Source organism: Streptomyces sp. NPDC086023, assembly GCF_044540325.1.
In the GTDB taxonomy this organism is placed as follows: domain Bacteria; phylum Actinomycetota; class Actinomycetes; order Streptomycetales; family Streptomycetaceae; genus Streptomyces.
On sequence record NZ_JBITRX010000009.1, the window covers coordinates 1 to 114,666 of the forward strand.

Annotated in this window: 98 protein-coding genes and 1 pseudogene; 43 read left to right on the forward strand and 56 right to left on the reverse strand. The window is 74.1% G+C overall.

All coding sequences use genetic code 11. From position 1 onward, the window contains the following. Window positions 1-91: 91 nt before the first annotated feature. From ACIF6F_RS18800 to ACIF6F_RS18815, 4 genes are all read right to left on the reverse strand, one after another. Window positions 92-1,147, reverse strand: a complete 1,056-nt coding sequence (locus ACIF6F_RS18800; RefSeq protein WP_399947868.1) for an aldo/keto reductase — start codon at window positions 1,145-1,147, stop codon at window positions 92-94. Window positions 1,148-1,451: 304 nt separating this feature from the next. Further along, window positions 1,452-2,606, reverse strand: coding sequence for an ROK family transcriptional regulator (locus ACIF6F_RS18805; protein ID WP_399947870.1), 1,155 nt, complete (start codon window positions 2,604-2,606; stop codon window positions 1,452-1,454). Window positions 2,607-2,704: 98 nt separating this feature from the next. Next, the gene (locus ACIF6F_RS18810; protein ID WP_399947872.1) at window positions 2,705-3,355 is read right to left on the reverse strand and encodes a response regulator; all 651 of its coding nucleotides are present in this window, start codon (window positions 3,353-3,355) and stop codon (window positions 2,705-2,707) included. A gap of 4 nt (window positions 3,356-3,359) precedes the next feature. After that, window positions 3,360-4,538, reverse strand: a complete 1,179-nt coding sequence (locus ACIF6F_RS18815) for a sensor histidine kinase (RefSeq protein WP_399947873.1) — start codon at window positions 4,536-4,538, stop codon at window positions 3,360-3,362. Window positions 4,539-4,646: 108 nt separating this feature from the next. On the opposite strand from ACIF6F_RS18815, the gene ACIF6F_RS18820 reads away from it, so the two are divergent. The 3 genes from ACIF6F_RS18820 to ACIF6F_RS18830 are packed head-to-tail and all read left to right on the forward strand — an operon-like array spanning window position 4,647 to window position 6,816. Next, the gene (locus ACIF6F_RS18820) at window positions 4,647-5,582 is read left to right on the forward strand and encodes an ABC transporter ATP-binding protein (RefSeq protein WP_399947875.1); all 936 of its coding nucleotides are present in this window, start codon (window positions 4,647-4,649) and stop codon (window positions 5,580-5,582) included. A 3-nt stretch (window positions 5,583-5,585) separates the two neighbouring features. Continuing rightward, on the forward strand, window positions 5,586-6,338 hold the full coding sequence (locus ACIF6F_RS18825) for an ABC transporter permease subunit (RefSeq protein WP_399947877.1): 753 nt from the start codon (window positions 5,586-5,588) through the stop codon (window positions 6,336-6,338). A gap of 40 nt (window positions 6,339-6,378) precedes the next feature. Next, window positions 6,379-6,816: a hypothetical protein gene (locus ACIF6F_RS18830; RefSeq protein ID WP_399947879.1), complete on the forward strand. Its 438-nt coding sequence runs from the start codon at window positions 6,379-6,381 to the stop codon at window positions 6,814-6,816. A gap of 34 nt (window positions 6,817-6,850) precedes the next feature. On the opposite strand, the gene mug is transcribed toward ACIF6F_RS18830, so the two are convergent. From mug to bioB, 12 genes are all read right to left on the reverse strand, one after another. Continuing rightward, entirely contained in the window at window positions 6,851-7,399 is a 549-nt protein-coding gene (gene mug, locus ACIF6F_RS18835; RefSeq protein WP_399948351.1) for a G/U mismatch-specific DNA glycosylase, read from the reverse strand. After that, entirely contained in the window at window positions 7,396-8,829 is a 1,434-nt protein-coding gene (gene purB, locus ACIF6F_RS18840; protein ID WP_399947881.1) for an adenylosuccinate lyase, read from the reverse strand. Before purB ends, mug begins: the two co-directional genes overlap by 4 nt. A gap of 136 nt (window positions 8,830-8,965) precedes the next feature. Continuing rightward, the gene (locus tag ACIF6F_RS18845; protein ID WP_399947883.1) at window positions 8,966-9,745 is read right to left on the reverse strand and encodes an SGNH/GDSL hydrolase family protein; all 780 of its coding nucleotides are present in this window, start codon (window positions 9,743-9,745) and stop codon (window positions 8,966-8,968) included. 85 nt (window positions 9,746-9,830) lie between these two features. Continuing rightward, a complete protein-coding gene (locus tag ACIF6F_RS18850) occupies window positions 9,831-10,850 on the reverse strand; it encodes a hemolysin family protein (protein WP_399947884.1) in 1,020 nt (339 codons plus the stop codon). After that, on the reverse strand, window positions 10,847-12,196 hold the full coding sequence (locus ACIF6F_RS18855; protein ID WP_399947886.1) for a hemolysin family protein: 1,350 nt from the start codon (window positions 12,194-12,196) through the stop codon (window positions 10,847-10,849). Before ACIF6F_RS18855 ends, ACIF6F_RS18850 begins: the two co-directional genes overlap by 4 nt. Window positions 12,197-12,348: 152 nt before the next feature. After that, window positions 12,349-12,774 (reverse strand): GNAT family N-acetyltransferase, encoded by a 426-nt coding sequence (locus ACIF6F_RS18860; protein WP_399947888.1) that lies wholly within the window; start codon window positions 12,772-12,774, stop codon window positions 12,349-12,351. A 76-nt stretch (window positions 12,775-12,850) separates the two neighbouring features. Next, window positions 12,851-15,415, reverse strand: a complete 2,565-nt coding sequence (locus tag ACIF6F_RS18865; RefSeq protein WP_399947889.1) for an ABC transporter permease — start codon at window positions 15,413-15,415, stop codon at window positions 12,851-12,853. Window positions 15,416-15,418: 3 nt separating this feature from the next. Beyond that, window positions 15,419-16,243 (reverse strand): ABC transporter ATP-binding protein, encoded by an 825-nt coding sequence (locus ACIF6F_RS18870; RefSeq protein WP_399947891.1) that lies wholly within the window; start codon window positions 16,241-16,243, stop codon window positions 15,419-15,421. A 4-nt stretch (window positions 16,244-16,247) separates the two neighbouring features. After that, entirely contained in the window at window positions 16,248-16,919 is a 672-nt protein-coding gene (locus ACIF6F_RS18875) for a class I SAM-dependent methyltransferase (protein WP_399947893.1), read from the reverse strand. A 293-nt stretch (window positions 16,920-17,212) separates the two neighbouring features. Continuing rightward, window positions 17,213-17,929 (reverse strand): dethiobiotin synthase, encoded by a 717-nt coding sequence (gene bioD, locus ACIF6F_RS18880; RefSeq protein WP_399947895.1) that lies wholly within the window; start codon window positions 17,927-17,929, stop codon window positions 17,213-17,215. Window position 17,930: 1 nt separating this feature from the next. Further along, entirely contained in the window at window positions 17,931-19,235 is a 1,305-nt protein-coding gene (locus ACIF6F_RS18885; protein WP_399947897.1) for an adenosylmethionine--8-amino-7-oxononanoate transaminase, read from the reverse strand. Further along, the gene (gene bioB, locus ACIF6F_RS18890) at window positions 19,228-20,481 is read right to left on the reverse strand and encodes a biotin synthase BioB (protein ID WP_399947899.1); all 1,254 of its coding nucleotides are present in this window, start codon (window positions 20,479-20,481) and stop codon (window positions 19,228-19,230) included. The genes ACIF6F_RS18885 and bioB overlap by 8 nt, the downstream gene beginning before the upstream one ends. Before the next feature lie 148 nt (window positions 20,482-20,629). On the opposite strand from bioB, the gene ACIF6F_RS18895 reads away from it, so the two are divergent. Next, window positions 20,630-21,820, forward strand: a complete 1,191-nt coding sequence (locus tag ACIF6F_RS18895; protein ID WP_399947901.1) for an 8-amino-7-oxononanoate synthase — start codon at window positions 20,630-20,632, stop codon at window positions 21,818-21,820. Between the two features lie 27 nt (window positions 21,821-21,847). Here the strand turns inward: ACIF6F_RS18895 and ACIF6F_RS18900 are convergent, their stop codons facing one another. Both ACIF6F_RS18900 and ACIF6F_RS18905 read right to left on the reverse strand, forming a co-directional pair. Then, window positions 21,848-22,078 carry a DUF397 domain-containing protein gene (locus tag ACIF6F_RS18900; RefSeq protein WP_399947902.1) on the reverse strand — a complete coding sequence of 77 codons (231 nt, stop codon included), beginning with the start codon at window positions 22,076-22,078 and terminating at the stop codon, window positions 21,848-21,850. A 14-nt stretch (window positions 22,079-22,092) separates the two neighbouring features. Next, the gene (locus tag ACIF6F_RS18905) at window positions 22,093-22,956 is read right to left on the reverse strand and encodes a helix-turn-helix domain-containing protein (RefSeq protein WP_399947904.1); all 864 of its coding nucleotides are present in this window, start codon (window positions 22,954-22,956) and stop codon (window positions 22,093-22,095) included. Between the two features lie 226 nt (window positions 22,957-23,182). On the opposite strand from ACIF6F_RS18905, the gene ACIF6F_RS18910 reads away from it, so the two are divergent. Then, the gene (locus ACIF6F_RS18910) at window positions 23,183-23,635 is read left to right on the forward strand and encodes an ATP-binding protein (RefSeq protein WP_399947906.1); all 453 of its coding nucleotides are present in this window, start codon (window positions 23,183-23,185) and stop codon (window positions 23,633-23,635) included. Window positions 23,636-23,726: 91 nt separating this feature from the next. Here ACIF6F_RS18910 and ACIF6F_RS18915 read toward each other — a convergent pair whose 3' ends face one another. Then, on the reverse strand, window positions 23,727-24,119 hold the full coding sequence (locus ACIF6F_RS18915; RefSeq protein ID WP_399947908.1) for a VOC family protein: 393 nt from the start codon (window positions 24,117-24,119) through the stop codon (window positions 23,727-23,729). Between the two features lie 91 nt (window positions 24,120-24,210). Further along, window positions 24,211-24,720 carry a C40 family peptidase gene (locus tag ACIF6F_RS18920; RefSeq protein WP_399947910.1) on the reverse strand — a complete coding sequence of 170 codons (510 nt, stop codon included), beginning with the start codon at window positions 24,718-24,720 and terminating at the stop codon, window positions 24,211-24,213. Window positions 24,721-25,407: 687 nt separating this feature from the next. On the opposite strand from ACIF6F_RS18920, the gene ACIF6F_RS18925 reads away from it, so the two are divergent. From ACIF6F_RS18925 to ACIF6F_RS18955, 7 genes are all read left to right on the forward strand, one after another. Further along, entirely contained in the window at window positions 25,408-25,710 is a 303-nt protein-coding gene (locus ACIF6F_RS18925) for an urease subunit gamma (RefSeq protein WP_399947912.1), read from the forward strand. 8 nt (window positions 25,711-25,718) lie between these two features. Further along, window positions 25,719-26,030, forward strand: coding sequence for an urease subunit beta (locus ACIF6F_RS18930; RefSeq protein ID WP_399947914.1), 312 nt, complete (start codon window positions 25,719-25,721; stop codon window positions 26,028-26,030). Beyond that, window positions 26,023-27,744: an urease subunit alpha gene (locus ACIF6F_RS18935; RefSeq protein ID WP_399947916.1), complete on the forward strand. Its 1,722-nt coding sequence runs from the start codon at window positions 26,023-26,025 to the stop codon at window positions 27,742-27,744. The genes ACIF6F_RS18930 and ACIF6F_RS18935 overlap by 8 nt, the downstream gene beginning before the upstream one ends. A 20-nt stretch (window positions 27,745-27,764) precedes the next feature. Further along, window positions 27,765-28,532 carry an urease accessory protein UreF gene (locus tag ACIF6F_RS18940; protein ID WP_399947918.1) on the forward strand — a complete coding sequence of 256 codons (768 nt, stop codon included), beginning with the start codon at window positions 27,765-27,767 and terminating at the stop codon, window positions 28,530-28,532. A gap of 58 nt (window positions 28,533-28,590) precedes the next feature. Next, window positions 28,591-29,283: an urease accessory protein UreG gene (gene ureG, locus ACIF6F_RS18945; protein ID WP_399947919.1), complete on the forward strand. Its 693-nt coding sequence runs from the start codon at window positions 28,591-28,593 to the stop codon at window positions 29,281-29,283. Then, window positions 29,280-30,053: an urease accessory protein UreD gene (locus ACIF6F_RS18950; RefSeq protein ID WP_399947921.1), complete on the forward strand. Its 774-nt coding sequence runs from the start codon at window positions 29,280-29,282 to the stop codon at window positions 30,051-30,053. The genes ureG and ACIF6F_RS18950 overlap by 4 nt, the downstream gene beginning before the upstream one ends. Before the next feature lie 196 nt (window positions 30,054-30,249). Then, window positions 30,250-31,902, forward strand: coding sequence for an alpha/beta hydrolase (locus ACIF6F_RS18955; protein WP_399947923.1), 1,653 nt, complete (start codon window positions 30,250-30,252; stop codon window positions 31,900-31,902). 65 nt (window positions 31,903-31,967) lie between these two features. Here the strand turns inward: ACIF6F_RS18955 and ACIF6F_RS18960 are convergent, their stop codons facing one another. The 6 genes from ACIF6F_RS18960 to ACIF6F_RS18985 form a co-directional block, all read right to left on the reverse strand. Then, complete coding sequence (locus ACIF6F_RS18960) at window positions 31,968-32,675, reverse strand: lysophospholipid acyltransferase family protein (protein ID WP_399947925.1); 708 nt, start codon at window positions 32,673-32,675, stop codon at window positions 31,968-31,970. 117 nt (window positions 32,676-32,792) lie between these two features. After that, complete coding sequence (locus ACIF6F_RS18965) at window positions 32,793-32,951, reverse strand: hypothetical protein (protein WP_399947927.1); 159 nt, start codon at window positions 32,949-32,951, stop codon at window positions 32,793-32,795. Window positions 32,952-33,030: 79 nt separating this feature from the next. Next, window positions 33,031-33,990 (reverse strand): cytochrome c oxidase assembly protein, encoded by a 960-nt coding sequence (locus ACIF6F_RS18970; protein ID WP_399947929.1) that lies wholly within the window; start codon window positions 33,988-33,990, stop codon window positions 33,031-33,033. A 124-nt stretch (window positions 33,991-34,114) separates the two neighbouring features. Then, complete coding sequence (locus tag ACIF6F_RS18975; protein WP_399947930.1) at window positions 34,115-35,140, reverse strand: 6-phosphofructokinase; 1,026 nt, start codon at window positions 35,138-35,140, stop codon at window positions 34,115-34,117. 259 nt (window positions 35,141-35,399) lie between these two features. Then, the gene (locus tag ACIF6F_RS18980; protein ID WP_399947932.1) at window positions 35,400-36,128 is read right to left on the reverse strand and encodes a type 1 glutamine amidotransferase; all 729 of its coding nucleotides are present in this window, start codon (window positions 36,126-36,128) and stop codon (window positions 35,400-35,402) included. 21 nt (window positions 36,129-36,149) lie between these two features. Further along, complete coding sequence (locus ACIF6F_RS18985) at window positions 36,150-37,388, reverse strand: MurT ligase domain-containing protein (RefSeq protein WP_399947934.1); 1,239 nt, start codon at window positions 37,386-37,388, stop codon at window positions 36,150-36,152. Between the two features lie 114 nt (window positions 37,389-37,502). Between ACIF6F_RS18985 and def the strand changes: the two genes are divergently transcribed. Then, on the forward strand, window positions 37,503-38,045 hold the full coding sequence (def, locus tag ACIF6F_RS18990) for a peptide deformylase (RefSeq protein ID WP_399947936.1): 543 nt from the start codon (window positions 37,503-37,505) through the stop codon (window positions 38,043-38,045). A 112-nt stretch (window positions 38,046-38,157) separates the two neighbouring features. On the opposite strand, the gene ACIF6F_RS18995 is transcribed toward def, so the two are convergent. Further along, the gene (locus tag ACIF6F_RS18995; protein WP_399947938.1) at window positions 38,158-38,811 is read right to left on the reverse strand and encodes a TetR family transcriptional regulator; all 654 of its coding nucleotides are present in this window, start codon (window positions 38,809-38,811) and stop codon (window positions 38,158-38,160) included. Between the two features lie 208 nt (window positions 38,812-39,019). Here ACIF6F_RS18995 and ACIF6F_RS19000 point away from each other — a divergent pair, with 208 nt between their 5' ends. Further along, on the forward strand, window positions 39,020-40,273 hold the full coding sequence (locus tag ACIF6F_RS19000; protein WP_399947939.1) for an acyl-CoA dehydrogenase family protein: 1,254 nt from the start codon (window positions 39,020-39,022) through the stop codon (window positions 40,271-40,273). Between the two features lie 148 nt (window positions 40,274-40,421). On the opposite strand, the gene ACIF6F_RS19005 is transcribed toward ACIF6F_RS19000, so the two are convergent. Continuing rightward, window positions 40,422-40,880, reverse strand: coding sequence for an SRPBCC family protein (locus ACIF6F_RS19005; protein WP_399947941.1), 459 nt, complete (start codon window positions 40,878-40,880; stop codon window positions 40,422-40,424). Window positions 40,881-41,037: 157 nt separating this feature from the next. Between ACIF6F_RS19005 and ACIF6F_RS19010 the strand changes: the two genes are divergently transcribed. Further along, a complete protein-coding gene (locus ACIF6F_RS19010; RefSeq protein ID WP_399947943.1) occupies window positions 41,038-41,223 on the forward strand; it encodes a DUF5999 family protein in 186 nt (61 codons plus the stop codon). A 235-nt stretch (window positions 41,224-41,458) separates the two neighbouring features. Here the strand turns inward: ACIF6F_RS19010 and ACIF6F_RS19015 are convergent, their stop codons facing one another. Further along, window positions 41,459-43,483 carry an ATP-binding protein gene (locus ACIF6F_RS19015; RefSeq protein ID WP_399947945.1) on the reverse strand — a complete coding sequence of 675 codons (2,025 nt, stop codon included), beginning with the start codon at window positions 43,481-43,483 and terminating at the stop codon, window positions 41,459-41,461. Between the two features lie 107 nt (window positions 43,484-43,590). Next, window positions 43,591-44,547: a fibronectin type III domain-containing protein gene (locus ACIF6F_RS19020; protein ID WP_399947947.1), complete on the reverse strand. Its 957-nt coding sequence runs from the start codon at window positions 44,545-44,547 to the stop codon at window positions 43,591-43,593. 158 nt (window positions 44,548-44,705) lie between these two features. On the opposite strand from ACIF6F_RS19020, the gene ACIF6F_RS19025 reads away from it, so the two are divergent. The 7 genes from ACIF6F_RS19025 to ACIF6F_RS19055 all read left to right on the forward strand — a co-directional run bounded on the left by ACIF6F_RS19025 (window position 44,706) and on the right by ACIF6F_RS19055 (window position 51,881). After that, window positions 44,706-46,307, forward strand: a complete 1,602-nt coding sequence (locus ACIF6F_RS19025) for an ABC transporter substrate-binding protein (RefSeq protein WP_399947949.1) — start codon at window positions 44,706-44,708, stop codon at window positions 46,305-46,307. A 23-nt stretch (window positions 46,308-46,330) separates the two neighbouring features. After that, on the forward strand, window positions 46,331-47,296 hold the full coding sequence (locus ACIF6F_RS19030) for an ABC transporter permease (protein WP_399947951.1): 966 nt from the start codon (window positions 46,331-46,333) through the stop codon (window positions 47,294-47,296). After that, the gene (locus ACIF6F_RS19035; RefSeq protein WP_399947953.1) at window positions 47,289-48,113 is read left to right on the forward strand and encodes an ABC transporter permease; all 825 of its coding nucleotides are present in this window, start codon (window positions 47,289-47,291) and stop codon (window positions 48,111-48,113) included. Before ACIF6F_RS19030 ends, ACIF6F_RS19035 begins: the two co-directional genes overlap by 8 nt. Next, the gene (locus ACIF6F_RS19040; RefSeq protein ID WP_399947954.1) at window positions 48,110-49,153 is read left to right on the forward strand and encodes an ABC transporter ATP-binding protein; all 1,044 of its coding nucleotides are present in this window, start codon (window positions 48,110-48,112) and stop codon (window positions 49,151-49,153) included. Before ACIF6F_RS19035 ends, ACIF6F_RS19040 begins: the two co-directional genes overlap by 4 nt. Beyond that, on the forward strand, window positions 49,146-49,820 hold the full coding sequence (locus tag ACIF6F_RS19045) for an ABC transporter ATP-binding protein (RefSeq protein WP_399947956.1): 675 nt from the start codon (window positions 49,146-49,148) through the stop codon (window positions 49,818-49,820). The genes ACIF6F_RS19040 and ACIF6F_RS19045 overlap by 8 nt, the downstream gene beginning before the upstream one ends. A 126-nt stretch (window positions 49,821-49,946) precedes the next feature. Then, a complete protein-coding gene (locus ACIF6F_RS19050) occupies window positions 49,947-50,141 on the forward strand; it encodes a hypothetical protein (protein WP_399947958.1) in 195 nt (64 codons plus the stop codon). Between the two features lie 171 nt (window positions 50,142-50,312). Beyond that, window positions 50,313-51,881: a hypothetical protein gene (locus ACIF6F_RS19055; RefSeq protein ID WP_399947960.1), complete on the forward strand. Its 1,569-nt coding sequence runs from the start codon at window positions 50,313-50,315 to the stop codon at window positions 51,879-51,881. A gap of 54 nt (window positions 51,882-51,935) precedes the next feature. Here ACIF6F_RS19055 and ACIF6F_RS19060 read toward each other — a convergent pair whose 3' ends face one another. From ACIF6F_RS19060 to ACIF6F_RS19080, 5 genes are all read right to left on the reverse strand, one after another. Further along, the gene (locus tag ACIF6F_RS19060) at window positions 51,936-54,623 is read right to left on the reverse strand and encodes a SpoIIE family protein phosphatase (protein WP_399947962.1); all 2,688 of its coding nucleotides are present in this window, start codon (window positions 54,621-54,623) and stop codon (window positions 51,936-51,938) included. Next, window positions 54,620-56,632 (reverse strand): SpoIIE family protein phosphatase, encoded by a 2,013-nt coding sequence (locus ACIF6F_RS19065; protein ID WP_399948354.1) that lies wholly within the window; start codon window positions 56,630-56,632, stop codon window positions 54,620-54,622. Before ACIF6F_RS19065 ends, ACIF6F_RS19060 begins: the two co-directional genes overlap by 4 nt. A gap of 72 nt (window positions 56,633-56,704) precedes the next feature. After that, the gene (locus tag ACIF6F_RS19070) at window positions 56,705-56,905 is read right to left on the reverse strand and encodes a DUF5988 family protein (protein WP_399947964.1); all 201 of its coding nucleotides are present in this window, start codon (window positions 56,903-56,905) and stop codon (window positions 56,705-56,707) included. A gap of 106 nt (window positions 56,906-57,011) precedes the next feature. Further along, complete coding sequence (locus tag ACIF6F_RS19075) at window positions 57,012-57,605, reverse strand: TetR/AcrR family transcriptional regulator (RefSeq protein WP_399947966.1); 594 nt, start codon at window positions 57,603-57,605, stop codon at window positions 57,012-57,014. Between the two features lie 104 nt (window positions 57,606-57,709). After that, window positions 57,710-59,791: a discoidin domain-containing protein gene (locus ACIF6F_RS19080; protein WP_399947968.1), complete on the reverse strand. Its 2,082-nt coding sequence runs from the start codon at window positions 59,789-59,791 to the stop codon at window positions 57,710-57,712. 297 nt (window positions 59,792-60,088) lie between these two features. On the opposite strand from ACIF6F_RS19080, the gene ACIF6F_RS19085 reads away from it, so the two are divergent. Together ACIF6F_RS19085 and ACIF6F_RS19090 are read left to right on the forward strand one after the other, a co-directional pair. After that, window positions 60,089-61,021, forward strand: a complete 933-nt coding sequence (locus ACIF6F_RS19085; RefSeq protein WP_399947969.1) for a GNAT family N-acetyltransferase — start codon at window positions 60,089-60,091, stop codon at window positions 61,019-61,021. Between the two features lie 222 nt (window positions 61,022-61,243). Further along, entirely contained in the window at window positions 61,244-64,024 is a 2,781-nt protein-coding gene (locus ACIF6F_RS19090; RefSeq protein WP_399947971.1) for a hypothetical protein, read from the forward strand. Between the two features lie 109 nt (window positions 64,025-64,133). Here ACIF6F_RS19090 and ACIF6F_RS19095 read toward each other — a convergent pair whose 3' ends face one another. Together ACIF6F_RS19095 and ACIF6F_RS19100 are read right to left on the reverse strand one after the other, a co-directional pair. After that, window positions 64,134-65,102: a serine hydrolase gene (locus ACIF6F_RS19095; RefSeq protein WP_399947973.1), complete on the reverse strand. Its 969-nt coding sequence runs from the start codon at window positions 65,100-65,102 to the stop codon at window positions 64,134-64,136. A 104-nt stretch (window positions 65,103-65,206) separates the two neighbouring features. Then, window positions 65,207-66,853: a carbohydrate binding domain-containing protein gene (locus ACIF6F_RS19100; RefSeq protein ID WP_399948356.1), complete on the reverse strand. Its 1,647-nt coding sequence runs from the start codon at window positions 66,851-66,853 to the stop codon at window positions 65,207-65,209. Between the two features lie 389 nt (window positions 66,854-67,242). Between ACIF6F_RS19100 and ACIF6F_RS19105 the strand changes: the two genes are divergently transcribed. Continuing rightward, window positions 67,243-67,719 carry a hypothetical protein gene (locus ACIF6F_RS19105; RefSeq protein WP_399947975.1) on the forward strand — a complete coding sequence of 159 codons (477 nt, stop codon included), beginning with the start codon at window positions 67,243-67,245 and terminating at the stop codon, window positions 67,717-67,719. Between the two features lie 129 nt (window positions 67,720-67,848). On the opposite strand, the gene ACIF6F_RS19110 is transcribed toward ACIF6F_RS19105, so the two are convergent. Next, window positions 67,849-69,711: a glycoside hydrolase family 15 protein gene (locus ACIF6F_RS19110; protein ID WP_399947977.1), complete on the reverse strand. Its 1,863-nt coding sequence runs from the start codon at window positions 69,709-69,711 to the stop codon at window positions 67,849-67,851. Window positions 69,712-69,890: 179 nt separating this feature from the next. Between ACIF6F_RS19110 and ACIF6F_RS19115 the strand changes: the two genes are divergently transcribed. Continuing rightward, window positions 69,891-72,191 (forward strand): MMPL family transporter, encoded by a 2,301-nt coding sequence (locus ACIF6F_RS19115; protein ID WP_399947979.1) that lies wholly within the window; start codon window positions 69,891-69,893, stop codon window positions 72,189-72,191. Window positions 72,192-72,318: 127 nt separating this feature from the next. Further along, window positions 72,319-73,764, forward strand: a complete 1,446-nt coding sequence (locus ACIF6F_RS19120) for a glyceraldehyde-3-phosphate dehydrogenase (protein ID WP_399947981.1) — start codon at window positions 72,319-72,321, stop codon at window positions 73,762-73,764. A gap of 128 nt (window positions 73,765-73,892) precedes the next feature. Here ACIF6F_RS19120 and ACIF6F_RS19125 read toward each other — a convergent pair whose 3' ends face one another. Then, window positions 73,893-75,542: an FAD-dependent monooxygenase gene (locus tag ACIF6F_RS19125; RefSeq protein ID WP_399947983.1), complete on the reverse strand. Its 1,650-nt coding sequence runs from the start codon at window positions 75,540-75,542 to the stop codon at window positions 73,893-73,895. Between the two features lie 200 nt (window positions 75,543-75,742). Here ACIF6F_RS19125 and ACIF6F_RS19130 point away from each other — a divergent pair, with 200 nt between their 5' ends. Continuing rightward, on the forward strand, window positions 75,743-76,936 hold the full coding sequence (locus tag ACIF6F_RS19130; protein WP_399947985.1) for an MFS transporter: 1,194 nt from the start codon (window positions 75,743-75,745) through the stop codon (window positions 76,934-76,936). A gap of 58 nt (window positions 76,937-76,994) precedes the next feature. On the opposite strand, the gene ACIF6F_RS19135 is transcribed toward ACIF6F_RS19130, so the two are convergent. From ACIF6F_RS19135 to ACIF6F_RS19170, 8 genes are all read right to left on the reverse strand, one after another. Continuing rightward, window positions 76,995-77,393, reverse strand: coding sequence for a DUF4440 domain-containing protein (locus ACIF6F_RS19135; protein ID WP_399947987.1), 399 nt, complete (start codon window positions 77,391-77,393; stop codon window positions 76,995-76,997). Window positions 77,394-77,471: 78 nt separating this feature from the next. Then, a complete protein-coding gene (locus ACIF6F_RS19140; protein ID WP_399947988.1) occupies window positions 77,472-78,086 on the reverse strand; it encodes a TetR/AcrR family transcriptional regulator in 615 nt (204 codons plus the stop codon). 124 nt (window positions 78,087-78,210) lie between these two features. Beyond that, a complete protein-coding gene (locus tag ACIF6F_RS19145) occupies window positions 78,211-79,383 on the reverse strand; it encodes an acyl-CoA dehydrogenase family protein (protein WP_399947989.1) in 1,173 nt (390 codons plus the stop codon). 68 nt (window positions 79,384-79,451) lie between these two features. Next, window positions 79,452-80,645: an acyl-CoA dehydrogenase family protein gene (locus ACIF6F_RS19150; RefSeq protein ID WP_399947990.1), complete on the reverse strand. Its 1,194-nt coding sequence runs from the start codon at window positions 80,643-80,645 to the stop codon at window positions 79,452-79,454. 107 nt (window positions 80,646-80,752) lie between these two features. Then, complete coding sequence (locus tag ACIF6F_RS19155; RefSeq protein WP_399947991.1) at window positions 80,753-82,864, reverse strand: acetate--CoA ligase family protein; 2,112 nt, start codon at window positions 82,862-82,864, stop codon at window positions 80,753-80,755. A gap of 1 nt (window position 82,865) precedes the next feature. Further along, window positions 82,866-83,057, reverse strand: a complete 192-nt coding sequence (locus ACIF6F_RS19160; RefSeq protein WP_399947992.1) for a ferredoxin — start codon at window positions 83,055-83,057, stop codon at window positions 82,866-82,868. Window positions 83,058-84,402: 1,345 nt separating this feature from the next. Then, window positions 84,403-86,085: an NADH-ubiquinone oxidoreductase-F iron-sulfur binding region domain-containing protein gene (locus ACIF6F_RS19165; RefSeq protein ID WP_399947993.1), complete on the reverse strand. Its 1,683-nt coding sequence runs from the start codon at window positions 86,083-86,085 to the stop codon at window positions 84,403-84,405. Beyond that, window positions 86,082-86,939, reverse strand: a complete 858-nt coding sequence (locus ACIF6F_RS19170) for a hypothetical protein (RefSeq protein WP_399947994.1) — start codon at window positions 86,937-86,939, stop codon at window positions 86,082-86,084. The genes ACIF6F_RS19165 and ACIF6F_RS19170 overlap by 4 nt, the downstream gene beginning before the upstream one ends. A gap of 354 nt (window positions 86,940-87,293) precedes the next feature. Here ACIF6F_RS19170 and ACIF6F_RS19175 point away from each other — a divergent pair, with 354 nt between their 5' ends. From ACIF6F_RS19175 to ACIF6F_RS19220, 10 genes are all read left to right on the forward strand, one after another. Continuing rightward, window positions 87,294-88,628, forward strand: a complete 1,335-nt coding sequence (locus ACIF6F_RS19175) for an aromatic ring-hydroxylating dioxygenase subunit alpha (protein ID WP_399947995.1) — start codon at window positions 87,294-87,296, stop codon at window positions 88,626-88,628. A 127-nt stretch (window positions 88,629-88,755) separates the two neighbouring features. Next, the gene (locus tag ACIF6F_RS19180) at window positions 88,756-89,895 is read left to right on the forward strand and encodes a spermidine/putrescine ABC transporter substrate-binding protein (protein ID WP_399947996.1); all 1,140 of its coding nucleotides are present in this window, start codon (window positions 88,756-88,758) and stop codon (window positions 89,893-89,895) included. A 61-nt stretch (window positions 89,896-89,956) separates the two neighbouring features. Further along, a complete protein-coding gene (locus tag ACIF6F_RS19185) occupies window positions 89,957-90,778 on the forward strand; it encodes an ABC transporter permease (RefSeq protein WP_399947997.1) in 822 nt (273 codons plus the stop codon). Then, complete coding sequence (locus tag ACIF6F_RS19190; protein ID WP_399947998.1) at window positions 90,775-91,659, forward strand: ABC transporter permease; 885 nt, start codon at window positions 90,775-90,777, stop codon at window positions 91,657-91,659. The genes ACIF6F_RS19185 and ACIF6F_RS19190 overlap by 4 nt, the downstream gene beginning before the upstream one ends. Before the next feature lie 5 nt (window positions 91,660-91,664). Continuing rightward, window positions 91,665-92,765 (forward strand): ABC transporter ATP-binding protein, encoded by a 1,101-nt coding sequence (locus ACIF6F_RS19195; protein WP_399947999.1) that lies wholly within the window; start codon window positions 91,665-91,667, stop codon window positions 92,763-92,765. A 117-nt stretch (window positions 92,766-92,882) separates the two neighbouring features. Further along, the gene (locus tag ACIF6F_RS19200) at window positions 92,883-94,199 is read left to right on the forward strand and encodes a flavin monoamine oxidase family protein (protein ID WP_399948000.1); all 1,317 of its coding nucleotides are present in this window, start codon (window positions 92,883-92,885) and stop codon (window positions 94,197-94,199) included. Beyond that, window positions 94,192-95,595 carry an aldehyde dehydrogenase family protein gene (locus ACIF6F_RS19205; protein WP_399948001.1) on the forward strand — a complete coding sequence of 468 codons (1,404 nt, stop codon included), beginning with the start codon at window positions 94,192-94,194 and terminating at the stop codon, window positions 95,593-95,595. Before ACIF6F_RS19200 ends, ACIF6F_RS19205 begins: the two co-directional genes overlap by 8 nt. Before the next feature lie 91 nt (window positions 95,596-95,686). Next, window positions 95,687-97,753, forward strand: a complete 2,067-nt coding sequence (gene recQ / locus ACIF6F_RS19210; protein ID WP_399948002.1) for a DNA helicase RecQ — start codon at window positions 95,687-95,689, stop codon at window positions 97,751-97,753. 85 nt (window positions 97,754-97,838) lie between these two features. Then, the gene (locus ACIF6F_RS19215; RefSeq protein WP_399948003.1) at window positions 97,839-100,406 is read left to right on the forward strand and encodes a molybdopterin-dependent oxidoreductase; all 2,568 of its coding nucleotides are present in this window, start codon (window positions 97,839-97,841) and stop codon (window positions 100,404-100,406) included. Continuing rightward, a complete protein-coding gene (locus ACIF6F_RS19220; RefSeq protein ID WP_399948004.1) occupies window positions 100,403-101,446 on the forward strand; it encodes an FAD binding domain-containing protein in 1,044 nt (347 codons plus the stop codon). Before ACIF6F_RS19215 ends, ACIF6F_RS19220 begins: the two co-directional genes overlap by 4 nt. A gap of 98 nt (window positions 101,447-101,544) precedes the next feature. Here ACIF6F_RS19220 and argG read toward each other — a convergent pair whose 3' ends face one another. From argG to ACIF6F_RS19250, 6 genes are all read right to left on the reverse strand, one after another. Beyond that, window positions 101,545-102,999: an argininosuccinate synthase gene (gene argG, locus ACIF6F_RS19225; protein ID WP_399948005.1), complete on the reverse strand. Its 1,455-nt coding sequence runs from the start codon at window positions 102,997-102,999 to the stop codon at window positions 101,545-101,547. A 56-nt stretch (window positions 103,000-103,055) separates the two neighbouring features. Continuing rightward, window positions 103,056-104,831, reverse strand: a complete 1,776-nt coding sequence (locus ACIF6F_RS19230; protein WP_399948006.1) for a glycosyltransferase family 39 protein — start codon at window positions 104,829-104,831, stop codon at window positions 103,056-103,058. A 22-nt stretch (window positions 104,832-104,853) separates the two neighbouring features. Beyond that, entirely contained in the window at window positions 104,854-105,663 is an 810-nt protein-coding gene (locus ACIF6F_RS19235; RefSeq protein ID WP_399948007.1) for a class I SAM-dependent methyltransferase, read from the reverse strand. 87 nt (window positions 105,664-105,750) lie between these two features. Further along, complete coding sequence (locus ACIF6F_RS19240; protein WP_399948008.1) at window positions 105,751-106,704, reverse strand: ABC transporter permease; 954 nt, start codon at window positions 106,702-106,704, stop codon at window positions 105,751-105,753. After that, window positions 106,701-107,648 carry an ATP-binding cassette domain-containing protein gene (locus ACIF6F_RS19245; RefSeq protein ID WP_399948009.1) on the reverse strand — a complete coding sequence of 316 codons (948 nt, stop codon included), beginning with the start codon at window positions 107,646-107,648 and terminating at the stop codon, window positions 106,701-106,703. The genes ACIF6F_RS19240 and ACIF6F_RS19245 overlap by 4 nt, the downstream gene beginning before the upstream one ends. Further along, window positions 107,645-108,088: a GntR family transcriptional regulator gene (locus ACIF6F_RS19250; protein ID WP_399948010.1), complete on the reverse strand. Its 444-nt coding sequence runs from the start codon at window positions 108,086-108,088 to the stop codon at window positions 107,645-107,647. The genes ACIF6F_RS19245 and ACIF6F_RS19250 overlap by 4 nt, the downstream gene beginning before the upstream one ends. A gap of 273 nt (window positions 108,089-108,361) precedes the next feature. Between ACIF6F_RS19250 and ACIF6F_RS19255 the strand changes: the two are divergent. From ACIF6F_RS19255 to ACIF6F_RS19270, 4 genes and pseudogenes are all read left to right on the forward strand, one after another. Beyond that, window positions 108,362-108,565, forward strand: a pseudogene (locus ACIF6F_RS19255) (N-formylglutamate amidohydrolase); the annotation flags it as partial. 133 nt (window positions 108,566-108,698) lie between these two features. Continuing rightward, complete coding sequence (locus tag ACIF6F_RS19260; protein ID WP_399948011.1) at window positions 108,699-108,863, forward strand: hypothetical protein; 165 nt, start codon at window positions 108,699-108,701, stop codon at window positions 108,861-108,863. A 135-nt stretch (window positions 108,864-108,998) separates the two neighbouring features. Further along, on the forward strand, window positions 108,999-109,154 hold the full coding sequence (locus tag ACIF6F_RS19265; RefSeq protein ID WP_399948012.1) for a DUF6131 family protein: 156 nt from the start codon (window positions 108,999-109,001) through the stop codon (window positions 109,152-109,154). Window positions 109,155-109,175: 21 nt separating this feature from the next. Next, entirely contained in the window at window positions 109,176-110,606 is a 1,431-nt protein-coding gene (locus ACIF6F_RS19270) for an AI-2E family transporter (RefSeq protein WP_399948013.1), read from the forward strand. Window positions 110,607-110,666: 60 nt separating this feature from the next. Here ACIF6F_RS19270 and ACIF6F_RS19275 read toward each other — a convergent pair whose 3' ends face one another. Continuing rightward, window positions 110,667-111,881 carry an alpha/beta hydrolase family protein gene (locus ACIF6F_RS19275; protein ID WP_399948014.1) on the reverse strand — a complete coding sequence of 405 codons (1,215 nt, stop codon included), beginning with the start codon at window positions 111,879-111,881 and terminating at the stop codon, window positions 110,667-110,669. Window positions 111,882-111,939: 58 nt separating this feature from the next. Further along, window positions 111,940-112,677, reverse strand: a complete 738-nt coding sequence (locus ACIF6F_RS19280) for a MarR family transcriptional regulator (RefSeq protein ID WP_399948015.1) — start codon at window positions 112,675-112,677, stop codon at window positions 111,940-111,942. Between the two features lie 241 nt (window positions 112,678-112,918). On the opposite strand from ACIF6F_RS19280, the gene ACIF6F_RS19285 reads away from it, so the two are divergent. Next, a complete protein-coding gene (locus ACIF6F_RS19285) occupies window positions 112,919-113,923 on the forward strand; it encodes a hypothetical protein (RefSeq protein WP_399948016.1) in 1,005 nt (334 codons plus the stop codon). A gap of 9 nt (window positions 113,924-113,932) precedes the next feature. Here the strand turns inward: ACIF6F_RS19285 and ACIF6F_RS19290 are convergent, their stop codons facing one another. Further along, a complete protein-coding gene (locus ACIF6F_RS19290; RefSeq protein WP_399948017.1) occupies window positions 113,933-114,487 on the reverse strand; it encodes a GNAT family N-acetyltransferase in 555 nt (184 codons plus the stop codon). Between the last annotated feature and the right edge of the window lie 179 nt (window positions 114,488-114,666).

Below are 114,666 nucleotides of genomic sequence, written 5' to 3' on the forward strand. Positions count from 1 at the left end.
ACGACGACGCCCGGCCCTTCAAGTGGACCAAGACCGCCGACCAGATCCTCGACCGCATCTGCCGCTACTGCTCACGCATCTCCGAACCAGATCACGAGCGGATCTCGGTCGGCGTGCGGCGGTGGGTGGAGCGGCGGTCCTCGATCTGCTGCCAGCGGTCGCCGTAGACGGTGCGGACGACGGCCGGATCGGCCAGGAAGTCGTGGGGGAAGCCGAGCGGCACGGCGCTCGCCTCGTCGAGGAGGGCGACGGCGTCCGCGTCGAGACGTACCTCCAGGCTGCCGAGGTTGTCCGCGAGCTGGTGCTCCTTCGTGGCGGCGATGATGGGGACCACATTGCCCGGCCGTCCGCGCAGCCAGGCCAGCGCCACCTGCGCCGGCGTCCAGCCGCCCTGCTCGGCGACGTCGAGGACCGCCGTGACGACCGCCTCCTCCCTCGGTGTCGCCGTCACCTCCCAGGCGTCCAGCCGCCCTCCCTCGCCCCGACGGTACTTGCCGGTGAGCCGGCCGCCGGCCAGCGGGGCCCACGCCAGCACCGCAAGGTCGAACGCCCGCGCCTGGGGCAGGAGTTCACGCTCCGGCGTACGCTCCAGGAGGTTGTACCGCAGCTGCGAGCCGGCGAACGCCGTCCAGCCCCGCAGCTCCGCCAGGGTGTTCGCCTGGGCGATCTCCCAGGCCGGCCAGTCCGAGACCCCCACGTACAGCACCTTGCCCGACCTGACCAGGTCGTCCAGGGCCCGCATCACCTCCTCGACCGGGGTGAGGTTGTCGCGGGCGTGCACCCACAGCACGTCGAGGTGGTCGGTGCGCAGCCGGTCCAGGCTCGCCTCGACCGAACGCACCAGGTTCTTGCGGTGGTTGCCGGCCGCGTTGACGTCGCCCTCGCGGGTCGCGCACGTGTACTTGGTGGCCAGCACGAACGCGTCGCGCCGCCCCTGGAGCAGTTCGCCCAGCATCCGCTCCGAGCCGCCGCCCGCGTAGACGTCGGCCGTGTCCAGGAAGTTGCCGCCCGCGTCGGCGTAGGAGTCGAGGATCCGCGAGGTGGTCTCCCGGTCCACCCCCCAGCCCCCGTCGTCGCCGACGGTCATGGTGCCGAGGCACAGCTCGCTCACGCGCAGACCGGTCCTGCCGAACAGTGTGTACCGCACAAACGCTCCCCTCCAGCCGGGTCGTGTCCCCGACGGTACGGGCTGGAGCGCACTCCACGGCAAGCCGCACCCGCGCCGGTCCGTGCACCGGTCTTCCGGCGACGCAGCACCTCGGCCCGGCCCATCGCCGCGAAGCCGGTCCGGTCGCAGGGCCCGGTGCCAGGCCCGCATCTCCGGACCGGCCGCGGCCGACGCGCTGCCGAGCAGCCTGCGCAGGCGGTGTCCACCGGGTCGCGGGCACCTCTCCGCCTTGCGCTGCACTCACCGGACGACGCGGGCTTGACGGGCCGAGATCCGACAGGCCTTAGCGGCGGGACGTCACCGTCTTCTCGATGGCGAAGAGCTCCTCCTCGGCCTGGTCGAGGGCCAGGCGCAGGGCGCCGGTGGCCACCGCTGCCTCGCCGAGCATCGACAGGGCCACCCGCGGCGGGCGCAGGCAGTACCGGGCCAGTTCCGTGCGCAGCGGGTCCAGTACGCCGTCCAGACCGGCCGCCCAGCCGCCGACCACCACCAGCTCGGGGTCGATGGCCAGCACCAGCGCGGCCACGTCGTGCACCAGCCGCTGGATGAACCGGTCCACCGCCGCCACGGCCTGCTCGTCGCCCCGCCTGGCCTTGGCGAACACCTCGGCCACGGCCTGCTCGTCCAGGGGGTGCAGCGGCTCGCCGGTGGTCGACAGCAGCCGCTCCGGCGTCACGTCCCGGCCCAGCAGGTGGAGGGCGCCGATCTCGCCGGCCGCACCGCCGAAGCCCCGGTGCAGCCGCCCGCTGATCAGAGACCCCGCGCCGGGGCTCAGGCCGGCCATGACGAAGACGATGTCGTCCACGTCCTTGGCCGCGCCCTTCCAGTGCTCGGCGACCGCCGCCGCGTTCGCATCGTTCTCCACCTGGACCGGACAGCGGAAGGAACGCCGCAGCCGGTCGCCCAGCGGCAGCCCCGTCCAGCCGGGCAGCGCCGTGCCCAGGCGCACGGTGCCGTCCGCCTCCACGATGCCCGGGCTGCCCACGCCGACGGCGCGCAGCGAGTCCCGCGGCACACCGGCCCGGCGCAGCAGGTCCGCCACGCACGCCCGGACCTTCTCCAGCCGCTCGTCGGCCGAAGCGGCCTCCGAGACCTCCTTGGTCCCGGCGCCGATCACGCGGCCGTCCAGCCCCGACAACAGCGCGGCCACCCGGTGCGAGCCGATCTCGATGCCCAACAGGTGCCCTGCCTCGGCACGGAACCGGAACCGCCGCGCAGGACGCCCCTGGCGCCGCGCGCCTTCCTCGGCCTCGGCCTCGACGACGAGCCCGGTCGACATCAGCCCTTCCACCACACCCTCGACCGTGGGCCGGGACAGCCCGGTCACGCGGGTGAGGTCGGTGAGCGTGGGTGCCCCCGCCGCGCGCAGCGCGCGCAGCACGACGGCGGAGTTGATCCGCCTGAGCAGAGAGGGATCCCCGCCGGTCAGCTGCCCCAACGTGTGTCCTCCCAGCTCGTGCACCTGTTCAGGCGGATCGTACTGCGCCGCCCCCGGGCGGGCGAGGACGAGGGGGGTCCCCGGCGCCCGCGCACCGGTCACGCCGGTGCCACGAATCCCGATTCGTACGCCGCGATGACCGCCTGCGTGCGGTCCCGCGCCCCCAGCTTCGCGAGGATAGCGCTGACGTGCGACTTCACCGTCTCGGCCCCGACGAACAGCCGCCCGGCGATCTCCGCGTTCGACAGCCCCCGCGCCATCAGCCTGAGCACCGCCTCCTCCCGCTCGGTCAGCGCGGCCGCCGCCAGAGCCTCGCGGGCCGCCCGGTTGCCGTACTCGGCGGCCAGCGACCGGACCGCAGCCGGGAAGAGCAGGGACTCCCCCTCCGCGACGAGCCGCACCGCGTGCACGATCTCCGAGGGCCGGGCCCGCTTCAGCAGGAACCCGTCCGCACCGGCCCGCAGCGCCTGGTAGACGTACTCGTCGTTCTCGAACGTCGTGACCACGAGGATCTTCGGCGGCGCGTCGACCGAGCGCAGCACGGCCCGGGTCGCCTCGATGCCGTCCAGCAGCGGCATCCGCACGTCCATGGCCACCACGTCCGGCCGCAGTGACCGCACCAGCGGGACCACGGCCGCGCCGTCGGCGGCCTCACCGACCACCTCGATGTCGGGCTGGGCGTCCAGGACCGCGCGCAACCCCGCGCGCACCAGGGGCTCGTCGTCGACGAGAAGTACGGTGACCGGCATCGGCTCAGGGTATGCGCTCCAGCGGAAGCCGGGCGCGCACCCGCCACTCGCCCGAGTGCGGCCCCGTGTCCGCCACCCCGCCCAGCAGCGCGGCGCGTTCGCGCAGCCCGCGCAGTCCGCTGCCGCTCCCCGCCCGCAGGGCTCCCGTCGTCTCCGGCATGGGATTCGTCACCTCCAACTGCAGTTCCTTCTCGGTCATTTCGATCCGCACCCGGACCGGCACCGGCCCGCAGTGCCGCAGCACGTTCGTGAGCGACTCCTGGAGGATCCGGTACGCCTCCCGGGTCACCGGCCCGGGCAGCCGGTCCAGCGGTCCCGACAACTGCGCCACCACCGGCGAACCCGACCCCCGGGCGGACTCCAGCAGCCGGTCCGCCTCGGCCAGCGTCGGAGCCTGCGAGGGCTTCGTGCCGGACTCCCGCAGCACCACCAGCACCCGCTCCAGGTCCTCCAGCGCCGCCCGTCCCGTCTCCTCGATCGCCTCCAGCGCGCGGTCGGTGAACTCGGGGCTGCCGGCCGCGCGGGCCGCCCCGGCCTGGACGACCGCCACGGTCAGCGCGTGACCGATCGAGTCGTGCAGCTCCCGTGCGATGCGCGTGCGTTCGAGCAGCTGTTCCGTGCGCTCCTCCAGGGCCGTCAGACGCTCCGCGGCCGAGGGGCCGAGCAGCCGCCGGGCCAGCGCGGTGACCAGCTCGCCGAGCAGTATGACGAGGGCGAGGAGGACCAGCAGCGGCACCGGTACCAGAACGGCCGCCAACCAGCGCGGCATCTCCACGGGCAGCAGCGTCTCGTCCGCGATCGGCCCGCCCGCGGCACGCATGACCAGGTCGATCGTGGTGAAGGGCAGCCAGGCGGTGGAGACCGTGGTGAGGGCGCCCACCGCCAGACGTATCTCCAGCCACAGCACGGTCCTCCACCGGTCGGGCCAGGTCACGGCCGGCGTCGTGGATATCGGCCCGTCCTGGCGCCCCCGGTCCTCGGGCGTCAGCAGGAACTGCGCCTGCAGCCCCTCGGCGCTCCGCACCCACGGCACGAGTCCCAGCACCCAGATCCACACCGCCGGACCCCACGGCCACTCGGGAAACATGAACAGCCAGACGGCCACGACGAGTACGGGCACGGACAGGTGCAGCCAGCGGGTGTAGGTGACCGGCCGCAGCGGCGCACGGAGGAATCGGGACATGCCGTCATCGTGCCAGGGCGGTGATCGACTCCGTCTCCCCCGTGCGGGGGAGACGATCCCCCCGGGCGGGGGAGGAGCGGGGCGGGGTCCGACGGCCACGCTGAAGCCATGAACAGCATCGACATCCAAGACCTGACCAAGGCCTACGGCGCCACCCGTGCCGTGGACCACCTCAGCTTCACGGTACGCCCGGGAACCGTCACCGGATTCCTCGGTCCCAACGGCGCCGGCAAGTCCACCACCATGCGCCTGGCCCTCGGGCTGGACCGCCCCACCTCGGGGACGGCCACCATCGGCGGGCGCCCGTACGCCGCGTTCGCCGAGCCGCTGCGCGAGGTCGGCGCCCTGCTCGACGCCCAGGCCGCGCACGGCGCGCGCACCGCACGCGACCACCTCCTCGCGCTCGCCGTCAGCAATCGCCTGCCGGCCCGGCGCGTCGCGGAGGTGATGGAGGAGACCGGCCTTGCCCCGGTCGCCCGCCGCCGGGTCCGGACCTTCTCACTCGGCATGCGCCAGCGCCTGGGCATCGCGGCGGCACTGCTCGGCGACCCGGGCGTGCTGATGCTGGACGAGCCGACGAACGGCCTGGACCCCGAGGGAATCGTCTGGATACGCGAGTTGACGCGCCGGCTCGCCCGGGAGGGCCGCACGGTCCTGGTCTCCAGCCACCTGATGTCCGAGACCGCGGCCATGGCCGACCACCTCGTCGTCCTGGGCCGGGGGCGGCTGCTCGCCGACATGTCGATGAGGGAATTCATCGATGCCCGCAGTACTCCCCGAGCCCGCGTCCGCACCACCGATCCGGACCGGCTCCGGGCGGCGCTCAGGCGCGAGGGCCGCCCGCTGACCGCCGCAGGAGAGGGGTGCTGGTCGGTGGAGGGGATACGTGCCGAGGAACTCGGCGCCCTGGCCGCCCGCGAAGGCATCGCCGTCCTGGAACTCGTCGACGAGCGGTCCTCGTTGGAGAGTGCCTACCTCGACCTCACCGCGACGGAGACCCGGTTCGCCTCGTCGTCCCCCGCCCACTCCACCCAGGAGGTCTGATCCATGAGCACCGCGAACCCTGCCGTCCGCCCCGTCCTGCACTCGGAGTGGATCAAGATACGTTCCGTCCGCTCGGTCCTCTGGTCCCTGCTGGGCATCGTGCCGGCCGCGGTGGCCATCAGCGTGCTGGCCGGCGCCACCACCGGTGAGGGGGAGGCGGACGCGCTCGGCTCCGACCGCCTGGCCGGTGCCTTCTTCGGGCTCAACTTCGGGCAGATAGCGGCCATCGCCTTCGGCACCACCGCCGTCGCAGGGGAGTACCACCAGGGCGCCTTGCGCCTCTCCCTGAGCGCGGTGCCGGACCGCACCCGGTTCTTCCTCGGCAAGATCACCGTCATCGGGGCGCTCGCGTTGCTGGTGGGGTGGGTTGCGGGACTCGTCTCGTTCCTCGCGGGCCAGGCATTCAGGGGGCCGGCGGCGCTGGGGCTCGGTGACCAGGGCGTCCTGCGGGCGGTGTTCGGCAGCGGCTGCTACCTCGCCCTGATGGCGCTGTTCGCGGCCGGTCTCACCGCGCTGCTGCGCAGTGGGGGTGCGGTACTGGGCCTCCTCATACCCTTCGTGCTCATCGTCTCGTTCGTCGTCGGGGACACGGTGGGCGGAGTCGCCCGGTACCTCCCCGACCGCGCCGGACAGGCGGTGCTGCACCAGGACACGGCGGGTGGTCTCGGCCCGTGGAGCGGACTGGCCGTCATGGCCCTGTGGGCGGGGGCCGCGCTGGTCGCCGGGTGGCTGGCCGTGTACCGGAGGGATGCCTGACGCCAGGCCAGTTGTCAGTGGGGGCAGCTTTACTGACGGTATGACCACGGCACAGCAGCTGGAGACCATCGACCGGATGCGGGGGCTCGCCTTCCCGGTCGGTGCGGGACGGGAGGACGGTATCCGGAGTGGGCCCGGGTACCACCTCGCCGAGCTGGGCGAAGCCCGGTGGGAGGCGGACGAGGACGCCGCGCTGCGGGCCGGCCACGACGAGCAGGTCGCCGCGGAGTACGGAGCCCTCGTGGCGGCCCTCACCGCACGCTGGGGGGAGCCGCAGCAGTTGGGGCTGGCCGCGAGACTGGAGCGGATGGTCCTGACCGGGGAGATGCCGGAACCCTGGTCCGAGCTGTGCGGGCTGACCGACCACGTCCACCTCTGGTGGGTGGACGGGCGCTGGATCGCGGTGTGCGCGGCGCGCTGGGGCGAGGACCAGCCCTGGCTCCTGGTGGCGGCGGTCACCGAGGTGGACCTGCCGTAGCGCCAGGGGAACCGCGGGGGGCACCGACAGGTGATCAGGCGAGGGGGTCGGTCTCCGCGGCGGCGCGGAGGCGTGCGTATTCCTCGGCCATGGATTCCGCGGTCCAGTGGGCGTTGAGGCCGCTGGGGTTGGGCAGGGCCCAGATGCGGGTGGAGCCGATGGTGCGCTCCTGGGGCCCGATCCTCGCGCGGCGTTCCCCGAAGGCGGTGCGATAGGCGGTGACGCCGACCACCGCCAGCCACTGGGGGCGGAGCTCCTCCACCTTGGCGGTCAGGATGCGGCCGCCTTCGCGGAACTCCTCGGCGCTCAGCTCGTCGGCCCGCGCGGTGGCCCGGGCCACGACGTTGGTGATGCCCAGCCGGTAGGTCAGCAACTCGTCCTGCTCGGCGGGGGCGAGGCGGCGGGGGGTGAAGCCCGACAGGTGGAGCACCGGCCAGAAGCGGTTGCCCGGGCGGGCGAAGTGGTGGCCTGTGGCGGCCGAGAGCAGGCCGGGGTTGATGCCGCAGAACAGCACGCGCAGACCGCCCGTGACCACGTCCGGGAGGACGCGGTCACGGGCGGCGGCCAGCTCTTCGGGGGTCAGAGGATCGACCCCGGCGCGTAGGCCGCGGCCTCCGGGTGCTGCTTGGCGATTTCCTCGATGCGGGAGACCACCGTGGCGACCTGGTCGCCGGCGGCACCGGTGAAGGACAGCTTGTCGGCCATCAGGGCGTCCAGCTGGGCGCGGTCCAGCGGGATGCGCTCGTCGGCGGCGAGCTTGTCCAGCAGCTCGTTGCGCTCGGCGCCCTGCTCGCGCATCGCCAGGGCGGAGGCCACGGCGTGCTCCTTGATGACCTCGTGCGCGACCTCGCGGCCGACCCCGGCACGCACCGCGCCCATCAGGACCTTGGTGGTGGCGAGGAAGGGGAGGTAGCGGTCCAGCTCGCGGGCCACGACGGCGGGGAAGGCGCCGAACTCGTCCAGCACCGTCAGGAAGGTCTCCATCAGGCCGTCCAGCGCGAAGAACGCGTCGGGCAGGGCCACGCGGCGGACCACGGAGCAGGAGACGTCGCCCTCGTTCCACTGGTCGCCGGCGAGCTCGCCGGTCATCGAGGCGTAACCGCGCAGGATGATCATGAAGCCGTTGACGCGCTCGCAGGAGCGGGTGTTCATCTTGTGCGGCATCGCCGAGGAGCCGACCTGGCCCGGCTTGAAGCCCTCGGTCACCAGCTCGTGGCCGGCCATCAGCCGGATCGTCTTCGCGATCGAGGACGGGGCGGCGGCCAGCTGCACCAGCGCGGTGACCACGTCGTAGTCGAGGGAGCGGGGGTAGACCTGGCCCACGGAGGTGAAGGCGTGACCGAAGCCCAGGTGGCCGGCGATCCGCTGCTCCAGCTCGGCGAGCTTGCCGGCGTCGCCGCCGAGGAGGTCCAGCATGTCCTGCGCGGTGCCGACGGGGCCCTTGATGCCGCGCAGCGGGTACCGGCCGAGGAGGTCCTCGAGGCGGGCGTAGGCGACCAGCAGCTCGTCCGCCGCGGTGGCGAAGCGCTTGCCCAGGGTGGTGGCCTGCGCCGCCACGTTGTGGGAGCGGCCCGCCATCACGAGCTCGGCGTGCTCGCCGGCCAGCTTGCCCAGGCGGGTCAGGACGGCCACGGTGCGGTCGCGGACCAGCTCCAGAGAGAGGCGGATCTGGAGCTGCTCGACGTTCTCGGTGAGGTCGCGCGAGGTCATGCCCTTGTGGACGTGCTCGTGGCCGGCGAGGGCGTTGAACTCCTCGATGCGGGCCTTCACGTCGTGCCGGGTGACCTTCTCGCGCTCGGCGATGGAGGCGAGGTCGACCTGCTCCAGGACGCGCTCGTAGTCGGCGAGGGCCGCGTCCGGCACCTCGATACCGAGGTCCTTCTGCGCACGCAGCACGGCGAGCCACAGCCGACGCTCCAGCGTCACCTTGTACTCGGGGGACCACAGGACGGCGAGCTCCGCGGAGGCGTAGCGGCCGGCCAGGACATTGGGGATGCGGGGCTTGGCTGTCACGTAAACGGATTCTACTGTCGGTTCGCGCAGGCCAGCGCCCCGCCCCCGATTGTGGCTTGCTACGAGAGGGCGCGCCCGACGCCGGCCGGAAGGTCGGCCTCCGCTGCCGCGGGCCGCGCGGGTCCCCGCGACGACGCTATGGACGCCGGGCCTCGTACGGCAGGAGGTCCGGGCGCTTGGGCGGCAGGCCGTCTCCCGAGGAGCGGCCGCTGAGCCGCCGCCCGATCCAGGGCAGCAGGTGCTCGCGGGCGAAGCGCGCGTCGGCGGCCCGGCGTGCTGCCCAGCCCGGCGGCAGGGAGGGCGGCAGCTCGGTGCGCCAGTCCTCCTCGGGAGGCAGCCCCAGGGTCTGCCAGACCGCCTCGGCCACGCGCCGGTGGCCGTCGGCGGTCAGGTGGAGCCGGTCGACGTCCCAGAGGCGCGGGTCGGCGAGCACGGGCGCCCCGTAGAGGTCGACCACGAGGGTGTCGTAGCGCGCCGACAGCTCGGCGATGAAGGCGAACAGCTCCTCCATCCGGGGGCGGAAGCGCTCCATCACCGGACCGTTGCGGCCGGGGGAGCGCATCAGCACCAGGCGGTCGCAGGAGGGGGCGAGCTTCCCGACGGCCTCCTCCAGGAGGCCCTTGACCCGGCCCATGTCGCACTTGGGCCGGAGCGTGTCGTTCAGCCCGCCCACCAGGGTGACGACGTCGGCGCGCATCGCGGCCGCGGCGTCCACCTGCTCCTCGACGATCTGGCCGATGAGCTTCCCGCGCACGGCGAGGTTCGCGTACCGGAAGTCCGGCTCGCGGGCGGCCAGCCTCGCCGCCAGCAGATCGGCCCAGCCCCGGTACGTCCCGTCCGGCAGCCGGTCGGACATCCCTTCCGTGAAGGAGTCTCCGAGGGCGACGAAACTGGTGTACGAGGCATTCATTTCCATGGCGGTGCGATGTTACCGCGGAGTTCGCCTCGGCGCCCCCGAAACCCGGACCACCGAGGGGACCACGGGCGCCGGGGGCGCGACATCAGCCGGCAGGGGCGTTGCCGAACAGCTCCCGCAGCACGTCCTCCATGGTGACCAGGCCGGCCAGCGCCCCGTCGGAGCCGAGTACGGCCGCCAGGTGGGTCCGGCTGCGCCGCATGGCGGTCAGCACGTCGTCCAGCGGGGTCTCCGCCCGCACCTGGGCGATCGGCCGCAGTGCCTGGGCGGGGAAGGCACGGTCCCGCTCCGCGGCGTCCAGCGCGTCCTTGACGTGCAGGTACCCCAGGATCCGGCGCTGGTCGTCGATCACCGGGAAGCGGGAGTACCCGCTGGAGGCCGACAGCCGCTCCAGCTCCTCCGGGGTGATCCCCTCGTGGGCGGTGACCACCCGCTCCTCGGGCAGCACCACGTCGGTCACCGGGCGCCGGCCCAGCTCCAGCGCGTCGTGCAGGCGCTCGCTGGCCCGCCCGTCGATCAGCCCGGCCTCGCTGGAGTCCTTCACGATCCGCGCCAGCTCGTCGTCGGAGAAGGTCGCGGACACCTCGTCCTTCGTCTCCACCCGCAGCAGCTTCAGCAGCGCGTTGGCGAAGGTGTTGATCGCGAAGATCACCGGCTTCAGCGCCCGCGTCAGCGTCACCAGCGGCGGCCCGAGGAGCAGCGCGGTGCGCACGGGCTCCGCCAGCGCCATGTTCTTCGGCACCATCTCGCCGAAGAGCATGTGCAGGTAGGTGGCCAGGGCCAGGGCGATCACGAAGGAGATCGCGTGGGTGAGCCCGTCCGGCACTCCGAAGAGGTCGAACACCGGCGTCAGCAGGTGCTCGATGGCCGGCTCGGCGACGACACCCAGCACCAGGGTGCAGAGCGTGATGCCGAGCTGCGCGGCCGCCATCAGGGCCGACACGTGCTCCAGGCCCCACAGCACGCTGCGCGCACGCCGGTCGCCGCGCTCCGCATAGGGCTCGATCTGGCTGCGCCGCACCGAGATCAGCGCGAACTCGGCGCCGACGAAGAAGGCGTTCACGACCAGCGTCAGGAAGCCGATCAGCAGCTGTACCGCGGTCATCGGTCCGTCCCCGTCCCTCGCTCGCCCTCACCGGCACCGTCGGTGACCGGGGCGTGCAGCAGCACGCGGGCCGCCCGCCTGCCGCCGGCGTCCACCACGTCCACCTTCCAGCCGTCCATCTCCAGGCTGTCGCCGACGGCCGGGATCCGGCCCAGCACGGTGGCTATCAGCCCGGCCAGCGTCTCGTACGGTCCCTCGGGCGCCCGGAGCCCGATGCGTTCCAGCTGGTCCGTGCGGGCCGCGCCGTCGGCCGAGTACAGCCTGCGGCCGTTCGCGTCGGTGCCCGCCGGGGCCAGGTCGGGGGTCTCGTGCGGGTCGTGCTCGTCGCGGACCTCGCCGACGACCTCCTCGACGATGTCCTCCAGGGTGGCCACGCCGGCCGTGCCGCCGTACTCGTCGATCACCACGGCCATCGTCTGCCGGCCCGACAGCCGGTCCAGCAGCCGGTCCACGGTCAGCGACTCGGGCACCAGCAGCGGCTCGCGCAGCAGCTGGGACACCGGGTACCGGTGCCGCTGCTCGGCGGGCAGGGCCAGCACGTCCTTGATGTGCACCGTGCCGACCACGGTGTCGAGGCTGCCCCGGTACACGGGGAACCGCGACAGACCGGTGGCCATGGTCGCGTTCGCCACGTCCTCCGCGGTGGTCTGCACGTCGAGCGCCGTCACCTGCACGCGCGGGGTCATCACGTTCTCCGCGGTCAGGTCGGCCAGGTTCAGGGTCCGCACGAACAGTTCGGCCGTGTCCTTCTCCAGCGCTCCGGCCCTCGCGGAGTGCCGCGCCAGCGCCACCAGCTCCTGCGGGGTGCGCGCGGAGGCCAGCTCCTCGGCCGGCTCCATGCCGAAGCGCCGCACCACGCGGTTCGCGGTGGTGTTGAGGTGCCCGATGAGGGGCTTGAAGGCCGCGCTGAAGACCCGCTGGGGCGTGGCCACGTGCCGGGCCACGCTCAGGGGCGAGGAGATCGCCCAGTTCTTGGGCACCAGCTCGCCCACGACCATCAGCACCACGGTCGACAGGGCGGTGCCCAGCACCAGCGCCACCGAGGAGGCCGTCGTCTCCGAGAGGCCCATGTCCTCGAAGGGGCCGCTCAGCAGCCTGGCGATGGACGGCTCGGCGAGCATGCCGATGACCAGGTTGGTGACGGTGATGCCGAGCTGGGCGCCGGAGAGCTGGAACGTGAGGCTGCGCACCGCCTTCAGGGCGCTCGCCGCCCCGCGGTCCCCGCGCTCGACCGCCCGCTCGAGCTCACTGCGCTCGACCGTGGTCAGCGAGAACTCCGCGGCCACGAAGGCGCCGCAGGCCACACAGAGCAGGAGCGCCACGGCGAGCAGAAGCACTTCGGTCATCGGTTCACCTCCGTCCCATGATCAGTCAGGAGGAGGGGTAGCGCGCGATGTCGGTTACTGGGAGGCTCGCCCATGGGCGGACGCTCACACCTTTCGAATGCCGGGGTGGTCGTTCATCTGATCACCCCATGGTAAAGGACGGGCAAAGCGGCTCACGCGGTCAGCGGCTTCACCCAGCGCGTCCACTGCTCCTGCGGCCCGTAACCGGCGGCCCGCCACGCGTGGTGCGCCCGCTCGTTCCGGTCCAGCACCATCGCGTCGCCGCGTCGCCCGCCGAGCGCGGTGAACCGCTCCTCCGCGGCCGCCAGCAGCGCGGAGCCGATGCCCTGCCGCCGGTGTCCCGGGTCCACCGCCAGGCGGTAGAGGTGGCAGCGCCACCCGTCGAAGCCCGCGATCACGGTGCCCACGAGCCGGCCGTCCCGCTCCGCCAGGAGCAGCGCCCCGGGGTCCCGCTCGACCAGCCGGGTCACGCCCGCGACGTCGTCGCTGATGCTGGTGCCCTCGGCCGACGAGGCCCAGAACGCGAGTACGGCCGGGAGGTCACCGGCCGAGGCCGGCCTGATGTGAAGATCATCCATGGCGGCATCCCACCATCCGCGCGCCGGCGGGTCCACCGGTTTCCGGCATGCGGGCAGCCGCCCGGGAGGGCGGCCGTCACTCGTGGGCGATGGCCGCCAGTACGTTCATCCGCGCCGCGCGCAGCGCCGGCAGAACCGCCGCCGCCAGCCCGACCACGACCGATCCCACCAGCACGGCCACCATCACCGGCCAGGGCACCGCCAGCGCCGTCATCCCCTCCAGCGCCAGCACCCGCTGCGCCGCCAGGCCCCACACCAGCCCCAGCCCGAGCCCCAGCACCGCGCCGAACACGGCGATCACCACCGACTCCAGGTGGATCATCCGCCGCAGCTGCCGCCGGGACAGCCCGATCGCCCGCAGCAGCCCGATCTCCCGGGTACGCTCCACCACCGACAGGGCCAGGGTGTTCACCACCCCCAGCACGGCGATGACGATCGCCAGCGCCAGCAGCCCGTACACCAGGTTCAGCAGCACCGAGATCTGACCCCGGATCAGCTCCTTGTAGTCCGTCTGGTCGCGCACCTGCACCTGCGGGTACGGGTCGAGTGCCGCCTCCAGGCGCCCGCGCAGGACCTCGGGGGACACCCCCTCCGCCGCGTTCACGTACAGCGCTGCGTCCTGCGCCCCCGGCGCGTACCGCTCCAGCGTGCCCATCCCCAGGAACAGCCCGCCTGCCATGCCCGGCCCCCGGGGCGCGTCCAGATCGGTCAGCGCAGCCACCCGCAGCGACGCGGTGCGCCCGCCGGGGAAGAGCGCCGGCAGCACCGCCCCGACCCGCACCCCGTGCTCCCGCGCGAACTCCTCGTCCATGCCCACCGCGCCGCCGGCCAGCGCCGCGCGGGTCGACCCCGAGCGGTACGGCACGTGTGCCACGTCGTCCAGCCGCGGGTCGTACCCGGACGCCGTGGTCTCCACCCGCGCGCCGTCGGGCAGCGTCACCCGCAGCGCGGTGAACCGCTGCCGCACCACCAGCCCGACCCCGTCCACCCGCCGCACCGCGTCGGTGACCTCCTGCGGGAAGGGCGCGAAATTGGCGCTCTGGAGCACGAAGTCCGCGCCCAGCGTCCGGTCGATCTGCCGGTCGAAGGACGCCGCCATCGAGGCACTGGCCACCGACAGCCCGCCCACCAGCGCCAGCCCCACCATCAGCGCCGAGGCCGTCGCCCCGGTACGCCGCGGATTGCGCAGGGCGTTGCGCTGCCCCAGCCGCCCGACCGGCCCGAACACCCGCGGAAAGGCCCCGCCCAGCACCCGGATCACGGGCCGTACCAGCAGCGGCCCGCCCACCACCATGGCCACCAGCGTCAGGGCGATCCCCAGCCCCAGCAGCGACGCGGCCCGCCCCGTCGGCTCGGCGGCCGCGCACCCGGCCAGCGCCGCCGCACCGGCCGCCCCCACCACGAGGGCCACCACCCCGCGCACCCGCAACGGCCGCCCCACGCCCGCCACCTCGGCATCCGACAGCGCGGCCATCGGCGAGACGGCGGCGGCCCGACGGGCCGGCAGGTACGCCGCCACCACCGTCACCCCGAGCCCCACGACGTACGCCGAGACCGGCACGGCCGCGGTCACGGCCATCTCCGCGGCGCTCAGGTTCACCCCGGCCACCCCCAGCAGCGCGATCAGCCCCGCCGCCAGCCCGATGCCGGCGGCCAGCCCCAGGGTCGAGCCCACCAGCCCCAGCAGCAGCGCCTCCGCGAGCACCGACCGCCGCACCTGGCGCCGGTCCGCACCCAGCGCGCGCAACAGGCCCAGCTCCCGGGTGCGCTGCGCGATCAGCATCGAGAAGGTGTTGACGATCAGGAAGATCCCGACCAGCACCGCGACCCCGGCGAAGCCCAGCATCACGTACTTGATCACGTCGAGGAACCCGCCGAGCCGCTGGGCGGCGTTCTTGGCCTGCTCGTCCGCGGTGCGCAGCTCGTACCCGGGGCCGACGGCCGCCGCGACCCGCGCCTTCAGCTCCGTGTCCGGCACACCGGGCGCCGCGTCCACCGACAGCGAGGAGGCCCGGCCGGGACCGCCCAGCAGGCGCGCCTGCGCGGTCGGGGTGTCCACGAACACCAGCGCGGCACCGGGGTTCGTGGTCGTGAACGTCACGAGGCCGGTCACCCGCACCGGGAACGACCCCGGCCCGGCGAGCACGGTCAGCCGGTCCCCGATCCGTACCTTCCGCCTGTCCGCCGTGGTGCGGTCCAGCAGCGCCTCGCCCGGGCCGTGCGGCGCCCGGCCGTCGGTCAGTTCCACCGCCATGTGCTCGCGCGGCGACCAGTTGGAGACGATCGTCGGCGCTCCGTTGGTGGGGCCCACCGTCTCCCGCCGGGAGTCGACCACCGTGGCGTTGCGCGCCACCGCGTCCACGTGCACCGCCCGCACGCCCGGCACGGCCGCCACCTGGGCCGCGAGCGAGGCGGGCAGAGTGCGGACGGCACCGGACGGCAGCCGCTCGGTCAGGTCCTCCAGGGGAGCGACCGTCACGTCGGCGGCGGTGGAGGCGAACAGCCGGTCGAAGGTACGCGTCACCGTGTCCGAGAAGATCAGGCTGCCGGTGACGAACGCGACCGAGAGCAGCACCGCCAGCGCCGACAGCAGCAGCCGTCCGCGGTGGGCGAGGAAGCTGCGCAGGGTTGCCTTGAGCACGCCTCAGTCCTCACGGTCGTACGGGGCGGACGCCTCCGGCACCGGCGGGGCGCCGGCCCGGGCGGACGCCGCGGAACCCGCGTCCGCCCCCGGATGCTCCGGCAGCCGCCGCATCCGCTCCAGCACCGACGCGGCCGTCGGTTCCGCCAGCCGGTCCACGATCCGCCCGTCCGCCAGGAACAGCACCAGGTCCGCGTACCCGGCCGCCACCGGATCGTGGGTCACCATCACCACCGTCTGCTCCAGCGAGTCGACCGCCTCCCGCAGGAACGCCAGCACCTCGGCGCCCGCCCGCGAGTCCAGGTTGCCCGTCGGCTCGTCGGCGAAGATCAGCTCCGGCCGCGAGGCCAGCGCCCGCGCGCAGGCCACCCGCTGCTGCTGACCACCCGACAACTGGCTCGGCCGGTGCCCCAGCCGCCCGCGCAGCCCCAGCGAGTCGATCACCCGGTCCAGCCACTCGCGGTCGGGCTTCCGGCCGGCGATGTCCATCGGCAGCGTGATGTTCTCCGCCGCCGTCAGGGTCGGCAGCAGGTTGAAGGACTGGAACATGAACCCGATCCGGTCCCGCCGCAGCCGGGTCAGCGCCCGGTCCCGCAGCCCCGTGATCTCCGTGTCCCCCAGCCACACCCGGCCCGCCGACACCGAGTCGAGCCCGGCCAGGCAGTGCATCAGCGTCGACTTGCCCGAGCCGCTCGGCCCCATCACCGCGGTGAACCGGCCCCGCTCGATGTCCACGTCCACCGCGTCCAGCGCGACCACGGCGGTCTCGCCCGACCCGTACGCCTTCGTCAGGTCCCTGGCCCGCGCCGCCGCTCCCCGTGCCGTCATCCGCCTACACCGGCGAGCGTCGGGCGGACCCGATCACGCAGTACGAGTCGGGGAAGGCCGGCCCCCGCTCCGGGATGCGCAGGCTCCGCTGCTGCACGATGCGGAACCCCGCGGCCTCGATCGCGGCCAGCGGGTCGCGGGCCGTGTGGCAGCCGCCGCACAGCCGGGGCCACACCGTGCGGTCCAGCACCCGCTGGAACGACGCCATGTTCGGGCCCGGCGCCAGCCCGTGCTCGAAGAACCGCAGCTCGCCCCCGGGCCTCAGCACCCGGTGGACCTCGGCCAGCGAGCGCGCCAGGTCCCGTACCGAACAGAGCACCAGGGACGCCACGGCGCCGTCGAAGGCCTCGCTCTTGACCGGCAGCGCCTCGGCCACGCCCGGCACCACGTCCACCGGCACGTCGGCCCGCAGCGCGGTGCGCACGGCCAGCCGGCGCAGCGTGCGCTCCGGCTCGACGGCCACCACCTCGGAGACGGCACGCGGGTAGTGCGAGAAGTTGCGGCCGTTGCCCGCGCCGATCTCGATCACCCGTCCGCTCAGCCCGCTGAGCAGTTCCTCGCGCAGCTCCGCCACGCCGACCCGGGTGTCCGCCTGCACGCTCATCCGGGCGTAGAAGCGCGCGAACAGCGGGTGGTGCACGGGGTCCTGCGGAACGCGTTTGCGGCGCAGCGGCATGGTGGAGCCTCCTCACACGAGTGGTGGCGTACCCACAGTCTCCCCCCGCCGCCGCCGGGCAAGCCCGCACGACGCCGGGCGCGGCGGGAAACCGCCCGCCACCCGCCGGGGTACGCGGGGCCTGCCGCGCAGCCGCACCGGCCGTACGGGGCGGCCGTCGCGCAGCCGCACCGGCCGTACGGGGCGGCCGTCGCGCAGCCGCACCGGCCGTACGGGGCGCCCGTCGCGCAGCCGCCCCCGCCGTGCACGGAGCCCGCCCCGAGCCGTCCCCCGCACTGCGCGAGGGACCGCCGTCACGCCGGCCAGCTCGCCAGGAACCGCCCGGCGTCCCAGGTCCCGCCGAGTTCCGGTGCCAGCCACCCGGGAGCGGCCGCGCGGAAGCCCGCGGGGTCCAGCCGGCCGGCGCCCTCGGGCACCGCACCCACCAGCGGGGCGCGGGAGACCGACGGCAGGTCGGCCAGGTTGCACCGCTCGGCCAGCCCGGGCGCGTCCGGCCAGCTGCCGATCACCACGCCCGCGTGCGCGAGCCCCCGCGAGGCCATCGCCTCGCTGGTCATGAAGGCCGAGTTGAGCGTCCCCAGCCCGGCCGGGACCACCACCAGGACCGGAGCGTCCAGCAGCCGGGCCGCGTCGGCGAGCGTGTGCCCGGCGCCGTCGAAGCGCACGAACAGCCCGCCGGCGCCCTCGACCAGCACCAGGTCGTGCTCCGCGGCCAGCTTCCCGGCCGCCTCCGCCACCTCCTCGGGGGAGACGTACGGCATGCCGGCCCGGCGCGCGGCGGTGTCCGGCGCCAACGGCTCCGGGTAGCGGGCCAGTTCGAGGCCGGTCAGCGGCCCGGCGAGCCGCGCCGCCTCGGCGACGTCGCCGGCCTCGTCCGGCGCCACCCCGGTCTGCGCGGGCTTCAGCACCGCCACCGACCGTCCGGCCGCCAAGGCGGCGGCCGCGATCGCCGAGGTCACCACCGTCTTGCCGATCTCCGTGCCCGTACCGGACACGACGAGCACGCTCATCTCAGCCTTCCCGTGCCGCCGCGCACACCGCGCGGCCGATCCGCGCCACGTCCTCGTCCGAGGACACGTACGGCGGCATCGTGTAGATCAGGTCACGGAAGGGACGCAGCCAGACGCCCTCCCGCACCGCGGCCCGGGTGGCCGCGGCCATGTCCACCTCGTGGTCCAGCTGCACCACGCCGACGGCGCCGAGCACCCGGACGTCCTTGACCCCGGGCAGCGCGGCGGCCCCGGCCAGCCCCTCCCGCAGGCCCGCCTCGATCCGCTTGACCTCCCGGGCCCAGTCCTGGCCGAGCAGCAGGTCGATCGAGGCCAGCGCCACCGAGGCGGCCAGCGGGTTGCCCATGAACGTCGGCCCGTGCGCCAGCACCGGCACCTCGCCCCGCGAGATGCCGTCCGCCACCCGCGCCGTGCACAGCGTGGCGGCCATCGAGAGGTAGCCGCCCGTCAGCGCCTTGCCCACGCACATCACGTCCGGGGTGATCCCAGCGTGGTCCGCGGCGAAGAGCGCTCCGGTGCGCCCGAAGCCGGTCGCGATCTCGTCCAGGACCAGCAGGACCTCGTACTCGTCGCACAGCTCGCGCAGCACCCGCAGGTATGCGGGGGAGTGGAAGCGCATGCCGCCCGCGCCCTGCACCACCGGCTCCACGATGACCGCGGCCAGCTCGTGCGCGTGCGCCGCCACCAGCTCGCGCAGGTGGGCGACGTACGCGGGGTCCGGCGCCGCGTCGAAACCGGCCGGCGGCGCGTCCGCGAACACCTGGCGCGGCAGCGCACCCGACCACAGCTCGTGCATCCCGCCGTCGGGGTCGCAGACGGCCATGGGCTGCCAGGTGTCGCCGTGGTAGCCGCCCCGCCAGGTGAGCAGCCGGGTCTTGCCCGGCCGCCCCATCGAACGCCAGTGCTGGAGGCACATCTTGATCGCGACCTCGACCGAGACCGAGCCGGAGTCGGACAGGAAGACGTGCTCCAGCCCCGCGGGGGTGATCTCCACGAGCCGGGCGGCGAGCCGGACGGCGGGCTCGTGCGTGAGCCCGCCGAACATCACGTGGCTCATCCGGTCCAGCTGCCCGCGCACCGCCTCGTTCAGCACCGGGTGGTTGTAGCCGTGGACGGCCGACCACCAGGAGGACATCCCGTCGACCAGCTCGTCGCGGCCCTCGGCCGGCTCGGCCAGCCGCAGCCGGACCCCGGACGCCGAGGAGACCACGAGCGGCTCCTGGCGTCCGGGCATCGGACCGTACGGGTGCCAGACGTGCTGCCGGTCGAGCGCGAGCAGGTCGGCGGCGGAGAGCGGATCAGGCATTCGGCGCGAGGTCCGTTCCCGCACCGCGACGGCGTACGGCGACCAGCTCCGGCCGCACCTCGCCCGGCTCCGCCTGCTGCGGCGCGGACGCGGCGGTCTCCGCCGGTACGTCGGCCCGCGCGGCCGGCTCCTCGTGCGAGCCGCACCCGCCGCAGCCGGACCCGCAGCCCGCGCCGGCCTGGGAACCGCACAGCGAGGCGCCGCCCCCGTGGGAGCCGCAGCCGCCGCCGGACGTGACCTCGGAGCGGTGCTTCGGGAGGGTGGTCTCGCCGGCGCCCTCCACCTCGAAACCGGCGTCCGCGATCATGTCGAGGTCGGCCTGGCCGGCCTGGCCCTCACTGGTGAGGTAGTCGCCCAGGAAGATCGAGTTCGCGATGTGCAGCGCGAGCGGCTGCATCGAGCGCAGGTGCACCTCGCGGCCGCCGGCGATCCGGACCTCGACGTCGGGGCAGACGAAGCGGACCATCGCCAGGATCCGCAGGCAGCGCTGCGGGGTGAGGTTCCACTCCTTGGCCAGCGGGGTGCCCTCGAAGGGGATCAGGAAGTTGACCGGCACCGAGTCCGAGTCCAGCTCGCGCAGCGAGTAGACGACGTCGATCAGGTCCTCGTCGCTCTCGCCCATGCCCGCGATCAGGCCGGAGCAGGCCGACAGGCCGGCTGCGTGCGCCTTCTGCACGGTGTCCACCCGGTCGGCGTACGTGTGGGTCTTGGTGATCTGCCCGTACGTGGCCTCGGAGGTGTTGAGGTTGTGGTTGTACGCGTCGGCACCGGCCTCGCGCAGGCGCTCGGCCTGGCCGTCGGCGAGCAGCCCGAGGCAGGCGCAGACCTCGATGCCCTCGTTGTCCTGCTTGATCGCCTCGATGGTCTTGGACACCCGGTCCACGTCGCGGTCCGTCGGACCGCGGCCGCTGGCCACCAGGCAGACGCGCTTGGCGCCGCCCGCGACACCCGCGGCGGCGGCCTTGGAGGCCTCCTCGGGCTTCAGCCACGTGTACTTGAGGATGTCGGCCTTCGAGCCGAGCCGCTGCGAGCAGTACGAGCAGTCCTCGGGGCACAGCCCGGACTTCAGGTTGACGAGGTAGTTCAGCTTCACCCGGCGGCCGAACCACTGGCGGCGCACCTTGCCGGCCGCGGCCACCACGTCGAGCAGTTCGTCGTCGGAAGTCGCCAGCACGGCGAGCGCCTCTTCGCGGGTCGGCAGCTCACGCCGCAGCCCCTTGTCCACCAGGGTGTTCAGCAGGTCCATGACGGTGATCCTGGCTTACGGGACCGCCCTCGGCCAAGGAGAGATCGGACAACATGGCGGCTTCGGGGTGTGTGTATCGCCACACCTCGGTCACGATCAGTGCCCGTTAGGGTCTGTGGACAGCCGACAAATCGCGAGGACTGAGCCGATGACGCAGGACGCACCGCCGCCCGTTCCGCCGCACCCCGTCCCCGCCCCCGCGGACGTGTTCGCCTGGATCGACGAGGCGGCCCGCGCCCGTGAGCAGGCCGGACTCGTACGCACCCTGCGCCCCCGGCCCGCCGAGTCGGACCTGCTGGACCTCGCGAGCAACGACTACCTCGGTCTCGCCCATCACCCGGAGACCACCGAGGCGGCGGCCGGGGCCGCGCGCCGCTGGGGGGCCGGGGCCACCGGATCGCGCCTCGTGACCGGCACGACCGAGCTTCATGCGGAGCTTGAGCGGGAGCTCGCCGAGTTCTGCGGGTTCGAGGCCGCGCTGGTCCTCTCCTCCGGGTACGCCGCCAACCTCGCCGCCGTCACCGCGCTGAGCGCCCGGGACACCCTGGTCGTCTCCGACGCGGGCAACCACGCCTCGATCGTCGACGGCTGCCGCCTCTCGCGCGCCGGGACCGCGGTGGTCCCGCACTCCGACCCGGAGGCGGTCCGCAAGACCCTCGAAGCCTTCGGGGGCCGGGCCATGGTGGTCACGGACTCGGTCTTCTCCGTGGACGGGGACGCCGCCCCGCTCGCCGCCCATGCCGAGGTCTGCCGCGCGTACGGCGCCGCCCTGGTCGTCGACGACGCGCACGGCCTGGGAGTGCTGGGCGAGGGCGGGCGGGGCGCGCTCGCCGCGGCCGGTCTGGCCGGCGCCGACGGGACCGTGGCCACGCTGACGCTGTCGAAGTCGCTGGGCAGCCAGGGCGGCGCCGTCCTCGGCCCGGCCAAGGTCATCGAGCACCTGGTCAACACCGCCAGGACCTTCATCTTCGACACCGGGCTCGCTCCCGCGGCCGTGGGCGCCGCGCTCGGCAGCCTGCGGCTGCTGCGCCGGGAGCCGGAGCGGGCCGCGCGGGCCCGCGAGGTGGCGGCGGCGCTGTACGGCCGGCTCACCGGTGCGGGGCTCACCGCGGCCCGGCCCGACGCGGCCGTGGTCTCGGTACGGGCGCCCTCCCCGGGGGCAGCGCTGCGCTGGGCGGCCGACTGCCGCGAGGCGGGGCTGGCGGTGGGCTGCTTCCGGCCGCCGTCGGTGCCGGACGGCATCTCGCGGCTGCGGCTGACCGCCCGGGCCGACCTGACGGACGCCCAGATCACGCAGGCGGTCGGCACGATCCTGCGGACCGCGCCGACCGCCGGCTGAGACCTGCCGGTTCCGGGGGAGAGGGGGTCAGCTCCCGGAGCCGGGCGGGTCGGCCCGTACGTAGGACAGGAAGCCCTGCCAGGCCGTCGCGGTGAAGAGCAGTGCGGGTCCTCCGGCCCGCTTGGAGTCGCGTACGGCCAGTACGCCGCCGGCGGGGCCGGCGGTCTCGACGCAGTTGTTCATGCCGGTGCTGTAGCTGCTGCGCCGCCAGTTCGCGCTGTTCCTGAGTCCGCTCGGGGGTGAGGGGGTTGCGGACATGGGGCTGTGCCTCCTTACGCGCCGTCAGCGATCGCGCTGATGAGGTCCGACGAGTCCTGGGGCGGGAGGGCGTGCGCCTGGATGGTGCGGAAGGCGGCGCTGTACGCCTCGAGGTCTTCTTTCCGCTCCAGATAGAGGCTACTCGTCAAATGGTCGAGAACAACCACATCCAGATCAGCAATGTTCGGAAATGAGAAAATGACGAAAGGCCCCGTGAGGCCGAGATGACCTCCCACGCTGAACGGCAGTACCTGGAGCCGCACTTGGGGCAGCCGGGCCACCGCCACGAGGTGCCGCAGCTGCTCCGCCATCACGTCCGGACCGCCGATCTGCCGCCGCAGCACCGCCTCGTCGAGCACCGCGCTCAGCTCCAGGGGCGGATCCGCCCGCAGCACCGTCTGCCGCGCCAGCCGTACGTCGACCAGCGCGTCCACCTTGGGTTCGGGCAGCCCCCCGAGCGCGGCCCGGGTCACGGCACGCGCGTACGCAGCGGTCTGGAGCAGCCCCGGCACCACGGACAGCTCGACGGTGCGGGCCGCGCTCGCGCCGGCCTCCAGACTGATGAAGTCCCGGTACTCCTGCGGCAGCAGGCCCCGGTACTCGTGCCACCACTGGCGGCCCCGCCCCGTGTCGCCCGCCGAGGCGGCCAGCGCCTCCAGCAGCGCCCGTTCCCGGGCGTCCGCGACCCCGTACGCGTCCAGCAGCAGCCGGACGTCCTCTGGTTTCACGCCACTGCGGCCCGTCTCGATTCGGCTGATCTTCGACTGGTGCCAGCCGAGCATCCGGGCCGTCTCACCGCTGGTGAGCCCGGTCCGGTCGCGCAGCGCCCGCAGCTCCTCACCCAGCTTGCGTCGGCGAACCGCGGGACCGTGCTGCATGCCGGCCTCCTTCCACCCGGCACACCCGCCGGTCTTGCGCCCAAATACGGTCTTCCGTAGCAGAGTTCACCGCTTTGAGCGACAGATATATGCATATCTTGGTGGAACGCCAGCACCGGCGGCACCCGGAGTGGCAGTCTGGCGCGAAGCACAGATCCGGAGCCGTCCTCGAGGTCATCCGCGCCAAGTCGGAGTCCGGCCCCGGTGGGAAAGGGACAGCGTCGCCATGGCAGACCACCTGGAAGCATCCGTCACTCTGCCGAGCGATCCCGCGTCGGTGGCCACGGCCCGGAGGTACGTCGCGGACGTGCTGTCCGAGTGGGGGCTGCCGGCGGAGGACGATCAGGCCGACTCCGTCCGCCTGATGGTCTCCGAACTCGCCACCAACGCCGTGCAGCACACCTTCGGCCAGTCGCCCGTCTTCACGGTCGAGCTGCGCCTGGAGCGCGACGAGCAGCTGCGGATCGGCGTCACGGACAGCCATCCGCGCTGGCCCAGGCGGCTGCCGGCCGCCGTCCAGCAGGACAACGGCCGGGGCATGGTGATCATCCGCTGGCTCACCGCGGAGGCCGGGGGCCGGCTGTCGGTCAGCCCCACCGAGGACGGCGGCAAGACCGTGTGGATCGCGCTCCCGTGGCGGGCGGCCGCCCCGGCGGCCGGCGCCGACCGCCCCCGCTGACCGCCTGAGCCGGCCGAACGCGCCGCCGTGCGCGCCGCCGTACGCGCCGCCGTGCGCGCCGGCCGGAGACGGGCGCTCCGCGGCCGGGGCCTCAGGCCAGGCCGCGTTCGACCGCGCTGCGCTCCACGCAGAACTCGTTGCCCTCTGGGTCCGCCATCACGACCCAGCCCATGCCGTCCGGGGTCCGGCGGTCGTCGACGACGCGCGCGCCGAGCCCGGTGAGCCGCTCGACCTCCTCGTCCCGGGTGCCGGCGGGCGGCTGGATGTCCAGGTGGACGCGGTTCTTGACGGTCTTGGCGTCGGGGACGCGGATGAAGAGCAGCCCGGGCACGCCGGGCACGCCCGGGTCCACGAGCACCTCGTCGTCTCCCGGCTTGTCGTCCGGATGGACCGACGCGCCGGTCAGTGCGGCCCAGAACCCGGCCACCAGGTAGGGGTCGTGGGCATCGAAGGTGATGTGCCGGACGGGGTTGAGGTAGGACACGGGTCTCCCTTGCGCTGACGCCGCGGCGGGACGCCGCCGCGGCGTCAACCTAGCCGCGTGCCGGGAGCCGCGCAGCCGATTTCACGGCTGCTCAGCGCACCCGGCCGTACTTCACGCTGCTGGTCCAGATCCGTTCCAGACGGACCGTCGAACCGGTCTTGGGGGAGTGCCAGATCCGGTCGCCGCCCGCGTAGATGCCCACGTGGTAGACGCTGCCCCCCGAGTGGAAGAAGACCAGGTCGCCCGGCTGCCTGAAGCCGGCCGCGACGTGCGTGGTGCGGTTGTACTGCTGGGCCGCGGTGCGGGGCAGCTTCTTGCCTGCGCGCTTGTACGAATAGAGCATCAGCCCCGAGCAGTCGAAGCGGTGGGGCCCCGTGGCGCCCCACAGGTACGGGGAGCCCTCCTTGGACGCGGCCACCTGCAGGGCCTTCGCGGCGTGCGAACTCGCCGCCCGGGCCTCGGGAGCGGCGCCGGGGGCGAGGACGGTGCCCCCGACGACGGCCAGGGCGAGGGCCGAGGTGACCCCGGCCCGGGACAGCATCGACGGAACGCTTCTGTTCAGCACGTTCCGGTACGGCGCGTTCTTGTTCAGCGCGGACATGCGCAACCCTTCGTCAGCCGCCTGTGAAGGATGACCTGTCGGGTTCGGACCTGCGAAGTTCGCCCGGCCGCGCCGGTCCCTCCCGTACGGGAAGGGCCGGGGCGGCTTCACCCCGAGGAGCGGACGGGCCGGTGGCCCGCCGCTCCGTACTGCCTGGGTCCTCCACTCCTGCCGGTGCACTCCTGTCGACCAGTCACCCGGGTGAGGCGGCAGGACTCGGCGTCCGCCCGGGCCGCCCCGCCGCGGTGGCGGGGGCTTGTCGTCCCCCGGATCCTGGCCCACCAAGTGTCCGAATTACGCCTTAAGTCACCCTTATGTGACTCTCATCACGTGTGCCCCAAATGGGATTTCAACCCGTTCTGCCTGCCGTTCCCGGGCGGGTGAAACCCCTCCGGACCTGCGCCGACGTCCACGGCCGTCCCGGCCGCCCCCGCCGGGCCGGTGCGACACGACGGCGTTACTCCGAACGGGGAGCCGTGGCGGCGCGGTTACGCCCAACGGTCGTCACGCACCGTGCACGGGTGCGTACGGTGGGCCCTGGCAAGTGCCGTATACAGAAGGGCAGGCGAATTGCCGGACATCCCGAACCGGGTCATTGCCCGAAACGTGAATTAACGCGACGGTAAAGCGCGCGCCCTAACGTTCGAGCCCGGTTGTGACTCGCCAGGACGACAGTGAGGTGGCACCGTGCAACTGACGCCGCACGAGCAGGAAAGACTCCTCATCCACGTCGCTGCCGACGTGGCGGAACGACGCAGGGCCCGCGGGCTGCTGCTGAACCACCCCGAGGCCATCGCGCTGATCACCAGCCACATCCTCGAAGGCGCCCGGGACGGCAGGACGGTGGCCGAGCTGATGGCCTCCGGCCGCAAGGTCCTCACCCGCGAGGACGTGATGGAGGGCATCCCGGAGATGCTCCACGACGTCCAGGTCGAGGCGACCTTCCCGGACGGGACCAAGCTCGTCACCGTCCACGACCCGATCGTCTGAGGAGCACTGTGATCCCCGGCGAAATCCTCCTCGGAGAGGGCCCCGTGCCCCTGAACGCGGGCCGACCGGTCACCCGGCTCACCGTGCTCAACACCGCCGACCGGCCCGTACAGGTCGGCTCCCACTACCACTTCGCCGAGGCCAACCCCGGGCTCGGCTTCGACCGCGCCGCGGCGCGCGGACTGCGGCTGAACGTCGCGGCGGGCACCGCCGTGCGCTTCGAGCCGGGCATCCCGGTCGAGGTGCAGCTCGTACCGCTGGCCGGGCTGCGCACCGTACCCGGGCTGCGCGGCGAGACGGGGGGACCCCTCGATGGCTGAACTGACCCGGCAGGCCTACGCCGACCTCTACGGGCCCACCACCGGCGACCGCATCCGGCTCGCCGACACCGACCTGCTCGTCGAGATCGAGGAGGACCGCTGCGGCGGCCCCGGCCGCGCGGGCGACGAGGCGGTGTTCGGCGGCGGCAAGGTGATCCGCGAGTCGATGGGCCAGGCCAGGACCACCCGGGCGGAGGGCGCGCCCGACACCGTGATCACCGGCGCCGTCGTCCTCGACCACTGGGGCGTCGTCAAGGCGGACGTCGGCCTGCGCGACGGCCGGATCACCGGCATCGGGAAGGCCGGCAACCCGGACACCATGGACGGCGTGGACCCGGCCCTGGTCATCGGCCCCGAGACCGAGATCATCTCGGGCAACGGGAAGATCCTCACCGCCGGTGCCATCGACGCGCACGTCCACTTCATCTCGCCGACCATCCTCGACGAGGCGCTCGCCTCCGGCATCACCACCCTCGTCGGCGGCGGCACCGGCCCCGCCGAGGGCACCAAGGCCACCACCGTCACGCCGGGGCCCTGGCACCTCGCCCGGATGTTCGCCGCCCTCGACGCCCACCCGGTCAACATCGGCCTGCTCGGCAAGGGCAACACCACCTCCCGGGAGGCCATGCACTCGCAACTGCGGGGCGGCGCACTCGGGTTCAAGATCCACGAGGACTGGGGGGCCACGCCCGCGGTCATCGACGCCTGCCTGGGCGTGTGCGAGGAGACCGGCGCCCAGCTGGCCGTGCACACCGACACCCTCAACGAGGCGGGCTTCGTCGGCGACACCCTCGCCGCGATCGGCGGACGGACCATCCACGCGTACCACACCGAGGGTGCGGGCGGCGGGCACGCGCCCGACATCATCACGGTGGTCTCCGAGGCCAACGTGCTGCCGAGCTCGACCAACCCGACCCGGCCGCACACCGTCAACACCGTCGAGGAGCACCTCGACATGCTGATGGTCTGCCACCACCTCAACCCCGCGGTGCCCGAGGACCTCGCCTTCGCCGAGTCCCGGATCCGGCCCGCGACCATCGCCGCCGAGGACGTGCTGCACGACCTCGGCGCCATCTCGATCATCTCCTCCGACTCCCAGGCCATGGGCCGGGTCGGCGAGGTGATCCTGCGGACCTGGCAGACCGCCCACGTGATGAAGCGCCGCCGCGGCGCCCTGCCCGGAGACGGGCGGGCCGACAACCACCGGGCCCGCCGCTACGTCGCCAAGTACACGATCAACCCGGCCGTCGCCCAGGGCCTGGCCCGCGAGATCGGCTCGGTCGAGGCCGGCAAGCTCGCCGACCTGGTGCTCTGGGAGCCCGCGTTCTTCGGCGTCCGCCCCCAGCTGGTGATCAAGGGGGGCCAGATCGCCTACGCGCAGATGGGCGATGCCAACGCCTCGATCCCCACCCCGCAACCGGTGCTGCCGCGCCCCATGTTCGGGGGGCACGGGCGGGCCCCCGCCCGCAACTCGGTCAACTTCACCGCACCGGCGGCGCTGGCCGACGGACTGCCCGAACGGCTCGGACTGGGCAAGGAGTTCGTGGCCATCGACAGCACTCGCGGGGTCACCAAGGCGGACATGCGGGAGAACGACGCCCGTCCGCGGGTGGAGGTCGATCCCGACACCTTCACGGTGACGATCGACGGCGAGGCCGTGGAACCGGCTCCGGCCGTCGAACTGCCCATGGCCCAGCGGTACTTCCTCTTCTGAGCAGGAAGGGACCGACGGGTATGACGACCACGACGGCGACCTCGCCCACGGCCGCGCCCCGGGAAGCAGCCTCGCCCACGGCCGCGCCCACGCCCACGGCCGCGCCCGCCGGTGGCCGGGCCGCCCTCCTGCTGCTGGCGGACGGGCGGTTTCCGGCGGGCGGCCACGCCCACTCCGGGGGCGCCGAGGCCGCGGTCAAGGCCGGGCGGATCCGGGACGCCGCCACCCTGGAGGACTTCTGCCGGGGCCGGCTCCACACCGCGGGACTCGTCGCCGCCGCCCTCGCGGCCGCCGGGGCCCTCGGGATCGACCCCGCGGAGCTCGACGCCGCGGCGGACGCCCGTACCCCCGCGCCCGCCCTCCGGACCGCCGCCCGCCGGCTGGGCCGCCAGCTCACCCGGGCCGCGCGCTCCGTCTGGCCCGGCGACCCCGGTCTGGAGGCGCTGGCGGCCGCGTACCCCAGGGGCGCCCACCAGCCGGTGGTCCTGGGCCTGGCCGCCCGCGCCGCGGGGCTGGGCCCGCTCGACGCCGCGCACGTGGCCGCGTACGAGAGCACCGGGGGACCGGCCACGGCGACCGTACGGCTGCTCGGCCTCGACCCCTTCGAGGCCACCGCCGTCCTGGCCCGCCTCACCCCCGAACTCGACGAGGTCGCCGAGCGCGCCACCGCCGCCGCGCACCGCGCACGCCGGGCCGGCACCGGCGCCCTGCCCGCCGCGTCCTCGCCCCTGCTGGAAATCGGCGCGCAGGCCCACGCCGCCTGGCCGGTACGGCTGTTCGCCTCCTGACCGTCCGCCGCCCGCCGGCCGGCACCCCGCCACCCGACCCATCCGACCTGGAGCCCCCATGCACCTCGACCACGCCGAGACCTACCCCCCGCGCCACACCCACGGCGCCCCTCCCGTGCGCGGCGACGGACGCCGCCGCGCCCTGCGCATCGGACTGGGCGGCCCGGTCGGCTCGGGCAAGACCGCCACCGTCGCCGCCCTCTGCCGGGCGCTGCGCGAGGAGTTCTCCCTCGCCGTGGTCACCAACGACATCTACACGCGCGAGGACGCCGACTTCCTGCTGCGCGCCGCCGTCCTGCCGCCCGAGCGGATCGCCGCCGTGGAGACGGGGGCCTGCCCCCACACCGCCATCCGCGACGACATCTCCGCCAACCTCGAAGCGGTGGAGGACCTGGAGGACGCGGTCGGCCCGCTGGACCTGGTGCTCGTGGAGTCCGGCGGGGACAACCTCACGGCCACCTTCTCCAAGGGCCTCGTCGACGCGCAGATCTTCGTGATCGACGTCGCGGGCGGGGACGACATCCCGCGCAAGGGCGGCCCCGGCGTCACGACCTCCGACCTCCTCGTGGTCAACAAGACCGATCTCGCCCCGTACGTCGGCTCCGATCTCGGCCGGATGGCCGAGGACGCCCGGGCCCAGCGCGGTGAACTCCCGGTCGCGTTCACCTCGCTGGCCGCCGAGGACGGCGTCGCCCCGGTCGCGGCCTGGGTACGGGAGCGGCTGGCCGCCTGGACCGCCCTCGCCGCATGACCGCCCGCCTGGCCGCCCCCGGTCTCCGTGCCACCGCCCGGATCACCGCCACCGCCGACGGGCGCGGCGGCACCGCGCTCCCCGAGCTCCACGGCGAGGGACCCCTGGCGCTCCGCCGCACCCGCTCCACCGGCACCGGCGCCCGCGTCACCCTGGTCGGTGCCATGAGCGCCCCGCTGGGCGGCGACCACCTCGCGGTCGAGGCCACCGTCGGCCCGGGCGCCGACCTCACCGTCACGTCCGCCGCCGCCACCCTCGCCCTCCCCGGCCGCACCGGCGCGCCCGCCCGCTACGACGTGCGCCTGGGCGTCGCCGACGGGGCGGTGCTCCACTGGCTCCCCGAACCCCTGGTCTCCGTGCGCGGCAGCCGGCTGCACGCCACCACCCGGGCCGAACTCGCCCCCACCGCCCGCCTGCTGCTGCGCGAGGAGCAGGTGCTCGGCCGCGCCGGGGAGCCGCCGGGGCTGCTCACCAGCAGGCTCACGGTGACGCTGGGCGGCCGGCCGCTGCTGGACCAGGAACTGTCGTGCGGGCCGGGCGCTCCCGGCGGCTGGGACGGACCCGCGGTCCTCGGCGGGCACCGCGCCCTGGGCCAGCTGCTCGTCGTACGGCCCGAGTTCGCGGCCGCCCCGCCCGCCCCGGCCCTGCTCGGCGAGTCCGCGGCCGTCACCCCGCTCGCCGGGCCGGCGGTGCTGGTCACCGTGCTGGCCGCGGACGGGCTGCAGCTGCGGCGGCTGCTGGACGAGGCCTGCCGCACGTACGCCGGCTGATGCGGGGCCGTGCACGGGGGCCCGGCCGGGGCGTCAACTGCCGTACCGCTCAGCGGTACACGCCGGTCCGGTTATCGGCTTGGTAAAGAACGGCCCGTCACTCTGTTGCCGGGGACCTCACAGACGACAGGATCCATCTGCAGTCAGACACAAGACGGCCACAAAACGGTCGCACATGACGCAGGGGGATTTACACGTGATACGCACAGCGGTGCTCGGCAGCGCGGGCACTCTGATAGCGGGCACGCTCATCGCGGGTGCCGTCGTGGCACCGTCGGCCGCGGCCGACACCCAGACCCAGAGCGGAACGACCACCTCCGCGGCTCGTGGCACGGCGATCGCCGCCGCCCGCGCCGCCCGCAAGGGCATCGACTGGAAGGCCTGTCCGGCCGACTGGGGCTTCGAGGCCCCGATCCAGTGCGGCTTCGTCAAGGTCCCGCTGGACTACACCAAGCCGTACGGCAAGCAGATCGAGCTCGCCGTCGACCGCATCGGCAACACCGGCACCAAGGCCGAGCGCCAGGGTGCCCTCCTCTACAACCCCGGCGGCCCCGGCGGTTCCGGCATGCGCTTCCCGCGCCGCGTGACCACCAAGGCCCCGCTGTGGGTGAACACCTCGAAGGCGTACGACTTCGTGGGCTTCGACCCGCGCGGAGTGGGCCACTCCACCCCGATCTCCTGCATCGACCCGCAGGAGTTCGTCAAGGGCCCGAAGATGGACCCGGTCCCGGACACCGAGGCCGACAAGCGCGCCCAGCGCAAGCTCGCCGCCGAGTACGCGGACGGCTGCAAGGAGCGCAGCGGCTGGATGCTGCCGCACATGACCACGCCGAACACCGCGCGCGACATCGACGTGATCCGCGCCGCCCTCGGCGAGAAGAAGCTCAACTTCCTCGGCGTCTCGTACGGCACCTACATCGGCGCCGTCTACGCGGAGCTGTTCCCGACGCACGTGCGCCGCATGATCGTCGACAGCGTCGTGAACCCGTCGAAGGAGAAGATCTGGTACCAGGCCAACCTGGACCAGGACGTCGCCTTCCAGATGCGCTGGAACGACTGGAAGAAGTGGGTCGCGAAGAACGACGCCACCTTCCACCTCGGCGACACCTCCGCCAAGGTCGAGGCGCAGTGGCTGAAGCTCCGCGCCGAGGCCAAGAAGGCCCCTCTCGGCGGCAAGGTCGGTCCGGCCGAGCTGATCGGCTTCTTCCAGAGCGCCCCGTACTACGACTCCGCCTGGGTGCCGGTCGCCCAGACCTGGGCCGACTACGTGGCGGGCAACAAGCAGGGCCTCATCGACGCGGCCGCCGCGGACATGACGGACATCGCCGGCAACAAGGCCGCGGAGAACGGCAACGCCGTCTACACCGCCGTCGAGTGCGCCGACGCCAAGTGGCCCACCGCCTGGAGCGTCTGGAACCGCGACAACACCAAGCTCCACAAGGACTACCCGTTCATGACCTGGGCGAACGCCTGGATGAACCTCCCCTGCGCCACCTGGGGCGCCAAGCAGTCCACCCCGGTCGAGGTGAAGGTCAACAGCGGTCTCCCGGCCGTCCTGATCGTCCAGTCCACCCGTGACGCGGCCACCCCGTACGAGGGTGCCGTCGAGCTGCACAAGCGCCTCGCCGGCTCGCGCCTGATCACCGAGAAGGGTGCCGGCTCGCACGGTGTCACCGGTCTGGTGAACCCCTGCATCAACAGCCGCGTGGACGACTACCTGCTCAACGGCAAGATCGACGTGCGTGACGTGACCTGCGCCCCGCACGCCGCCCCGGTGGTCCCCACCGCCGCCAAGGCCCGCGCCGAGGCCAAGGCCCTGGCCGGCGCCGACCTGCCGGCCGTCCGCTAGTACAGAATCCGGACCCGGGCATCCGCATCCCGGATGCCCGGCAGTCCGTCAACGGTGAGGAAGGCTCAGCGCGACCTGCGCTGGGCCTTCTTCGCTTCCTCGGCCTCGGCCTTGACGACGGTCGCGTACCGGTCGACGTACTCCTGCCCCGACAGGCCCAGGATCGCGTACATGATCTCGTCGGTGACCGCCCGCAGCACCGCCTTCTCGCCCTCCATCCCGGCGTACCGGGAGAAGTCCAGCGGCTCCCCGAACCGGATGGTGACCCGCCGGATCCGCGGCACCACCTGGCCGGGCGGCTGGATCTCGAAGGTGCCGACCATCGCGCAGGGGATCACCGGCACCCCCGCCGTGAGGGCCATCGCGGCCACCCCGACCTTCCCCTTGTACAGCCGCCCGTCGTGCGAGCGCGTGCCCTCGGGGTAGATCCCCAGCAACTCGCCCCTGGCCAGCACCCCCAGTCCTTCGCGGAGAGCGGCCTGCCCGGCCTCCTTGCCCGACCGGTCCACCGGGATCTGCCCCGCGCTGCGGAAGAACGCCGCAGTCAGCCGGCCCTTGACCCCGGGGCCCGTGAAGTACTCGGCCTTGGCCAGGAACGTGATCCGGCGCTTGAGGATCGCGGGCATCAGGAAGTGGTCGGAGAACGACAGGTGGTTGCCCGCGACGATCGCCGCACCCTCCTCCGGGATGTTCTCCAGTCCCTCGATGCGCGGACGGAACAGCAGCCGCAGCAGCGGCCCCAGCAGCACGTGCTTGAGCAGGTGGTAGAACACGCGGTAGCCCCCTAACGGCCCGGAAGCGACCACTCTAAGAGCGGGGACCGCGCAGGGTAAGCACCCGGCGACACGGGGTGGCACCCGCCGGTGGCCGGCCGGGGCGGGGGCGCGAGGTCAGGAGCTGCGGGAGGCGGCCACGCCCGCCGTCAGGAGCGCCAGGACGATCCACGCGAACCAGAGCCACCCGTTGCTGCCGATGGTGGCCGAGTAGGCGGAGATCACCACGAGGGCCCCCACGAGGAGCACGGCCATCGCCTTCAAGGATCCGGACATACCCCCATCGTGGGGCCTGGACCGCCGGAAGCGCCACCGACGCGGCCCTCCGGCCGGGCCGCCGGCCCACCGGGTGCCGTCAGCGGCCGCGCGCCTGGAGCGAGGCGAGGTACGCGTTGTACGCCTCCAGCTCCTTGTCGCCGTCCCGGTCGGCGGCGCGGTCGGCCCGCTTGGCCTGGCGCTGCTCCGAGCGGTACCACTGGAAGATCAGCGCGATCAGCACCAGCACCGAGGGGATCTCGCTGAACGCCCAGGCGATGCCGCCGGCCGCGGTCTGGTCGGACAGGGCCTCGATGCCGAGGGAGGCCGGCGGGTTCGCGTACGTACCGACCATCGGCTCGCTCGCCATCATCAGCGCGATGCCGAAGAAGGCGTGGAACGGCATGCCGGCGAACAGCTCCAGCATCCGCATGATGTAGCCGGGCCGGTGCGGGCCCGGGTCCACGCCCATGATCGGCCAGAAGAACACCAGGCCCACCATCAGGAAGTGCACCATCATCGCGATGTGCCCGGCCCTGCTGCCCATCAGGAAGTCGAACAGCGGCGTGAAGTACAGGCCGTACAGCGAGGCGATGAACATCGGGATCGTGAACACGGGGTGGGTGATCACCCGCATGTACCGGCTGTGCAGCAGCATCAGCAGCAGCTCGCGCGGCCCCTTGCGGCCCCGCCCCGCCGGCGGCAGCGCCCGCAGCGCCAGCGTCATCGGCGCGCCCAGCAGCAGCAGGATCGGCGACAGCATCGAGATGACCATGTGCTGCACCATGTGGACGCTGAACATCACCATGCCGTAGTCGTTCAGCATGGTGTTCATCACCAGCGCCACGCTCAGCACGCCGGCCGCCCACGCGACCGTGCGGCCCGCCGGCCAGGCGTCCCCGCGGCGGCGCAGCCGCAGCACGCCCCACCCGTAGAGGCCGAGCCCCAGGAGACACGCGATCAGGAAGAAGGGGTCGGAGGAGAACTCCAGCCCCCGCCCCAGGGTGAACGGCGGGAGGTCCATGGTCATGCCGTCCATGCCGTGCCCGCTGTGGTCCATGTGTTCACTCCTGGAGGTGGGCCCTCGTGGGGCCCCGTGTGGTGGTGCCTGTGGTGCCCCACCACACTAGACCCGCCCCCGGACGCCGAAGCGGCCGGGGGCGGGTCTGTACGGATTGATCACATCACAGTACGTTCTGCGCCTCGGCGTACCGTTCGGCCGGGACGGTCTTCAGCGCGGCCGTCGCGTCCGCCAGCGGCACCATCTCGATCTCGGTGCCGCGCAGGGCGGTCAGCATGCCGAACTCGCCGCGGTGCGCGGCCTCCACCGCGTGCCAGCCGAAGCGGGTGGCGAGCACCCGGTCGTACGCGGTGGGCGTGCCGCCGCGCTGCACGTGGCCCAGGATGACCGGCCGCGCCTCCTTGCCCAGGCGGCGCTCCAGCTCGACGGCGAGGATGTTGCCGATGCCCGCGAAGCGCTCGTGGCCGTAGATGTCCGTACCGCCCGACGCGAACTCCATCGTGCCCTCCAGCGGCTTGGCGCCCTCGGCGACGACGACGATCGCGAACCGCTTCCCGGCGGAGAAGCGCTCGCCGACGATCTTCGTGAGCTCCTCGATGTCGAAGGGCCGCTCCGGCACGACGATGGCGTGGGCGCCCGCGGCCATGCCCGAGTGCAGGGCGATCCAGCCGGTGTGGCGGCCCATCACCTCGACGACCATGACCCGCTGGTGGGATTCGGCGGTGGTCTTCAGGCGGTCGAGTGCCTCGGTGGCCACGCCCACGGCGGTGTCGAAGCCGAAGGTGACGTCGGTCGAGGAGATGTCGTTGTCGATGGTCTTCGGCACGCCGACGATGGGCAGTCCGGCCTGCGAGAGCAGGTTGGCCGCCTTGAGGGTGCCCTCGCCGCCGATCGGGATGATGGCGTCCAGACCGAGGTCCGCGACGTGCCCGCGGGCGCGCTCCACGCCGTCGCGCAGGTGCGCGGGCTGGACCCGGGAGGAGCCGAGGATCGTTCCGCCGCGGGCCAGGATGCCGGCGACGGCGTCCAGGTCCAGCTTGCGGTGGTCGCCCTCCAGCAGGCCCTTCCAGCCGTCGTGGAAGCCGATGACCTCGTCGCCGTGGTCGACGACGGCGCGGTGGACGACGGAGCGGATGACGGCGTTCAGGCCGGGGCAGTCGCCGCCGGAAGTGAGCACACCAATGCGCATGGCAGGAAAAACCTTTGCAACGTGGGCCGACGACCGGACCACGTCGTCCGGTTGGAACTACCGCCACCCTACAAGCGGATCGGCGCTGGACTGAACCATGCTCCAGATTCCGGGCAGGTGTATGTGGAGGAAACTCCGACGAGCGTCGAGGTGCCCAGAAGAGCGCCCGAATTGGGGGGAAACGACCGACGGCCGGGACCCCTCCAGGAGGTGTCCCGGCCGTCGGGCCGTGTCGCGTCCGGGCGGGCCGCCCGGCAGGTCAGGCAGGCTGCGTGGCCGCCGCGATGCGCTCGGCGCGCAGCGCCTCGTACCAGCGGTCGTCGACCGGCGGCAGCGCGTTCACGTCGAGGGCCAGCTTGAGCAGCAGGTCCGCGATCTGCGGGTTGCGGGCCATCACGGGGCCGTGCATGTACGTGCCGAAGACGGTGTCGTTGTACGCGCCCTCGGTGCCGTCCCCGGTGCCGTTGCCGCGGCCCAGGCGGACCTGGGCGAACGGGCGGGCGGTCGGGCCGAGGTGCGTGACGCCCTGGTGGTTCTCGAAGCCGGTGAGCTGCGGGAGGTTCAGGTTCGGGTCGATGTCCGCGAGGACGTCGCCGACGCACCGCTCGCCCTCGCCGCGCACCGTGACCACGTCGAGCAGGCCGAGGCCCTCCTGGCGCTGGCCCTGGTCGTTGACGAACTCCTGGCCCAGGATCTGGTACCCGGCGCACACCGAGAAGACGATCGCGCCGTTGGACACCGCGCGCTGGAGGCCGCCGTCGCGCAGCAGCCGCTCGGCGGCCAGCCGCTGGGGCCGGTCCTCGCCGCCGCCGATCAGGTAGATGTCACCGGAGGTGGGCACCGGCTGGTCGCTGCGCACGTCGAGGCGCTGGACGTCCAGGCCCCGCTGGCGGGCGCGGCGCTCGACGACGAGGGCGTTGCCCTGGTCTCCGTACGTGCTGAGCAGGTCCGGGTAGACCCACACCAGACGCAGGCTGTTGTCGCTCATGCTCATGTGTCCTTGAGGGTGCTAGTTGCCGACGCGGCGGCGGACGTCCTGGAAGGCGGTGTAGTTCGCGATGAGCTCGATCTGTCCGGGCGGCGCGAGCTGCACGGCCTCGTCGAGGGTCTCGCAGACCCGGAAGTCCACGCCCGCGACCTCCAGGCGCACCGCGAGGTCCAGCTTGCGGTCGCCGATCACGAAGATCGGGTGGCCGGCCAGGCGTCCGTAGTCCACGTCCCACAGCCAGGAGGTGTCGGTGCCGTCGGCGCCGCGCGCGTTCACCGAGAGGATCACCGGCGTCGGCGGCGGGTCGATGAGGGAAAACGTTTCGAGCCAGCCCGCGGGGTTCTTCGCGAGCAGTAGGCGCACCTGCCGGCCCAGGAACTCGACCACGTCGTAGCGGCCTGCCACGGCCTGCACCTGGTACATGCGCTCCAGCGCGACCTGCGGCGGGACGCCGAAGACGGCGGCGACGGCGGCCGAGGTGGCGGCGTTGGACTTGTTCGCGCGGCCCGGCAGCTGGAGGTGGATGGGCCAGGCGCTGCCGTGCGGGTCGAGTACGTGGTCGCCGCTGAGGGCCCAGCTCGGGGTCGGGCGGCGGAAGCCGCACTCGCCGCAGAACCAGTCGTCGCCCGGGCGCTGCATCACGCCGCCGCAGGAGGGGCACGACCAGGCGTCGTCCTTCCACTCCTGGCCGGCGGCCACCCACACCACGTTGGGGGAGGAGGAGGCGGCCCACACGATCAGCGGGTCGTCGGCGTTGGCCACGACCACGGCCTTGGTGCCGGCCAGGCCCTCGCGCCACTTCTCCGCCAGCATGCGGGTCTCGGCGGCGCGGTCGAGCTGGTCGCGCGAGAGGTTCAGCAGCGCGATCGCCTTGGGCGTGGTGTCCTTGGCCACACCGGCCAGGTACTTCTCGTCCACCTCGATGACGCCGTACTTGGCGTCCGAGCCGCCCGCCAGGGCGGAGGTGATGCCCGCGGGCATGTTCGCGCCGAGCGCGTTGGAGACGACCGGGCCGCTGGCCCGCAGGGCCTCCGCGATCAGCCGGGTCGTCGTGGTCTTGCCGTTCGTCGCCGAGACGAGGACGACGTCGAGGTGCTGCGCCAGCCGTCCCAGCAGATCGGGGTCGAGCTTGAGGGCGACCCTGCCTCCGATCACCGATCCGCTGCCCCGCCCCGCGGCCCGCGACACCGCCGCCGCGGCCTTGCCCGCCGTCACGGCCAGCTTGGCCCGCGGCGAAAGCGGCTCCGTGTTGCCTGCCATCGTCCCTGCTCCTCCTTGCGTCGGTCCGGGCTCAGCCTATCCAGATCCGGCCAGGGCCCCGACCAGGCGCCCTTGTGGATCCCTCATATATTCGCCCGACGTACCCTTACGGCCATGCGACAGCGCCCGATCCCCGGCACGTCCGGTCTCGTCCGCACCATGAGCCTGCTGGGCGATCCGGTGCTCCACTCCGCGTGCGCGGAGGTCACCGAGTTCGGCCCCGCCCTCGACCGGCTGGTCGAGGACATGTTCGCCACGATGTACGCCGCCCAGGGCGTGGGGCTCGCGGCCAATCAGATCGGTGTCTCCCAGCGGGTGTTCGTCTACGACTGCCCCGACGACGATGATGTGCGGCACGTGGGGCACGTCGTCAACCCCCGGCTGGTCGAGACGGGCGGGATCGAGCTGCGCGGCCCGGAGGGCTGCCTGTCCCTGCCCGGCCTGGAGGCCGGGACGGTCCGCTTCGACCACGCCGTCGTCGAGGGGGTCACCACCGACGGCCGGCCGGTCCGGGTGGCGGGCACCGGGTTCTTCGCCCGCTGCCTGCAGCACGAGTGCGACCACCTCGACGGCACGGTGTACGCGGACCGCGTCACCGGCTTCCGGGCCCGCCGGCTGCGCCGGCAGATCGCCCGGGCGCCCTGGGGCCGCGCCTGAGGCGCCGCGGCGCAGGGTGCCCCGGGGCCCGGCGGGGGCGGGGCCGGGAGTCCCCGGCCCCGCCGGAATCCGGCGCCGGGGAGTTCGGGCCCGCCGGCCCCGGGCGGTGCGTTCAGAAGCCCGGGCCGTCCGCCCGGTCGCCGGCCGTGGACAGGCGGCCCCACAGCAGGTCGGTGAGGCCCGAGACCAGCTCCGCGCGGCCGCAGGGGCGCTCGCCGAGCCACCAGTCGCCGGCCGCGTGCATCATGCCCACGATGCCGTGGCCCCAGATGCGCGCCAGCTGCTCGCCCCCCGGTCCCAGGTCGACCCGCTCCGCGACGACCTGGGCGAGCTCCTCGCCGAGCCGCCGCAGCAGGGGAGCCGAGTGCAGGCCCACGTCGAAGCCGCGCTCGCCCGCGTGGGAGTCCTCGGCCGGGTGCATCAGGAAGCGGTAGACCTGCGGGCGCGCCTCGATGGCGGCCAGGTAGGTGTCGAGGGTGGCCTCGACCCGGCGGCGCCGCTCGGTCGGTGCGTCCAGCGCGGCCCGCAGCGAGTCCAGCAGCGCGTCGGTGTGCCGGACGGCCAGGGCCTGGTACAGGCCGGCCTTGTCGCCGAAGTGCCGGTAGAGGATGGGCTTGGTGATGCCCGCCTCGGCGGCGATGGCGTTCATGGAGGCCTTGGGGCCCTCCCGCAGCACGACGCGGTCGGCCGCTTCGAGCAGCTCCCGACGCCTGCGCTCGGCCGCCGCCTGGTGGTCGGCCTGTTCGGCCTGCTGGGTGGTCTCCATGACGCGTATATCTCCCCGCCCGTACGAATTGCGTGACGCAGGCGCAACGTAACACCAGGATCGGTCCCGGAGCCGAATCGGCGCTGGTGGTTGACAGGTCCTACTGGCGAGTAACAGACTGCTGTTACCGCCGGTAACAGGCCTTGTCGCCGTGCGGTTACCGGAAGTAAGGGCACGGCCCGGTCCGAGCGTACAGCCAGGAGGGGACATGGCGGAGTTCACCATGGAGCTCAACGACGACCAGAAGGAGGTACGCGACTGGCTCCACGGCTTCGCCGCCGATGTGATCCGCCCCGCCGCCGCCGAGTGGGACGAGCGCGAGGAGACCCCCTGGCCGGTGATCCAGGAGGCCGCCAAGGTCGGCATCTACTCCCTCGACTTCTACGCCCAGCAGTTCTTCGACCCCACCGGCCTCGGCATCCCGATGGCCATGGAGGAGCTCTTCTGGGGCGACGCGGGCATCGCGCTGTCGATCGTCGGCACCGGCCTCGCGGCCATCGGAGTCGTCGCCAACGGCACCGAGGAGCAGATCGGCACCTGGATCCCGCAGATGTACGGCACCCCCGACGACGTCAAGGTGGCGGCCTTCTGCTCCTCCGAGCCCGACGCCGGCTCCGACGTGGGCTCCATGCGCACCCGCGCCGTCTACGACCAGGCCAAGGACGAGTGGGTGCTCAACGGCACCAAGACCTGGGCCACCAACGGCGGCATCGCCAACGTCCACATCGTCGTCGCCGTGGTCGACCCCGAGCTGGGCACCAAGGGCCACGCCTCCTTCATCGTCCCGCCCGGCACCCCGGGCCTCTCCCAGGGCCAGAAGTTCAAGAAGCACGGCATCCGCGCCTCCCACACCGCCGAGGTCGTCCTGGAGGACGTCCGCGTCCCCGGCTCCTGCCTGCTCGGTGGCAAGGAGAAGCTCGACGAGCGCCTCGCCCGGGCCCGGGAGCGCGCCAGGGCCGAGGGCGTGGGGACACCTCCCAGCGGTGGCTGGGGGAGGGTGAAGAACGCCGCGATGGCCACCTTCGAGGCCTCCCGTCCCGCCGTGGGCGCCATGGCCGTCGGCACCGCCCGGGCGGCGTACGAGGTCGCGCTCGACTACGCCAGGACCCGCACCCAGTTCGGCCGCCCGATCATCGACAACCAGGGCGTCGCCTTCCAGCTCGCCGACATGCGCACCCAGATCGACGCCGCCCGCCTGCTGGTGTGGCGCGCCTCGTGGATGGCGACCGCCGGCAAGCCGTTCACCTCGGCCGAGGGCTCGATGTCCAAGCTCTTCGCGAGCGAGGTTTCCAAGAAGGTCACTGCACAGGCGGTCCAGATCCTCGGGGGCAACGGCTACACCCGCGAGTACCCGGTCGAGCGCATGCACCGCGACAGCGCGATCTACACGATCTTCGAGGGCACCAGCGAGATCCAGCGTCTGGTCATCGCCCGCACCCTCTCGGGGATGCCGATCCGCTAGCGCGGCGCGGCGCGGGGCGGTCGTGGGCGGGGCGGTCGTGGGCGGGGCGGGCCTGTCCCGGGGCGGGCCGAGCCCTGCGGGGCCTGCCCCACCCCGCCCTTCTCCCGTTCACCGGGGCTGCGCCCCGGGCACCCGGGCCCCAGGTCGGTCAGGGTGTCGGACCCGTGCCCTCCAGCAGGCGGTCGAGGGCCCTGCCGAAGAGCGCCCGGCCGGCCAGGGCCACCGGGGCGTCCAGCAGGCGCGGGACGCCCCGCAGCCGTACCTCCTCCAGCCACACCACCTCGGCGCCCCCGCCCCCGTCCCGGGCCGGACGCACCTCGATCTCCGCCCAGCCCAGCACCACGCGCCCGCGCTTCACCAGCCGGCAGCGCCCCGCCGCCCCGTCCGCCGGCGGTGCCCAGGCGACCACCTCCATGGGGTCGTCGAACGCCAGCCTGCCCACCCCGGTGCGCGCGGTGAACACCGTGCCCTCCCGGGTGGGCGGCGCCGTCTCCGTCACGATCCGTGTGAGGGGCATCTGCGCACCGTGGCGTGGCCAGTCGGTGACGCGCAGCCACGCTTCCGCGGGCGGCACATGGGCGGTGCGCACAATCCGGATAAGGGACATGAACCGATCGTAAAACTCCATCCGGTCCGTGAGATGAACGCCGAATACGGGTTCCGTCCGGCACCGCTGATCAGTAATACTCCTCGCCACCGTGGATGGCGGCCAGGCCCGCACTGACCACCCGGCCCTCCGCCGCCACAGAGCGAGGAGGTGCGCCATGTGTAACCACCAGCCACCCTGTCCGAGTGCCGACAGTGCCGACCGCGACGCGGCCCGCACCGTGGCCTTCCATCCGGAACAGGGCTGGAGCCTGCTCTGCAACGGCGTCGTCCTCTTCGACGACACCGGAGAACAGCTCCCCGACGGCAGCGCGGTACAGCCGCGCCGTCCGGCCCTCGTCTGAGCCGGCCAACGCCCGCCATCCCCCAAGACCCCCCCGTCTGTGCCGAAAGGGAGATCCCATGCGCCAGACCCGGATACGCAAACCCGCCCCCAAGCCCGCGCCCCGAGACCTGGACCTGCGCACACCGTCGGGCAGACCCCTCCCGTACTGACGGGAGCCCGGAGTCCCCCGCCCGCCCGGCGGGGGACGCAACACGCATCACCCCAGGACCCGGCCGCCCGCCGGGGCCCCGGACTCAGCCGGTGTGCGGCACGGTCTCCGCGCCGCCGCGGAACGCCCGCTCGTACGCCTCGTCCCCGATCGCCTCGCGTGCCTGCCGCTCACCCGCGTCCCGCACCGCCCGCAGCGAGGGCGAGCCCATCTGCGGCCGGCCGACGACGCGCCACCAGGCGTGCCCGGTGCCCAGCAGCCGCGCCGCCAGCTCTCCGTCGCCCTCCGCCGCCACGGCCGCCGCCAGCAGGTCGAGGCCGATGGCGATGCCGAAGCTGTCGTGCAGCAGCCGCTTGCCGGACAGCGCCGCCCGCACGTGCCGCGCGGCCTCGCCCGGCCGGTCCAGGCCGAGCGCCGCCACCGCGAGGATGTAGTCCGCGAACGCCCGCAGCCAGCGGTCGCCCAGCCGCTCGCAGGCCTCCCGCAGCCCGGTGGCCTCCGCCGTCGCCTCCTCGAAGCGGCCGAGGCCGCACAGCGCGTACGAGGCGGCGAGCCGGCACAGCAGCGCCCCGGCCCCCTCGGCGGGCCCGGCGTGCGCCGCCCGCGCCCGCGCACTGGTGAACTCCAGCGCCCCGGCCGGGTCCCCCGGCATCAGCACCGAGACCCCCACCAGGTACGCCGCCCGCAGCCGGGCCTCGGCGTCCCCCAGCACGGCGGCCGCCCGCAGGCAGTCCTCGCCCCAGGCCAGGCTGCTCACCAGGTCGCCCTGGAGCAGCGCGGTCAGCCCCACCGCCCACAGCCCCTGGACGTAGGACCGCCCCTCCGCGGGTGCGGTCGCCAGCGCCCGCTCCAGGAAGGCGCGCCCCTCGCCCAGGTGCCCGCAGCAGAACCAGAAGAACCACAGGTGCCCGGCCATCTCCAGGGCGGTGACGGGGTCCGTGTCCAGCAGGTGCTCCAGCGCGCTGCGCAGCTCCATGTGGGCCGCGCTGATCCGCCGGTACCAGTCCAGCTGCTCCGGTCCCAGCCAGCCGGCGTCGGCCTGCCGGGACAGGGCGGCGTACCAGTGGGCGTGGCGGTCGGCGACGGTGCGCTCCTCGCCGAGCTCGGCGAGCCACTGGCGGCCGTACTCGCGGATGGTGTCGAGCATCCGGTACCGCTCGCGGGCGCCCTCGACGGTGCGGCGCACCACCGACTTGCCGGCCAGCCCGGCGAGCAGCCCCTCGATCCGGGCGGCGGGGAGCGGGCCGCCGGAGCAGACGGCGCGGGCGGCGGCCAGGTCGAAGTCGCCGGCGAAGACCGAGAGCCGGGCCCACAGCAGCCGTTCCAGCGGCTCGCACAGCTCGTGGCTCCAGCCGATGGCGGTGCGCATGGTCTGGTGGCGGGGGAGCTGCGTGGCGCGGGTGGCGGACAGCACCTCGAAGCGGGCGTCCAGGCGTTCCGCCATCTGCTCCAGGGTCCACGACCGCAGCCGGGCGCCGGCGAGTTCGAGAGCGAGCGGGATGCCGTCGAGGCGGCGGCAGACCTCGGCTGCGGTGGCGGTCCGGCCGGGGTCCGCGAAGGCGTGGCAGGCCTGCGGGGTGGCGGCGAGGGCGCGGTGCCGGAAGAGGGTGAGGGCGTCGCTGTCGGCGCCCTCCGCGGGCAGCGGGCGCACCTCGTTCACCGTCTCGCCGTAACAGCCCAGCGGCTGGCGGCTGGTGGCCACCACGGTGAGGCCCGGTGCGGCCTGGAGGAGTTCGCCGACCAGGTGGCGGCAGGCCTCGACGACGTGCTCGCAGGTGTCGAGCACGAGCAGCAGCCGCTTGTCGGCGAGCCAGGCGCAGAGGTCCTCGTCGGGGGTGCGGCCGGAGTGCTCGGTGAGCCCGAAGGCGTGGGCGACGGTGGCCGGGAGCAGTCCGGGGTCGCGCAGCGGGGAGAGGTCCACCCACCAGGCGCCGTCCGGGTAGGCGCCGCGGGCGGCGCGCACGGCGCGCAGCGCGAGCCGCGACTTCCCGACGCCGCCGACCCCGGTCAGCGTGATCAGCCGACGGTCCCGCAGCAGGCCCCCCAGCCTTTCGAGTTCGTCCCGACGCCCCACAAAGCTCGCCGTCTCCGACGGCACGTTCCCCTGCACGGCGCCAGATTCTGTCCCAGAGGGCCGGTCGCACAAGCCCTATTGATCATTGTTGATCGAATAGTCGCCAACCGGGTGCCCGGATCGGACCCTGATTGGCGTCCGGCCTACGGGTTTGGCGTGGGCGGGACCAGGGTGACGTTCCGCTCCTCGGAGAACCGCCCCCAGGTGCCGTCGGGCAGCCGGGCCCGCAGCTTCAGCGTCCACACCGTGCCGGCCGGTTCGGCGGTGGCCAGGCGGTGCACCACCCGGCCGGCGGGCACGGCCTCGGCGCCGAACTGCAGGACGGTGGTGGCGCGTCCGTTGACGTACAGCTGGTACGCGGTGACCGGTTCGCCGGTCTCCGGGGCCGTCCAGGACAGCTCCACGGTCCCCGGTTCCGCGGCGACGGCGAACTCCGTCGGGGCGGTGCCGCCGGTGTCGGGCGCGCCGGCTGTGGTGAGGGGTGCGGCCGGGCTGTCGGGGGACGAGTTGTCGGCGGCGTCGCGGGCGCGGACCGTGAAGCGGTAGGCGGTGGCGGGGCGCAGGCCGGTGAGGCGGGTGGTGGTCTCGCGGGCGGGGACGGTGTGGATCCGTACGCCGCCCTGGTAGACGTCGTACGCGGTGACACCGGTGTCGTCGGTGGCCCGCGGCCAGGAGAGCACGGCCGCGCGGGCGCCCTCGGGGCGGGCGGTGAGGCGGGCCGGGGCGGCCGGGGGCCGGGTGTCCTTCGTGCCGGCGGCGGTGGTGATTCGAGCCGGGGCGGTGAGGGGGGAGAGGTTGCCCGCCGCGTCGGCGGCCCGTACCGCGAATGCGTAGGCGGTGCCGGGGGCCAGCCCCTCGACGTCCACCATCCGCTTGTCGGCGGGGAGTTCGCGGAGCAGAGCGCCGTCGCGGAACAGCTGGTAGCGGGTGACCCCGTCGGCCGGGGCGGCCGGTTCCCACATCACGTGGGCGGAGGTGGCGCTGCCCGACTCGGCGGTCAGGCCGGCGGGTGCGGGCGGGGGCTCGGCGTCCCGGTCCGGTCCCCCGCAGGCGGTCAGCAGGCAGCAGAGCAACACGGCCGGGGCGGCGGCTCGTCGCACGGCCCCTCCTTCCCCGGCCGGGCCGGAGTCTGGACTCAAAGGTCTAGACATATATGGCACAGGGGGCGGGTGAGCCTCAAGAACGGGGATTGATAACCTCTTATTGCGACTGGATCGCAATAACTTTTGATCTTCAGTAGAGCAGGGATGTGCACCGGATGACCGCCCGAACGGCACGGGGACTGGCCGCGACCACGCTGGCCGCCGCACTCGTCACGAGCGCGGCGGCGTGTTCCGCGCCCGGCGCAGGGGGCGCTGCGGCGGGGGACCGGACGGCCGACTCCGTCGTCGTCGGCATCGCCAACGAACCGGAGACCCTCAGCCCGCTCCTCGGCTACGGCAAGGACGGCAACTCGAAGATCTTCGACGGGCTGCTCACGCACGACGCGGACATGAGGCTTCGGCCCGCGCTGGCGGCCGCCCTGCCCGAGGTGTCCCCGGACGGCCTCACCTACACCTACCGGCTGCGGCAGGGCGTGAAGTTCAGCGACGGCAGGCCCTTCACCGCCAAGGACGTGGTCTTCACCTACCGGACCATCCTCGACCCGAAGACCAACAACCCCTCCCGGAGCGAACTCGACGCCCTGGCCCGGGTCGAGGCCAAGGGTGCCACCACCGTCGTCTTCACCCTCAAGTACCCCTACGCCCCGTTCGCCGAGCGGACCGTGCTGCCCATCGCCCCCGAGCACGTCGCGGGCCACCAGGACGTCAACACCGGCGAGTTCACCACCAGGCCCGTCGGCACCGGACCGTACGTGCTGACCGCCTGGTCCAAGGGCGAGAAGCTGAGCTTCAGGGCCAACCCCGGCTACTGGGGCGGCGAACCGGCGGTCAAGAGGTTCACCATGGCGGTCATCAAGGACGACGACGTACGCGCCACCCGCCTGCGCTCCGGCGAACTGGACGGCGCCGTCCTGCCGCCCAACCTCGCCCGCGGCTTCAAGGGCGGCGAGGGCCGGACCACCTACGCGGCCAAGTCCTTCGACTTCCGCAACGTCACCCTGCCGTCGCACCACAAGGTGACCGGTGACGTGGCGGTCCGCCAGGCCCTGGACGTCGCCGTCGACCGCACGGTGATGGTCGACCGGATCCTCGAAGGCGCCGGCAGGCCCGCCTACGGCCCGGTCCCGACCGACAGCCCCTGGTTCGCCGCCGGCACCGAACGCGCCCACGACCCGGCCAAGGCGCGGCGGATCCTCGACGCGGCCGGCTGGAAGCCCGGCCCCGACGGCATTCGCGCCAGGGACGGCGTCCGTGCCTCCTTCCCGCTGTGGTACCTCTCCGGCGACAAGCTCCGCCAGGAGCACGCCCTCACGTACGCCTCCGACGCCAAGAAGGTCGGCATCGAGGTCAGGACCGAGGCCGGCACCTGGGAGGCCATCGAGCCCCGCATGAAGCAGGAGGCCGTCCTCGCCGGCGGCGGATCACCCGCCGACCCCGACTTCGACCAGTACCTGCTGCTCGACTCCGCCGCCGCGGGCGAGGGCTTCAACAACATGGCCTGGTACGCCAACCCGGCGGTCGACAAGGCCCTGGAGCAGGGCCGCCGCAGCGGCGACCACACCGTCCGCAAGGCCGCGTACGACACCGTCCAGCGCGAACTCGTCAAGAACCCGGGCTACACCTTCCTCACCCACATCGACCACCTCTACGTGATGGGCGACTCCTGGGGGAAGCTGACCACCCAGGTCGAGCCGCACGACCACGGCCTGGCCTCCGGCCCCTGGTGGAACATCGAGGACTGGAAGCCCGCGGAGTGACCCGCCGCCTCCCCTGGGGGCCCATGGCACGGATGACCGGGCGGCGGGCGCTGTCCGCCGCCCCCGTCCTGCTCGCCGTCACCCTCGGCGTCTTCGCCGCCGCCGCGGCCTCCCCCTTCGACCCCGTCAAGGCGTACGCCGGCACCGCCGGCCTCACCGCCTCCCGGGAGAACCTCGACCAGCTGCGCGCCAACCTCGGCGCCGACCAGCCCCTCCTCGCCCGCTGGTGGGACTGGCTGACCTCCGCCCTCACCGGCGACCTCGGCGCCTCCGCCGTGATGCGCCAGCCCGTGGCCGACGTCATCACCGAACGCCTCGGCTGGTCCGCCCTCCTCGCCGCCACCGCCTTCCTCGTCGCCGTGACCCTCGGCACCGGCCTCGGCGTACTCGCCGCCCGCCGCCCCGGCGGCCTCCTCGACCGCACCGTCTCGGCCGCCGCGTACACCCTCGAAGCCGCCCCCGCCTTCTGGCTGGGCCTGCTCGCCGTGTGGTTCTTCGCGGTCCGGCTCGGGGTGCTCCCGGCCGGCGGGCTCACCGACGCCGGCAGCGACGCCGTCACCGCCGGCCAGGTCGCGACCCACCTCGTGCTGCCCGCGCTGGTCCTGGGCCTCGCCCAGCTGCCCTGGTTCTTCCTGTACGTACGCCAGGGCGTCGCCGACGCCCTCGCCGAGGACCCCGTACGCGGGGCCCGCGCCCGCGGCCTCGCCGAGCGCACCGTCCTCCTCGGGCACGCCCTGCGCTCCGGGATGCTGCCCGTCCTCACCCTGATCGGCTCCCGGGTGCCGGAGCTGATCACCGGTGCGCTGCTCGTGGAGACCGTGTTCAGCTGGCCCGGCATCGCCGCCGCCACCGTGCAGGCCGCCGTCGCCGTGGACTTCCCGCTGCTGGCCGCGCTCACCGTGCTCGCCACCGCCGCGGTGCTGCTGGGCAACCTGCTCTCCGACCTGCTGTACGGGCTGGCCGACCCGAGGGTGGGCTTCGATGGGTAGCCGCGGCCGCGTCGGCCTCTCCGCCGGCATCGTCGTCCTGGCCGTGCTCGCCGTGCTGCTGGTCCCCCCGCTCGCCCGGCTGGACCAGCAGGCCGTCGACCTCGCCGCGAAGCTCCTGCCGCCGTCCCCGGCCCATCCGTTCGGCACCGACGAGCTGGGCCGCGACCTGCTGCTGCGCTGCGTCTACGGGCTGCGCGTCTCGCTGCTGGTCGGCGTGGTCGCGGCCCTGGCCGCCACCCTCGTCGGCACCGCCGTCGGTGCGGCGGCGGGTGCCCTGGGCGGCTGGTTCGACCGGGTCGCGATGCGGGTGGTGGACACCTTCGCCGCCGTCCCCCACCTGCTGCTGGGCATCTTCGTCGTGGCCCTCTTCCGGCCCGGGGTGTGGCCCGTGGTGGTGTCCGTCGCGCTCACCCACTGGCTCTCGACCGCCCGGATCGTCCGTGCCGAGGTGCTCTCGCTGCGGTCCCGCCCCTTCGTCGACGCCGCCGTCTCGGGCGGTGCCTCCCGGCTCCGCGTGGCCCTGCGCCACCTGGTGCCCGGGGTGCTGCCGCAGGCCGGGCTGGCCGCCGTGCTGATGGTCCCGCACGCCATGTGGCACGAGTCGGCGCTCTCCTTCCTCGGCCTGGGCCTGCCCGCGCACCAGGCCAGCCTCGGCAACCTCGTGCAGACCGCGCGCGGTTCCCTGCTCGCCGGCGACTGGTGGCCCACGCTCTTCCCCGGCCTGTTCCTGATCGTCCCGACCCTGGCCATCGCCTCGCTGGCGGCCGCCTGGCGCACCCGGCTGAACCCGCGGCGCCGCTCGGAGCTCACCCTGTGACCGACCACCTCGCACCCCCGGACGCGACCGGGCGCCCGGACACCCCGCCCGCCCCCACGGCCCCGCCGCCCGTCCTCCGCGTCGAAGGCCTCTCGGTCCGCTTCCGGATGCGCGGCGGCAAGGAGGTGGCCGCCGTATCGGACGCCCGCTTCACCCTCGGGCCCGGCGAGTGCCTGGCCCTGGTCGGCGAGAGCGGCTGCGGCAAGTCCGTCCTCGCCTCCGCCCTCCTCGGTCTGCTCCCGGGCAACGCCGTGGCCACCGGATCCGCACGGCTCGCCGACGGCCTGGACCTGCTCGACGCCGACGAGCGCACCCTCGCCCGGACCGTACGCGGCCGCCGCGTCGGACTCGTACCGCAGAGCCCGGCCGCCCACCTCACCGCCGTACGCACCGTCCGCTCCCAGCTCCGCGAAACCGTCCGGGCCCTCACCCGCACCCCCCGGGCCGCCCTGGCCGGGGCCACCGAGGCCGCGGCCGCCCGGGCCGCGTTCCCCGCGAGCCACCTCGACCGACACCCCCACGAACTCTCCGGCGGCCTCGCCCAGCGCGCCGCCACCGCCCTCGCCCTCGTCGGCGACGCGCCCCTGCTGCTGGCCGACGAGCCCACCACCGGCCTCGACCGCGAACTGGTCGAGCGCACCGTGGACGAGCTGCGCGCCCACACCCGGCAGGCGGACCGCGCGCTGCTGATGATCACCCACGACCTCGCGGCCGCCCGGCGCATCGCCGACACCGTCGCCGTCATGTACGCGGGCCGGATCGTCGAACTCGCCCCGGCCGAGGCCTTCTTCGGCACGCCGGGCCCGCGCCACCCGTACGCGCGGGGCCTGCTGGAGGCCCTTCCCGAGCGCTCGTTCACCCCCATCCCCGGCACCCCGCCCGAACTCGGCGCTCTGCCCCCCGGCTGCGCCTTCGCCGCGCGCTGCCCCGCCGCGGGACCGGCATGCGCCGAACGCCCGGCCTTCACCGGCGGCCTGGCCTGCCACCACCCCCTCACCCCCGCCCCGCCCACCACCGCGCCGGAGGCAGACCGTGCTTGAGCTGAAGGACATCACCGCCGGATACGCGCGCCACGCCCCCGCGGTGCGGGACGTCAGCCTCACCCTCGCCCCGGGCGAGTCCCTGGGGCTGCGCGGACCCAGCGGCTGCGGCAAGTCCACCCTCGCCCGCGTCGCCGCCCTGCTGCACCGGCCCGACCGCGGCACGCTCGTGCTGGACGGCACCCCCGTCACCGCCTGGCGGCACCGGGCGCCGCGCGAGCAGCGCACCGCCGTCGGCGTGGTCTTCCAGCAGCCCCGGCTCGCCGCCGACCCCCGCCTGCGGCTGCGCGACCTGATCGCGGAACCGCTGCGCGCCACCGGCCGGCGCTCCGAAGTGGCGGAGGCCGTGGACCGGTTGAGCCGCCGCGTCGGCCTGGGCGCCGACCTGCTGGCCCGCCGCCCGCACGAGGTCAGCGACGGCCAGCTGCAACGGGCCTGCCTCGCCCGGGCCCTGGTGCTCCGCCCGCGCTGGCTGGTCTGCGACGAGATGACCGCCATGCTCGACGCGTCCACCACGGCCGCGCTGGTCGCCGTCGTCGAGGAGTACCGGGCCGAGACCGGCGCCGGACTCCTCGCCGTCGGGCACGACGGGGTGCTGCTGGAGCGATGGTGCGACCGGACGGCCGACTGGGCCGGCCTCACCGGGGCGGCCGCCCCGGCCGGCTGACGTGCCGTCACGGACGGTCAACCACCCGTGCGGCGGACACGTCGGTCACCCGTCAGGCCGTCCGGCTGCGCCACCATGGCGCCCGACTGCCGCAGCCGGACCGGCCGTGCGGCGTAGGAGGTTGTGATGGCCGTTTCCATCTCCGTCGTTCTGCTGCTCCTCATCCTCGCGGTGATCTTCCTGCGCAGCGGCGGGCTGAAGTTCTCGCACGCGCTGGTCTGCATGCTCCTGGGGTTCTACCTGGCGAGCAGCAGCGTGGCGCCCACCATCCACGACGGCCTCACGGCCACCGCCGGCGTCGTGGGCAGCCTCCATCCGTGACCGGACCGGACGCGGACGCTCAACACCGCTGAGCGACCGCCTTGTTGACGCGCTGTTGATCAACTGTTGCGCGTCCGTGAATCATCCGGCACCCCTATGGATTCCTCAGGCAACGAGTTCTAGCGTCGGGCGGCGGCGCGATCCCGTACGCACACGAGGAGGAACGACCGGATGTTCCGAAGAGCGCTGAACTGCGCCGTGGTCCCGGCCCTGATGCTGGCCGCGGCCGGGTCCGGGCTCCACCCGGCCCAGGCCGAGGAGATACCCAAGGCCCCCGGCCACCGCCTGGTCAGCCAGTACGACGGCGCACCCGCGACGCCCGCCCCGCTGCCCGGCGAAGCCCCGCCGCGCCACCCCCACCTGGCCCCCAACGGGCGCAGCGGCATGCACGCCGACGCCGCCGGCAGCGCCACCTACCCGTGGTCCGGGCCCCTCGGCAGGAACCCGGAGGTGCGCAGCGAGAAGATCGCCGCGCTCGGCGGCGAGTGCGCCACCGCCACCTTCGACTCGGGCGGCCGCCTGGTCACCGTCTGCGGCACCTTCACCGGGTTCAAGGTGAAGCTCCTGGACCCGGGGACCCTCGCCACCCTGGCCGAGTACCAGCTGCCGCAGCGGTCCTCCACCGTCGAGGCCATCACCAGCCTCGACTTCTCCAAGATCTTCAAGGACACCTCGGGAGGCGCCTACTTCTACCTGGACGACCAGGACCGGGCCGTCCTCGCCGACTCCCGCCAGCACATCCTGCGCCTCGGCCACACCCGGAACCCCGACGGCAGCTGGCGGTTCACCGTCGAGGACGACTGGGACCTCACCCCGGTCGTCCCGCACGACTGCGTCAGCTGGACCAACCTGTGGCCCAGCGGCACCTGCGACCCCGTCACCTCCGTCATGCCCGACTGGGACGGCCGCATCTGGTGGGTCACCCGTCAGGGCCGGGTCGGCACCGTCGACCCCGACACCTCCGTCGTCCGCTCCGTCCGGCTGGCCGGCGAGGAGATCCAGAACTCCTTCTCGGTGGGCCCGGACGGCGTCTCGATCGTCACCGACCACGCCCTCTACAGCTTCGCCGCCACGCCCGACGGCACCCCGAAGGTGCAGTGGCGCGAGACCTACGACCGCGGCACCGGGACCAAGCCCGGCTCCGTGAACCAGGGTTCGGGCACCACGCCGGACCTGTTCGGCGACGGCTACGTCGCCATCACCGACAACGCCGACGACCGGATGAACGTCCTGGTCTACCGGCGCGCGGCGGACGTCCCGGCCGGCGAGCGGCTGGTCTGCAAGGTGCCGGTCTTCGGCCCCGGCGCCTCCACCTCGGACAACTCCCTGATCAGCTGGGGCAACAGCCTCGTCGTCGAGAACAACTACGGCTACGAGAACCCCACCAGCCTGCTCCTCGGCAAGAGCGTGGTCGGCGGCGCCACCCGCATCGACGTCCGCCCCGACGGCAGCGGCTGCGACACCGTCTGGCAGAGCGCCGTCCGCTCCCCGTCCACCGTGCCGAAGCTCTCCACCGCCAACGGACTGCTCTACTTCTACGAGAAGGAGCCCAACTTCTGGGGCATCGACGCCTGGTACCTGACCGCCGTCGACTTCCGCACCGGGGAGCGCCGCTGGCGGCGCCTGACCGGCACCGGCCCCGCCTACGACAACAACTGGGCCCCGATCACCCTGGGCCCCGACGGCACCGCCTACGTGGGCGTCTTCAACGGCATCCTGGCCGTGCGCGACACCTCCTGACCGTTTCTCGGGGTCGATCCCCGAGGCCCCCCGGGGGGGCGCTCCCGGGGGCGCTCACCACGCCAGCCCCTCGAAGGCGTCCAGGTCCGGTTCCGGGCCCGCCCCGCCGTCGGCCGGTGACGGCCCGGTCAGCGGCAGCTCCGCCCAGATCACCTTGCCGCGCTGCGTGTAGCGCGTACCCCAGCGCTCCGCGAACTGCGCGACCAGGAACAGTCCGCGCCCGCCCTCGTCCGTCGTGGCCGCGTACCGCAGGTGCGGGGAGGTGCTGCTGCTGTCCGACACCTCGCACACCAGCGAGCGGTCCCGCAGCAGCCGCACCCGGATCGGCTCGCCGCCGTACCGGATGGCGTTGGTGACCAGCTCGCTCAGGATCAGCTCGGTGGTGAACGCGACGTCCTCCAGGCCCCACTCGGCCAGCTGCCGCGCGCCCGCGTTCCGCACCGTGCCCACGGCCGCCGGGTCGGACGGCACCGCCCACTCCGCGACCTGCTCCGCCTCCAGCCGCCGGGTCCGCGCCACCAGCAGGGCGATGTCGTCCGTCGGCTCCGGCGGCAGCAGCGCGTGCAGCACGTCCGCACAGGTCTGCTCGGGGGAGCGGCCGGGATGGGCCAGGGAGGCGCGCAACAGGGCGAGCCCGCTCTCCAGGTCCCGCTCGCGGTCCTCCAGCAGCCCGTCCGTGAACAGCACCAGGCTGCTCGCCTCGGGCAGCGTCATCGCGGCCGACTCGTACGGCATGCCGCCCAGCCCCAGGGGCAGCCCCGGCGGCACCTCCGGGAACTCGACCGCGCCGTCCGGGTCGACCACCGCGGGGCCCGGGTGCCCGGCGCGGGCCATCACGCAGTGCCCGGTCGACGGGTCGTAGACCGCGTACAGGCAGGTCGCGCCCGTGATGCTGACGCCGTCCCGGGTCTCGTCCTGGTCGATCCTGGCGACCAGCTCGTCGAGGTGCCCCAGCAACTCGTCGGGCGGCAGGTCCAGGGTGGAGAAGTTGTGCACGGCCGTCCGCAGCCGGCCCATGGTGGCCGCCGCGTGCAGCCCGTGCCCCACCACGTCGCCCACGACCAGCGCCACCCGCGCGCCGGGCAGCGGGATCACGTCGAACCAGTCGCCGCCCACCCCGGACTGGGCCGGCAGGTAGCGGTACGCCACGTCCACGGCGTTCTGCTCGGGCAGCACCCTCGGCAGCAGGCTGCGCTGGAGCGTCACGGCCATCGTGTGCTCCCGCGTGTAGCGGCGCGCGTTGTCGATCGACACCGCGGCCCGCGCGGCCAGCTCCTCCGCGAAGGACAGGTCCTCAGGACCGAAGGGCTCCGACGCGTCCGTCCGCCAGAAGTTCACCAGCCCCAGCACCACGCCCCGGGCCTGGAGCGGGGCCGCGATCAGCGAGGTGATGCCGTACTCCAGCGCCTCCTGGGCGCCCTTCGGGTCGTGCTCGCGCCAGCCGTGCGCCGCCGTGAGGTCCGCCTCCAGCACCGCGTGCCCGCCGTCCAGGGCCTGGGACATCGGGGTCCGCGGCGAGACGAACCTGATCAGGTCGCCCACGGGCTGCAGCGGCTGGTCCGAGCGGACGCCGTGCAGCGCGGTGCGGCGCATCTCGCTGTACGAGCCCGAGGGCTCTTCGCCGTTCAGCACCGGGTCCAGCAGCTCGACCGTGACGAACTCCGCGAACCGCGGCACCGCCACCTCGGACAGCTCCTCGGAGGTCCGCACCACGTCCAGCGTGGTCCCGATCCCCACGCCCGCCTCGTACAGCAGCTGGAGCCGCCCGCCGGCCACCTCGGCCCGCCCGGTGAGCGCCGCCAGCTCGGTGGTGTCGCGCAGGGTCATCACCGAGCCTGAGTCCCGGCCCTGCGTCGTGGTGGGCCGGACGTTCACGGCCAGCAGCCGGTCCCCGGCCAGGTGCACCTCGTCCGTGGCCGCCCGCCCCGACTCCAGCAGCTCCACCGTGCCGGGGGCCAGCCCCAGCTCGCCCACGTGCTTCTGCTCGGCGTCCGGCGGCAGGTCCAGCAGCCGGCGCGCCTCGTCGTTGGCCAGCAGCAGCCGCCGGTCCGGCCCGATGATCAGCACGCCCTCGCGCACGGCGTGCAGCACCGCCTCGTGGTGCTCGCTCATCCGGGCCATCTCGACGGGGCCCAGGCCCCGGGTCTGCCGCAGCAGCCGCCGGCTGACCAGCGCGGCGCCGGCGGTGGCCAGGACCAGCGCGCCCGCGGCGGCGCCCAGCAGCAGGGGCAGCTGGCCCTCCACCACGTCCGCCACGTTCTGCACCTCTATGCCCGTGCCGACCAGCCCGACCACCACCCCCTGCGCGTTCCGCACCGGGACCACCGCCCGGACCGCGTCGCTGGGCTCCCCGGTGAAGACCTCGGTGAAGGACTCCCCGGCCGCGGCGCGGGCGACGTCGGCGGCGCGCTGCCCGATCAGCTCGGGGCTGGAGTCGGTGTAGCGGAGCCCGTCGACGCTCATGACGGCGACGAAGTCCACGCCGGAGGCGCGGCGCACGGCCTCCGCGCGCGGCTGGAGCAGGGCGGTCGGATCGGGGGCCCGCAGCGCGGCGGCGACCCCGGGCGCGTGCGCGAAGGCCTCGGCCACCGCGAGCGTGCGGTTGCGGGCGTCGCGCTGGCTGTCGTACCGGGCCTGGAGGACGAGCGCCAGCGCGCCGACGGCGACCAGCAGCACCACGATCAGCGCCTGGAGGGCGAAGACCTGTCCGGCGACGCTGCGCGGCTTGGGCCCGGGCGTCACGGCAGGCTCCGGGCGATCAGCAGGGCCACGTCGTCGAGGTCGTCCGCCTGCCGCAGCGAGTCGAGGAGCAGGTCGCAGGTCTCCTCCAGGGGCCGGTCCTGCGCCCCGTCCAGCAGGGCGACGAGGGCGTCCATCCGCTCGTCGATGGCGTCGTGGCGGGTCTCCACGAGCCCGTCCGTGTACAGCACCAGCAGGTCCCCGGGGGAGAAGGGCACGGTGACGGTCTCGAAGGGCACGCCGCCGACGCCGAGGGGCGCGCCGCTGGGCACGGCCACCAGCCGGGCGGGTCCGTCGGCGGGGACCAGGGCGGGCGGCAGGTGCCCGGCGTTGGCGATGCGGCACGTGGCGTCGCGCGGGTCGTGCACGGCGTACAGGCAGGTGGCGATGTAGTGCTCCAGGCCCGTGGTGATCCGGTCGAGGTGGTGCAGGACCTGGGAGGGTTCGAGGTCCAGGTCGGCGAAGGCGCACGTGGCCGTGCGCAGCCGGCCCATCGTGGCGGCCGCGTCGATGCCGCTGCCCATGACGTCGCCGACCACCAGGGCGGTCTTGTCGTCGGCCAGCCGGATCACGTCGTACCAGTCCCCGCCGACCTCGCTGGAGGCGTACGCGGGACGGTAGCGGGAGGCGATCTCCAGGCCGGCGGGGGGCGGCGGGCTGCCCGGCAGCAGGCTGCGCTGGAGGGTGACGGCGGAGTTGCGCACGCTCTGGTACCAGCGGGCGTTGTCGATGCTGACGGCCGCCCGCGAGGCCAGCTCGGAGGCCAGCACCACGTCGTCCTCGTCGAAGGGCAGCGGGTTGCGGGCCCGGATCAGGCCCAGCGTGCCCAGCACCTCGCCACGCGCGATCAGCGGCACCGCCAGGTACGAGTGCACGCCCGCCCGCTCCAGCAGCTCGGCGGCCTCGGCGTTGCGGGCGATCCTGGCGAGGTCCCCGGGTCCGGCCCGCGGCACGAGGACCGGCCGGGCGGTGTGCACGCAGCGGGTGACGATGCGGTCGGCGCCGTACATGGCGAGCTCGCCCGTCCGGTCGGGCGCCCTGAGCGCCTCCGTGGGATAGGCGGCCTTCACGGCGAGGGCCCGGAACAGCTCGGGGCCGCTGTCCGCGGTGCCGAGACGGCGCAGGGACAGCACGGAGTCCAGCACGTCCACGGTGGTGATGTCGGCCAGCTCGGGAACCGTGACCTCCGCCAGCTCGTCGGCGGTGCGGCGCACCTCCAGGGTCGTGCCCACCTTGGCCGACGCGTCGGCGATCAGGGCCAGCCGGCGGCGGGCCCGGTCGGCCTCCCGCGAGGCCCGGTGGCGTTCGGTGACGTCGACCACCGAGATGGCCACGCCGAGGACCCGGCCCTGCGCGCCCTCCAGCCGGTAGAACGAGACCGACCAGGCGTGCTCGGTGCCGGGGTCGCCCGGGAGGGCGCCCACGGCCTCCTGGTCGAGCAGCGGCGTGCCCGTCTCCAGCACCTCGCGCAGCGCCCGCTCGACCCGGTCGATGTCGAGGAAGGGCAGCGTGTCGCGGACCCGGCGGCCGGTGTGCTGGGCGGCCGGGATGCCGTTGATGCGTTCCAGCGCGGGGTTGACCAGCACGTACCGCAGGTCGGTGTCCATGAGGGCCAGGCCGATGGGGGACTGGGAGACGAGCCGCTCGGACAGGGCGAGGTCGGTCTCGACGCGCTGGACGGTGGCGTGGTCGGCGGCGATGCCGAGCGCGTACACGTCGCCCATCCCGTCCGTGAGCCGCATGTTGCGGAACTCCACGAGGCGGGTGCTGCCGTCCTTGTGCCGGATGGGGAAGGCGCCGGCCCAGCTGTCGCCGCTGCTGATGACCTCGGAGAAGAGCCGGACGACCTGGTCCAGGTGGCGTTCGTGGACGAGCACCTGGGCCGCGTACCGGCCGAGCGCCTCCGCGGCGGTGTAGCCGAAGAGTTCGTCCGCCTGCGGACTCCAGAACACGATGCGGCCGTCGGCGTCGAGCACCACCGCCGCCACGCCGAGTACGTCGAGCAGCCCCATGGGCTCCGATTCGGCTGTCACCCGTGCACTCCCTCCGCCGGGAGGGTGTCGCCCGATGGAATCAGTGGCCCGTCATCCGGGGAGCTCGGTGCGTTCCCACCACTCGTACACCGGCAGGCGGCCCTCCGGGGTGTCCTCGTGGCGCACCGTGATCCTGAAGTGCTCGTACCCGCCGCGGTGCGGGATCTTCAGCTCCTGGCCGGGCGGGGTCACCGGGACGACCCGCTGGGAGAGGTCCGCCGGCCCGCCTTCCAGCCATGCCTTGCTCGTCATATCCCCAGTCTTCCCGGAGGGGGCGCCCCGCGCATGCCGGAGTGGACCGGACGGGCGCGGTCCGGTGCGTCGAGGCCGTAGGGCGCGGTCACCGCGTCCGGCGCCGTCACACCCGTACGAGGCCGGCGATGTGGGAGGTGATCATGTCGAGCAGGTCGGCCACGGCCTCCGCGTCCCCGAGGACCAGGTAGTTCAGGGTGAGTCCGTCGGTCATGGCGGCGAGGTAGCGGGCGAGTGCGGGCACGGGGACCCGGAGTTCGAAGCCCATCACGCCCCGGAGCTGCTCGATCAGCTCGGCGAAGGTGTCGCGGTACAGCTCGTGCTGGCGCCTGGCCAACTCCTCGAAGCCCGGCTGGCGCAGGGCGTACTGCGTGAGCTCGTAGGTGAGCATGTGCTCGCCGGGGTGGGCCGCCACGTGGTCCCAGTACGCCTGGAAGCCGGCGCGTACGGTCTCCTGGAGGGTGGCCCGGGGCCGCAGCGCCTCCCGCACGCGGGAGACGGAGTGCTCGGTGATGGTCTGGATGACGGCTTCCAGCAGGGCCTGCTTGGAGTCGAAGCAGTAGTGGAAGACGCTCAGCGACACGCCCGCCTCGGCGGCGATGGACCGGGTCGTGGTCCTGGCGACCCCGTCCCGGGTCATCGCGCGGATGGCCGCCTCGGTCAGCTGGCGTCGCCGCTCCGCCGAGGGCAGGCGTGTCATCTGGGCTCCTTGCTTCCGTGCTGTGCCGTGCCGTGTCGTGCCGGCGGTTCCTTCAGTGCTGTCGTGCCGTGGGCTCTGCCGTGCCGTCCGGTGCCGGCGCGGGGTCAGGCGCTGTAGGCCCCGACCTCGTAGAGGGAGTAGCCCCAGCCAGTGCCGCGCTGCACCCCCTGCACCCGCAGGTAGCGGGCCGGAGTGGCCGCGAAGCGCGCCGTGTCGAGGCCGCCGTCACCCTCGGACGTGGACCAGACCGTGGTCCAGTTCGAACCGTCGGTGGACAGCTCGATGCGGTACGCCCTGCCGTACGCGCGCTCCCAGTCGAGCGTCACCCGCTTGACCAGGCCCGTGGAGCCGAGGTCGACCTGGAACCACTGGCCGTCGCTCCACTCGCTGGCCCACCGGGTGCCCGTGTCGCCGTCGAGGGCCCGGCCGGGCGCGTAGCTGACGAAGGGGTTCCACCACTCGGTGGAGGAGGCCGCGGCGGGCCGGCCCGCGGCGAGGTTGACGCCCGCCTTGTGCTTCTCCGACGCGCCCCAGGTGGTGAGGTAGGACTCGGCCCCGCGGAAGAGGTCGTCCACCACGTCCTGGCCGCCGACGAGCCGGACGTCCTCGATCCAGTCGGGGACCAGGCCGTAGTGGGAGGCGCCGTCGGTGTTGAGGTCCCAGGTGCGCTGCCCGGTGGTCACCTTGTCGATCACGGATCCGCCGTCGGTGCTGCGGAACGGGTACTTCACCGGGTTCGGGGTGCCGGCGCCCCGCGGGCCGGGCCAGCCGCCGACGCCGTTCATGTCGGTGCCGTAGCCGTAGCCCACGCCGTACTTGTCGCGCAGCGCGTCCTTGGCCTTCGCCTCGGCGCTGAAGCCCTCGGCGCCGTTCATGTACTGGGCGGCGAACCCGCCGAGCTTGTACAGGCGCTCGGTCCAGCTGCTGTCCATCCAGCTGTGCGAGGAGATGGCGCCGGGGTACGACTCGGACTCCATGATGTCGAAGGCGCGGCCCGCGGCCTTGACGCTCATGTGGTCGAGTTCGAGCATCATCTTGCGCTTCATCATCCCGCGTACGGCGTACTCGCCGAGCTCGGTGAGGCCCCGGGTGTTGCACTGGGCGTCCGCCGCGTACGAGGGGACCGCGACGCCCTCGGGGAGCTTCTGCTCCGCCGCCGGTGCCGCGCCGAGCCCGATCGGGTTGTCGTGCTGGGGACCGGCGCACTTCTCGGTCTTCCAGAAGGTGCCGGTGGACAGGAACTGGCCCACGTTGATCGCGGTGCCGAGGGCACCGGAGTCGAAGCGGACCCCGCAGAGGGCGTTGTCGAACTTGTGGCAGAGGAACATGCTGCGCACGCCCAGCTGGTACAGCTCGTCCAGACCGCGGTCGATGTCGTCCCTGCCGCACTGGGCGATGTCGAGGATCTGCTTGCAGCCGAAGGGCTCCGAGGTCTCCACGCCGAGCACGACGGCGAGCTTGCCCTGCGCGATGACCTCGCGCGCCTGGGCGCTGTCGGTGACGATGCGGAACCAGCCCTTGCCCGGGCCGCCGTACATCCTGTCGACGTAGGCCTGCATGTCGTACGTCTTGCGGGCCTGGAGCCGGATCGAGGTCATCTCGTCGCAGCTGCGGTCCTTGAAGAAGTACACCGAGCAGATCACGCCGTTGGTGACCAGGTCGTTGACGAGGACGCGCTGGCCGCCGCGCCAGGCGCGCTCCACCCAGGCGTAGTACGTCTGCTCGTGGGTCAGCGAGTCGTGGGCCGGCCAGTCCTTGAAGGTGGGCCAGCCGTCGGGGTCGTGCTTGCCGTCGCCGCCCTTGGTGATGAAGTCGAACACCGCGAGGGTGCCGTCGGGGTAGTGCTCGGGACAGTCCTTGAGGGCGTCGGCGATGCCGTCGTCCGAGAAGGGCTTGCCGCAGATGAGTCGTCCGCCGAAGGCCTCGTTCGACATCAGGTGGACGTGTGCGTCGACGAAGCCGCGGACCTCCCCCTTGTCGTTCGTGCCCTTGAAGGGCTCACCGGTGACGTTGATCTGGGAGTCGGGGGCGGGCCGGGCGGTCGGGTTCCACCAGCCGGGGTCGGCCGCGGAGCCGGGGTCGGCGGCGGAGCCGGGCGCGGGGCCCAGCACCATCGCCATCGCGGCGAGGAGCAGCGAGAGCACCGCCAGGGGGCGGCGGCGCCTGCCGGAGGGGGTTCGGGTCATGGCGAGACCTCAGAGGGTGTGGGGTGTCCGGAATGGCCGATTGTCATGTACCGATAAATCGTGCTGAGAGAATCCCGACCCGCGAGTAACAAGTCAAGGGTCCGGGACGCTTGACCTGATGGATCGTCATTTCCTCCAACAGGAGTCGAGGCGGCCGCCCTACGGGACCCCGGCGGTCCACCGGTCCGCCGCGAGGGCGTGTCCGCGGATTGTCCGAAAACACCTGGCCCGGGCGGCGGCGGCCGGTTAGGTTCGCGGGGCACCGCCCGGCCCGCCCCCTGACGCAAAAGGACCTCCGTGCCCCTCCTGCGCACCGCACGCCCCGACGAACTCCCCGCCCTGGTCGAGCACCCCGGCGACCCCGAACGGAACGCGGCCACCCGCGCGTACCTCGCCGGCCTCCTCGACGCCGGGTGCACCCGGCCCGAGTGGTGCCTGGTCGCGGAGGGCCCCGACGGCCGCCCGGCCGGCAGCGTGGTCCTGTGGACCCTCCCCGGGGAGGAAGTCCCGCTCGCCGTCGTCCTGTTCGAGGCGCCCGAGGACGAGCCGGAGACCGGCACCGCCCTGTTGGACGCGGCCGCCGGCCTCGCCCGGGAGCTCGGTGCTGCCGACCTGGAGCACGTCGTGGACTCGCCCGCGCAGGCCCCGCAGTTCCAGCGGGACCCCGAGCGCCGCGGCGGACTGCTGCGCGCCGCCGGCTTCGCGCCCGTGCGCGACGGCCGGCGCTTCCGGCTGGCGGTCCCGGCCGAGCTGCCCGCGGACGACCCCCGGCTGACCTTCCGCTCGCTGGCCGAACTCGGCTCCGGGCCGTTCCTCGCCGTACTGGAGGAACTGCTCGCCGACACCGCCGACGCGCGCCTGGCCGCGGACGTGGCCGAGCACGGGCTCGCCGGCGCGGCCCGGCGGCTCTTCGACGACACCGCCGGGCTGCGGCACGAGCCCGGCTGGTGGGAGATCGGGTACGCGCCCGACGGCACCCCGGCCGTCCTCAGCCTGCCCGCCGAGAACCCGTCCGTGCCCGTGATCGGGTTCGTCGGGGTCGCGCCCGCCCACCGGGGCAAGGGGTACGCCACCGCCGCGGTGGTGCGCGGGACCCGGGTCCTGGCCGCGCACGGCGCCAGGGAGATCCGCGGCGACTGCGACGCGGCCAACGGTGCGATGGCCCGTGCCTTCCGGGCCGCCGGGTACGAGAACTTCGCGGACCGGCTGGAGTTCGTGCGGGACCTCTGAGGGTCACCTCCCGCCCCGGGGCCCCCACCCGCCCCACATGTCGGCGAAAATGAGCCGTCTTGTCTGGATATGGCGGACAAGTGACCGTCTGGTGAGCGGAATTGGCAAAGACCTGACGCCACGAGGCAACCCCGGCCGTCGAGTTGCCGTCCTCGGGGGGCGAGGGAGGTTCCGGAGGACCACCGGGACGCCCCGAGCACACCGACGATGAGGATGACCACCTTGATACGTGTCACACGCGTGGTGACCGCCGCCGCGGCGGTACTCGCGCTGGCAGCGGCGACGCCCGGGCTCGCGTACGCGCAGCCGTCGGCCGCCTCCGAGGGCCGCGGGGGAGCGGCCGACGGCAGCCTCCCCGAGGGCTGGCGGATCACCGGCACGGGGGCCGGCCGGCAGCTGGTGTGGACCGCCGACCGGCGCGTGCCGATGGGCGACGCCCGAGTCGAGTTCCACGCGGGGGACCGGCTCCTCGGTGTGCCCGCGCCGGGCCCCGACGGGCGCAGCTTCAGCCTCCCGCTCGCCGGCGCCCGCCTCGGCGACGGCCAGGACCTGCGGGTCCTCGCCGCCGGCCGCCGCCTGGACGCCGCGGGCGCCCGCGAGACCCGTACGCCGGACGACGCGCCGGCCGCAGGCCTGCCCGGCACGGCCCTGCCGGCCAACGTGGTCGACCCCGGCAAGCCCGGCTCGTACCGCACCGCCACCGGCGAGTACGCCCTGAAGTCCGTGAAGCTGCCCGGCTTCGCCGCGCCCGTCGAGATGCGCGCCGTCGTGGTGGGCCCGGTGAACGCCCCCGGCACCCGCCCGCTCGCGCTCTTCCTGCACGGCCGCCACTACACCTGCTACGGCGGCGGCCAGCAGACCGGCGACTGGCCCTGCAAGCCGGGCACCCAGCCGGTGCCCAGCCACCGCGGCTACCTCGGCGCCCAGAAGCTCCTCGCCTCGCAGGGCTACACCACCCTCTCCATCTCGGCGAACGGCATCAACGGCCAGGACTGGAACGCGGAGGACGGCGGCGCCCAGGCCCGCTCCTCGCTGGTGCGCCTGCACCTGGCCCGCTGGGCCGAGTGGGCCGCCAAGCGCTCCGAGGCCCCCAAGGCCGTCCGCGACGTCGCGCCGGCCGACCTCGACCGGGTCATGCTGGTCGGCCACTCCCGCGGCGGCGAGGGCGTCAACCGCGCTGCGCTCGACAGCATCTACACCGCCCCCGCAGACCGCGACGGCTACCGCGGGCCGGTGCGCTGGAAGGTCCGCGGCAACGTGCTGATCGGCCCCACGATCTTCGGCCACAACCCGGTGCCGGACGTGCCGTCCGCGACCATCCTGCCGGGCTGCGACGGAGACGTCTCCGACCTCCAGGGCCAGATCTACGCGGACGGCACCCGCGGCCTCAGCCGCGGCGCCGCCCTGCACAGCTCGGTCTACGTGGTCGGCGCGAACCACAACTTCTTCAACTCCGAGTGGACCCCGGGCCAGTCCAAGGCGCCCTCCGAGGACGACTTCTGGCCCGGCGACAACCCCGACCCGGTCTGCGGCGTCGGCAAGAAGACCCGCCTGACCGCCACGCAGCAGCAGGCCGCGGGCGCCACGTACATCGCCGCCGCGGCCCGCCTGTTCGTCGCCGGCGACGACCGGGTGCGCCCGCTGCTCGACGGCACCGGCCGCCGCGCCCCCTCGGCCGACCCGGCCCGCGTCCTGACCCACGCCGTCGGCGGCAACCGCACCACCGCGGTGCTGCCCGGCTCCACCGTGAAGGTCTCCGGCACCGGCGCCCGCACCTGCGCGCAGGTCAGCAACGACCCCGCCAAGACGTGCCTGCCCGGCGAGTCCGGCGGCCAGTCCCCGCACTTCGCGGGCTGGGAGGCGTCGCCCGAGCCCGGCCGCGACGCGGTCGCGCTCCGTTGGACCGCCCCCGGCACCGCGGCCGTGCTCCGCCCCGCCGCCCCGGTCTCCCTCAAGGGCTCCGAGTCCCTCGCGCTGCGCCTGATCGTGCCGCCCAACACCACCGGCACCCTGGTCGACGTGTCCGTCACCGACGCCTCCGGCCGCCGCGCGAAGCTCGGCCAGGTCCGCGCCGACGGGCTGCCCGGCACCGAGCGCACCGCCTCCTACTGGGCGCGCGAGCTGCGCGTACCGCTGACCGCCGCCACCCGCGCGGGCCTCGACCTCACGAAGGTCGCCACCCTGGAGCTGACCCCGCGCAGCCGCGCGGGGAAGGCCTGGCTGATGGACGCCTGGGGCTGGCGCCCCGGCACCCCGGCCGTGCGGGCGGAGAAGCTGGTCCGCGTCGACGTCGGCCGCCTGGAGGTCAAGGAGGGCGACTCCGGCACCAAGACGTACCGCGTGCCCGTCAGCGTCACCGGCCAGGGCACCGCCCGCGTGCGGCTGTTCGTGCCCAACACCGAGGGAGACAAGGTCACCTCGAAGCTGGTCACCGTCCGCCCGGGCCGGAACGACATCGACGTGCCCTTCGCCGTCACCGGCAACACCCGCTTCGGCCGCGACACGAACCAGGACATCTTCGTCAAGGCCGTGCGCGGCGCCGTGGTCGGCGCCCACCGCGGCGGCGTAACCGCCAAGAACGACGACCCGATGCCGAAGATCAAGGTCACCGCGGTCGACGACGACGTCACCGAGGGCCAGGCCCTCGCCTGGCGCGTCTCCCTCTCCGAGAAGGCCGACGCCGACATCATGGGCGAGTTCGCCCTGCTGCCCGTGACCCGCGGGGCCGAGCTCTCCACCGCCGACGTCGACCGGCGCTGGCTGGAGGAGTGGATGGGCCACGTGCCCGACCCGGCCCGTCCGATGTCCCAGGCCTTCGAGGAGCCCGCCCTGTACGTCCACATCCCGGCCGGCAAGCTCTCCACGCTGGTCACCGTGCCGACCGTCAAGGACCGGCTGACCGAGCCGAAGGAGTTCCTGCGGGCGCAGCTGCGCACGTACGACGCCGACTGGATCCCGCAGCCGGGGCCCGAGGTCACCGGCACGGTCCGGGACGCCTCGTAGCGCGACCCGCACGCACGCGATCGCGCGCACGAAAAGGGACACCGGCCCCCGCGGGGGCCGGTGTCCCGGTGCGTTCGGGGGGTGCCGCCGGTCGCGGGCCCCGGCGCGGTCAGCCGGCCGGCAGCGGCGGGACGACCTCCGCCGGGCGGGTGGTCGGCTCGTAGCGCTGCAGGAACGTGGTGCTGGGGACGAGGTCGCGGTGGACGACGCGGGCGACGGCCTGGATGGTGGCCACGCCGTAGTCCATGGTCGCGTTGTCCTGGGTGAGCACCGTCATGTAGTAGTCGTGCCCGCCGCCCTGGAAGGCACCGATGCTGTGCACCCGCCAGCCGTGCGTGGCGCGCGGCAGCCAGCCGTTCTTGACGTGCACCTTCACCGTGGACGGGGCGCCGGCCGGGGTGCCCCAGCGCTGCGAGGCGACCACCTGGTTCATCAGCTTCAGGGCGTAGGCCCGGGCGTTGTCGCTGAGCACGGTGTTCTTGCGGGTCAGCAGCGAGAGGAGCTTCTGCTCGTCGCCGACGTCGATCCGGGTGAGGCCCCAGTAGCCGTCGGCGCCCGGCACGGTCCTGGTCATGTCCGCGGCCGCGAGGAAGCCCTTGATCTTGGTCATGCCCAGCTGCCGCCACAGCGCGGTGGTCGCGTTGTTGTCCGACTGGGTGATCATGGCGCGGGTGAGGTCCACCTCGCGCTGGGTGAGGTAGCGGTTCTGCTTCTTCGCGTCCCAGAGCAGGGTGGCCAGGACCGTGACCTTGACGACGCTGGCGGAGTCGAAGCCCGTGGTGGAGCGCAGCCGGCAGCTGGTCTTCGTGGTCCGGTCGTACACGCCGATCGCGACGGTGCCCTTGCGGTTGGCCAGGGCGGCGGTGATGTCGCGCTGGAGCTTGGCGGCCAGCCCGGCCTTCGCGGAGGTGCAGGCGACCTGCGGCACCGCGGCCGCGGTGACCGCCGGCGCGGTGCGCGGTGCGCCGGCCGGGCCGGCGGCGGCCGCGGGCGTGGCGGTCGCCACGAGCGGTACGAGGATCCCGGCCGCCAGGCCCGCGGACAGGCCGCGGGCGCGCAGGGACATCCGGTGGTTCATGTGGTGGCTTCCCATCCCCTCGGTCGAGCGGGCGCGCTCCCCGCGCACCCGCTCGACACGACGCGCCGGGGGCCCAGATGGTTGCACTAAAAATGAAAATATGTTCAGCCGGTGAAGCCTGCCGTGACCGACGTGAACTGCCAGTCGCTCTGCGCGATGCCCGAGCAGGTCTCCTGGAGGCCGCCGCCGGGGCAGCCGCGGTCCCGGTTGACCGACCAGAAGGCCAGCCGGGCGAGGTGGTGGGAGTTCGCCCAGTCGCGGATCGCGGTCCAGTTCTGGACCGTGGTGGTCTCGCCGGTGTCGCTGACACCGTTCATCCCGGAGATGCCGATGTGGGCGTAGGCGGTGGCGTCGTCCCAGCCGAACACGGACCGCAGCTTGGTCTTCAGCCCCTCGGTGGCGCCGACCGTGCTCGCGTACATGTCGGTGGAGGCGTTGCCGAAGTCGAAGGGCATGATCGTGAACACGTCGATGCCGGCGTCGAGCGCCTTCGCCTGCTCGATCAGGCGGTTGCCCCACGAGGTCGGGCCCGTGGTGCTCGTGCCGAAGGTGAGGATGGTCCGCAGGCCGGGGTTGTTCTGCTTGACGATCTTCAGGGCGCCGAGGATGCGGTCCTGCACCGCGGCGTTCTCGAACTCGTCCGTGTTCTCGATGTCCACGTCGATCGCCTTGAGCCCGTACGCGTCGATCACCTTCTGGTACGCGCCGGCCAGCGCCTCGGGCGTGGCGCAGTTCGGGCCGAGCTTGTTGCCCTGCCAGCCGCCGACGGACGGCACGATGTCGCCGCCGGCCGCCCGGATCGCGGCGATCGTGCTCTGGTCGACGCCGCCGGTGAGCGGCCGCTGGCCGTCCCAGGCGGGGTTGCAGCCGCCGGAGGAGAGGATGAAGGCCATCGTGAACCACTTCACGCCGGTCGCGTTCATCACCGTGGTCGCACTCGGCGGGTTGCCCCAGCCGAGGTAGAGGTAGGGCGCGGCCTGCTTGAAGCCGGCCGGCTGCGTCGGGCCGCTGTCGGTGGTGACGGTGAGCGGGCCGGAGGCCGGGGAGGAGTTGCCCGCCAGGTCCCGGGCGCGGACGGTGAAGGTGTACGGGGTGTTCGCGGCCAGTCCGGTCACGGTGGCGGAGGTGCCGGCGGTGGTCGCGGCCAGGGTGCCGCCCTGGTAGACGTCGTACCCGGTGACGCCGGTGTCGTCGGTGGCGGCGGTCCAGGCCAGCGAGACGCTGGAGGAGGTCCGGCCGGTGGTGGCGAGTCCGCCGGGCGCGGTGGGCGGGGTGGTGTCGGTGCCGCCGGGGCCGTCCAGGACGATGTCGTCGGCGTGGTAGGTGCCCTGCCCGTACCAGCCGTTGACGTACACCTCGGCGCTGGTCTGGGCGGCGCCGGTGGTGAAGGAGACGCTCAGCTTGGCGTAGGCGCCGGGCGAGCTGGTCCAGGTGGAGGCGCCGCCGGTGACGCCCAGGTACGCGTAGCTGCCGCGGACCCAGCCGGACAGGGTGTAGGCGGTGTTGGGCCGGACGGCGACCGTCTGGACGCACTTGGCGTTGTCGGAGGCGGTCGCGGCGCCGGCCAGGGCCCTGCCCCCGCCGTGGACGGGGGAGGTGACGACGGAGCCGAGGCCGCCGCTGCACGACCAGGGGCCCAGGGAGCCGGTCTCGAAGTCGCCGTTGCCGAGGGCGTTGGCGCCGAAGGCGGCGCCGGGGGCGCTCAGCACGGCGGCCGCGCCGAAGAAGGTGGCGCCGATGCCGCAGGCCAGTCGGGTGCGGATGCGGGTACGCAAGGGAGGGCCTCCAGAGGGGAAGGGAGGTGCGCGGAAGACGGGCGAAGGGGGTGCCGGGGTGCGTCTGCGGGGCAGCCCGGTCGTGGCCGTACTGCCGTGCGGGCGGCGGGAGTTGAGGGGGGAAGTGGCCGTGACCCGTCCCCGGGAACCTAACCGTCCGTATCCGGGGCGGTCAATAGGTCTGGACCAATTCCCGTCGTCTTGCGGAGCGGTGAACGCCGGATGGCCGGGCGCCGCGCCGGAGTCCGGGGTGTTCCGCCCTGACGGCGCGCCGCCCATACTGATCCGGACATGGCTGGAATCAGCCCTGCTTCAGCACGGGTGAACGGGTGTGCGGGGGCGTGCCGATGAGGGGAAGAGTGGCCGTGGCCTGTGGCCGCGGACGGGAACGCGGCTGCCCGCCCGGGCAGGCCGCGGAACTGGCGGGACTGCTGGTGTCGGTGCGGCGCGGCCGGGTCGTGTCGGTCACCCGGCACTCGCGGCCGGCGGCCGGCCTGATGGTGCGCGAGGCGGCGGAACGCCTGCGCTCGAACCACCTCGACGGGGTGGTCCACGTGTGCCTGGTCCGGCCGACCGGTGCCGAGGACCTGGCCAGGACCCTCGCCGCCCCGGGCCGCGGCCCGGCCGCGGCCGGCCAGGGGCCGCGCACCGCCTGGCGGACCCCGCCGCTGGCCGAACAGGACGTGCTGGTGGCCCTGGACGGCAGCGAGTTCCTCACGCCCGACGCGCTGGTCTGGCTGCAGAACCTGCTGGACGCCGGGCCCGGGGTCACGATCCTCGCCGCCGGCCGCCACCCGCTGCCGCTGCGGGCCGAGCACGGGCCGCCACGGCGCTGGGCCTGAGCGCGCCCGAGCGGGCCGGCCGGGCCCGGCGTCCCCGGCGGACTCGCCGCGCGGGCGGCCCGACCGTGCCCGCCGGACTCGCCTGGTCGGGGAGGGCCCGACCAGGGCGGAGCCACCGAGCCCGGGGGCTCACCGCGGCGCGGGCCGTGCGGGGTTGCCCGGACGCTCGGCGATCCGGTCCAGCGCGTCGTCCAGGGTGTTCGCCGCCATGATCAGCGACAGGTGGGTGAACGCCTGCGGGAAGTTGCCCAGTTGCTCGCCGCTCGGCCCGATCTCCTCCGAGAACAGGCCCACGTGGTTGGCGTACGTCAGCATCTTCTCGAAGGAGAAGCGCGCCCGCCGCACCCGCCCGGCCCGCGCCAGCGCGTCCACGTACAGGAACGTGCACAGGCTGAACGTGCCCTCCGCGCCCCGCAGTCCGTCCGGTGACGCGCTCGGGTCGTAGCGGTACACCAGGTTGTCCTTCACCAGGTCCCGGTCGATGGCGTCCAGGGTGCTCAGCCAGGCCGGGTCGGTGGGGTTGAGCAGCCCGACCCGCGGGATCAGCAGCAGCGACGCGTCGAGCACGTCACCGCCGAAGTGCTGGACGAGGGCGCCGCGCCGCTCGCTCCACCCGCGGGTCATGATCTGCTCGAAGATCCGGTCGCGCTCGCCCCGCCAGGTGTCCCGCGCCGCCGGGCGCCCGAACTCCTCGGCCAGCCGCAGCCCCCGGTCGAAGGCCACCCAGGACATCACCCGGCTGTACGTGAAGTCCTGCGGGCCGCCCCGCGTCTCCCAGATGCCCTCGTCGCGGTTGTCCCAGGCCCCCGCCAGCCAGTCCAGCATCGAGGACACGGCCTGCCAGCCCCGGTACGTCGGCTGGGTGTCCAGCCCCCGGCCCTGCGCCAGCGCGTACAGCGCCTCGCCGTAGATGTCGAGCTGCACCTGGTCCACCGCCGCGTTGCCCACACGCACGGGGAACGAGCCCCGGTACCCCTCGAAGTGGTCCAGCGTCTCCTCGGGCAGCCAGGGGTCGCCGTCCACCCGGTACATGATCTGCAGCGGCTGGGTGCCGGCCGTGGGCCGCCCCGCCCGCTCGCCGACCCGCTCGGTCAGCCAGGACGTGAAGGCGGCCGCCTCCTCCACGAAACCCAGGTCCAGCAGGGCCCGTACGGACAGGGAGCCGTCCCGGATCCAGGTGTAGCGGTAGTCCCAGTTCCGTTCCCCGCCGACCAGCTCGGGCAGACCCAGCGTCGCCGCGGCGATCGGGGCGCCCGTCGGCAGGTAGGTCAGCAGCTTCAGCGTGATGGCCGACCGGTGCACCATGTCCGGCCAGCGCCCCCGGTACCGCGTGGTGCGCACCCAGTTCTGCCAGAAGTCGACGGTCTCCCACAGCTCCGCCTCGACCGCCTCCAGGTCCGGCAGCGGCGGCGCGGCCTCGTCCGGGCCGCACACCGTGAACGAGGCACCCGCCTGCTCGCCCTCACCGAGCGTCAGGCTGCCCCGCACGTCGTGCGCGCCGTCGCGCTCCAGGGGGATGTTCGACTGGAGGAACGCCGCCATGCCCGGCGCACGGAAGGACGCGGTCCGGCCGTCCAGCTCCAGCTCGTGCCGCGCCCGCCCGAAGTCGAACCGGGGGCGGCACTCCAGCGTGAACCGCACCGTCCCCCGCATGCACCGCACCACGCGCTTGATGCTGTGCCGGTCCGTCGCCCTCCCGGTGCGGTCCGGCGGCATCCAGTCGAGCAGTTCGCCCACGCCGTCGGGCGACATGAAACGCGTGACCAGGATGGCGGTGTCCGGGTAGTACAGCTGCTTCGTCCGCACGTCCGGCGAGTCCACGGACAGGCTGAACCGGCCGCCGCGGTCGTGGTCCAGCAGGGCGGAGAAGATGCCGGGGGAGTCGAAGCGGGGCGCCGCGAACCAGTCGACCACGCCCTCGTCGGAGACGAGGGCGGCGGTCTGCAGGTCCCCCACCAGACCGTGGTCCGCGATGAGCGGGTAGCGCTCCATGGGACCACTATCAGGGAGACCCGCCGTACCCGCAGGCCGGACGGGGTGCGTACGGGTAACCGGGCGGCCGCCGAGATGCCGACCGGAGACCCGCGGAGCACCATGGTCTCGTGGGTCACGCCCCCGTGGGGGCGCCGCCCGCGCGGCTCGGGGACGCCCCCATCGGAGACGGCGACACCATGAACGCTGCAGCAGTCGACCAGGGGAAGCGGCCGCCCAGGAAGAGCGCCCTCTACCGGCTCGGGCACTGGTGTGCCCGGCACTTCGTCATCGTCATCGTCGCGTGGCTCGTCGCGGTCGGCGGGCTCCAGGCGCTCGACCGCGCCTTCGGCGGCGAGTACTCCGACAACTTCTCCCTCCCGGGCGTCCAGTCCGCGGAGGGCCTCACCGTGCTCCAGGAGCACGAGCCCGCAGCGGGCGGGTACGGCGCCCAGATCGTCCTCAACGACCCCGCGAAGCCGCTCACCCAGGACGCCGCCACCGTCAACTCGGTGGTCGCCGACCTGCAGAAGCTGCCGGACGTGCTCGCCGCCCAGAACCCGCTGCCCCCGCCCGGCACCACGCCCCCCGCCACCCCCGCCGGCGTGCCCAACACCGGCCCGCTGTCCACCGACGGCAAGACCGCGTACATCACCATCCGGTTCAGCGTGCCGCCGTCGACGCTCGGCGACGACTACCTGCCGAAGGTCGACGCGGCCGTCCAGCCGCTGCGCGACGCCGGCGTCACGGTCGAGTACGGGGGCCCGCTGGGCGAGCTGGCCCGGCCCGAGCCCGACGACCGGACCAGCGAGGCGATCGGCTTCGCCGTCGCGATCGTGGTGCTGCTGATCGGCTTCGGCAGCGTCATCGGCGCCGTGATGCCCCTGGTGACCGCCCTGATCGGCGCGATCTGCGGGCTGGCCCTGCTGGGCCTGATGGCCGCGGCGTTCACCTTCGGCACCGTGTCGCCCACCCTGGCCACGATGATCGGACTCGGCGTGGGCATCGACTACGCCCTGTTCCTGATCACCCGTCACCGCCAGAACCTGATGAACGGGCACGATCCCGCCGACTCGGCGGGCCTGGCGACCACCACCAGCGGCCGGGCCGTCCTGGTCTCCGGCTGCACCGTCATCATCGCGCTGTCCGGCCTGTGGGTCTCCGGAGTGACCTTCATCGGCAAACTCGGACTGGCAGCGGCCTTCACCGTGGTCACCGCCGTCATCGCCGCCCTCACCCTGGTCCCCGCCATGCTGGGCCTGGTCGGCCGGCGGATCGACAAGTGGCACGTGCGCAAGCCGGTCGCCGAGACCGACGCCGAACCCGGCGCCCCCGCGCACGGCACCTGGCACAACTACGCGCAGAAGGTCGAGCGGCGGCCCTGGTGGTTCCTGGTCAGCGGTGTGGTGGTGCTGCTGATCCTGGCCTTCCCCCTGCTCTTCATCCAGCTCGGCCACATCGGCGACGGCGCGGACCCCAAGTCCTTCACCGACCGGCGCGCCTACGACCTCATCTCCACCGCCTTCGGGCCGGGCGCCAACGGACCCCTGACCGTGGTCGTCGACCAGACGAACGTGCCCGCCGACGACCGGGCCGCCCTGGGCACCACACTCCAGCAGGCCCTGACCGGCGTGCCCGACGCGGCCTCCATCACCCCCCTGAGGCCCACCACGGACGGCGACGTGCTCATCGGCACCGCCTACTCCGTGGCCTCCCCGCAGGACGAGAAGACCACCGACCTCACCGAGCACCTGGTGAACGACGTGCTGCCGGGCGCGGTCGCCGGCACCGATGCCAAGACGTACGTGACCGGGACCACGGCGGCCCAGGTCGACTTCCTGGAGATCGTCTCCAGCCGGCTGCCGCTGATCATCGCGGTCGTGGTGGGCCTGGCGTTCCTGGTCATCCTGATCGTCTTCCGGGGCCTGCTGGTCGCCCTCAAGGCCGCCGTGCTCAACGTGCTCTCCATCGCCGCCTCGTACGGCGTGGTCGTCGCGGTCTTCCAGTGGGGCTGGGGCGGACCCGCCCTCGGGGTCTCCGGCAAGGTCCCCATCGAGAGCTACGTGCCGATGATGATGTTCGCCATCGTCTTCGGCCTGAGCATGGACTACGAGATCTTCCTGCTCTCCCGGGTCCGCGAGGCCTGGCTGCGCACCGGGGATCCCAAGGCCAGCGTGGCCCACGCCCTGGAGATCACCGCCAGGGTCATCACCTGCGCCGCACTGATCATGGTGAGCGTGTTCGCGGCGTTCATCGTCTCGGACAACATCGTCGTCAAGATGCTCGGCCTCGGCCTGGCGGCCAGCGTCCTGATCGACGCCACCGTCGTCCGGCTGCTGCTGGTGCCCGCCGTGATGACCCTGCTCGGCAAGCACGCCTGGTGGACCCCCGCGTGGCTGGACCGGATCCTGCCGCACCTGGACACCGAGGGCGAGCACGCCCTGGAACAGGACGAGGCGCCGTCCGTCCGGGCCGGCGGTCCGCCGTCCGCGGGGCGCTGACCTCCGCGGGTCCGGGCCGGGCGCCCGGGCCCTGCGGGGCGGGTGAGAAAGACCTCACCACCCCCCTGATCGATCAAATATCGGAGGGGTTAGCATATGAGCGCTGCCTAGCTCGAAAGATACGCCTGTGACTGTCAACGATGACTCGTTCACCAACTGGATGAACCGCGAGGAGATCGCGGAATCGATGATCCCGATCATCGGGAAGCTGCACCGCGAGCGGGACGTCAACGTCCTCCTCCACAGCCGCTCCTTGGTGAACAAGTCGGTGGTCAGCATCCTGAAGACCCACCGGTTCGCCCGGCAGATCGACGGCGAGGAGCTCTCGGTCACCGAGACCATGCCGTTCCTGCAGGCACTCACCGCGCTCGACCTGGGCCCGTCCCAGATCGACCTCGGCATGCTCGCCGCCAACTACAAGGCGGACGACCGCGGCCTCTCGGTCGAGGAGTTCACCGCCCAGGCCGTCGCCGGCGCCACGGGCGAGAACAAGCTGGAGCGCGGCGAGGGCCGCGACGTCGTCCTGTACGGCTTCGGCCGCATCGGCCGCCTGGTCGCCCGCCTGCTCATCGAGAAGGCCGGCTCCGGCAAGGGCCTGCGCCTGCGCGCCATCGTCGTCCGCGGCGGCGGCAGCCAGGACCTGGTCAAGCGCGCCTCGCTGCTGCGCCGCGACTCGATCCACGGCCAGTTCCAGGGCACCATCACCGTCGACGAGGCGAACAGCACGATCGTCGCCAACGGCAACGCGATCAAGGTGATCTACGCCAACGACCCCTCCGAGGTCGACTACACGGCGTACGGCATCAAGGACGCCATCCTCATCGACAACACGGGCAAGTGGCGCGACCGCGAGGGCCTCTCCAAGCACCTGCGCCCCGGCATCGACAAGGTCGTCCTGACGGCCCCCGGCAAGGGCGACGTCCCGAACATCGTCCACGGCGTCAACCACGACACCGTCAAGCCGGATGAGCGCATCCTGTCCTGCGCCTCCTGCACCACCAACGCGATCGTCCCGCCGCTGAAGGCCATGGACGACGAGTACGGCGTGCTGCGCGGTCACGTGGAGACCGTCCACTCGTTCACGAACGACCAGAACCTGCTGGACAACTACCACAAGGCCGACCGCCGCGGCCGCTCCGCGCCGCTCAACATGGTCATCACCGAGACCGGTGCCGCCTCCGCCGTGGCCAAGGCCCTCCCGGACCTCAAGGCCCCGATCACGGGCAGCTCGATCCGCGTCCCCGTCCCGGACGTCTCGATCGCCATCCTGAGCCTGCGCCTGGGCCGCGAGACCACCCGCGAGGAGGTCCTCGACCACCTCCGCGACGTCTCGCTGCACTCCCCGCTCAAGCGTCAGATCGACTTCACCACCGCCCCCGACGCCGTCTCCATGGACTTCGTCGGCTCGCGCCACGCCTCGATCATCGACGCCGGCGCGACCAAGGTGGACGGCGACAACGCGATCCTCTACCTCTGGTACGACAACGAGTTCGGCTACTCGTGCCAGGTGATCCGGGTCGTCCAGCACGTCTCCGGGGTCGAGTACCCGACCTTCCCGGCTCCGGCGGTCTGACCCGCGACGGTCTGACCCGCCCCCAGGACAAGGGCCCCCACCCGGCACGAACCGGGTGGGGGCCCTTTCCTTCTGCTCGCTCGCCCACGGCGCCACAAGGCCGGTGTCGGTGCCCGGCTCGCTCGCCGTCACCGCGCGGCGAACACCGCCGCCAGGTACTCCGCCAGCGGCCCCCGTGCCGGCGGGGAGATACGGGCCCCGAGGTAGCCGTCCGGCCGCACCGCGAACGCCGTGGGCCGGCCGCCGGCGCCGTACAGCCGGGCGAAGGCTCCCTCCGCGTCCCGGTACACCGGCAGCCGGTCACCCCCGTACGGGCCCGCGTCCGCGCCCAGCACCCCGCAGAGCTCCAGCCGGCCGTCCGTCAGCGCCGCCGTCTCCGCCGCGAACCGGTCCAGCGCCGCCCCGGCGTCCGGCCCGTCCGCGTACACCAGCAGGACGTGCTCCCGGCCGCGCAGCACGTCGTACAGCCGCAGCGGGAAGGCCGCCGGCCCGGTGGTCAGCCCCGCGCAGTCGGGGGCCCGGTCGCCCGGGCGCGGGCCGGGCCCGCCGTCCGCCGCAGGCAGGGTGAGCGGCCCGTCCCGGTAGCCGACCAGCAGCTGCGCCTCCCGCAGCAGCGCCGCCGCGGGATCGTCCGGCGCCGCCTGCTCCTGCTGCCGCGCGTTGCGGACCGTACGGCCCACCACCTCCTCGCCGACCGGCCGGCGCTCCGCGTCGTAGCTGGCCGTCAGCCCCGGGTGCGCGTCGCCCCCGACGGCCAGGGCGAGCTTCCAGGCCAGGTTGTACGCGTCCTGGATCCCGGTGTTCATGCCCTGCCCGCCCGTGGGCGGGTGGATGTGCGCCGCGTCGCCCGCCACGAACACCCGGCCGCTCCCGTACCGGTCCACGATCCGGTGGCTGATCCGGAACACCGAGGACCAGCGCAGGTCCGAGAGGGCGGCCGGGCGCGGCGACAGCCGTTCCACCACCGCCTGGAGGTCCGCCAGGGCGGGCAGCCGGCCGCTCTCGCCCTGGAGTCCGTGCGCCACCCCGTCCCCGCCCGCGTCCCCCTCCCCGGCCAGCGCGGGCGGCACCATCATCGACAGCCGGTACCGGCCGCCGGGCAGCGGCACCGCGACCAGTACGTCGTCCACCGCCCCCGACGCGTCCCGGTGCAGCGAACGGAGGGCGTACCCGGCCGGCAGGTCCCAGTCCACGCGGACGTCGCCGAGCATGAACCCCTCCGGGAAGGCACCGCCCTCGAAGCTCAGGCCCAGCCCCTTGCGGACCAGGGAGTGCGCCCCGTCGCAGCCCACCAGGAACCGCGAGCGCACCTCCTCGGTGCCGTCGCCCCCGCCCGCCAGCACGCTGGTCACCCCGTCGGCGTCCTGCCGGAACGACACCAGCTCGGTGCCGCGCTCGATCCGGCCGCCCAGCCGCTCCAGGTACTCCTCCAGCAGCCGCTCGGTCTCGTACTGGGGGAGTGCCGCGAAGCCGTACGGCACCTCGGGCGGCAGCCGCAGCGCGGCGCGCTCCCGCTCCTCGCCGTTGACGTACACCAGATGGCCGCGCAGCCGCACCGCGGCCTCCAGGACCTCCCGCACGCAGCCCATCCGGTCCCAGACCTCCAGGGTGCGCGGCTGGACGCCCACCGCCTTGGCGTACATCAGCCGGGCGGGCAGCCGGTCCACCAGCCGGCACCGCACGCCGCGCCTGCGCAGCTCCACCGCCGCGGTCAGGCCCACCGGTCCCGCGCCGACGACCAGGACGTCCGGCTCGGCGAAACTGTCGGAGCGTGGCACGGTCGTCTCCTGCCGTGAGGCCCCCCGGCGAACGGACTGCCCGCCCAGGATCCCCCGGCCGCGGCACCCCGGCCATCCAGGCCGGCCCGGCAGGGACGACCCCGGCCCTCCCGGCGGACGCCCCCCGGCCGGCTCCGCGGGGGCCCGGCCGTCCCGCCGCCTGCCCTGCGGGCCCCGCCGAGAGCGTCTACCGTCGGCCCATGGACCGTGACCGCACCGAATGGCGCGACTGCCTGCTCGCCGGCGCCGTGTTCCTGGTGTGCATGGCCGGCACCACGCTGCCGACCCCGCTGTACGGCCTCTACCAGGAGAAGTTCGGGTTCTCCGAGCTGATCGTGACCGTCGTCTACGCCGTGTACGCCTTCGGGGTGATCGGCGTGCTCCTGCTGGCCGGCAACGCCTCGGACGCCGTCGGCCGCCGCCCGGTGCTGCTGGTGGGCCTCGGCTGCGCGGCCGCCAGCGCGCTCTGCTTCCTGGCCGCCACCGGCCTCGGCTGGCTCTACGCGGGCCGGCTGATGTCCGGCCTGTCCGCCGGCCTGTTCACCGGTGCGGCCACGGCGTACGTACTGGAACTCGCGCCCCCGGGCGGGTCCGAGCGGGCCACCTTCGTCGCCACGGCCAGCAACATGGGCGGCCTGGGCTGCGGGCCGCTGCTGGCCGGGCTGCTCGCCCAGTACGCCGCCCGGCCGCTCCAGCTGCCCTTCGTCGTGCACCTCGTCCTGGTCGTGGTCTCGGCCGGCATCCTGCTGCGGCTGCCCGAAACGGTGCGGGAGCGGCGCCCGCTCGGCACCGTCCGGCCGCAGAAACCGGGGCTGCCGGCCCAGGTGCGCACCGTGTTCGCGCCGGCGGCCACCGCCTCGTTCGTCGGCTTCGCGCTGTTCGGGGTGTTCACCTCGGTCAGCCCGGCCTTCCTGGCCCAGTCCCTGGACGTGCACAACCACGCGGTCAGCGGCCTGGTCGTGGCGCTGGCCTTCTTCGCCTCCACCGCCGGGCAGCTGGCGGTGAACCGGGTCGGGGTGCGCCGCGCGCTGCCCCTGGGCTGCGCCGCTCTGCTGGGCGGGCTGGTGCTGCTCGCGGGTGCGCTGCGCTGGGACCTGCTGCCGCTGGTGGTCGCGAGCGCCCTGGTCGGCGGGGCCGGGCAGGGGCTGTCCTTCCGGGCGGCCCTGGTCGCGGTGGCCGGCGCGTCACCGGAGCACGAGCGCGCCGCGGTGATCTCCACGTTGTTCGTGGTGGCCTACACCGGCATCTCGGTTCCGGTCATCGGCGTCGGTCTGCTGGCCGACCCGATGGGGCTGGAGGGGGCCGGCCTGGTCTTCATCACCTGCATGTCCGTGCTGGTCACGGGCGCGGCCGTGTACCTGCTGCGCCGCCCGGTCGGGGCGGCCCGCACCTGAGGGCCCGGGCCGCGGCCGGATCCGTGACCGGGTGCCGGCGATCCCCACCGGCCGCCGGCTACGGCTCGTCGTACCAGGAGAACGCGGCGATCCGCCAGCCGTCCGGGGTGCGGACGAACTGGATGGTCTTGCTCCCGCCGCCCTCGAACGGCTCTCCGTCCAGGACCCCGGACTTGCCGTACGTGCCGAACCGCGAGGCGATGTCGCCCGCGATCTCCGTGCGCTCGGAGGTCTCCCACTCCGCGAACTCGGCCAGCCGGTCCCCGGCCAGCAGCCGTTCACGCGGCTCGATGAACTCCTCCACCGAGTAGACGGTGAAGTCGGGGCCGGTCTTGACGATCACCCCGCCCGGGACGACCAGCCGCCGGATCCGCGCGAGGTCGGCGGGCTTCCCGCCCCGGGTGTCGAAAGCGCCGTAGAACTCGGCGGTCACTGCGTCTATCTCGGCCTTGGACATGGCCGCGACCCTAACACCGGGGACGACCGGTCGAGTCGGGGGCCGCCCCTCGCACCCCAGCGGCCCCCTCCCCCTCGGTCAGAGCTCCGGGAACTCCGGGGCCACGCCGAGGAAGGGGGCGATGGTCGCCCAGATGGTCGACCGGGCCGTGGCCAGGTCCACCCGGGGGTCGTCCAGCATCACGCGGATGCCCAGCCCGTCGCAGAGAGCCAGCACCAAAGTGCCCAGCGCGGCCACGTCGCACTGCTTGAACTCGCCCGAGGCGATGCCGCGTTCGACCGCGCCCGTGACCCAGGAGTGCAGCTGGTCGTACAGGTCGACGGCGAGGTGGCGGGCCGCCCGGTCGCGTTGCGCGCGCACCCACAGCTCCTGCCACAGCTTCCAGTCCTGGCGCAGTTCCTCGTCCGTCGGCAGCATGCTGCGCAGGATCCGCGCCAGCAGCACGGCCGCGGGCAGGCCGGCGGCTGTCCCGTCCTCCGTGTCCGTGCCGGTCTGGGCGAACGAGTGGGTCATCGCCTCGGCGAACAGCTTCTCCCTGGTGTCGAAGTGGTAGTGCAGCAGGGCCTTCGAGACGCCCGCGTGCTCGGCGACCTTGCGCATGCTGATGTTCTCGAACCCGATCTCCGCGATCACTTCGCACGCGGCCTTCAGGATCCGCTCCCGCGTCTCGAGTGCGCGCTCGGCCTTGGTCACGTCTGCCACTCCCCGTTCCGGCGCCCGCCGTGCGGGCGGGCGGGCCCGGCTGCCGGGCCCGCCTGTCCACCATCCTTGCGCATCCCGCGCCCGGACTCCGTCCGTCCGGGCACACCCGCGTCCGTCACACGGAGCCGGGCATGTGCAGGACGCCGGTGCCGCGCTTGACGAGTTCGCCGGCGACGATCAGGCGCTGGATCTCGGAGGTGCCCTCCCAGATGCGGTCCACCCGCAGCTCCCGGTAGAGCCGCTCGACGGCGTACGAGCGGTCGTAGCCGCGCCCGCCGAAGATCTGCAGGCACCGGTCGACCACGCGGCCGGAGGCCTCGCTCGCCGCGAGCTTGGCCATGGCCGCCTTGGCGTGCAGGGTCTTGCGGTCGGCGTCGCCCGCGTCGACCTCCCACGCCACCTGGTGGGTGTAGGCGCGGTTCACGGCGATGTCGACCGCACTGTCCGCGAGCATGCCCTGGATCAGCTGGAAGTCGGCGATGCGGGAGCCGAACTGGCGGCGCTCCACGGCCCAGTCGCGGGCGAGTTCCAGGGCGCGCTCGGCGGCGCCGATGGTCCGGGCGGCGATCATGAGGCGCTCCTCGGTGAACCAGGAGCGGGTGATGTCGTGGCCGTTGCCGATCCCGCCGAGTACGGCGTCGTCGCCCACCCGCACGTCGGTGAACGTGAACTCGGGGTGCTCGTAGACGAAGGTGTGCATCCAGCGGGGCACCCGGGTCATCTCGACGCCGGGCGTGTCCTTGTCGACGAGGAACAGGGTCGGGGCCCGCTCCTCGCCGGCCGCGGCCAGCACGATCATGAAGTCCGCGTGGTCGCCGACGGTCACGAACCACTTCTCGCCGTTCAGCAGCCAGCCGCCGCCGGTCCGGGTCGCCGTGGTCCTGATCGCCTGCGGGTCGGAGCCGGCCTCCGGCTCGCTGACCGCGTAGCAGTCGCGGCGGCGCCCGTGGATCACCGGGACGAGGTACCGCTCGCGCTGCTCCGGCGTGCAGAAGGACAGGGCGTTGGCGGGCCGCCACACCATGTCCCACAGCGCGCCGGTGAGCCGCCCCAGCTCGGCCTGGACGACCACCTGCTCCAGGATGGTGAGCCCGGCGCCGCCCCACTCGGCGGGCATGTTGACCGCCTGGAGGCCGCTCTCCAGGACCGCGTCGCGGATCTCGGTGTGGGCGGCCGGCGGGAGGCCGTTGTTCTCCTCGCAGTCGAGCTCGTACTTCGTGATGAAGTCGGTCAGCGCGCGGGCCGAGGCCTTGAGCTCTTCCTGGCGCGGGGTGAGGCGGAAGTCCATGTCGCTCCTCGTGGTGCTTCGACGGGTGGGGTCGGGGTGGTTCGGGGACGGGCCGGCGGGGCAGCGGGTCAGCCGCCCGGGTGCTCGGGCGAGGAGGCGGGGAAGGCCAGGGCGCGGGTGCCGCGCTTGATCATTTCGTTGGCGATGATCAGGCGCTGGATTTCGGAGGTGCCCTCCCAGATGCGGTCCACGCGCAGCTCGCGGTACATGCGCTCGACCGGGTACGAGCGGTCGTACCCGCGCCCGCCGAAGATCTGCACGCACCGGTCGACGACCCGTCCCGCGGCCTCGCTCGCGGCGAGCTTCGCCGTCGAGGCCTTGGCGTGCAGGGTCTTGCGGTCGGTGCCCGGCTGGTCGGCCTCCCAGGCGACCTGGTGGGTGTAGGCGCGGTTCACGGCGATGTCCACGGCGCAGTCGGCGAGCATGCCCTGGATCAGTTGGAAGCCGGCGATGGGCGAGCCGAACTGGCGGCGCTCCACGGCCCAGCCGCGGGCCAGCTCCAGGGCCCGTTCGGCGGCGCCGACCGTCCGGGCGGCGATCATCAGCCGCTCGTCGGTGAACCACTCCTTGGTGAGTTCGTAGCCGTGGCCGACGCCGCCGAGCACGTCCTCGTCGGGGACGAACACGTCGGTGAAGACGAACTCGGGGTGCCCGTTGACGGCGGAGTGCATGAAGCGCGGGACCCGGGTCATCTCGACGCCCGGCGCCGCCTTGTCCACGAGGAACAGGGTGGGCGCGAGCTCCGGACCCGCATCCGCCTGCACCAGCAGGAAGTCGGCGATGTCCCCGCAGGTCACGAACCACTTCTCGCCGTTGAGCAGCCAGCCGCCCTCGGTGCGGACCGCCGTGCTGGTCCCCGATCCGGGGTCGGAGCCGGCGCCCGGCTCGGTGACCGCGAAGGCGTCGAACCGCTCGCCGCGGATCACGGGCAGGAGGTACTTCTCCCGCTGGGCCTCGGTGCCGTACGCGAGGACGTTCGCCGGCCGCCAGGGGATGTCCCAGAGGCAGTTGGTGACCTTGCCGAACTCCTCCTCGACGATGACCTGATCCAGCAGGGACAGTCCGGCGCCGCCCCACTCGGCCGGCATGTTGATCGCGTACACGCCGGCGTCGATCGCGGCGCGGGTGAGCTCGCGGACCGTGTCGGCGGGGAGCGGGCCGCCCGCCTCCTCGGACCGGTCCTCGTACCGCATCAGGAGGCGTGCGTAGCCGGCGGCGCGGGCCTTGAGCGCGGCCTGCTCGGGGGTGTAGCGGAAGTCCATGGTGTCCTCCGGGAAGGGTGTGCGGGCTGGGCATGTCGGCGGGTCTGGGGTGCCCGTAGGGCCCCGTGGGTTCGCGGGCCGGTCGGCCCCGGGGGCTTGTCGGCCGTTCAGGCCAGGACGGCCCGGGCGTCCAGGGCCAGGGCGCCGTCGGGGCGCACCAGCAGCGGGTTGACCTCGAGTTCGGCGATCTCCGGGTGCCCGGCGGCCACGGTGGTGATCCGTTCGATCACCTCGGCCGCGGCGGCCACGTCGACGCCGGGCCGCCCGCGCACTCCCGCCAGCAGCGGCGCGGTCCGCAGGCCCCGCAGCAGGGCCGCGGCCCGTCCGGCCGGTACGGGCGCCAGCGCGAAGGCGACGTCCCGCAGTGTCTCGGTCAGCACGCCGCCGAGGCCGACCAGGGCGACCGGGCCGAACCGGGGGTCGCGGTTCACCCCCACGATCAGCTCGATGCCGTCGGTCAGGTCGGCCATGGCCTCGACCGAGTACGCGGGCGCGCCGAGCCGTGCGTGCATCGCGCGGTACGCGGCCAGCAGGGCCTCCCGGCCGTCCAGGCGCAGGGCCACGCCGCCGGCGTCGGACTTGTGCAGCAGGTGCAGGGCCTTCAGTACGTACGGGCCTTCGAACTCCGCGGCCGCGGCGAGCAGCCCGGCCTCGTCGGTGACCTCCCGGGCGGCCGGGAACGGCACCCCGGCGGCGGCCAGCAGCGCCCGCACCCCGTGGTAGCCGGGGTCCCGCAGCGGCGCCGCGGCAGGCGGCAGCGACGGTATCCCCGAGGGCCCGGCGGGCCCCCGACCGGTCAGCGCGGCGAGCGCGCGGGCGGCGTCCTCGGTGGCGGAGAACACCGGCACGCCCGCCTCGGCCAGCACCCGGCAGCTCGGCGACGCAGGGTACATCGACTGCACGACCAGCGGCTTCGGTGCCGCGGCAAGGTGCCCGACGATCTCCTTCGCGGCCCGCGTCTCACCCTCGGCCAGCACGGAGCCGCCGGTCTGCCCGCCGCCCCCCAGACCGCCTTCGGAGGCGGCGTACCCCCCGAAGTAGCCGGTCATCAGCACGGCGTCGACCTCGTCCGCGCCGAGCAGTCCGGCGACGGCGTCGGCGTACGACAGGGCGCGCTGCTCGCCCATGCCCGCCAGGTCGACCGGGTTGCCGACCGCGGACTGCTCCCAGAGCACCGAGCGGAGCCGGTCCTGGGTGGGGGCGGAGAGCTCGGGCACGGCGAGCCCGGCGTCCTCGGCGGCGTCGGCGGCGATGACGCCGTGCCCGCCGCCGTCGGTGAACACGGCGGTCCGCCGGCCCCGGCCGCCGGGGGAGGGCCGGTGCCGGGGCCGGTGACGGGTGCCGCCCGCGCCCGGGGCCAGGGCGGCCAGTACAACGGTCATCTCCCGCGGGGTGCGGACCAGTTCCACCCCCGCGTCGCGGCAGGCGGCGGCCACCACATCGGCGGACGAGGTCAGTGCGCCGGTGTGGGACCGGGCGCTGCGGGCGGCGGCAGTGCCGCGGCCCGCGGTGAGCAGGACGACCGGCTTGCCGGCCGCGGCGGCGGCCCGGGCGAAGGCCCTGCCGTCCCCGAAGTCCTCGGCGTACACGGCGATGGCGGCGGTGGGTTCGTGGCGTGCGCAGTCCTCGACCAGGTCGACGAGGGTGACGTCGGCCTGGTTGCCGAGCGAGACGAACCGGGAGAAGCCGAGGCCGTGCGGGGCGCAGCGGAGCTGGAGTTCGAGCGCGAGGTTGCCGCTCTGGCTGAGCAGGGCGACGCCGCCGGGCGCGAAGCGGTCCGAGGCGAGGTACAGCTCCGTGGTGTTGTCCGCGATGCCGAGGCAGTTGGGGCCGACGAGGAGGGCTCCGGCGGCGCGGACCCGCTCGGCGACCGCCCGCTGCCGGGCCAGGCCGGCCGCACCGGCCTCGGCGAAACCGGCGGTGATGGCGACGACGGCCCGCGCACCGCAGGCCAGGGCGTCGTCGACGGCCGCCTCGAAGCCGGCGGCGGGCACCGAGACCACCACCAGCTCGACGGGCTCGCCGATCTCGGCGAGGGAGGTGGCGGCGGTGCGGCCCAGGACGGTGCCCCCGCGCCGGTTCACCAGGTGTACGGGCCGGCGGCCGCGGGCGCGGAGCGCCTGCGCGGCGACGGCGTGGCCGTACTTGGCCGGGTCGTCGCTGGCGCCGACGACGGCCACGGAGGCGGGGTCGAAGAGGGCGGTGAGGTCGCGTCCCACGTCATCCCTCCGCGCGGAGAGCGGAGTTGGGGCAGCTCTCGGCACAGGCGCGCGCCGCGGCCTCGCCACCGGCGGGCACGTCGACGACGACGACCCTGGCGTAGCCCCACTCGTCGAGCTCGACCATCTCGGGGGCGTGCTCCTGGCACACCCCGTATCCCTGACAGCGGGTGGCGTCCAGCAAGAGTTTCACGGGGTTGTCCTTTCGGGTGGTACGGGTGCGGTGCCCTCCGGGGGCGGTACGGGCCGGAGCCGGTGCCGGGTGCCCTTCGGGCGGTGCGGGGTGTCGTGCGGGCCGGGCCGGGTGCCCTTGGGGGGTGCGGGGTGTCGTGCGGGCCGGGCCGGGTGCCCTTGGGGGGTGCGGGGTCTCGTGCGGGTCGTACCGGGTGCCTTCGGGCGGTGCGCGGGCTTCTGCGGGGCGTGCCGGGCGCGGGTGGTGCGGAGCCGGCCGAGCAGCGGTGCCGGTGCGGGTGCGGGTGCGGGTGCGGGTGCGGTGCGGCGGTGTCGGGTGGTGGCCGCTGTGCGGAGCGGTTCCCCTACCCGCCCCTCTCCCGCTCACCGGGGCTCCGCCCCGGACCCCGTCGCCCTCAGACGCCGGGCGGGCTGGGAGATGCGGCTGGCCCAGGGCCTCTGGTGGTCCCGCGTCGGGGCTGGGGGGCTGGGGGGCTGAGTTGGCAGGGGCTCGGGTGCCGGGCGGCCGGGTTGGCGGGTCGGCCTGGTTGTCGGGTGGCGGGCTGGCCGGGTTGGCGGGTCGGCTTGGTTGTCGTGTGGCGGGCTGGCCGGGTTGGCGGGTCGGCTTGTTTGTCCTGTGGCGGGCGGCGTTCGGGGCTGGCGCCGGGCCGCCTGGTGGTCCCATGCTGGGGGCGTGATGGGCGGGGTCGGCTCGGTTGTCGTGTGGCGGATGCGGTCCGGGGTTGGCTCAGGGCCGCTTCGTGTCCGGTGCCGGGGGGTGGGGTCTGGTGCCGGAGCGAGCGGGCTCGTCCTCGTCCGGGGTGTGGATCGGGGACGGCCGAGGGCGGCTTGGCCGTCCTGCACCGGGCGGGTCGAGGGGCTCGGGGCCACGAGGGCTTGGTGGTCCCGTGCCGGGCGGGTTGGGGTCCGGATTGCGGGGTGACGGTTTGACGGATCTCCGTGGGGCGGAGGCCCGGGATCGATTCCTCCTTGCTTGCCGGGTGGGCAGGGCTGGGGTTGTCCGGGGCCGCACGGGCTTGCGGTGCCGGTGGGTCGGTGCTGGGAGGGCCGGTCGTGCCCGGTACCTGAGCTGCCGGCCTCCCCGGCCTCCCCGGCGTTCGAGGCTCGGGAGCGGGTGAGTCCCAGGCCGTACGCGGCGGTGAGGCCTGAGCTTCGCCTGGCCGTGGGTCCAGCCCCTCTGGCGTTCCAGGAGCGGGGGTGCGGGGGGCCGGAGCCCTCGGAAGGGGCCGGGCGCAGCTCTGGGCCGGAGCCGTCGGCGGTAGCTGCTGGAGGAACGGTGGGAGGGCGGGACCGGGGCACCTCCGGCTCCCCACCACCGCAACGCGCACGTGCGAGGAACCCCGGCCTTACCCGTCCCCGGCACGACCGGCCACCACGGCCTTGGCAGCGACCGGCGGGGCGGCCCCGCGGGCCCCGGGACCGGCGGGTGAGTTCCGGGAGCCTCCGCCAGCCGACGGCGAGGCCTCGCGGCCCGGAGCCCGCCCCTCGGTGACCGCAGGGTCCGGCGAGCCGAAAGGGCGCCCGGCCTCGCTCGCCGGTCCGGGCCGGCCCGTCTTCGCCGGTGTCGTGAGGGGGGCCGGGCCAAAGGGGCCTGTGTTTGCGGGTGTCGTGAGGGGGGCCGGGCTGGAAGGGCTCGTGTTCGCTGGTGCCGCGAGGGGGGCCGGGCTGGAGGGGCCTGCGTTCGCCCGTATCGCGAGGGCGCGTTGGTCGGCGTCCGCCGGTGCCGCGGCGGAGGGCGGCCGCCCCGACGGCCCGGCGGCGGACCGCCGGTCCGTGACCGGGGGGACCGGGACCGTGAGGTGGGAAGTCGGCTGGGCGGTTGCGGCGGTGCAGGGTTCGCACCGGGTCGTCAGGTGGGACGCGACCGCGGTCGGGAAGGCGCGCAGGAGGCTGCCCGCGAGGGAAGCGGCCGCGTCCAGGAGGGCGCATGCCCCGCGGCCCCGGAGGCCCGTCGACCAGCGTTCCAGGTGGGCGGCGGTGTCCGGGGCGGCCGTGCCCGCGGCGAGGCCGGCCAGGGCCCCGTAGATCGCGGCCGTGCCGGACACGCACACCCCGCACTGCCGCGAGCTCTCGGCCGCGAGGTACCCGGCGGCGTCGGCCGCGGCCGACACCGGGCACCCCCCGCCCGCGAGGAACCGCACCGCACCGCAGCCCAGCGCCGTGCCCGCGGCCGCCAGCGCGTCCGGTTCGAGCGGCAGCCCGAGGGCACCGGCGTCGACGAGCCCGCCGAACAGGCCACCCATCAACGCCCCGGCCGGATCCGGCACCCCGACGGCGTCCGCCAGGTCGCGCAGGGGCGTGCCGTACGGGACTTCGGTGAGCAGCGGTGCGCCGGGGCCGCCGGACAGCGTGACCAGGGTGCTGCGTGCGATGTCGAGCCGCAGGTCCGGGCGGGCGGCGGTGAGGGCGATCCGGGCCAGCGTCTCGACGTTGGACACCAGCGTCGGCGCGCCGCCCACGCCCTGCTCGAACGGGCGCGGCGGCTTCGCTCGGGGGAGGGCGGGGCCGCCGTCGATCCTGCGGACCACCGCGCTCTCCTCGCCGGCCACGTACGCGTGCCCGGTCTCGACCACCGTCACGGGCAGCGCGGGCGGCCGCTCGGCGAGCGCGCCGCGGACGCGGGCGGCGGCCTCCGGGTCGGAGAGGTAGACGTAGCCGCGGCCGGCCCCGGTGACCGCCGCGGCCCGGGCGAGGCCGTCCAGCACCAGGTGGGGGCGGGTCCGCAGCAGCCACCGGTCCTTGACCGAACCGGGCTCGCCCTCCTCGCCGTTGGCCACCACGACCGGTGTGGTCCCGCCGCCCGCGCGGCCCCGGTCGCGTACCGCGCCGAGCTTGACGGAGGCGGGGAAGCCGGCCCCGCCGCGGCCGCGCAGACCGGACGCGTCGAGGTGGTCCAGCAGTGCGTCCGGGGTGGTGGTGCCGGCGTAGCCGCCGACGGCGGCGTACTGCTCTGCGCTCTCCACCGTGCCGGGCGCGGGGCCGAGCACGCCGGCGGACGGCGGGACCGTCAGGTGCCGGATCACGGTCATCGGGGGTCTCCAGTGCGGGTGGGGGTGCTCAGGGCCCGTACCGCCTCTTCGAGCGCGGTGCGGTCCCCGGCGGTGCGGCCGTACCCCGGGCCGGGGAGGCCGATCAGCATGCGGTGGTGGTCGAGGACCACTTCGGCGGCGAGCAGGGCGGCGGTGCGGTCGCCGGGGCGGGTGCCGGCGGCCACGGCGGTGACCAGGCCGGTGACCTCGGAGAGGTAGCGGAGCCAGTCGTGCCGGCCGCCGCGGAGGACCAGGCGCTCCACGCGCCGCCGCTCGGCGGCGACCAGCACGGCCAGGCCCTCCACGGCGACGGAGCCCGCGCCGGCAGTGGCGCCGGTGGCCGCGGGGTCCGCGCCGGTCGGCGTGGTGGCGGGTGTGCTGGTGTCGGCGGTGGCTGTGGGGCCGGTGTTGGTCGCCGTGGTGCCGGTCTCGGCGGAGGCTGCGGGGTCCGTGTGGGTCGGCGTGGTGCTGGTGGCGGGTGTGCCGGTGACGGTCGTGGCTGCGGGGCCCGCGCCGGTATCTCCGGTGCCGGTGACCACGGTGGCTGCGAGGGCCGTGTCGGCCGCAGTGGTGCCGGTCGCAGTGGTGCCGGTGACGACATCGGCTGCGGGGTCCGTGCCGGTCCCAGCCGTGCCGGTGGGGCGCCTGACGGTCGCAGCTGCCGCGCCGGCACCCGTTGCAGCACGAGCACGAGCACGAGCACGAGCACGATCACCGGCACCGGCACCGGAGCCGCCCTCCGCGCCCGTGGGCGGGCGGGGGAGCGAGGCGCGCAGCGCGGCGACCGCCGCGGGGAGTTCCCGCTCCGGCTCGGGGGTGAGACCGAGCCAGTCCAGACGCCGACGACCGCTCATGCGTGCCTCCGGGAGGGTGGGTCCGCCGCCACGGCCGGGACGGCCGTGGCGGCCGAGGGTTTTCGGGAGGGAGGGGTGAAGCGGGCCGTATACGGCCGGCCCTGGAGCAGCCGGTACGCGGTGGAACCCGTACGTGGCGAAGACGCATGACGCTTGCTGACCGATCGGTCAATCACCTGATTCACGCTAGCTGACCGATCGGTCAGCGTACAAGTCTTGACCCGGCGGAAATCAGCCAGCAATCTGACTGTCCAATCGGTCAGCAACCTCGCGGCCCCGGCCCGACGTGCTGCCCCGACCCCTGGCACGCCTCGACATCCGATCGCCGTACGGACGGCATGGAGGAGTCACCCGATGCAGTCCAGAGCGCCAGAAACAGCACTTCACGAGCCCGGTGACGACGCCCCGGGTACGGCGTCCCCCACCGCGGCCCGCCCGGCTCCCGCCCCCACCGCGAACCGCCCGGAGCCCGGCCCCGACCGCCCGGTGCCCGCCTCCGACCGCCCGGCGCCCGCGCCCGGCGCCCAGGACGACCCAGGCCCCGCCCTCCCGGCCCGCTACTACACCGACCCCGCCACGGCCGCCGCCGAGACCCGGCACGTCTTCGCCAAGGCGTGGCAGCTGGTCTGCCACGAGTCCGACCTGACGGGCCCCGGCGCCCGGCTCGCCGCCACCGTCGCGGACCGCGAGGTGCTCGTCGTCCGCACCGAGGACGGCGGCCTCGCCGCCCACCTCAACGTCTGCCGCCACCGCGGGACCCGCCTGGTGACCGCTCCGGAACCGGCCGGCAAGGCGATCCGCTGCCCCTACCACGGCTGGACCTACCGGCTCGACGGGAGCCTGGTCGGCGCCCCCGAGGCCCGGCAGATCCCGTGCCTCGACAAACCCCGGCTCGGGCTCTTCCCGGCCCGCGTCGAGTCCTTCCTCGGCTTCGTCTTCGTCAACCTCGACCCGGACGCCGTCCCCCTGGCCGAGCAGTGCGCCGGCCTCGCCGAGGAAGTCGGCCACTACGCCGGCGCCGACCTCGTGCCGATCGGCCGCAGCCGCATCCACGACCTGGCGGGAGCCGAGGTGCAGGAGGCCAACTGGAAGGTGGCCGTCGACAACTACCTGGAGGGCTACCACGTGCCGGTCGCCCACCCCGGGCTGATGCGGCTGCTGGACTACCAGCGCTACAGCTGCCGGACCGCCGAGGCGTACGCCCTGTTCGCGTCCCCGCTGAGGGAGAAGCCGTCCTCGAACTGGGCCGAGCGCCTCTACCAGCGCATCGCCGCCCCCATGCCGGGCCTCGCCGAGGCGGACCGCCGGGTCTGGCGGTACGCGGTGATCTACCCCAACACGCTGATCGACTTCTATCCGGACCACGTGCTGGCCTGGACCGCGATCCCGACGGCCGTGGACCGGGTGGCCGTGCCCGGCGCCTTCTACACCCGGCGCGGCACGAGCCTGCGCACACGCCTCGCCCGGCGACTGAACATCCACATCGGCTGGATCACCAACGACGAGGACGCCGAGCTGGTCGCCCGCGTCCAGCAGGGGCTCTCCACCCCCGGGTTCGAGCCCGGTCCGCTGTCCCGCCGCGAGTCGGCGGTCGGCTGGTTCGCCTCCCGGATCCGCGCGGATCTCGACGCGGCCGGCCTCGACGCGGCCGCCCTCGACCCCGCCGATCCCGACGTCGGGCGGCACTGACCCCCGGTGCCCGTCGACCGCCGTCGCGATGCCGCGGAGCACTGACCTGCGGTACCGCGCAACCACCGTGCGCCGAGGCGCAGTTCATCACCCCGCCGTCCCCCAGCGGCCCTACGGAGAGGACCCCATGTCCCCCGAGGCACGATCCCTGTCCCGCCGCTCCCTCCTCCGGGCCGGCGTCGCCGGCACCACCGCCGCCCTCGGACTGGGCGCGGCGGGCTGCGGCTTCTCCGCCGACCCCGACCCGAAACCCGGCGAGACCGGCCGGAAGCCGATCGACGTCAAGGTCGACGGCGACCTGGTCTACTTCAACTGGGCCGACTTCGTCGACCCGGCCGTCTTCGAGGGCTTCTCGAAGGAGTACGGCGTCAAGGTCGTCCAGTCGAACTACGACTCCATGGAGGGCATGGCCGCCAAGCTCAACTCCGGCAACCGCTACGACATCATCTTCCCCACCGCGAAATGGGCGCAGCGCCTCGCCACCGGCGGCAAGCTCCACACCATCGACCACTCCCGGCTGAAGAACGCCGAGGCGGTCTTCGGCGGTTACGCGTACTTCGCCGACCCCTGGTACGACCCGAAGTCCGCCCACACCGTCCCGTTCACGATGTACAAGACCGGCATCGGCTGGCGCAGGGACCGCCTCGGCGACCTCACCGGCTCCTGGCAGGACCTGTGGAACGCCCGTGCCAAGGGCAAGGTCTTCGTCCTCGACGACCGCGACGAAGTGCTGGGCATGGGCGCGCTCAAGAACGGCCTCGACATCAGCACCGAGGACCCCGACGACCTCGAGACGATCACCGAGACGCTGCGCGGGCTCCGCCCCCGGCTGCGCGGCTTCTCCAGCGACAGCTACAACAACCTGCTCAACGGCAACGCCGACATGACCCAGGCGTGGAGCGGCGACATGGCCGCCATGCTCGCCCAGGCCAAGGACCCGAACGTCTTCGGTTTCGAGGTCGCCCGCGAGGGCGCCCCCGTCAACTCCGACTGCTACGCCATCCCCGCCAACGCGCAGCACCCCGGCACGGCCATGCTCTTCATCGACTACATGCTCCGCCCGGAGAACGTGAAGAGGAACATCGAGTACATCGGCTACCCGATGCCGGTGCGCGGCACCGAGGACACGTACAGCGCCCTCGTGGAGCCCTTCCCGCAGTGCCAGGTCAGCGCCGACGACCTCAAGGACGACCTCTACTACCGCAACGCCGGCCCCGCGGGCGAGCGCGCCCGCGACGCCGCCTGGACCGAAGTGAAGGCCGGCTGACATGCCGCGACGCGACCGCCCCGGGCCCGCCGCGGCGGGGTCCCGGCTGTGGACCTGGCTCATGCTCCCTGGCACCCTCTGGATGACCGGCTTCCTGGTGGTCTCCCTGCTGCTGGTCGCCACCCTGGCCTTCGGCACCACCGACCCCCTGGGGAACCCGCAGTTCGGCCTGGACACGTCGAACGTCGCCGCCCTCGCCGACCCGGCCTACCGCACCGTCCTGCTCCGCTCCCTCGGCTACGCCCTGGTCACCTGCCTCGTGTGCCTCGCCGTCGCCTACCCGGTCGCGTACGCCATCGCGATGTGCGGCGGCCGGTACAAGAACCTGCTGATCGCCGCGATCGTCGTACCCTTCTTCGCCAACTACCTGGTCCGCATGTACGGCTGGTCCGTGGTCCTGTCCGACGACGGACCGCTGCTGCGGGCCCTGCGGAGCCTCGGCCTCGCCGACCACGGCACGAGGATCCTCCAGACCGGCCCCGGCGTCGTCGCCGGACTCGTCTACGGCTTCGTGGTGTTCATGATCATCCCGCTGTACGCCGCCCTGGAGCGGATGGACACCTCGCTCATCGAGGCCGGCCGCGACCTCTACGGAGGGCCCCTGCGCACGTTCCTCTTCGTGACCGTGCCCGCCACCCGGCAGGGGGCCGCGGCCGGCTGCGTCCTCGTCTTCCTGCCCGCCATGGGCGACTTCGTCAGCGCCCAGCTCATGGGAGGCCCCGACCAGATCATGATCGGCAACCTGATCCAGGACAAGTTCTTCCAGGGCCAGAACTGGCCCCTCGGCTCGGCCCTCACGATGCTGCTGATGGCCGTGCTGCTCCTCGGGATGCTCGGCTACCTCCGGCGCACCCGCAAGGACGAGGCGGAGGCGGTCCGGTGACCCTCGCCGCCACCCGCCCGCCCGCCGGTACGCGGACCCGCGCGGCCGCCCTCACGGCCCGCCGCCGGCGCGGGGCCGAGCGCCGCCCCCGCTTCGCCATCGCCGTCACCGGCCTCTTCTTCGCCCTCCTCTACCTGCCCATCGGCGTCGTCGTCCTCTTCTCCTTCAACTCGCAGAAGTCCCTCACCGTCTTCAAGGACTTCAGCCTCCGCTGGTACTCCGCGTTCCTCCACGACGACGTGCTGATCGACTCGGTCGGCATGAGCCTGGAGGTCTCCCTCGTCGCCATGGCCGGCTCGATCGTCCTCGGCGTCGGCCTCGCCCTCGGCCTGGTCCGCGGCCGCGGCCGGCTCGGCTCCTTCGCCGGCCTGGTGATGCTCGTACCGCTGATCACCCCGGAGATCGTCACCGGCGTGGCCGCCATGCTGCTCTTCAAGGGCCTGGGCATCACCCTCTCCACCACCACCGTCATGCTCGCCGAGATCACCTTCTCCATCTCGTACGTGACGGTGATCCTGCGCTCGCGCATCGCCGCCCTCAACCCCGAGGTCGAAGAGGCCGCCATGGACCTCGGCGCCACCCGGCGGCAGGCCCTGCGGCTGGTGACCCTGCCCGCCCTGTTCCCCAGCATCCTGGCGTCCGCGGTGCTGATCTTCGCCCTGGTCTTCGACGACTTCGTGCTGGCCTACTTCACCACCGGCGTCGACCCCCAGCCCCTGTCCGTCCGCATCTACTCGGCGATCAGGTTCGGCGTACAGCCCACCATCAACGCCGTCGGCACCCTCATGCTCGCCGGGTCCATCGCGCTCATCGCCCTGGCGCTCGCCATCCCGCGCCTGTTCGGCCGCCGCGGCGGCCTCGATCTGCTCTCCGGGAAGTGACACCCATGCAGCACCCGCACCCCGCCGTCCGTCTCGACCAGGTCAGCAAGCGGTACGCCGGAGCCGCCGCCGACGCCTACGCGGTCCGCGGCGTCACCCTCGACGTCGCCCCCGGCGAGTTCTTCTCCCTGCTCGGCCCCTCCGGCTGCGGCAAGACCACCCTGCTCCGCATGACCGCCGGCTTCGCCGACCCCACCGAGGGCAGCGTGCTCCTCGGCGGCGAGGACGTCACCGGCCTCCCGCCCAACAAGCGCGACGTCAACACCGTCTTCCAGAGCTACGCCCTCTTCGACCACCTCTCGCTGGCCGACAACGTGGCCTTCGGACTCAAGCGCAAGGGCGTCGCCCGCCCCGAGATCCGCCGGCGCGTCGCCGAGATGCTCGACCTCGTCCAGCTCGGCGGCCTCGCCGACCGCAGGCCGCCCACCCTCTCCGGCGGCCAGCGGCAGCGCGTCGCCCTCGCCCGCGCCCTGGTCAACCGCCCGCAGGTGCTGCTCCTCGACGAGCCGCTCGCCGCCCTCGACCTCAAGCTCCGCCGCCGGATGCAGGTCGAGCTCAAGCAGATCCAGCGCGAGGTCGGCATCACCTTCGTCTTCGTCACCCACGACCAGGACGAGGCCCTCACCATGTCCGACCGCCTCGCCGTCATGAACGAGGGCCGGGTCGAGCAGTGCGGTACGCCGGAGGACGTCTACGAGCGCCCCACCAGCGGCTTCGTGGCCTCCTTCATGGGTACGTCGAACCTGGTCCCCGGCACCTACCGGGACGGCCGGGTGCTCCTCGACGCGGGCGGCCCCGCCCTGCCCGTCGGGCCCCGCGCCGACGTCCCCGACGACAGCCCGGTCAGCCTCTCCATCCGCCCCGAGAAGATCTGGCTCTCCGACTTCGAGCCGGGCATGGCCAAGGTCGGCGGGGTGGTGCGGGAGACCGTCTACTCCGGCCCGACCACCACGTACCTCATTGAACTCGCCCCCGGCGTCACGGTCTCGGTCCTGGAGCAGAACACGGTGCGCTCGCGGATGGAGGACCGCTGGAGCGGCGGCGAGCAGGTCGAGATCGCCTGGAAGCCGGAGCACTGCCTGGTCCTGGACCGTCCGGCCCCCTGACCCGCCCCGGCTCTCCCTGACCCGCCCGGCCCCCTGGCCCGCCCCGGGCGGCCGACCCGCCCGCCCCGGACCCCTGCCCAGCGCCGCCGCACCGGCGCCGACCGGAGGAACCTCCCCATGAACCACGACGTCATCGTGCTCGGCGCCGGCCTGGCCGGCCTGGCCGCGGCCCGCGACCTGGCCGCCGGCGGAGCCGACGTCCTCGTCGTCGAGGCCCGCGACCGGGTCGGCGGCCGCGTCGAGCAGACCCGGCTCCCCGACGGCCGCCCGGTCCAGCTCGGCGGCGAGGTGGCCGGCCGCGCCCACACCGCGTACACCGGCCTCGTCGCCGAACTCGGCCTCACCCTGGTCCCCAGCTACGTCGCCGAGCCCGGCGCCCTCGCCCGCGCCACCCCCGAGGGCGTCTCCGCCGGCGACCCGCCCCACTGGTTCGCCCCCGGGGACGACGCCGCCCACCGCAAGGCCACCGCCGCCTTCACGGCCCTCGCCGCGACCGTCGACCCCGACGACCCGTGGTCCCACCCCGACGCAGCCGCCCTCGACGGGCTCTCCGTCGGCGACTGGCTGCGCTCCGAGGGGGCCGGCCCCGCCGTCGTACGCCTCTGGGAGATCGGACAGCTCGCGCTCGCCGACGGCTCGTACGAGCGCACCTCCCTCCTCGCCGCCCTCCGCAAGCACGCCGCCGTGCCCGGCGACGGCCACTACGAGTACGAGGCGTGGGAGGGCCTGCGGGTGGCCGAGGGCTCCGCCACCGTCGCCCTGCGGATGGCCGAGGGGCTCGCCGGCCGGATCCGCACGGGCGCGCCGGTCGCCGCCGTCGCCGTACGCCGCCCCGGCGGCTGCACCGTGCGCCTCGCCGACGGCGAGACCCTCACCGCCGGCGCCGTCGTCAGCGCCCTGCCCGTCGGACCGCTCCGCTCGGTCGCCGTCACGGGCGTCTCCGACGAACGCCTCGCCTCGCTGCACCGCCAGCGCCACGCGGTCGCGGCCAAGTTCGCCGCCGCCTACGCGGAACCCTTCTGGCGGAGCCGCGGCCTGAGCGGCCTCTCCGAGTCCGAGGGCGTGCTCGGCAGCACCTGGCCGCAGGGCGAGGGCGTACTGTCCGCCCTCGTCCCGCCCGAGCGGTACGGCGTGCTGCTCGGCACGCCCCCCGCCCTGCGCACCGCCGAACTGCTGGCCGAGGTCGCCCGCCTCTACGGCGACGAGGCCCACCGCCCGCTGGCCACGTACCTCCGCCTGTGGGGCACCGACCCCTGGACCCAGGGGTACGTCACCCACTGGACGCCCGGCGACGTCCTGGCCGTGGGACCCCGGCACGGCACCCACGAACCGCCCTTCTACGTCTGCGGGTCCGACCAGTGGGTGGCCGGCTACATGGAGGGCGCGGTCCGCACCGGCCGCGCCGCGGCGAAGGAGGCACTGGCCCGTGGCTGACACCGTCCCGAACCACATCGGGGGCACCGACCGCCCCGCCGCCTCCGGCGCGACCACCGCCCTCGTCGACCCCGCGACCGGCCTGGTCCACGGCCACGCCGCCCGCTCCGGGCCCGCCGACACCGACGCGGCCTGCGCCGCTGCCGCGGCGGCGCTGCCGCGCTGGTCGGCCACCACCCCGGCGGCCCGCCAGCGGGCCCTCCTCGGCATCGCCGACGCCGTCGAGGCGCACGCCGACGCGTTCGTGGCGGCCGAGTGCCGGGACACCGGCAAGCCGGCCGACCGCTTCCGCGAGGACGAGCTCCCCGCGATCGCCGACACCCTGCGGTTCTTCGCCGGGGCCGCACGGAACCTGCCGGGCCTCGCGGCCGCCGAGTACACCGAGGGCCGCACCTCGGTGCTGCGCCGCGAACCGGTCGGCGTCTGCGCGCAGATCACCCCCTGGAACTACCCGCTGATGATGGCCGTCTGGAAGGTCGCCCCGGCCCTCGCCGCGGGCAACACCACGGTCCTGAAGCCGGCCGACACCACCCCGTCCTCGGCCGCTCTGCTGGCCCGGGTCGCGGCCGCGCACCTGCCGCCGGGCGTGCTCAACGTCGTCTGCGGCGACCGCGACACCGGGCGGGCCCTCATCGGCCACCGCGACGTCGCACTGATCGCGGTCACCGGGAGCGTCCGGGCCGGCCGGGAGATAGCGGCCGCGGCGGCCCCCGGACTGAAACGCCTCCACCTGGAGCTCGGGGGGAACGCACCGGTCCTCGTCCACGACGACGTGGACGTGGAGGCCGTGGCCGCGGCCCTCGCGGAGGTCGCGTACTACAACGCGGGCCAGGACTGCACCGCGCCGGCCCGGATTCTGGTCCACGAGCGGGTGTACGACGCCTTCGTCGCGGCCCTCGCCATCGCCGCGGCCGCGCCCGCCTACCGCGAGGGGGCCTTCGGCCCGCTGAACAGTGCGGCCCAACTGGCCGCCGTGGAAGGCCTGCTGGCCCGCCTTCCGGCGCACGCGGAGATCGTCACCGGCGGCGGTGGTGTTCCCCGGCCCGGCTTCTTCCACCGGGCGACCGTGGTGGCCGGCGTCCGCCAGGACGACGAGATCGTCCAGGAGGAGATCTTCGGACCCGTGGTCACGGTCCAGCCCTTCGCCACCGAGGAGGAGGGCCTGCGGCTCGCCGGCGACGTCCGCTTCGGCCTCGCCGCCGGCGTCTGGACCACGGACCACGACCGCGCGATGCGGGCCACCCGCGCCCTGCGTACCGGGATCGTCTGGGTCAACACCCACGGCACCACGGTCTCCGAGATGCCCCACGGCGGCACCGCGCAGTCCGGCTACGGCAGCGACCTCTCCCTCGCGGGCCTCCTGGACTACACCCGGCCCAAGCACGTGATGCTCTGACGGCAGGACCGGCCGGTTCGGCGGGCCGGAGTCATCCACAGGCTCCGGCTCGCGGGCCGAAGGTGTCGGCCGCTGCCGATAGGCTTCCCGAATGGCCCTCTCCGACGTTTCCCCCGATGTCTCCCCAGCGCTCGACGTGCTCCACCGCGTCTTCGGCTACAGCTCCTTCCGCGGCGAGCAGCAGGAGATCATCGAGCAGGTCGTCGGCGGCGGTGACGCCCTGGTCCTGATGCCGACCGGCGGCGGCAAGTCCCTGTGCTACCAGATCCCGGCGCTGGTCAGAGAGGGCACCGGCATCGTGATCTCCCCGCTGATCGCGCTCATGCAGGACCAGGTGGACGCGCTCACCGCCCTCGGCGTGCGGGCCGGCTTCCTCAACTCCACCCAGGACCCGTACGAGCGCCAGGCCGTCGAGCAGGCCTTCCTCGCCGACGAGCTGGACCTGCTGTACCTCGCGCCCGAGCGGCTGCGCACGGAGGGCACCCAGCGTCTCCTCGACCGCGGCCGGGTCTCGCTCTTCGCCATCGACGAGGCACACTGCGTGGCCCAGTGGGGCCACGACTTCCGCCCTGACTACCTCGCCCTGTCGATGCTCCACGAGCGCTGGCCCAAGGTGCCGCGGATCGCCCTGACCGCGACCGCCACCGAGGCCACGCACGCCGAGATCGCGGCCCGGCTGGGCCTGGAGGACGCCCGGCACTTCGTCGCCAGCTTCGACCGGCCCAACATCCAGTACCGCATCGTCCCGAAGAACAACCCGCTGAAGCAGCTGCTGGAGCTGATCAGGACCGAGCACGCGGGCGACGCCGGAGTCGTCTACTGCCTCTCCCGCTCCTCGGTCGAGAAGACCGCGGCCTCGCTGGCGGAGCACGGCATCGACGCGGTGCCGTACCACGCCGGCATGGACGCGCGCACGCGCGCCGCGAACCAGGCGCGCTTCCTGCGGGAGGACGGCGTGGTGGTCGTCGCGACCATCGCCTTCGGCATGGGCATCGACAAGCCGGACGTCCGCTTCGTCGCCCACCTCGACCTGCCCAAGTCGGTGGAGGGCTACTACCAGGAGACCGGCCGCGCCGGCCGCGACGGCGAGCCGGCCACCGCCTGGCTGGCGTACGGCCTCCAGGACGTGGTCCAGCAGCGCAAGCTCATCGACACCTCCGAGGGCGACGACCAGCACCGCCGGTCCCTGGCCCTGCACCTGGAGGCCATGCTCGCCCTGTGCGAGACCGTCGACTGCCGGCGGGTCCGGCTGCTCGCCTACTTCGGGCAGGCGGGCGAGCGCTGCGGCAACTGCGACACCTGCCTGACCCCGGCCGAGTCCTGGGACGGCACGGTCGCCGCCCAGAAGCTGCTGTCCACGGTGTGGCGGCTGGCGCGGGAGCGGCGCCAGAAGTTCGGCGCCGGCCAGATCATCGACATCCTCCAGGGCAAGAAGACCGCCAAGGTCATCCAGTTCGACCACGACCAGCTGTCCGTGTTCGGCGTCGGCGCCGACCTCGGCACTGCGGAGTGGCGGGGCGTCGTGCGCCAGCTGCTGGCCCAGGGACTGCTGGCGGTGGAGGGCGACTACGGCACGCTCGTCCTGACCGACGCCAGCGGCGAGGTGCTCGGGGGCCGGCGGCCCGTGCCGATGGGCAAGGAGAAGGCCGTCGCCCCGGCCCGCAAGGAGTCCGGCGCCCGCTCCGGGAAGAGCGGCCGGGTGCCCGTGGACCTGCCGGCCGCCGCCGTGCCGGTCTTCGAGGCGCTGCGCGCCTGGCGGGCCGCGACCGCACGCGAGCAGGGCGTACCGGCGTACGTGGTGTTCCACGACGCCACGCTGCGGGAGATCGCCACCCTACTGCCGGCCACCGTCGAGGAGCTCGGCGGCGTCGGCGGCGTCGGCGAGGCCAAGCTGGAGAAGTACGGCGAAGGCGTGCTCGACGCGCTCGCCGAGCACCGCGCGGGGAATCCGGAGGCCGCGGCCACCACGGCCGCCGCCGCACCCGCCGCCGCAGCCGCACCCGCACCCGCGGCCGGGAGCGCCGCCGGGCCCGGCCGGGGCGCCCGTGCCGCCGGTGCGGCGGCGGCCGCGCCCGTCGTCGAGCCCCCGGACCCGTTCGACGACGAACCTCCCTTCGACCTGGAGGAGCCGGACCCGGCCTGGGACGACTGGCAGTAGGGCGGCGGCCGCCCGCGTCACCCGGCCGGCCGCCTCCGGGTCCCCGCGCGCTGCGCGCGCGCCGGGACCGGGATATCAAGGGCTCGTGGAGTTCGAGGTCAATGGCGCCCCGCACACGGCGGACGTGGACGACGACCCCGCCGCCGTCGACGTGCTGCGCGACCGGCTGGGCCTCACCGGCACGAAGCTGGTCTGCGGCGGCGGAGTCTGCGGGGCCTGCACCGTTCAAGTGGACGGCGAGCCGAGGGTGTCCTGCCTGACCCCGGCGGTCCTGCTCGCCGGACGCCGGGTGACGACCGCCGAGGGCCTGGCCGGGCATCCCGTGGCCCGCGCCTTCGCCGCCCACGACGCCCTCCAGTGCGGCTACTGCACGCCCGGCTTCGTGGTCGAGGCGGCGGCCTTCCACGACCGGTGGCGGGCCGAGCACGGCCGTACCGCGCCCGGCCGCGAGGAGATCGCCGACGCCCTCGCCGGCCACTTGTGCCGGTGCGGCGCCTACGAGCGGATCTTCAGCGCGGTCGCCGCCGCCTGCGCGGGCGAGCACGATGCCCCGCCGGACGGCTCCCGGGCCGACGGCGCCCCCGCACCCCCGCGCGCCGAGGCCCCCGAGAAGACCGACGGCTCCGCCAGGTACACCACCGACATCCGCCCCGAAGGGCTGCTGGAGGGGGCCTTCGTCCGGTCGCCGCACGCCCACGCGGTGGTCCGCGCGATCGACGCGGGCGGCGTGGACCTGGTGCGGCTGGTGCCGCCCGGCGGGGTGGTCCGGTACGTCGGCCAGCCCGTCGCGGCCGTCGCCGCCGGGGACCGCGCCGCCGCCCGGGCCGCCGCGCGACGGGTCACCGTCGACTACCGCGTCCTGCCCGCCGCGCTCGACACCGGGAACGCCCGCGCCGGCACCGGCCCGCTCGTCTACCCGGACAAGGACGCCCGCACCAGCGCGCCCAGCGTGGGGGAGACACTCGCCCTGCCCGCCCGGTGGCACGGCAACCGGCGCGGCCCGGTGAGTCTCAACAAGCGCGCCGCCACCGCCGTGCGCCGGATCGCCGAGGCCCGTGCCCGCACCCCCGAGCGTCTGGTGGAAGGCGTCTACACCACGGCGGCGCAGAGCCACACCCCGCTCGAACCGCACGCCTGCCTGGCCAGCTGGCACGACGGCACCCTCCGCCTGGACGTCTCCACCCAGGCCGTCGGCGCCGTCGCGGAGGAAGCGGCCCGCCACTTCGGCCTGCCGCCCGAGCGGGTCGTCGTCCGGGCCGTCCACGTGGGCGGCGGCTTCGGCGCCAAGCTCAGACTGACCGCCGACATCGTCGCCGCGGCCGAACTCGCCCGGCTGCACGACGCCCCCGTACGCGTGGCACTCGACCGGGACGAGGAGCTCGCCGACGGCGGCTACCGGCCCGGCGTCCGGCTCCGGCTGGCCATGGCCGCGGACGAGGACGGGGACCTGGCGGCCCTCGCCATCGACGCGGACAGCGACGGCGGGGTCGCGGTGGGCAGCTCCGTGGCGGCCCTGGCCCGGTTCATCTACGGCCGCGCCCCGCGCCGGCTCCGCGACTTCGACACCGTCACCCACCGGCCGCCGGGCGCCCCCTTCCGCGGCCCCGGTGGACCCCCGCTGTGCTGGGCCCTGGAACAGGCCGTGGACGAGATGGCGCACCGGCTCGGCGAGGACCCCGTCGCCCTGCGCCGCCGCTGGGACGGCAACCCCAAACGCCGCGCCCTCTACGACCGGGCCGCCGCGCTCCCGGTCTGGTCCGGCCCCCGCGGCGGCACCGGCCGGTACCGCCGCGGCGTCGGTGTCGCGGCGGCCAACTGGATGTACTTCCTCGACCCCGGCACCGAGGTCCGGCTGACCGTCTGGGACGGCACCGTCATCGCCCGCTGCGCCGTCCAGGACATGGGCACCGGCGCCCGCACCGTGCTGCTGCGGGCCGTGGCCGAGGGGCTCGGGCTGCCGGAGGACCGGGTACGCGCCGAGATCGGCCTGAGCACCGACGTCCACGGCCCACGCTCGGGCGGCAGCCGCACCACCCCATCCCTCGCGCCCGCCGCCCTGGACGCGGCCGAGCGGCTGCGCGCGGCGCTGGGCGGGGACGTCGCGGGGCGCCTGGACTCCGTGCACGGCCTGACCGTCACCGGCCGGCGGCCCCGCGACCGCCGCGGCTTCGTGACGCCCTTCGCCCTGAACGGCCTGGCCCTCGGCCGCGGCTTCACCGGATCGGTGCAGGTGGCCGAGGTCGAGGTGGACACCCGGCTCGGCCGGACCCGGGTGCTCCGGGTCTGGAGCGGCATCGCCGCGGGCCGGATCCACCAGGACCGGCTGGCCCGCAGCCAGTGCGAGGGCGCCGTCGTCCAGGGCATCGGCTACGCGCTGTACGAGGAGCGCCGCACCGACCCGGCCACCGGCCGGGTGCTGACCGAGAACCTGGAGGACTACCGCGTCCCCGGCATCGGCGACACCCCCGAGATCACGGTCCACTTCCACCAGGAGGGCTTCGACCACGTGCCCGGCGGCGGGGTCGGGCTCGGCGAGATCTCCGCCCTGCCGACGGCCGCATGCGTGGCCAACGCGGTGCACGACGCCACCGGCTGGCGCCCGTACGACCTGCCCATCCGGTCTGACAGGCTCCTGGAAGGACTGCGGAGTTGACCACCGACCGCACACCCTCCGGCCCCACGCCCTCCGGCCCCAGACTCCCGGGCCCCGCGCCCTCCGGCCGTACACCCGCCCGCCCCACGCCCGCCGAGCCCTCCCTCACCGACCTCGCCGCCGCCGTACGGGCCCGCGGCGGGGAGTTCCGGGCCGGCGGCACCGACACCACCGCCCGGCAGCGCACGGGCCTCTCGCCCGGCCCGTTCACCGACCTGGCCGCCGCCGGCCACCTGCGCGGCAGCACCCCGCTGCGGGGCGGCGGGCTACGGATCGGCGCCCTGACCACCCTGGCCGAACTCGCCGCCGACCCGCAGGTCCGGGAGGGCTGGCCCGCCCTCGCGGTCACGGCCGCGATCCCGGCCACCCCGCAGGTCCGCGCCGCCGGCACCGTGGGCGGCAACCTGCTCCAGCGCAACCGGTGCTGGTACTACCGCAACCCGCACGTCGACTGCCTCCAGAAGGGCGGCTCCGGCTGTCCGGCGCGCACCGGCGACCACCACTTCGGCGTCGTCAGCGGCGACGGCCCGTGCGTCACCCCGCACCCCTCGACCCTCGCCGTCGCCCTGCTCACCTACGACGCCGAGGCCGAGGTCCACGGCGAGTCCCCGCGCCCGGTGGCCGAGCTGTACGGGGACGGCGCGGGGCTGCACACCGCGGACCACCTGCTGCCGCCCGACCGCGTCCTCACCGCGGTCCGGCTGCCCGCCCCGCTGCCCGGCGAACGCGCCGCCTGCCACCGGGCCATCAGCAGGTCCCGCGCCGAATGGCCGCTGGTGGAGGTCACCGCCCGGCTCGTGCTCGACGGCACGACCGTGACCCGGGCCGCCGTGGCCGCCGGCGGCGTGGCGCGCGTCCCCCTGCGCCTGCCGGAGGTCGAGGCGGCGCTGACCGGCCAGGAGGCGACCGCTGCCGTCCTCGCGGAAGCCGCTGCCACCGTCCTGGGCCGCTGCCGGCCCCTGCCGCAGACCGGCTACAAGGCGACGCTGTTCCGTGACACCGTCCTGGAGGTCCTGGAACGCGCGGTGGGCCTCCCGTGACCTTCGTGCCCTTCCGTGGCCGCAACGCGGAACGGGCCGGCCCGGCGCCACGAGGGCGCCGGGCCGGCCCGTTTCCACGGCCCTGGTGAGGGGGAGCGTCAGTCCGTGCCGAACTCCATGGCGGCACGGTCCAGCATCTGGTCCTCCTCCGAGACCTCGCCGCGCGAGGCGATGGCCTCGGCGCCGCCCTCGGGCAGCTCCGGCATGGTGCCGATCAGCCCGGTCGCGGCGGCCTGGGAGGCGCCGATGGTCGGGCTGCCGGTGCCGATCAGGCCCAGGCCGGCGTACTGCTCCAGCTTGGCGCGCGAGTCGGCGATGTCCAGGTTGCGCATGGTGAGCTGGCCGATCCGGTCCACCGGGCCGAAGGCCGAGTCCTCGGTGCGCTCCATGGACAGCTTGTCCGGGTGGTAGCTGAAGGCCGGGCCCGTGGTGTCGAGGATCGAGTAGTCCTCGCCGCGCCGCAGCCGCAGGGTCACCTCACCGGTGACCGCCGCGCCGACCCAGCGCTGGAGGGACTCGCGGATCATCAGGGCCTGCGGGTCCAGCCAGCGGCCCTCGTACATGAGCCGGCCGAGGCGGCGGCCCTCGTTGTGGTACTGCGCGAGGGTGTCCTCGTTGTGGATCGCGTTGACGAGGCGCTCGTACGCGGCGTGCAGCAGGGCCATGCCCGGGGCCTCGTAGATGCCGCGGCTCTTGGCCTCGATGATCCGGTTCTCGATCTGGTCGGACATGCCCAGGCCGTGGCGGCCGCCGATGGCGTTGGCCTCCATCACCAGGTCGACCGGGGTCGCGAACTCCTTGCCGTTGATCGTCACCGGCCGGCCCTGGTCGAAGCCGATGGTCACGTCCTCGGCGGCGATCTCCACCGACGGGTCCCAGAACCGCACGCCCATGATCGGGTCGACGGTCTCGATGCCGGTGTCCAGGTGTTCGAGGGTCTTCGCCTCGTGGGTGGCGCCCCAGATGTTGGCGTCGGTGGAGTAGGCCTTCTCGGTGCTGTCCCGGTAGGGCAGCCCGTGGGCCAGCAGCCACTCGGACATCTCCTTGCGGCCGCCGAGCTCGGTCACGAAGTCCGCGTCGAGCCACGGCTTGTAGATCCGCAGGTGCGGGTTGGCCAGCAGACCGTAGCGGTAGAACCGCTCGATGTCGTTGCCCTTGAAGGTCGAGCCGTCGCCCCAGATCTGCACGTCGTCCTCGAGCATCGCCCGGACCAGCAGGGTGCCGGTGACGGCGCGGCCCAGGGGCGTGGTGTTGAAGTACGCGCGGCCGCCGGAGCGGATGTGGAACGCGCCGCAGGTGAGCGCGGCAAGGCCCTCCTCGACGAGCGCGGCGCGGCAGTCGACCAGGCGCGCGATCTCGGCGCCGTAGGTCTTGGCGCGGCCGGGCACCGACGCGATGTCGGGCTCGTCGTACTGGCCGATGTCGGCGGTGTAGGTGCACGGTACGGCGCCCTTGTCGCGCATCCACGCGACGGCGACCGACGTGTCGAGGCCGCCGGAGAAGGCGATGCCGACGCGCTCGCCGGCGGGGAGGGAGGTGAGGACCTTGGACATAGGAAGAGTATGCAAGGTATCGCATGATCATGCAACACCCTCTTCGGTGGTGTCCCTCACCGCACCCCTCGGAGGTCCTTCCGCTCGTACACGGTGACCCGCCGCCCACCGGAGACCTCCGACCGAACCGCCACGAAGGCCCCGGCCAGCACCCGTCGCTTGGCCCGGTCGCGGGCGTTGGCGGGCGCGCCCGCCAACGCGTCGTCGACCAGCACCACGCGGCGCTCCCGCAGCAGCGCACCGGCGATCGCCTCCGGGCCGGCCTCGACACCGTGCAGCGTGCCCGACGCGGCGGGACTCCGTACGAGCGCCACGTCGCGCAGCCCCCGGAACGCACCCGGTGCGACCAGCGCGGTGTCCCGGCGCGCGGCCGGCACGAACGCCACCGCGGCTCCGCCCGGCTCCCGCACCGAGGCCACCAGGGCGGCGGCCCCGCGCACGTCGTCCACCCGGCCCCCGGCCGTCCGCAGCCGGTGCTCGACCGGCAGCAGCGCGAGGAAGACCAGCGCGGCGACCGCCGCCGTGAAGGCGCCCGGCCGGGCCCCGAGCCGGGCCCCGAGCGCGGTGACGAGCGTGCCGAGCGCCAGGGCGAGGCCCAGCGCCGAGAACAGCACGTACCGGTCGACGTACAGCGGCTGCACCGTCAGCGAGACGGCCAGCAGCACCACCTGCGGCACGGCGCACAGGGGGACCGCCACGGCGGCCGCACCCATCCGCCCGCCGCGCCCGCCCGGGGGTGCGCTGCCGTGCCGGGCGCCGCGCAGCAGGGCGCAGCCGCCGGCCACCAGCACGTACGCAGCCACGACGGCGACCGCCCCGGCGCCGGCCGGGCGGATCCACGCCACCTGCCCGGCCTGGCTGCGGCTGGCCCAGATCAGCGGCAGCGCGCCGAGCACCGCCGCGCCCGCCGCGTACGCCCATCCCCGCGGTACGGCGCGGGGCGCCCGGACGACCAGCAGCGTGCAGGCGTGCGCGCACAGGAGGAGCAGCGAGAACCAGTTGAGCAACGCGCCGGCCAGGACCGCTCCGGCGTACGCGCACCAGGTGCGGGCACGCGGGCGCCGTGTCCCGGCCACCAGCAGCCAGGTGGCGAGCGCGGCCGCGGCCGTCACCAGGGCGTACGGGCGGCCCTCCTGTGCGTACCGCTGGACCTGCGGCAGCAGCGCGAGGGCGAGTCCTGCCGCCAGTCCCGTCCGGGGGCCGGCGAGCCGGGCGCCGAGGTCGGCGAGGAGCGCGGCCGCGGCGGCGACCGCGAGGACGGAGGGCAGGCGGAGGGCGGCCAGACCTTCGCCGAAGACGGCGAAGACCGCGTGGACGAGGGCGTAGTAGAGGCCGTGGACGAGGTCCACCCGGTCCAGCATCCGCCAGAGTTCGGGCAGGCTCCGCCGGGCGACCTGCCAGGTGACGGCCTCGTCGCGCCAGAGCGAGTCCTGCCGGGTGATGCCCCACAGGCCGAGGGCCAGAGCCAGCGCGGCGGGGAGGGCGCGGACGGTGCGGAGGGAGGGCGAGGGTGAAGAGGAGGGGGAGGAGGAAGGTGGCTCGTGCCCGGGGGAGCGGGCGGCGGTCGGATCCGCGGCCGGTTCTCCGGGCGGAGGCGGTGGTCCGGGCGGCGCCGGGGGCGGGGGCGCGGCCGGCGGTGCCGGAGGCGGGGCGGGCTCGGCGGTTGGGCCGGTCGGGCCGGTTCGGGCCGGCGGGTCGGGCGGGGCCGGCGGATCGGGTGGACCGGGCGGGGCCGGCGGATCGGGCCGGTGCGGGCCGGCCGGGGGCCGGTGCGGCGCGGTGGCGGGCCGGGCCGGCAGGGTGCCGGGCGGTCCCGTGGGCGGAGGCGGCATGGCGGGGGCTCCGGGCGGTGCGTCAGGCGGCGGCCGGCGCCAGCGGCGAACGGCTCACCCGGATCTTGGACTGGCCGTGCGGCCGCGTCTCCCAGTCGTCCATGAAGCGCGCGTGCAGCCCGTGCTTGCCGGCGAGGGCGAGCAGCGTCTCCGTCCGGTAGTAGAAGTCCTCCCGCAGCACCTGGTGTTCGGTGCCCTCCGTGCGGTCGAAGGTGAAGTCGAAGAAGCCGGTGTCGGTCAGGATGCGCCCGACATGCGCGAGGCACTCGTCGATCACCGGCAGCGGGGAGTGCGAGAACACGCTGTGGGCGTGGACGACGTCGAAATGGCGGTCGGGCAGGAAGTCCAGCGTGAGGTCGTCGGTGATGGTCAGGTGCGGCAGCTTCGCCTGGAGCCCGCGGTCCCTCAGCGTCTGCTTGGCCGCTATGAGGATGTCGGGCGAGATGTCGATGCCGTAGTAGTGGCCGGTGTCGAGGTGGCCGATGAACCGCCAGCCCCCGCGCAGGTTCCCGCAGCCGATGTCGAGCATCCGGTGCTCGGGCCGCAGGCCGTGCTCCACCAGGTAGTCGAACTGCATCCGGCCGAGCGCCAGCCACCGGTCGTGGGTCTGGCTGCCGACCGCCGCCTCGGGGTTGCGCCGGGTGTCGGAGGCCATCACGGCCCGGTAGTACGCCACGTGGTCGGGGTACTGGCGGCGCAGCCAGGCGTCGCGCGTGGCGCGGCGCAGGTACGGGGCGACGCGGCCGGGGTTGCGCAGCGCGTAACCCACCTTGTGGGTCAGGGCGGCGCGGTTGTTGTTGAGCTTCTTCGGGGACTTGGCGTTTTCGGGCATGCCGAAGCGACCTCCTTGCTCGGTACGTGACGAAGGGAAAAGGGCGGGGGAAGGAAGGTGAGGGGCGCCCCCGGCGAGCGGCAGGGCTCAGACGCGGCGGCGCAGGAGTACGGCCGTGGCGACGACGAGGAGCACGGCCAGGCCGCCGAGGAGTGCCGTGTCGGTCCACTGGAAGGCCCAGTAGTCGGCGGGCGGGTTGGCCTCGTAGAAGCGGGACACGTAGCCGTGCCGCGTCATGCAGTCGGTGAGTTCGGGGCCGGAGGGGAAGGCGCAGTTCATCACGTCGTCACGGCGTCCCGAGGCGGTGATCAGGCCGTAGTTGCCCGTCGACCACTTGTCCTCCATGAGCGGCTTGGGGGCGGCGCCCGCGCTCACGTAGCTCTGCGGCGGGACGAACACGCGCGCCTTGTGCGCCAGTTCCAGCAGTCCGGTGACGACGACGGTGGCCACCAGGGTCAGCGCCATGCCGGACATCACCCTGCGCACGAGCAGCCCGGCGAGGGTGCCGACGGAGAGGCCGAAGAGGGCGGCGGCGACGGTGCGCGGGCCGGAACCGCTGAGGGCGGCCGTGTCGTACCAGAACACCCCGTAGCTGCGGTCGGCCGCGGGCTCCCACCACCAGGAGAACAGCAGGGCCAGCAGTCCGGAGACGGCCACGCTGCCGAGGGCGGCCAGGGCGAAGCGGCCGGTGAACCACTGGGCCCGGCCGATGCCCTGCGCCAGCACCATGCGGTGGGTGCCGAGTTCGCGGTCGCGGCCGAGCAGCGGGGCGCCCCAGAACATGCCGACGAGGGTGGGCAGGGCGATGTTGAGGAAGCCCAGGACCTGGAGGGGCGCGATGTCCAGCACCAGGGGCATGCCGTCGGCGCCGCTGCAGTGCAGGGGCCCGGTCTCGCAGTGGTCGAACAGGCCGCTGTCCAGGTCGGACACCATGCCGGCGCGCGAGACCACCGCGACCGTCAGGGCCACGGCCAGCAGGGCCGCGCCGCTCAGCAGCAGCACGCGCTGCTGGCGCCAGGCCAGCCAGAGGGAGCCGTTCACGCCGCGTCCTCCTCGTTGCGGTGGGCGGGGTCGGTCGGGGGGTTCACTTCGGTCGGCTCGCTCGTGGTGTGTGGTTCTCCGGGTGCGGTGCGGAGGTGTCCGATCAGTACGTCCTCCAGGCTGGGGTGCCGTACCTGCCAGTCCCCGCCGAGCTCGCCGTTGCGGCGGACGAGAGCGGTGAGCTGCCGGCCGTTGGTACGCGCGTGCACCACCGTGTGCCCCGCCAGGGCCGGGGCGCCGTCCCGGTGCCCGGTCAGCAGGGTGTGGCCGGTGCGCAGTGCGTCGGCGTCCTCGCTGAGCGCCACCCGGCCCGCGCGGAGCAGGACGACCCAGTCGCAGGTCTGCTCCAGCTCCGACAGCACGTGGGAGGACATCACGATGGTGGTGCCGTGCTCGGCGGCCTCGGCCATCAGCGTGGCCATGATCTCGCCGCGGACCAGCGGGTCGAGGTTGGACAGCGGCTCGTCCAGCAGCAGCAGTTCGGGCCGTTTGCCGAGGGCCAGGGCGAGGGCCACCCGGGCGCGCCGGCCGGGGGAGAGCTCCCCCACGCGCGCGTCGAGGGCGATGTTCCCCTCGCGGACGGTCCGTTCGGCCGCCTCCCGGTCCCAGGCGCCGTTGAGCCGGGCGCCCATGTGCAGCGTGTCGGCCACGGTGAAGCGGGGGTAGAGCGGCTTCTCCTGGGTGAGGAGCGAGACCCGGGCGCGGGCCTCGGGCGTGCCGGGTGCCGCGCCCAGGACCCGTATCCGGCCCGTCGTGGGACGGAGCAGGCCGGCGGCCAGGTGCAGCAGGGTGCTCTTGCCGGCGCCGTTGCGGCCGACGAGTGCGGTGACGCGGCCCCGGGGGACCGTGAACGCGCAGTCCTCCAGCGCCCAGCCGTCGCGTGCCCGGTACCGGTGGCCGAGGCCCGTGGCGCTCAGGGCGGCGGGCTCCGTGGGCCCGGTCATGCGTTCTCCTCTGTGTCGTCCCGGTCTCCCGGGGGTGGTACGGGTCCGCCGGCGTCCATCTCCCCGACGGCGGCGGTGATCAGCGCGAGGACGTCGGCGCGCTCCAGGCCCGCCGCGCGGGCGCGCGCCATCCAGGCGGCGAGCTCCGCGCGGAGCGGCGAGTCCGCCGCCGTGCCGGGGCGCGCCAGCGAGCGCCGTACGAAGGTGCCGAGGCCGCGCCGCGCCTCGACCAGGCCCTCCCGCTCCAGCTCGCGGTAGGCCTTGAGCACCGTGTTGGGGTTGATCGCGGTGGCCTCGACGACCTCCTTGGCGGTGGGCAGCCGGTCGCCGACCTGGAGCGTGCCCATGCGCAGGGCCTGCTCGGTCTGCCGGACGATCTGCACGTACGCCGGGACGCCGCTCGACCGGTCGATCTGGTACTCGACCACGTCACCTTCCATGCTTTCACTAATTGAGTAGTGAAAGCATGGATCTTGGGCGGCCTTCCTGTCAAACGGCCCGGCGCGCGAGAATCGGGACCGTCCCGGCACCTCCCGCCCGCCGTACCGAGGAACCCGGGGAACCGCACATGAGCCGCCGGCCCGCGCCGCTGCCCCAGTCCGAGTCCGAGTCCGAGTCCGACCAGGAGTCCTTCGCCCTGTTGCCGGGAGCGGCCGCGTCGCCGGTGATCCTCCACGTCCCGCACTCCTCGCGCGCCGTACCGCCGGCCGTGCGGCGCGGCATCCACCGGCCTGGACAGCCCTTTCGCCGGCACGTACGTGCCGCTGCGGGACCACGGCGAGGACGACCGGGTCGGCGCCCTGATGGTCGAGATCCGCCGGGACCTCTACCAGTCGTATCCGGGCGGACCCGCCGGAGCCGGGGCCGACGCGCTGGCCAAGGCCCTGGCCGCGCTCGTCGACCGCCTCCACCCGTAGCACGGGGGCATACCGCCGTCGCCCCAGGGCAGGCGCGGGCCGACGGAACGAACACCGGCGCCCCGGCGGCACGCGCGGGGTCGCCCGACCGGCGTGCCGCTCCGGCGGCGTGGCGCGGAGGAGTGAACGAACGGTGACGCAGCAGACCGAGCCGGAACCCGAGGGGCCGGGACCCGTCCCCTCCGACCCCGATCCGGTGCCGCGCGACCCGCGGCCCGCGACCCCGTCGGGCCCGCCCGACGAACCCCCGCCCGGCCCGGAGCCGGCGGAGGAGCCCGTACCCGAGCCGCCCGACTAGGAGCCAGTCTTCCGCGTCGGCCGGCCACCCCGAATGGCGGTGCCGGAAGGGGGTAGCAGCGGCTCTGCGAGAGGGGCCGGGGCCCGTCCGGGTGTCCGCCCGGCAGCGCCCGCCGCCCCGGAGTGGAGAACAGAAATGATCATCCTCGGTCTCATCCTGCTGGTGCTCGGCTGGGCGCTGGGCATCTCGATCCTCTGGACGATCGGCATCATCCTGCTCGTCATCGGTGCCGTCCTGTGGATCATGGGCTCCGTGGGCCACGCCGTGGGCGGCCGCAACCACTACTGGTGACCCGGCACCGGCCCGGCGGACATGGCCCGCGCAACCCACCGGTGGCGGGGGCGGCTAGGCCCCACGGCCGCCGCCCTGCGGGCCCGCCTGCACGCGGCGGACGGTGACGGCACCGGAGCCGCGGACGGGGGGCCCGCCGAAGCGGGGGGCGCCGCCGGGGGCCCGGCCCCCGGCGGACCACCGCCCCGCACCCCGCCGGCGGAGGCCATCCCCTGGGGGCTGCGGGTGGCCGCCGAGGCGGCCTGGCGGCTCCTGGTCATCGCGGGCGGCCTCTGGGTGCTGTTCCGCGTGGTGTCGGCGCTCCGCATCGTCGTGCTCGCCTTCGCCGTCGCGCTCCTCGTCACGGCCCTGCTCCAGCCGACCGTGGCCCGCCTCCACCGGCACGGGCTGCCGCGCGGCCCCGCGACCGCGCTGACCGCGCTCTGCGGGTTCGTACTCCTCGGCCTGGCCGGCTGGTTCGTCGTCTGGCAGGTCATGGACAACGCGGACGTGCTCACGGCACGGGTCCGCGAGGGGGTGGAAGAGCTGAAGCAGTGGCTGCTGCGCAGCCCGCTGCACGTGACGGAGAAGCAGATCAACTCCGTCGCCGACAGCCTGAGCGACGGCCTGGCCTCCGGCGGCGGCATCGCCTCACGCGGCCTGCAGGGCGTCACGGTCCTCGTGGAGGTCCTCACGGGCATCCTGCTGGCGATCTTCTCGACGCTGTTCCTGCTCTACGACGGGCCGCGGATCTGGCGCTGGAGCCTGATCGCCGTACCGGCCGCCGCCCGGCCCGCCGTGGCCGACTGCGGTCCGGCCGCCTGGGCGACGCTGACCGGCTACGTCCGCGGGACCGTGATCGTGGCGCTGGTCGACGCGGTGTTCATCGGGCTCGGCGTGTACTTCCTCGGAGTGCCGCTCGCCGTGCCGTTGGGCGTGTTCATCTTCCTCTTCTCCTTCATCCCCCTGGTGGGCGCCGTGGTCTCCGGCGCCCTCGCGGTGGTCGTCGCGCTCGTCACGGAAGGGCTGTTCGCCGCCGCGATGGTGCTGATGGTCGTGCTCGTCGTCCAGCAGATCGAGGGCCACGTCCTGCAGCCGTTCATCCTCGGCCGGGCCGTCCGGGTGCATCCGCTGGGCGTCGTACTGGCCGTCTCGGCGGGCGGCACGATCGCGGGGATCGGCGGTGCGGTGGTGGCCGTCCCGCTGGTGGCCGTGCTGAAGACCGTGGTCGGCCAGCTGCGCCGCACGGCGGCCGCCGCGACCACCGCGCCGGGCTACGGGCCGCCGCCTCCGGAGCCGTCGGAGCCCGAGCCGGCACCGTCCGGGCCACCGCGGCCCGGGCCACCGCGGCCCGGGGCGCCGGGGCACGGGGCCCCGGATCCCGAAGGCCCGGCGCCCCGGCAACCGCTCCCGGAACCGCCGCCGGAACCGCCGCCGGAGGCGGACCCGCCCCCGGCGGAGTCGCCTCCGTGACCCGGGCGCGGTGACCCGGCCCTCCGTGGCCGGTACGGAGGGACCCGTACCGGCAGCCCGTCACGGCCGGTGGAAGACCGCCTCGGGCGCCTCGGCGGACGGGCCGCGCAGCAGCGGCTGCGGGATGCCCCTCAGGTGGCGGTCCATGAAGGCGCCGACGAACGTGCGGGTCAGCTGCACCGAACGGGCGCCGGACAGTGGGGATTCCAGGTCCGGCAGGCCGAGCTGGTCGCCGATGGACGGGACGTCGGTGAAGGTGAAGTGGTCCGCGTCCTTGAAACTGATCCAGCGCTTCCAGCCGTCGAGGCGCGGCCAGTCCCGGTCCCAGCTGGCCTCGCCGCCAGGAGCCCCGTCGGCGGCGGCGAGCAGCATGAACGGGCGCCCGCCCAGCCCCTTCTCCGGCACCGGCGTGAACAGGGTGCCGTCCATGTCGACGCCGGCGCGGATCCGCGGGTCCGCGGCCATGGCCGCGGCCGTGCCCGCCCCGCCGATGGAGTGCCCGGCCATTGCGATGCGGCCGCGGTCGATCAGGTGGGACTTCCGCCAGGCCGGGTGCGGGCCGGTGAGGCGGTCGAGGAGGAACGACACGTCGCGGGCCCGGCCGTCGCTGACGGCCCGGTAGCCCGAGGGTTCCTCGCCGACCCGGGTGCACGCCAGGCACTCCAGCACGCGGCCGCCGGGGAAGGCGGTGCCGACGGTCTCGTAGGCGTGGTCCACCGAGGCCACGACGTAACCCCGGGACGCCAGTTCCTCGGCCAGGGAGGTCAGCGTCGCGCGGTGCACGGTGAACCCGGGGGACAGGACCACCAGGGGGTGGCGGCCGGGGAGGGCGCGTGCCCCCTCCCGCGCGTGGGCTGCCGTACCGGCGAGGGTCTCCGCCGGGATCACCTTGTCCAGCTCCCGCGCGGCCAGCAGCAGCCGGGCCTCCGCCACGGTGAGGTACCGTACGGGCCCGCCGGTGCCCCGTACGGCCGGGTACCGCATGGTGACCATCAGCTCGCGCGGCCCGCTGCGGGCCCACGGGTCGGTACGGGTCCGGTCGACCAGGTGCAGGGTCTCCTGGCCCACGGCGAACCGGCCGGTGGGCCGCGGAAGTTCGACCCGCGCCGTCGCCTGCGGGCCGGTGGCGGCTGCGGTTCCGGCGGCCGGCGCCGAGGCGGACACCGAGGCCGTCGCGGGGACGGGAGCGGCGACCGCGGTGGCGGAGGCGGCGATCGGCAGCGGAAGGATCAAGGCGAGGAGCGCGGCAGCGGCAGCCGCGTGGCGTCGGTTCATGACCTCGAAGCTATGCGGCGGAAACGGACGGATCGTCAACTCCGGGAACTACCGGGTGTCACCCGCGCGGAGGGCTCCCGCATCCTCCTGAGGTCGCACCCCGTTCGCGCCGCCACTCCTCGGCGGCGCGGACCATGGCCCGTCCGACGTGGTCGAAGAACTCGCCGATTTCCCAGAGGCGGGCCGCCGCGCCGCTGTCGGCGCCGAGGGTCTCCGCGCCGGCACGGGCGAACTCGGCGAGCGCGGTGTTCTGGCGGGCGCTCGCCATCCAGCCGCGGAACCACGCGTCGGCGTCGATGACGTAGCGGTCGCGGCGGCTGCGCGGGTCCCGCTCACGGCGTACCAGTTCCTGCTGTTCGAGTTCGCCGATGGCCTTGGAGACCGAGGCGGGACTGACGTGGAGCCGCCGGACGAGCTCGGCGGCGGACAGGCTGCCGCTGTCGGTCAGGTACAGGCTGGTCAGGACGCGGGCCGTCATGCGCGACAGTCCCGTGCCGACGAGGATCGCCGTGAACCGCTCCGCGAGGTCGTCCGCCGTGCCGGCGGGCGGGGTGCCGGCCGGAGCGCCGGCAGCGGTGCCGGCCGCCGCGGGCCGCCGCCGGCGCGCGCGTTCCTGGGTGGAGCGGTGCGCCGGTTCGGCCCGGTAGCCGTCGGGTCCGCCGTTGCGCGCCACCTCCCGCGTGACGGTGGACAGCGGCCGGTCCAGGCGCAGGGCGATCTCCGTGGGGGAGAGGCCTTCCGCCAGGCCGTCGGCGATCTGCCGACGGTCCTCCAGGGTGAGCCTGCCTCCGGGCACGGGCCTCGCCTCCTCGTCGCTGGTGCGGTGGGGGCCAGTCTGACGTTCATCCACATGTCATTGCAAGTCGCTCCTTGCGTTCGCCCTCACAATCATTGCAAGTTTATGCCTATTTCCCTTGGCATATAGGAGATTTGGCCGCCTTCCAGCGTTGCCAAAAAGGTGAATGCAAGTTAGCTTTTCGTCATCGCTGAATGCCGGTCGGTGTTCACCGCCGCCACCACTCCCGTGAGGAGACCCCATGTCGTCGCTACTCCGCGCCTGGCACACCGCCTGGGCCGGCTGGCACCGGCCGCTGCTGCTCTGCGCCGTCCTGATGGCGCTGCTGACGCTCGGCTGCGGCGTCGGACTGGCCGTGGACGGACGGCAGTTGCTCGACGAGTCGGTCTGGGTCAAGCCGATGAAGTTCGGCTTCGCCTTCGCCCTCTACACCGGCACCCTCGCCTGGCTGGTCGCCAAGCTGGACAGCGGTGCCCGCCTCGGCCGGTGGACCGGCACGGTCTTCGCCCTGGCCGTGGTCGCGGAGGTCGGCGCCATCACCCTCCAGGCCGCCCGCGGCACCTTCAGCCACTTCAACGCCGACCGCACCGACCCGGTCACCACGGCCCTGGTTCCCGTCCTCACCTTCGGCGTGCTGGTCATCGTGGTCGCCCAACTCGTCGTCGGGGTGGTGGTGCTGGTCCAGCGCACCGGCGGGCCCGCCCTGAACCGGGCCATCCGCGCCGGCCTGGGCCTCGCCACCGCCGGCATGCTCATCCCCGTGTACTGGATGGCCTCCGGGATGCACCCCCGCACGGTGACCGACGCCAACGGCACGGAGGTCCCGATGTACCAGGGCCACGGCATCGGCGACCCCGACGGGCACGGCATGCCCCTCACCAACTGGAGCCTGACCGGTGGCGACTTCCGGGTCCCGCACTTCTTCGCCCTGCACGGCATCCAGGTGCTGCTCGTGGTCGCCGCGGTGCTGGCCGCCCTCGCCGTCACCCGGCCGTGGCTGCGGGCCGAGCGGGTGCGCGCCCGTCTCGTCGGCCGTGCCGCCCTCGGGTACGCGGGCCTCGTCGCGGTCGTGACCTGGCAGGCCGGCCGCGGCCAGTCCCTGGCCCACCCCGACGCCGCCACGCTGACGGCGCTCGCCGCGGTCCTGCTGGTCACGGCCGCGGGAACGGTCCGCACCGTCGTCACGGCCCGACGCGGGGCCACCACCGAGGACCCGGCGCCCGTGCCCGCGGTTGCCTCCCGCTGAGCCGGCCGGTCAGCCGCAGGGGCGGCTCATGTACAGCGCGATCTCGCCCGTCGCCGGGGTGCCGTCGTACAGGTGGGTGTCCAGCCCGCAGAAGGCGAAGCCGAGCCGCCGGTAGGCCCGCACCGCGGGCACGTTGACGCTGGAGACCTCCAGCCAGAGGTGCTCGGCACCCCGCTCGCGGCCGAACTCCGCCGCGTGCTCCATCAGGGCCCGGCCGATGCCGAGGCCGCGGTGGCCAGGGTCGACCTCGATGTCCTCGACGGTCAGCCGCCGGTTCCAGGGCGCGTACCGGACCGCCACGAAGCCGCAGACCCGGCCGTCCTCCCCGCCGTCGAGGGCGACCACCGTCCGCGCGTCGGCGGCGACGTCCGGGCCCAGCGACTGCTCGTCGTGCTCCTCGGGCGGGAAGACCTTGCGCACCGGCGGGTCCACGGCCCGCTCGCGGATGCCGAACCCGTCGGGCGTGACCACGACGTCCAGGACGGCGTCGGTGGTGAAGGAGCCGTCCAGGGCCTCGATGGGACCGGCGTCCCCGGGGCGCGCCACTCGGTAGGTGATCGTCACGGCACGACCGTACCCCTGCGCCCGTCAGGCCTGCAGGTCCCGGGTGCAGTGGGGGCCGGCGCGTCCCGGCGTCCGCGTGCCGGCGGGGCCCGTGCCCGCTGCGGATTCCGCCCGGGATCCCGCAGAACCCTCGCGTGTTACCCGGCGGTAGGCAATGATGGCGGCAACCATCCACACGG

Coding starts and splice junctions, on each gene's coding strand:
- argG (WP_399948005.1), bottom strand. CDS start 102,999: ATGTCCAAGGTCCTCACCTCCCTCCCCGCCGGCGAGCGCGTCGGCATC.
- ACIF6F_RS19055 (WP_399947960.1), top strand. CDS start 50,313: ATGTTCCGAAGAGCGCTGAACTGCGCCGTGGTCCCGGCCCTGATGCTG.
- ACIF6F_RS19065 (WP_399948354.1), bottom strand. CDS start 56,632: ATGGGGCTGCTCGACGTACTCGGCGTGGCGGCGGTGGTGCTCGACGCC.
- ACIF6F_RS19270 (WP_399948013.1), top strand. CDS start 109,176: ATGGCCCGCGCAACCCACCGGTGGCGGGGGCGGCTAGGCCCCACGGCC.
- ACIF6F_RS18935 (WP_399947916.1), top strand. CDS start 26,023: ATGGCTGAACTGACCCGGCAGGCCTACGCCGACCTCTACGGGCCCACC.
- ACIF6F_RS19175 (WP_399947995.1), top strand. CDS start 87,294: ATGCAGTCCAGAGCGCCAGAAACAGCACTTCACGAGCCCGGTGACGAC.
- bioD (WP_399947895.1), bottom strand. CDS start 17,929: ATGAGCGTGCTCGTCGTGTCCGGTACGGGCACGGAGATCGGCAAGACG.
- bioB (WP_399947899.1), bottom strand. CDS start 20,481: ATGGACCTGCTGAACACCCTGGTGGACAAGGGGCTGCGGCGTGAGCTG.
- ACIF6F_RS19050 (WP_399947958.1), top strand. CDS start 49,947: ATGGCCGTTTCCATCTCCGTCGTTCTGCTGCTCCTCATCCTCGCGGTG.
- ACIF6F_RS18975 (WP_399947930.1), bottom strand. CDS start 35,140: ATGCGCATTGGTGTGCTCACTTCCGGCGGCGACTGCCCCGGCCTGAAC.
- ACIF6F_RS18885 (WP_399947897.1), bottom strand. CDS start 19,235: ATGCCTGATCCGCTCTCCGCCGCCGACCTGCTCGCGCTCGACCGGCAG.
- ACIF6F_RS18905 (WP_399947904.1), bottom strand. CDS start 22,956: ATGCAGCACGGTCCCGCGGTTCGCCGACGCAAGCTGGGTGAGGAGCTG.
- ACIF6F_RS18860 (WP_399947888.1), bottom strand. CDS start 12,774: ATGGATGATCTTCACATCAGGCCGGCCTCGGCCGGTGACCTCCCGGCC.
- ACIF6F_RS18910 (WP_399947906.1), top strand. CDS start 23,183: ATGGCAGACCACCTGGAAGCATCCGTCACTCTGCCGAGCGATCCCGCG.
- ACIF6F_RS19150 (WP_399947990.1), bottom strand. CDS start 80,645: ATGGACTTCCGCTACACCCCCGAGCAGGCCGCGCTCAAGGCCCGCGCC.
- ACIF6F_RS18965 (WP_399947927.1), bottom strand. CDS start 32,951: ATGTCCGGATCCTTGAAGGCGATGGCCGTGCTCCTCGTGGGGGCCCTC.
- ACIF6F_RS18845 (WP_399947883.1), bottom strand. CDS start 9,745: ATGGAAATGAATGCCTCGTACACCAGTTTCGTCGCCCTCGGAGACTCC.
- ACIF6F_RS19245 (WP_399948009.1), bottom strand. CDS start 107,648: ATGACCGGGCCCACGGAGCCCGCCGCCCTGAGCGCCACGGGCCTCGGC.
- ACIF6F_RS19030 (WP_399947951.1), top strand. CDS start 46,331: ATGGCACGGATGACCGGGCGGCGGGCGCTGTCCGCCGCCCCCGTCCTG.
- ACIF6F_RS18825 (WP_399947877.1), top strand. CDS start 5,586: ATGAGCACCGCGAACCCTGCCGTCCGCCCCGTCCTGCACTCGGAGTGG.
- ACIF6F_RS18820 (WP_399947875.1), top strand. CDS start 4,647: ATGAACAGCATCGACATCCAAGACCTGACCAAGGCCTACGGCGCCACC.
- ACIF6F_RS19265 (WP_399948012.1), top strand. CDS start 108,999: ATGATCATCCTCGGTCTCATCCTGCTGGTGCTCGGCTGGGCGCTGGGC.
- ACIF6F_RS18980 (WP_399947932.1), bottom strand. CDS start 36,128: ATGAGCGACAACAGCCTGCGTCTGGTGTGGGTCTACCCGGACCTGCTC.
- ACIF6F_RS19095 (WP_399947973.1), bottom strand. CDS start 65,102: ATGAACCACCGGATGTCCCTGCGCGCCCGCGGCCTGTCCGCGGGCCTG.
- ACIF6F_RS19200 (WP_399948000.1), top strand. CDS start 92,883: ATGAACCACGACGTCATCGTGCTCGGCGCCGGCCTGGCCGGCCTGGCC.
- def (WP_399947936.1), top strand. CDS start 37,503: ATGCGACAGCGCCCGATCCCCGGCACGTCCGGTCTCGTCCGCACCATG.
- recQ (WP_399948002.1), top strand. CDS start 95,687: ATGGCCCTCTCCGACGTTTCCCCCGATGTCTCCCCAGCGCTCGACGTG.
- ACIF6F_RS19000 (WP_399947939.1), top strand. CDS start 39,020: ATGGCGGAGTTCACCATGGAGCTCAACGACGACCAGAAGGAGGTACGC.
- ACIF6F_RS19135 (WP_399947987.1), bottom strand. CDS start 77,393: ATGTCCAAGGCCGAGATAGACGCAGTGACCGCCGAGTTCTACGGCGCT.
- ACIF6F_RS19005 (WP_399947941.1), bottom strand. CDS start 40,880: ATGTCCCTTATCCGGATTGTGCGCACCGCCCATGTGCCGCCCGCGGAA.
- ACIF6F_RS19180 (WP_399947996.1), top strand. CDS start 88,756: ATGTCCCCCGAGGCACGATCCCTGTCCCGCCGCTCCCTCCTCCGGGCC.
- ACIF6F_RS18900 (WP_399947902.1), bottom strand. CDS start 22,078: ATGTCCGCAACCCCCTCACCCCCGAGCGGACTCAGGAACAGCGCGAAC.
- ACIF6F_RS19110 (WP_399947977.1), bottom strand. CDS start 69,711: ATGGAGCGCTACCCGCTCATCGCGGACCACGGTCTGGTGGGGGACCTG.
- ACIF6F_RS19080 (WP_399947968.1), bottom strand. CDS start 59,791: ATGACCCGAACCCCCTCCGGCAGGCGCCGCCGCCCCCTGGCGGTGCTC.
- ACIF6F_RS19275 (WP_399948014.1), bottom strand. CDS start 111,881: ATGAACCGACGCCACGCGGCTGCCGCTGCCGCGCTCCTCGCCTTGATC.
- ACIF6F_RS19170 (WP_399947994.1), bottom strand. CDS start 86,939: ATGAGCGGTCGTCGGCGTCTGGACTGGCTCGGTCTCACCCCCGAGCCG.
- ACIF6F_RS19115 (WP_399947979.1), top strand. CDS start 69,891: ATGAACGCTGCAGCAGTCGACCAGGGGAAGCGGCCGCCCAGGAAGAGC.
- ACIF6F_RS18895 (WP_399947901.1), top strand. CDS start 20,630: ATGACGCAGGACGCACCGCCGCCCGTTCCGCCGCACCCCGTCCCCGCC.
- ACIF6F_RS18850 (WP_399947884.1), bottom strand. CDS start 10,850: ATGACCGCGGTACAGCTGCTGATCGGCTTCCTGACGCTGGTCGTGAAC.
- ACIF6F_RS19165 (WP_399947993.1), bottom strand. CDS start 86,085: ATGACCGTGATCCGGCACCTGACGGTCCCGCCGTCCGCCGGCGTGCTC.
- ACIF6F_RS19250 (WP_399948010.1), bottom strand. CDS start 108,088: ATGGAAGGTGACGTGGTCGAGTACCAGATCGACCGGTCGAGCGGCGTC.
- ACIF6F_RS18810 (WP_399947872.1), bottom strand. CDS start 3,355: ATGCCGGTCACCGTACTTCTCGTCGACGACGAGCCCCTGGTGCGCGCG.
- ACIF6F_RS18920 (WP_399947910.1), bottom strand. CDS start 24,720: ATGTCCGCGCTGAACAAGAACGCGCCGTACCGGAACGTGCTGAACAGA.
- ACIF6F_RS19130 (WP_399947985.1), top strand. CDS start 75,743: ATGGACCGTGACCGCACCGAATGGCGCGACTGCCTGCTCGCCGGCGCC.
- ACIF6F_RS18985 (WP_399947934.1), bottom strand. CDS start 37,388: ATGGCAGGCAACACGGAGCCGCTTTCGCCGCGGGCCAAGCTGGCCGTG.
- ACIF6F_RS18970 (WP_399947929.1), bottom strand. CDS start 33,990: ATGGACCACAGCGGGCACGGCATGGACGGCATGACCATGGACCTCCCG.
- ACIF6F_RS18830 (WP_399947879.1), top strand. CDS start 6,379: ATGACCACGGCACAGCAGCTGGAGACCATCGACCGGATGCGGGGGCTC.
- ACIF6F_RS19185 (WP_399947997.1), top strand. CDS start 89,957: ATGCTCCCTGGCACCCTCTGGATGACCGGCTTCCTGGTGGTCTCCCTG.
- ACIF6F_RS19025 (WP_399947949.1), top strand. CDS start 44,706: ATGACCGCCCGAACGGCACGGGGACTGGCCGCGACCACGCTGGCCGCC.
- ACIF6F_RS18950 (WP_399947921.1), top strand. CDS start 29,280: ATGACCGCCCGCCTGGCCGCCCCCGGTCTCCGTGCCACCGCCCGGATC.
- ACIF6F_RS18940 (WP_399947918.1), top strand. CDS start 27,765: ATGACGACCACGACGGCGACCTCGCCCACGGCCGCGCCCCGGGAAGCA.
- ACIF6F_RS19285 (WP_399948016.1), top strand. CDS start 112,919: ATGTCGTCGCTACTCCGCGCCTGGCACACCGCCTGGGCCGGCTGGCAC.
- ACIF6F_RS18875 (WP_399947893.1), bottom strand. CDS start 16,919: ATGCCGCTGCGCCGCAAACGCGTTCCGCAGGACCCCGTGCACCACCCG.
- ACIF6F_RS19235 (WP_399948007.1), bottom strand. CDS start 105,663: ATGCCCGAAAACGCCAAGTCCCCGAAGAAGCTCAACAACAACCGCGCC.
- ACIF6F_RS19035 (WP_399947953.1), top strand. CDS start 47,289: ATGGGTAGCCGCGGCCGCGTCGGCCTCTCCGCCGGCATCGTCGTCCTG.
- ACIF6F_RS19145 (WP_399947989.1), bottom strand. CDS start 79,383: ATGGACTTCCGCCTCACCCCGCGCCAGGAAGAGCTCAAGGCCTCGGCC.
- ACIF6F_RS18995 (WP_399947938.1), bottom strand. CDS start 38,811: ATGGAGACCACCCAGCAGGCCGAACAGGCCGACCACCAGGCGGCGGCC.
- ACIF6F_RS19010 (WP_399947943.1), top strand. CDS start 41,038: ATGTGTAACCACCAGCCACCCTGTCCGAGTGCCGACAGTGCCGACCGC.
- ACIF6F_RS19230 (WP_399948006.1), bottom strand. CDS start 104,831: ATGCCGCCTCCGCCCACGGGACCGCCCGGCACCCTGCCGGCCCGGCCC.
- ACIF6F_RS19070 (WP_399947964.1), bottom strand. CDS start 56,905: ATGACGAGCAAGGCATGGCTGGAAGGCGGGCCGGCGGACCTCTCCCAG.
- ACIF6F_RS18815 (WP_399947873.1), bottom strand. CDS start 4,538: ATGTCCCGATTCCTCCGTGCGCCGCTGCGGCCGGTCACCTACACCCGC.
- ureG (WP_399947919.1), top strand. CDS start 28,591: ATGCACCTCGACCACGCCGAGACCTACCCCCCGCGCCACACCCACGGC.
- ACIF6F_RS18855 (WP_399947886.1), bottom strand. CDS start 12,196: ATGACCGAAGTGCTTCTGCTCGCCGTGGCGCTCCTGCTCTGTGTGGCC.
- ACIF6F_RS18870 (WP_399947891.1), bottom strand. CDS start 16,243: ATGACGGCACGGGGAGCGGCGGCGCGGGCCAGGGACCTGACGAAGGCG.
- ACIF6F_RS19075 (WP_399947966.1), bottom strand. CDS start 57,605: ATGACACGCCTGCCCTCGGCGGAGCGGCGACGCCAGCTGACCGAGGCG.
- ACIF6F_RS19195 (WP_399947999.1), top strand. CDS start 91,665: ATGCAGCACCCGCACCCCGCCGTCCGTCTCGACCAGGTCAGCAAGCGG.